The 114,049-nt window shown below is 72.2% G+C and carries 104 protein-coding genes, 3 tRNA genes and 1 pseudogene (2 of these 108 cut by a window edge); 61 read left to right on the forward strand and 47 right to left on the reverse strand.

What is annotated here, in order from left to right; all coding sequences use genetic code 11:
- Positions 1–181, forward strand: the final stretch of a protein-coding gene (locus tag BM242_RS19645; protein ID WP_093840183.1) for a YibE/F family protein. 1,154 nt of this gene lie to the left of the window's left edge; only the last 181 of its 1,335 coding nucleotides appear in the window; its start codon lies off the left edge, out of view; its stop codon occupies positions 179–181.
- A gap of 22 nt (positions 182–203) precedes the next feature.
- On the opposite strand, the gene BM242_RS19650 is transcribed toward BM242_RS19645, so the two are convergent.
- The 3 genes from BM242_RS19650 to BM242_RS19660 form a co-directional block, all read right to left on the reverse strand.
- The gene (locus BM242_RS19650; RefSeq protein ID WP_093840184.1) at positions 204–677 is read right to left on the reverse strand and encodes an SsgA family sporulation/cell division regulator; all 474 of its coding nucleotides are present in this window, start codon (positions 675–677) and stop codon (positions 204–206) included.
- An 842-nt stretch (positions 678–1,519) separates the two neighbouring features.
- Entirely contained in the window at positions 1,520–1,738 is a 219-nt protein-coding gene (locus BM242_RS19655; RefSeq protein ID WP_093840185.1) for a DUF5326 family protein, read from the reverse strand.
- 158 nt (positions 1,739–1,896) lie between these two features.
- Positions 1,897–2,214, reverse strand: a complete 318-nt coding sequence (locus BM242_RS19660; RefSeq protein ID WP_093840186.1) for a cupin domain-containing protein — start codon at positions 2,212–2,214, stop codon at positions 1,897–1,899.
- Positions 2,215–2,265: 51 nt separating this feature from the next.
- Between BM242_RS19660 and BM242_RS19665 the strand changes: the two genes are divergently transcribed.
- From BM242_RS19665 to BM242_RS19685, 5 genes are all read left to right on the forward strand, one after another.
- On the forward strand, positions 2,266–2,634 hold the full coding sequence (locus tag BM242_RS19665) for a phage holin family protein (RefSeq protein WP_093840187.1): 369 nt from the start codon (positions 2,266–2,268) through the stop codon (positions 2,632–2,634).
- 103 nt (positions 2,635–2,737) lie between these two features.
- Complete coding sequence (locus BM242_RS19670; protein ID WP_093840188.1) at positions 2,738–3,274, forward strand: low molecular weight protein-tyrosine-phosphatase; 537 nt, start codon at positions 2,738–2,740, stop codon at positions 3,272–3,274.
- On the forward strand, positions 3,274–4,359 hold the full coding sequence (locus BM242_RS19675; protein ID WP_245834289.1) for a fructosamine kinase family protein: 1,086 nt from the start codon (positions 3,274–3,276) through the stop codon (positions 4,357–4,359). Before BM242_RS19670 ends, BM242_RS19675 begins: the two co-directional genes overlap by 1 nt.
- Before the next feature lie 126 nt (positions 4,360–4,485).
- The gene (locus tag BM242_RS19680) at positions 4,486–5,706 is read left to right on the forward strand and encodes a cystathionine gamma-lyase (protein ID WP_093840283.1); all 1,221 of its coding nucleotides are present in this window, start codon (positions 4,486–4,488) and stop codon (positions 5,704–5,706) included.
- Between the two features lie 277 nt (positions 5,707–5,983).
- Complete coding sequence (locus BM242_RS19685) at positions 5,984–6,553, forward strand: NUDIX domain-containing protein (RefSeq protein WP_093840285.1); 570 nt, start codon at positions 5,984–5,986, stop codon at positions 6,551–6,553.
- 35 nt (positions 6,554–6,588) lie between these two features.
- On the opposite strand, the gene BM242_RS19690 is transcribed toward BM242_RS19685, so the two are convergent.
- A complete protein-coding gene (locus tag BM242_RS19690; protein ID WP_093840286.1) occupies positions 6,589–7,635 on the reverse strand; it encodes a pyridoxamine 5'-phosphate oxidase family protein in 1,047 nt (348 codons plus the stop codon).
- A gap of 308 nt (positions 7,636–7,943) precedes the next feature.
- Positions 7,944–9,410, reverse strand: a complete 1,467-nt coding sequence (gene dnaB / locus BM242_RS19700) for a replicative DNA helicase (protein ID WP_093840287.1) — start codon at positions 9,408–9,410, stop codon at positions 7,944–7,946.
- 436 nt (positions 9,411–9,846) lie between these two features.
- On the opposite strand from dnaB, the gene BM242_RS19705 reads away from it, so the two are divergent.
- Positions 9,847–11,214, forward strand: a complete 1,368-nt coding sequence (locus tag BM242_RS19705) for an MATE family efflux transporter (RefSeq protein ID WP_093840190.1) — start codon at positions 9,847–9,849, stop codon at positions 11,212–11,214.
- A 98-nt stretch (positions 11,215–11,312) separates the two neighbouring features.
- Here BM242_RS19705 and rplI read toward each other — a convergent pair whose 3' ends face one another.
- The 4 genes from rplI to rpsF all read right to left on the reverse strand — a co-directional run bounded on the left by rplI (position 11,313) and on the right by rpsF (position 13,035).
- A complete protein-coding gene (gene rplI, locus BM242_RS19710) occupies positions 11,313–11,762 on the reverse strand; it encodes a 50S ribosomal protein L9 (RefSeq protein ID WP_093840191.1) in 450 nt (149 codons plus the stop codon).
- Positions 11,763–11,779: 17 nt separating this feature from the next.
- On the reverse strand, positions 11,780–12,016 hold the full coding sequence (gene rpsR / locus BM242_RS19715; RefSeq protein ID WP_003978893.1) for a 30S ribosomal protein S18: 237 nt from the start codon (positions 12,014–12,016) through the stop codon (positions 11,780–11,782).
- 64 nt (positions 12,017–12,080) lie between these two features.
- Positions 12,081–12,662 carry a single-stranded DNA-binding protein gene (locus BM242_RS19720; protein ID WP_093840192.1) on the reverse strand — a complete coding sequence of 194 codons (582 nt, stop codon included), beginning with the start codon at positions 12,660–12,662 and terminating at the stop codon, positions 12,081–12,083.
- A gap of 82 nt (positions 12,663–12,744) precedes the next feature.
- Complete coding sequence (gene rpsF, locus BM242_RS19725; RefSeq protein ID WP_093840193.1) at positions 12,745–13,035, reverse strand: 30S ribosomal protein S6; 291 nt, start codon at positions 13,033–13,035, stop codon at positions 12,745–12,747.
- A gap of 247 nt (positions 13,036–13,282) precedes the next feature.
- Between rpsF and BM242_RS19730 the strand changes: the two genes are divergently transcribed.
- The 3 genes from BM242_RS19730 (at position 13,283) to BM242_RS19740 (ending at position 15,938) form a co-directional block, all read left to right on the forward strand.
- The gene (locus BM242_RS19730; RefSeq protein ID WP_093840194.1) at positions 13,283–13,579 is read left to right on the forward strand and encodes a hypothetical protein; all 297 of its coding nucleotides are present in this window, start codon (positions 13,283–13,285) and stop codon (positions 13,577–13,579) included.
- A 108-nt stretch (positions 13,580–13,687) separates the two neighbouring features.
- Entirely contained in the window at positions 13,688–14,821 is a 1,134-nt protein-coding gene (locus BM242_RS19735) for a lipid II:glycine glycyltransferase FemX (RefSeq protein ID WP_093840195.1), read from the forward strand.
- Between the two features lie 85 nt (positions 14,822–14,906).
- Positions 14,907–15,938, forward strand: coding sequence for an alanine racemase (locus BM242_RS19740; protein ID WP_093840196.1), 1,032 nt, complete (start codon positions 14,907–14,909; stop codon positions 15,936–15,938).
- A gap of 122 nt (positions 15,939–16,060) precedes the next feature.
- On the opposite strand, the gene BM242_RS19745 is transcribed toward BM242_RS19740, so the two are convergent.
- Positions 16,061–17,143 carry an inositol-3-phosphate synthase gene (locus BM242_RS19745; RefSeq protein WP_093840197.1) on the reverse strand — a complete coding sequence of 361 codons (1,083 nt, stop codon included), beginning with the start codon at positions 17,141–17,143 and terminating at the stop codon, positions 16,061–16,063.
- 65 nt (positions 17,144–17,208) lie between these two features.
- The gene (locus BM242_RS19750) at positions 17,209–17,904 is read right to left on the reverse strand and encodes a PadR family transcriptional regulator (RefSeq protein WP_093840198.1); all 696 of its coding nucleotides are present in this window, start codon (positions 17,902–17,904) and stop codon (positions 17,209–17,211) included.
- 408 nt (positions 17,905–18,312) lie between these two features.
- On the opposite strand from BM242_RS19750, the gene BM242_RS19755 reads away from it, so the two are divergent.
- From BM242_RS19755 to BM242_RS19770, 4 genes are all read left to right on the forward strand, one after another.
- Entirely contained in the window at positions 18,313–21,087 is a 2,775-nt protein-coding gene (locus tag BM242_RS19755) for a transglycosylase domain-containing protein (RefSeq protein WP_093840199.1), read from the forward strand.
- 78 nt (positions 21,088–21,165) lie between these two features.
- Positions 21,166–22,656, forward strand: a complete 1,491-nt coding sequence (locus tag BM242_RS19760) for a glycosyltransferase family 87 protein (protein WP_093840200.1) — start codon at positions 21,166–21,168, stop codon at positions 22,654–22,656.
- 6 nt (positions 22,657–22,662) lie between these two features.
- Complete coding sequence (locus tag BM242_RS19765; protein WP_093840201.1) at positions 22,663–23,955, forward strand: MFS transporter; 1,293 nt, start codon at positions 22,663–22,665, stop codon at positions 23,953–23,955.
- 155 nt (positions 23,956–24,110) lie between these two features.
- Entirely contained in the window at positions 24,111–24,410 is a 300-nt protein-coding gene (locus tag BM242_RS19770; RefSeq protein ID WP_139238378.1) for an LppU/SCO3897 family protein, read from the forward strand.
- A gap of 55 nt (positions 24,411–24,465) precedes the next feature.
- Here BM242_RS19770 and BM242_RS19775 read toward each other — a convergent pair whose 3' ends face one another.
- Complete coding sequence (locus BM242_RS19775; RefSeq protein WP_093840288.1) at positions 24,466–25,923, reverse strand: CCA tRNA nucleotidyltransferase; 1,458 nt, start codon at positions 25,921–25,923, stop codon at positions 24,466–24,468.
- A gap of 231 nt (positions 25,924–26,154) precedes the next feature.
- On the opposite strand from BM242_RS19775, the gene BM242_RS29560 reads away from it, so the two are divergent.
- The 7 genes and pseudogenes from BM242_RS29560 to trxA form a co-directional block, all read left to right on the forward strand.
- Positions 26,155–28,635: a DUF6049 family protein gene (locus BM242_RS29560; RefSeq protein WP_093840203.1), complete on the forward strand. Its 2,481-nt coding sequence runs from the start codon at positions 26,155–26,157 to the stop codon at positions 28,633–28,635.
- A gap of 52 nt (positions 28,636–28,687) precedes the next feature.
- On the forward strand, positions 28,688–30,997 hold the full coding sequence (gene murJ / locus BM242_RS19785; RefSeq protein ID WP_093840204.1) for a murein biosynthesis integral membrane protein MurJ: 2,310 nt from the start codon (positions 28,688–28,690) through the stop codon (positions 30,995–30,997).
- A 122-nt stretch (positions 30,998–31,119) separates the two neighbouring features.
- The gene (locus tag BM242_RS19790; protein ID WP_425443885.1) at positions 31,120–32,844 is read left to right on the forward strand and encodes a protein kinase family protein; all 1,725 of its coding nucleotides are present in this window, start codon (positions 31,120–31,122) and stop codon (positions 32,842–32,844) included.
- A gap of 14 nt (positions 32,845–32,858) precedes the next feature.
- Complete coding sequence (sigM, locus tag BM242_RS19795) at positions 32,859–33,557, forward strand: RNA polymerase sigma factor SigM (RefSeq protein ID WP_093840206.1); 699 nt, start codon at positions 32,859–32,861, stop codon at positions 33,555–33,557.
- Positions 33,554–34,435 (forward strand): anti-sigma factor family protein, encoded by an 882-nt coding sequence (locus BM242_RS19800; RefSeq protein WP_093840207.1) that lies wholly within the window; start codon positions 33,554–33,556, stop codon positions 34,433–34,435. Before sigM ends, BM242_RS19800 begins: the two co-directional genes overlap by 4 nt.
- A gap of 154 nt (positions 34,436–34,589) precedes the next feature.
- Positions 34,590–35,570 carry a thioredoxin-disulfide reductase gene (gene trxB, locus BM242_RS19805; RefSeq protein WP_093840208.1) on the forward strand — a complete coding sequence of 327 codons (981 nt, stop codon included), beginning with the start codon at positions 34,590–34,592 and terminating at the stop codon, positions 35,568–35,570.
- Positions 35,571–35,600: 30 nt separating this feature from the next.
- Positions 35,601–35,960: pseudogene (gene trxA, locus BM242_RS19810) on the forward strand (thioredoxin); the annotation flags it as partial.
- Positions 35,961–36,021: 61 nt separating this feature from the next.
- On the opposite strand, the gene BM242_RS19815 reads toward trxA, so the two are convergent.
- The 9 genes from BM242_RS19815 to rpmH form a co-directional block, all read right to left on the reverse strand.
- Positions 36,022–36,639, reverse strand: a complete 618-nt coding sequence (locus BM242_RS19815; RefSeq protein ID WP_093840210.1) for a GNAT family N-acetyltransferase — start codon at positions 36,637–36,639, stop codon at positions 36,022–36,024.
- A gap of 62 nt (positions 36,640–36,701) precedes the next feature.
- On the reverse strand, positions 36,702–37,829 hold the full coding sequence (locus tag BM242_RS19820; protein WP_093840211.1) for a ParB/RepB/Spo0J family partition protein: 1,128 nt from the start codon (positions 37,827–37,829) through the stop codon (positions 36,702–36,704).
- Positions 37,826–38,887: a ParA family protein gene (locus BM242_RS19825; RefSeq protein WP_093840212.1), complete on the reverse strand. Its 1,062-nt coding sequence runs from the start codon at positions 38,885–38,887 to the stop codon at positions 37,826–37,828. The genes BM242_RS19820 and BM242_RS19825 overlap by 4 nt, the downstream gene beginning before the upstream one ends.
- Positions 38,888–39,132: 245 nt before the next feature.
- Complete coding sequence (gene rsmG / locus BM242_RS19830) at positions 39,133–39,879, reverse strand: 16S rRNA (guanine(527)-N(7))-methyltransferase RsmG (RefSeq protein WP_093840213.1); 747 nt, start codon at positions 39,877–39,879, stop codon at positions 39,133–39,135.
- Positions 39,876–40,379, reverse strand: a complete 504-nt coding sequence (locus BM242_RS19835; RefSeq protein WP_093840214.1) for a Jag family protein — start codon at positions 40,377–40,379, stop codon at positions 39,876–39,878. The genes rsmG and BM242_RS19835 overlap by 4 nt, the downstream gene beginning before the upstream one ends.
- A 14-nt stretch (positions 40,380–40,393) precedes the next feature.
- Entirely contained in the window at positions 40,394–41,545 is a 1,152-nt protein-coding gene (yidC, locus tag BM242_RS19840) for a membrane protein insertase YidC (RefSeq protein ID WP_093840289.1), read from the reverse strand.
- A 12-nt stretch (positions 41,546–41,557) separates the two neighbouring features.
- On the reverse strand, positions 41,558–41,875 hold the full coding sequence (yidD, locus tag BM242_RS19845) for a membrane protein insertion efficiency factor YidD (protein ID WP_093840215.1): 318 nt from the start codon (positions 41,873–41,875) through the stop codon (positions 41,558–41,560).
- Positions 41,872–42,240 (reverse strand): ribonuclease P protein component, encoded by a 369-nt coding sequence (rnpA, locus tag BM242_RS19850; RefSeq protein WP_093840216.1) that lies wholly within the window; start codon positions 42,238–42,240, stop codon positions 41,872–41,874. The genes yidD and rnpA overlap by 4 nt, the downstream gene beginning before the upstream one ends.
- A 24-nt stretch (positions 42,241–42,264) precedes the next feature.
- Entirely contained in the window at positions 42,265–42,402 is a 138-nt protein-coding gene (rpmH, locus tag BM242_RS19855; RefSeq protein WP_093840217.1) for a 50S ribosomal protein L34, read from the reverse strand.
- 435 nt (positions 42,403–42,837) lie between these two features.
- Here rpmH and dnaA point away from each other — a divergent pair, with 435 nt between their 5' ends.
- The 11 genes from dnaA to BM242_RS19910 all read left to right on the forward strand — a co-directional run bounded on the left by dnaA (position 42,838) and on the right by BM242_RS19910 (position 57,614).
- Entirely contained in the window at positions 42,838–44,391 is a 1,554-nt protein-coding gene (gene dnaA, locus BM242_RS19860) for a chromosomal replication initiator protein DnaA (RefSeq protein WP_425443889.1), read from the forward strand.
- Between the two features lie 888 nt (positions 44,392–45,279).
- Positions 45,280–46,410, forward strand: a complete 1,131-nt coding sequence (dnaN, locus tag BM242_RS19865) for a DNA polymerase III subunit beta (protein WP_093840219.1) — start codon at positions 45,280–45,282, stop codon at positions 46,408–46,410.
- Between the two features lie 74 nt (positions 46,411–46,484).
- On the forward strand, positions 46,485–47,492 hold the full coding sequence (gene gnd, locus BM242_RS19870; RefSeq protein ID WP_093840220.1) for a phosphogluconate dehydrogenase (NAD(+)-dependent, decarboxylating): 1,008 nt from the start codon (positions 46,485–46,487) through the stop codon (positions 47,490–47,492).
- Between the two features lie 49 nt (positions 47,493–47,541).
- A complete protein-coding gene (recF, locus tag BM242_RS19875; protein WP_093840221.1) occupies positions 47,542–48,714 on the forward strand; it encodes a DNA replication/repair protein RecF in 1,173 nt (390 codons plus the stop codon).
- Positions 48,707–49,432, forward strand: coding sequence for a DciA family protein (locus tag BM242_RS19880; RefSeq protein ID WP_093840222.1), 726 nt, complete (start codon positions 48,707–48,709; stop codon positions 49,430–49,432). Before recF ends, BM242_RS19880 begins: the two co-directional genes overlap by 8 nt.
- Positions 49,433–49,776: 344 nt before the next feature.
- Complete coding sequence (gene gyrB, locus BM242_RS19885) at positions 49,777–51,990, forward strand: DNA topoisomerase (ATP-hydrolyzing) subunit B (protein WP_093840223.1); 2,214 nt, start codon at positions 49,777–49,779, stop codon at positions 51,988–51,990.
- Positions 51,991–52,204: 214 nt separating this feature from the next.
- Complete coding sequence (gyrA, locus tag BM242_RS19890; protein WP_093840224.1) at positions 52,205–54,847, forward strand: DNA gyrase subunit A; 2,643 nt, start codon at positions 52,205–52,207, stop codon at positions 54,845–54,847.
- A 98-nt stretch (positions 54,848–54,945) separates the two neighbouring features.
- Complete coding sequence (locus tag BM242_RS19895) at positions 54,946–55,725, forward strand: DUF3566 domain-containing protein (RefSeq protein ID WP_425443886.1); 780 nt, start codon at positions 54,946–54,948, stop codon at positions 55,723–55,725.
- Between the two features lie 59 nt (positions 55,726–55,784).
- A tRNA-Ile gene (locus BM242_RS19900) sits at positions 55,785–55,858 on the forward strand.
- 193 nt (positions 55,859–56,051) lie between these two features.
- The gene (locus tag BM242_RS19905; protein ID WP_217652542.1) at positions 56,052–56,189 is read left to right on the forward strand and encodes a DLW-39 family protein; all 138 of its coding nucleotides are present in this window, start codon (positions 56,052–56,054) and stop codon (positions 56,187–56,189) included.
- A 108-nt stretch (positions 56,190–56,297) separates the two neighbouring features.
- Positions 56,298–57,614 (forward strand): hypothetical protein, encoded by a 1,317-nt coding sequence (locus BM242_RS19910; RefSeq protein ID WP_139238380.1) that lies wholly within the window; start codon positions 56,298–56,300, stop codon positions 57,612–57,614.
- Here BM242_RS19910 and BM242_RS19915 read toward each other — a convergent pair.
- Both BM242_RS19915 and BM242_RS19920 read right to left on the reverse strand, forming a co-directional pair.
- Positions 57,604–58,797, reverse strand: a complete 1,194-nt coding sequence (locus tag BM242_RS19915) for a serine/threonine-protein kinase (protein WP_093840227.1) — start codon at positions 58,795–58,797, stop codon at positions 57,604–57,606. The genes BM242_RS19910 and BM242_RS19915 overlap by 11 nt on opposite strands.
- Before the next feature lie 8 nt (positions 58,798–58,805).
- On the reverse strand, positions 58,806–59,369 hold the full coding sequence (locus tag BM242_RS19920) for a helix-turn-helix domain-containing protein (RefSeq protein WP_093840228.1): 564 nt from the start codon (positions 59,367–59,369) through the stop codon (positions 58,806–58,808).
- 138 nt (positions 59,370–59,507) lie between these two features.
- Between BM242_RS19920 and BM242_RS19925 the strand changes: the two genes are divergently transcribed.
- Positions 59,508–59,580: transfer RNA gene (locus tag BM242_RS19925), tRNA-Ala, on the forward strand.
- A 67-nt stretch (positions 59,581–59,647) separates the two neighbouring features.
- Here the strand turns inward: BM242_RS19925 and BM242_RS19930 are convergent.
- From BM242_RS19930 to BM242_RS19950, 5 genes are all read right to left on the reverse strand, one after another.
- Positions 59,648–60,466 (reverse strand): class E sortase, encoded by an 819-nt coding sequence (locus BM242_RS19930; RefSeq protein ID WP_093840229.1) that lies wholly within the window; start codon positions 60,464–60,466, stop codon positions 59,648–59,650.
- Positions 60,450–61,604 (reverse strand): class E sortase, encoded by a 1,155-nt coding sequence (locus BM242_RS19935; protein ID WP_245834292.1) that lies wholly within the window; start codon positions 61,602–61,604, stop codon positions 60,450–60,452. The genes BM242_RS19930 and BM242_RS19935 overlap by 17 nt, the downstream gene beginning before the upstream one ends.
- Entirely contained in the window at positions 61,601–62,263 is a 663-nt protein-coding gene (locus BM242_RS19940; protein WP_093840230.1) for an aminodeoxychorismate/anthranilate synthase component II, read from the reverse strand. Before BM242_RS19940 ends, BM242_RS19935 begins: the two co-directional genes overlap by 4 nt.
- On the reverse strand, positions 62,263–62,463 hold the full coding sequence (locus BM242_RS19945) for a hypothetical protein (protein WP_093840231.1): 201 nt from the start codon (positions 62,461–62,463) through the stop codon (positions 62,263–62,265). Before BM242_RS19945 ends, BM242_RS19940 begins: the two co-directional genes overlap by 1 nt.
- 120 nt (positions 62,464–62,583) lie before the next feature.
- The gene (locus BM242_RS19950) at positions 62,584–63,348 is read right to left on the reverse strand and encodes a DUF881 domain-containing protein (protein WP_093840232.1); all 765 of its coding nucleotides are present in this window, start codon (positions 63,346–63,348) and stop codon (positions 62,584–62,586) included.
- A gap of 106 nt (positions 63,349–63,454) precedes the next feature.
- Between BM242_RS19950 and crgA the strand changes: the two genes are divergently transcribed.
- A complete protein-coding gene (gene crgA / locus BM242_RS19955) occupies positions 63,455–63,736 on the forward strand; it encodes a cell division protein CrgA (RefSeq protein WP_093840233.1) in 282 nt (93 codons plus the stop codon).
- A 211-nt stretch (positions 63,737–63,947) separates the two neighbouring features.
- On the opposite strand, the gene BM242_RS19960 is transcribed toward crgA, so the two are convergent.
- Positions 63,948–64,817, reverse strand: coding sequence for a rhomboid family intramembrane serine protease (locus BM242_RS19960; RefSeq protein WP_093840234.1), 870 nt, complete (start codon positions 64,815–64,817; stop codon positions 63,948–63,950).
- 167 nt (positions 64,818–64,984) lie between these two features.
- Positions 64,985–65,524 carry a peptidylprolyl isomerase gene (locus BM242_RS19965; RefSeq protein ID WP_093840235.1) on the reverse strand — a complete coding sequence of 180 codons (540 nt, stop codon included), beginning with the start codon at positions 65,522–65,524 and terminating at the stop codon, positions 64,985–64,987.
- A gap of 210 nt (positions 65,525–65,734) precedes the next feature.
- On the opposite strand from BM242_RS19965, the gene BM242_RS19970 reads away from it, so the two are divergent.
- Positions 65,735–66,415: a DUF5324 family protein gene (locus BM242_RS19970; protein WP_093840236.1), complete on the forward strand. Its 681-nt coding sequence runs from the start codon at positions 65,735–65,737 to the stop codon at positions 66,413–66,415.
- A 129-nt stretch (positions 66,416–66,544) separates the two neighbouring features.
- Here the strand turns inward: BM242_RS19970 and pknB are convergent, their stop codons facing one another.
- From pknB to BM242_RS20000, 6 genes are all read right to left on the reverse strand, one after another.
- On the reverse strand, positions 66,545–68,677 hold the full coding sequence (gene pknB, locus BM242_RS19975) for a Stk1 family PASTA domain-containing Ser/Thr kinase (RefSeq protein WP_093840237.1): 2,133 nt from the start codon (positions 68,675–68,677) through the stop codon (positions 66,545–66,547).
- Positions 68,678–68,963: 286 nt separating this feature from the next.
- Complete coding sequence (locus BM242_RS19980) at positions 68,964–70,433, reverse strand: peptidoglycan D,D-transpeptidase FtsI family protein (RefSeq protein WP_093840238.1); 1,470 nt, start codon at positions 70,431–70,433, stop codon at positions 68,964–68,966.
- Positions 70,430–71,836, reverse strand: a complete 1,407-nt coding sequence (locus BM242_RS19985) for an FtsW/RodA/SpoVE family cell cycle protein (RefSeq protein ID WP_093840291.1) — start codon at positions 71,834–71,836, stop codon at positions 70,430–70,432. The genes BM242_RS19980 and BM242_RS19985 overlap by 4 nt, the downstream gene beginning before the upstream one ends.
- A 35-nt stretch (positions 71,837–71,871) precedes the next feature.
- Positions 71,872–73,434 carry a PP2C family protein-serine/threonine phosphatase gene (locus BM242_RS19990; RefSeq protein ID WP_093840292.1) on the reverse strand — a complete coding sequence of 521 codons (1,563 nt, stop codon included), beginning with the start codon at positions 73,432–73,434 and terminating at the stop codon, positions 71,872–71,874.
- Positions 73,435–73,514: 80 nt separating this feature from the next.
- On the reverse strand, positions 73,515–74,027 hold the full coding sequence (locus BM242_RS19995) for an FHA domain-containing protein FhaB/FipA (RefSeq protein ID WP_093840239.1): 513 nt from the start codon (positions 74,025–74,027) through the stop codon (positions 73,515–73,517).
- A 10-nt stretch (positions 74,028–74,037) separates the two neighbouring features.
- Positions 74,038–74,904 (reverse strand): FHA domain-containing protein, encoded by an 867-nt coding sequence (locus tag BM242_RS20000; protein ID WP_093840240.1) that lies wholly within the window; start codon positions 74,902–74,904, stop codon positions 74,038–74,040.
- A gap of 534 nt (positions 74,905–75,438) precedes the next feature.
- On the opposite strand from BM242_RS20000, the gene BM242_RS20005 reads away from it, so the two are divergent.
- Positions 75,439–75,522 (forward strand) — tRNA-Leu (locus BM242_RS20005).
- A 590-nt stretch (positions 75,523–76,112) separates the two neighbouring features.
- Here the strand turns inward: BM242_RS20005 and BM242_RS20010 are convergent.
- Positions 76,113–76,385 carry a DUF7848 domain-containing protein gene (locus BM242_RS20010; RefSeq protein ID WP_093840241.1) on the reverse strand — a complete coding sequence of 91 codons (273 nt, stop codon included), beginning with the start codon at positions 76,383–76,385 and terminating at the stop codon, positions 76,113–76,115.
- A 423-nt stretch (positions 76,386–76,808) separates the two neighbouring features.
- Here BM242_RS20010 and BM242_RS20015 point away from each other — a divergent pair, with 423 nt between their 5' ends.
- The 10 genes from BM242_RS20015 to BM242_RS20060 all read left to right on the forward strand — a co-directional run bounded on the left by BM242_RS20015 (position 76,809) and on the right by BM242_RS20060 (position 89,474).
- Complete coding sequence (locus BM242_RS20015; protein WP_093840242.1) at positions 76,809–77,930, forward strand: helix-turn-helix domain-containing protein; 1,122 nt, start codon at positions 76,809–76,811, stop codon at positions 77,928–77,930.
- Between the two features lie 207 nt (positions 77,931–78,137).
- Positions 78,138–78,434, forward strand: coding sequence for a cupin domain-containing protein (locus BM242_RS20020; RefSeq protein ID WP_245834293.1), 297 nt, complete (start codon positions 78,138–78,140; stop codon positions 78,432–78,434).
- A 182-nt stretch (positions 78,435–78,616) separates the two neighbouring features.
- A complete protein-coding gene (locus BM242_RS20025; protein ID WP_139238381.1) occupies positions 78,617–79,747 on the forward strand; it encodes a DUF3344 domain-containing protein in 1,131 nt (376 codons plus the stop codon).
- A gap of 23 nt (positions 79,748–79,770) precedes the next feature.
- Positions 79,771–81,192 carry a glycosyltransferase family 4 protein gene (locus BM242_RS20030; RefSeq protein ID WP_217652544.1) on the forward strand — a complete coding sequence of 474 codons (1,422 nt, stop codon included), beginning with the start codon at positions 79,771–79,773 and terminating at the stop codon, positions 81,190–81,192.
- Between the two features lie 230 nt (positions 81,193–81,422).
- Positions 81,423–83,018 carry an exopolysaccharide biosynthesis polyprenyl glycosylphosphotransferase gene (locus BM242_RS20035; RefSeq protein WP_093840244.1) on the forward strand — a complete coding sequence of 532 codons (1,596 nt, stop codon included), beginning with the start codon at positions 81,423–81,425 and terminating at the stop codon, positions 83,016–83,018.
- Position 83,019: 1 nt separating this feature from the next.
- Positions 83,020–84,762, forward strand: coding sequence for an O-antigen ligase family protein (locus BM242_RS20040; RefSeq protein WP_245834294.1), 1,743 nt, complete (start codon positions 83,020–83,022; stop codon positions 84,760–84,762).
- A complete protein-coding gene (gene murJ, locus BM242_RS20045; RefSeq protein ID WP_425443888.1) occupies positions 84,759–86,606 on the forward strand; it encodes a murein biosynthesis integral membrane protein MurJ in 1,848 nt (615 codons plus the stop codon). The genes BM242_RS20040 and murJ (BM242_RS20045) overlap by 4 nt, the downstream gene beginning before the upstream one ends.
- A gap of 248 nt (positions 86,607–86,854) precedes the next feature.
- Positions 86,855–87,586 carry a polysaccharide deacetylase family protein gene (locus BM242_RS20050; protein ID WP_093840296.1) on the forward strand — a complete coding sequence of 244 codons (732 nt, stop codon included), beginning with the start codon at positions 86,855–86,857 and terminating at the stop codon, positions 87,584–87,586.
- The gene (locus tag BM242_RS20055) at positions 87,583–88,803 is read left to right on the forward strand and encodes a glycosyltransferase (protein ID WP_093840245.1); all 1,221 of its coding nucleotides are present in this window, start codon (positions 87,583–87,585) and stop codon (positions 88,801–88,803) included. The genes BM242_RS20050 and BM242_RS20055 overlap by 4 nt, the downstream gene beginning before the upstream one ends.
- Positions 88,800–89,474 (forward strand): YveK family protein, encoded by a 675-nt coding sequence (locus BM242_RS20060; protein ID WP_093840246.1) that lies wholly within the window; start codon positions 88,800–88,802, stop codon positions 89,472–89,474. Before BM242_RS20055 ends, BM242_RS20060 begins: the two co-directional genes overlap by 4 nt.
- 27 nt (positions 89,475–89,501) lie before the next feature.
- On the opposite strand, the gene BM242_RS20065 is transcribed toward BM242_RS20060, so the two are convergent.
- Positions 89,502–90,578, reverse strand: a complete 1,077-nt coding sequence (locus BM242_RS20065; protein ID WP_107365152.1) for a glycoside hydrolase family 26 protein — start codon at positions 90,576–90,578, stop codon at positions 89,502–89,504.
- A gap of 146 nt (positions 90,579–90,724) precedes the next feature.
- On the opposite strand from BM242_RS20065, the gene BM242_RS20070 reads away from it, so the two are divergent.
- Together BM242_RS20070 and BM242_RS20075 are read left to right on the forward strand one after the other, a co-directional pair.
- Complete coding sequence (locus BM242_RS20070) at positions 90,725–92,017, forward strand: ATP-grasp domain-containing protein (RefSeq protein ID WP_245834295.1); 1,293 nt, start codon at positions 90,725–90,727, stop codon at positions 92,015–92,017.
- Between the two features lie 134 nt (positions 92,018–92,151).
- Entirely contained in the window at positions 92,152–93,489 is a 1,338-nt protein-coding gene (locus BM242_RS20075) for an NAD(P)-binding domain-containing protein (protein WP_093840247.1), read from the forward strand.
- Positions 93,490–93,571: 82 nt separating this feature from the next.
- Here the strand turns inward: BM242_RS20075 and BM242_RS20080 are convergent, their stop codons facing one another.
- On the reverse strand, positions 93,572–94,228 hold the full coding sequence (locus BM242_RS20080; protein WP_093840248.1) for an FMN-dependent NADH-azoreductase: 657 nt from the start codon (positions 94,226–94,228) through the stop codon (positions 93,572–93,574).
- A 240-nt stretch (positions 94,229–94,468) separates the two neighbouring features.
- Between BM242_RS20080 and BM242_RS20085 the strand changes: the two genes are divergently transcribed.
- From BM242_RS20085 to BM242_RS20110, 6 genes are all read left to right on the forward strand, one after another.
- Positions 94,469–94,822, forward strand: coding sequence for a winged helix-turn-helix transcriptional regulator (locus BM242_RS20085; RefSeq protein ID WP_093840249.1), 354 nt, complete (start codon positions 94,469–94,471; stop codon positions 94,820–94,822).
- A gap of 16 nt (positions 94,823–94,838) precedes the next feature.
- A complete protein-coding gene (locus BM242_RS20090; RefSeq protein ID WP_175541498.1) occupies positions 94,839–95,738 on the forward strand; it encodes a J domain-containing protein in 900 nt (299 codons plus the stop codon).
- 52 nt (positions 95,739–95,790) lie between these two features.
- The gene (locus tag BM242_RS20095) at positions 95,791–96,132 is read left to right on the forward strand and encodes a rhodanese-like domain-containing protein (RefSeq protein ID WP_093840250.1); all 342 of its coding nucleotides are present in this window, start codon (positions 95,791–95,793) and stop codon (positions 96,130–96,132) included.
- Positions 96,133–96,478: 346 nt separating this feature from the next.
- Entirely contained in the window at positions 96,479–97,633 is a 1,155-nt protein-coding gene (locus tag BM242_RS20100; RefSeq protein ID WP_245834309.1) for a cytochrome P450, read from the forward strand.
- 42 nt (positions 97,634–97,675) lie between these two features.
- On the forward strand, positions 97,676–98,860 hold the full coding sequence (locus BM242_RS20105; RefSeq protein WP_093840252.1) for a type III polyketide synthase: 1,185 nt from the start codon (positions 97,676–97,678) through the stop codon (positions 98,858–98,860).
- Positions 98,861–99,151: 291 nt separating this feature from the next.
- Positions 99,152–100,036: an RNA polymerase sigma-70 factor gene (locus tag BM242_RS20110; RefSeq protein WP_093840299.1), complete on the forward strand. Its 885-nt coding sequence runs from the start codon at positions 99,152–99,154 to the stop codon at positions 100,034–100,036.
- A 66-nt stretch (positions 100,037–100,102) separates the two neighbouring features.
- Here BM242_RS20110 and BM242_RS20115 read toward each other — a convergent pair whose 3' ends face one another.
- The 6 genes from BM242_RS20115 to paaA all read right to left on the reverse strand — a co-directional run bounded on the left by BM242_RS20115 (position 100,103) and on the right by paaA (position 104,983).
- Positions 100,103–101,212 carry an aminotransferase class I/II-fold pyridoxal phosphate-dependent enzyme gene (locus tag BM242_RS20115; RefSeq protein WP_093840253.1) on the reverse strand — a complete coding sequence of 370 codons (1,110 nt, stop codon included), beginning with the start codon at positions 101,210–101,212 and terminating at the stop codon, positions 100,103–100,105.
- A gap of 86 nt (positions 101,213–101,298) precedes the next feature.
- A complete protein-coding gene (locus BM242_RS20120) occupies positions 101,299–102,393 on the reverse strand; it encodes a 2Fe-2S iron-sulfur cluster-binding protein (protein WP_093840254.1) in 1,095 nt (364 codons plus the stop codon).
- 3 nt (positions 102,394–102,396) lie between these two features.
- The gene (paaD, locus tag BM242_RS20125; protein ID WP_245834311.1) at positions 102,397–102,873 is read right to left on the reverse strand and encodes a 1,2-phenylacetyl-CoA epoxidase subunit PaaD; all 477 of its coding nucleotides are present in this window, start codon (positions 102,871–102,873) and stop codon (positions 102,397–102,399) included.
- 80 nt (positions 102,874–102,953) lie between these two features.
- The gene (gene paaC, locus BM242_RS20130) at positions 102,954–103,661 is read right to left on the reverse strand and encodes a 1,2-phenylacetyl-CoA epoxidase subunit PaaC (protein WP_093840256.1); all 708 of its coding nucleotides are present in this window, start codon (positions 103,659–103,661) and stop codon (positions 102,954–102,956) included.
- A complete protein-coding gene (paaB, locus tag BM242_RS20135) occupies positions 103,658–103,957 on the reverse strand; it encodes a 1,2-phenylacetyl-CoA epoxidase subunit PaaB (RefSeq protein WP_093840257.1) in 300 nt (99 codons plus the stop codon). Before paaB ends, paaC begins: the two co-directional genes overlap by 4 nt.
- Before the next feature lie 6 nt (positions 103,958–103,963).
- Positions 103,964–104,983 carry a 1,2-phenylacetyl-CoA epoxidase subunit PaaA gene (gene paaA, locus BM242_RS20140; RefSeq protein ID WP_093840258.1) on the reverse strand — a complete coding sequence of 340 codons (1,020 nt, stop codon included), beginning with the start codon at positions 104,981–104,983 and terminating at the stop codon, positions 103,964–103,966.
- Positions 104,984–105,156: 173 nt separating this feature from the next.
- Between paaA and BM242_RS20145 the strand changes: the two genes are divergently transcribed.
- The 3 genes from BM242_RS20145 to BM242_RS20155 are packed head-to-tail and all read left to right on the forward strand — an operon-like array spanning position 105,157 to position 108,169.
- On the forward strand, positions 105,157–105,921 hold the full coding sequence (locus BM242_RS20145; RefSeq protein WP_093840259.1) for a DUF5819 family protein: 765 nt from the start codon (positions 105,157–105,159) through the stop codon (positions 105,919–105,921).
- Positions 105,918–107,414 (forward strand): HTTM domain-containing protein, encoded by a 1,497-nt coding sequence (locus BM242_RS20150; RefSeq protein WP_217652546.1) that lies wholly within the window; start codon positions 105,918–105,920, stop codon positions 107,412–107,414. Before BM242_RS20145 ends, BM242_RS20150 begins: the two co-directional genes overlap by 4 nt.
- Positions 107,411–108,169, forward strand: a complete 759-nt coding sequence (locus BM242_RS20155) for a TrmH family RNA methyltransferase (protein ID WP_093840260.1) — start codon at positions 107,411–107,413, stop codon at positions 108,167–108,169. The genes BM242_RS20150 and BM242_RS20155 overlap by 4 nt, the downstream gene beginning before the upstream one ends.
- Before the next feature lie 3 nt (positions 108,170–108,172).
- On the opposite strand, the gene paaN is transcribed toward BM242_RS20155, so the two are convergent.
- Complete coding sequence (paaN, locus tag BM242_RS20160; RefSeq protein WP_093840261.1) at positions 108,173–109,945, reverse strand: phenylacetic acid degradation protein PaaN; 1,773 nt, start codon at positions 109,943–109,945, stop codon at positions 108,173–108,175.
- Positions 109,946–110,118: 173 nt separating this feature from the next.
- Here paaN and BM242_RS20165 point away from each other — a divergent pair, with 173 nt between their 5' ends.
- A complete protein-coding gene (locus BM242_RS20165; protein WP_245834296.1) occupies positions 110,119–110,751 on the forward strand; it encodes a TetR/AcrR family transcriptional regulator in 633 nt (210 codons plus the stop codon).
- On the opposite strand, the gene BM242_RS20170 is transcribed toward BM242_RS20165, so the two are convergent.
- On the reverse strand, positions 110,734–111,222 hold the full coding sequence (locus BM242_RS20170) for an Lrp/AsnC family transcriptional regulator (RefSeq protein WP_093840262.1): 489 nt from the start codon (positions 111,220–111,222) through the stop codon (positions 110,734–110,736). The two genes, BM242_RS20165 and BM242_RS20170, sit on opposite strands and share 18 nt — an antisense overlap.
- Before the next feature lie 176 nt (positions 111,223–111,398).
- On the opposite strand from BM242_RS20170, the gene pdhA reads away from it, so the two are divergent.
- The 3 genes in view from pdhA to BM242_RS20185 are tightly spaced (each overlapping or abutting the next) and all read left to right on the forward strand, a layout consistent with a single transcriptional unit that may run on beyond the window.
- Entirely contained in the window at positions 111,399–112,565 is a 1,167-nt protein-coding gene (gene pdhA / locus BM242_RS20175; protein WP_093840263.1) for a pyruvate dehydrogenase (acetyl-transferring) E1 component subunit alpha, read from the forward strand.
- Positions 112,562–113,638 (forward strand): alpha-ketoacid dehydrogenase subunit beta, encoded by a 1,077-nt coding sequence (locus BM242_RS20180; protein WP_093840264.1) that lies wholly within the window; start codon positions 112,562–112,564, stop codon positions 113,636–113,638. The genes pdhA and BM242_RS20180 overlap by 4 nt, the downstream gene beginning before the upstream one ends.
- Positions 113,631–114,049, forward strand: the 5' portion of a protein-coding gene (locus tag BM242_RS20185) for a dihydrolipoamide acetyltransferase family protein (protein ID WP_093840265.1). 859 nt of this gene lie beyond the right edge of the window; only the first 419 of its 1,278 coding nucleotides appear in the window; it begins with the start codon at positions 113,631–113,633; its stop codon lies off the right edge, out of view. The genes BM242_RS20180 and BM242_RS20185 overlap by 8 nt, the downstream gene beginning before the upstream one ends.

The raw sequence follows: 114,049 nt of genomic DNA on the forward strand, positions 1-114,049 counted from the left end.
CGAGGAGATCGTACGGACGCTGGTGGGGTCCATCGGGCTGGTGGCCTCGGTGCCGATGACCACCCTGCTTGCGGCGCTGGTGGTGAGCGCCGACCGGCCGCCGGGCACGGCCGGGGGCCGGGAGCCCGGGGGGCGGCCCGCTGCGCCGCGCCGCGGCCACCGCCGGCGCGCCGCCCGTTAGCCGGGCGACGCGGCCGGGGTGGTCATCCGGGGGACTCGCAGGACAGAATCCGCTCCAGCGCGGCGTTGATGTCCTGGTAGCTCGTCTCCCGGCCGAGCGGCACCAGCCGCGAGGACCGGTCGAGGAAGGCCAGCAGCGGCCAGGTCCCCATGGACATCACCGCCTGCTCCGCGCCGACCCGCAGTTCGATCCGGACCCGGTCCGGAGGACAGGCGCCGTCGGGAGCCGGCTGAGGGCCGGGCGCGGCGCCGATGCCGGGCTCGGCCCGGCAGGGACTGACCCGGACATCGCCGTCGCCCGTGGGCATGCTGACCCCGTCGACCAGCAGCTCCCGGGCGAAGACCCAGCTCACCGGCGGATCGCCGGCCAGCGTGAAGGTGAGCCGCACCGCGTACGGATCGGCGCTGGTGTAGTGCAGCTCCACCGGAGTCCGGAACGCGAGCTCCTCCGAGATCTCCAGATCCATCGTGACGTGTGCCGTGACGGATGTGCTCATGGTGCTGACCCCCGTTCCCGACTGTTGTGAGGGATTGGCTGTTTCGTCGCCTTTGTCATTATTACGACCGTATAACGGTTATATGAAGCAGACAAGGCGGTGTTTTTCAGACGCTCTTGAAGCTGTCGGTGCCACACATGGTGGCCGGTGCGGAGTCCGATGCGGTTCCCCGCGCATGTTCGGCTGTCTCGTTGACCGGTGTGCGGCGCCACAACCACCCCGGGCGACGCGGAAGTTCACTCCCTTCCCGCATCGGGCGCAGGGCCGGCCGGCGCACCGGGTGACGGAAGCATGCCGACGCCTGCGCATATCCGCTCACCCGGGGCTCCGCCCGCTCGACGGCCGGCGGACAGCGATGGCCGGCCAGGGTGAGCGGAACCTGGGCTTCGCCTTCCCGGAAGCAACGGGGATAAACGACGGCGTCCAACGGACGGGAGAGCCACGGCAGTCGCGGCGGTCGCGAGGGCCGCTCCCCGGCGGACCGCCGGGCGGTGGCCGCGGCACCGGATGCGGCACCGGATGCGGCACCGGATGCGGAGCTGCCGTCCGTACGCCACATGGCGCGCTGGTGGACCGGCGTGCACCGCTCGGGGCGGGAGCGAGCGAGGCGAAGGCCGCGCTGAGAGCCGCGGTGAAGGGGGAGGTGAAGTGGGAAGTGAAGGGGGAGGGGGAGCGGGCGCCCCGTCCCGCGGGCCCGCCGCCCGGCGGTCGCGCCGCGGTCCTGCCGCTGAGTCACGTGGCCAGGCTAACGGGAACCCACTCGTCCCCTCCCGGCTCCGGGGGCAACACGCCCCCTCGAACAGGTTTCCGCGGCGGGGCCGTCGCGCCCGCCGCGGTATGCGTCACCAGTCTCCGCGCGACTTCCCCGAGGAGGACGAGGAGAACTTCCGCACCAGGAAGATCAGCACCGCCACCAGCGCGGTGAACACCAGGATCTTGAACGCCAGCCACACCAGGAACGACAGCAGGTTCAGCAGCAGGCCGCCGAAGACGACCACCGCGATCACCGGTATCGCCACCCAGCGCACCCACCACGGCAGCGTCATGAACAGTTCCTTCATGCCCCGCTCCTGTCCGTCCCGGCGCCCGCCGCCGGGCGGCCGGAGTCGTCTGCAAGCCTTCTTCTGGCTTCGATGCTAGGCGCGGGCCGCGCCCACCGGGAGGGCCGACGGCCCCGGTCCCTCCCTGAACCTCCCCCTACGGGACACCGGGGACCGGCTCAGCTCTCCGGAGGAGAGAACACCACCAGCACCCGGAGATCCTCGCTGATGTGGTGGAACTTGTGCGGCACCCCGGCCGGCACATAGGCCACGCTGCCGCGGGCCACGGTGGCGGTCTCGTCCCCGACGGTCAGCAGTGCCCGGCCGCTCATCACCACATAGACCTCGTCCTGGCGGTGCGGCTGCTGCGAGTCGGTCTCCCCGGCGCCCAGCGCGTAGAGGCCGACCGACATGTTCCGCTCGCGCAGAAACTGGAGATACGCGCCCTCGTTGGCGCGCCGTTCGGCCTCCAACTCGTCCAGCCGGAACGCCTTCATGCCTGCCTGCCCCTTGCCCGAGGTCCGGTGTCGTCTGGAACGATCACGTACATGAGCCTACTCATCAAGTTCCTGGCCAATGCGCTGGCGCTGGCCGCCGCATGGGCGCTGGTGCCCGATATCACCCTGGGTGACGAGGACTCCACCACGGCTTCCAAGGTCCTCACGCTCGCGATCGTCGCGCTGATCTTCGGCCTGGTGAACCTGGTCGTCAAGCCGATCGTGAAGTTCCTGGCCTTCCCCCTGCTGCTGCTCACGCTCGGGCTGTTCACCCTGGTGATCAACGCGCTGATGCTGTGGCTGACGGGCTGGCTGGCCGGGGACGCCTTCCAGGTGGACGGCTTCTGGGCCGCCTTCCTGGGCGCGCTGATCGTCTCCATCGTCTCCTGGGCGGTCAATGCGGTGCTGGACAAGGACTGACCGCGGCGGGCGGCGGCTCCCCCGGCGGGGTGATCCGGCATGCGGCTGTTGACTGGCCGCCGGCCAGGCCACGGCCGGGCCACGGAGCCGTAAGCTGACGCACATGTCCGTGTCCCGGTACCGCGTCTGCTTCGTCTGCACCGGCAATATCTGCCGCTCCCCCATGGCGGAGTCGGTCTTCCGGCGTGCCCTGGCGGACCGCGGCCTGGACGGCCGGGTGGTGGTGGCCAGCGCGGGCACCGGCGGCTGGCACACCGGCGAACCGGCGGATCCGCGGGCCACCGCGGCGCTGCTCGCCGCCGGATACGACGCCGGGCACACCGCCCGCCAGTTCCGGGTGGACTGGTTCGGCCGCTACGACCTGGTCGTCGCGCTGGACCGCGGCCACCAGCGGCAGTTGCTGCGGATGGCGCCCACCGACCAGGACATCCTCAAGATCCGGCTGCTGCGCTCCTTCGACCCGGCGGCCGGCCCGGACGGGCCCGACGGGCCCGACGTCGATGTCCCGGATCCGTACTACGGCCCGGACAGCGGCTTCGAGGAATGCCTGGAGCTGATCGAGGCCGCCATGCCCGGCCTGCTGGAAGCGGTCGCCGAGCAGCTCGGCGAACCGCTCGCCGAGAAGGACCCCACCCCCTGATGGCGGGGATGCCGGGGGAGCGCCCGCTCAGCGCCGAGGCGGCCGACCCCAGCGGCCCGCCGGTGCCAGGCACCGGCCGGTCCGGGCCCGCCGAGCAGGTCGCCGCGGCCACCGGCTCCGCGGTGCGGGCGGTCCGGCCGCTCTCCGGCGGCGACATCTGCGATGCGTACCGCATGGAACTGGCCGACGGCCGGACGGTGTTCGCCAAGACCCTGGCCGGAGCGCCCGCGGACTTCTTCCGTGCCGAGGCCGCCGGGCTGCGCGCCCTGGCCGCCACCGGGGCGGTCGCGGTCCCCCGGGTGCTGGCGGTACGGGCCGGGGTGCTGGTGCTGGAGTTCGTACGGGCCGGCGCGCCGGACGCCGCCCAGGCCGAGCGGCTGGGCCGGGAGCTGGCCGCGCTGCACTGCTCGGCGGCACCGCAGTGGGGCAATCTGCCCGGCCCGTGCTGGCCGGGCCAAGCCGCCGCCGCCGGAGCCGGGGCGGGAGCGGCCAGGGCGGCGCGGACGGCCGCAGCCGCGGCCGCCCCGGCAGCGCCGGAGACCCCGGGCACGCCGGGGGCGCCGGGCCCCGCCGGTCCCTGCTACCTGGGGCCGCTGCCGCTGAGCGCTCCCTATCCGCCGGATGCCGATCCGGCCGGCTGGCCGGTCTTCCACGCCGAGCACCGGCTGCTGCCCGCCCTCCGCCTGGCGGTGGACCGGGGGGCGATGGCCCGCGGCGACGCCCGTGTGGTGGAGGAGCTGTGCGCGCGGATCGAGGAGGTGGCGGGCCCGCCGCAGCCGCCCGCGCTGATCCACGGCGATCTGTGGCACGGCAATGTGATGTGGTCCGCGGACGGCCGGGGACGGCTGATCGACCCGGCCGCGCAGGGCGGGCACCCGGAGACGGATCTGGCGCTGCTGGAGCTGTTCGGCTGCCCGTATCTGGAGCGCATCCTGGCCGCCTATGCCGAGATCCGTCCGCTGCCGGGGCGGGAACGGCGCCGTCCGCTGCACCAGTTGCACCATCTGCTGGTGCATGCCGCCCTCTTCGGCGCCGGCTACGGGGCCCAGTGCGGCGCCGCGGCGCGCGCCGCGCTCACCGGCTGAGCGGCTCCCGCGGGGCCGGCCGGCCGCGGGTGTGATTCGCTGTCCGACGCCGTGCGTCCGGCCGCCCCGGCCGCTCCCGGGGCCGACGGCGCCCGGCCCCGCGACCCCGGCGAGAAAGGCGGCCCCATGACCAGCGACCCCATCGGCGCCCCGCAGGACGGCGTCGGCGACGACAGCGGCGGCGACAGCGGCAACCGCAGCGGCAGCGGCAGCGGCAGCGGCGTCGGGGACGGAACGCGGGCGGTGCGGGCGGGGGTCCCGGAGGCCCGGCTCCATGCGGCACCGCTGCCCGGCCCGGTCTTCGCCTCCCACTTCCATCTGCCCGGCGATCCGGCGGGTGCCGAGTACAGCTACGGCCGGGACGCCAACCCCACCTGGCGGGCCCTGGAGCAGGCCATCGCCGAGCTGGAGTCACCGGACGTCCCCGCCTCCGCCCTGGTCTTCGCCTCCGGCATGGGCGCCATCGCGGCCGTGCTGACCGGCCTGCTGCGGCCGGGCGACACCGCGGTGCTGCCGGGTGACGGCTACTACCTGCTGGGCAGCGTGCGGGAACACCTGGAGACCGCCGGGATCACCGTCCGCACCGCGCCCACCGGCACCGACGAGGTGTACGGCCTGCTGCCCGGCGCCCGGCTGCTGTGGCTGGAGACCCCCTCCAACCCGGGGCTGGAGGTGTGCGACATCCGCGCCCTGGCCGAGGCCGCCCACCGGCACGGCGCCCTGGTGGCCGTGGACAACACCCTGGCCACCCCGCTCGGGCAGCGCCCGCTGGAGCTGGGCGCCGACCTCTCCGTGGCCAGCGCCACCAAGGCCCTCAACGGCCATGCCGATCTGCTGCTGGGCTATGCCGCGGCGCGCGATCCGCGGCTGCTGGAACCGGTGGCGAAATGGCGCAAAACGTTCGGCGCCATCGCCGGGCCGATGGAGGCGTGGCTGGCCCACCGCGGACTGGCCACCCTTCATCTGCGGCTCGCCCGGCAGCAGCGGAACGCGCTGGCCGTGGCGCATGCGCTGCGGGAGCGGCCCGAGGTGAGCGGGGTGCGCTACCCGGGGCTGCCGGACGACCCGGCGCATCCGGTGGCCGCCCGTCAGATGCGCTTCTACGGCTGCGTGCTGGGCTTCACGCTGCCGGCCGGGCGGCCGGCCGCCGAGCGCTTCCTGGGGGCGCTGCGCCTGGTCGACGAGGCAACGAGCTTTGGCGGGGTGCGCTCCACCGCCGAGCGGCGCGCCCGCTGGGGCGGGGACGACGTCCCGGAGGGCTACATCCGCATGTCGGTGGGGGTGGAGGACACCGATGACCTGGTCGGTGATGTGCGGCGGGCGCTGGACGAGGCGGCCGGGGCCTGAGGCACCCGGTTCCGGGCCGGTCCTGGGACGGGTCGCTCAAGCCTCCCCCTCTCGGCTTGAGCGACCCGGGACCGAGCAGCTTAGATGACCGGCGGTCAGCGCACCATCACTATTCGCGCCGTTGATGGCAGGTTTGTGCACGCTCCGCCAGGATCCGGACACACCATCGCCGCCCCGCCCATACCTCGCGCGGCCGACGCCGAGGAGCTGTGCGGAAAACGCGGAGGACGGGTCACGGAAAGGTTTCGGCGGCCGGTCCGCGGGCCAGATGGTTCACATGACTGACGCGGAACCTGTGGTGGCGGGGGCAGGGCGGGCCGGGGACGCGGCAGGCACCTCGGCCCCGGCCGATGTGGTCAAGCGCACCGCCCGCGCCATCCTGCTCGACGGCATCGGACCGCCCGGCGCGACGCCGGAGCTGGTGGTGATCAAACGCACCAAGCCCGGCATGGCGCCGTACTGGATCACCCCCGGCGGGGGCGTGGAGCCGACGGACACCTCGGTGCTCTCCGCTCTGCACCGGGAGGTGCACGAGGAGCTGGGTGCCAAGATCGACGACGCCGTGCCGGCCTTTGTGGACACCGTCCGCCATGCGCCCGAGCCGGGCGAGAACACCCCGCCCGGTCTGAAGGTGCAGCACTTCTTCGTCTGCCGGCTGGCCTCCATGGACCCGGCCCTGCGGCACGGACCGGAGGTGGAGGAGCCGCGCGGCAGCTATGAGATCGTGCGGCTGCCCTTCACGCCCGAGGGGCTCACCTCGGTGAACCTGGTGCCCGGCACGCTGCGCGACTATCTGGCGCGCAACGTTCCCGGCGTCGTCGGTCTGCTCGCCCCTGATCTGCGCTGACCGCGGCGGTCCCGCGGCGGTCCATCGGCAGCGGGTCAGGCCGGGGCGGCCTCGCCCGGGTCGGCGGCGCCCCCGGCGGCCGGCCGCCGGGAGTCGCCCGAGCCGCCGAACCAGCCGGAGGGCGGCGCCCCGCTGCCCCGGCGCTCGGCCTCGGCGAGCAGCCGCATGGCCTCCTGCCGCCAGGCCTCGGCGCTGGGCCCGGGCACCGCGGGCAGCGCGGCCGGCACGGGCTGCGGTTGCGGTTGCGGTTGCGGTTGCGGTTGCTGATGCTGCGGGGCCCGGCGGGTCTCTTTCGGCGCGCCCCCGTGGGCGTGCTGGAGATGCGGCGGACGACGCGCCGGCGGTGGCGCCGGCATCGGGGTCTCCGGGGCCCCGGCCGGCGTCCCCTCGCCGCCGGACCGGCGGGCGGCGGCCTGCCGCGCCGCGCCGAAGAAATCGCCGCCCTTGCGCTTGTAGTCGTCCGTCCCCCAGTCGCGCGGGGTACGGCGGGGCGACTTCGCCAGATGCGGGATGTGCTTGGCGCAGTGGATGTACGCCTCCTCCACCTCGATCCGCACCCAGACCCGGGCCTGCCGGCCGGGCACCGGGTCGTCGGGGAGATCGGTGTAGCGGGAGCGCGCCTCGGCCTCGGTCATCAGATAGGCGCGGCCGTTGACATGCAGGCCGATCCGGGCCTGCTCGAAATCGATCAGCAGCACCCCGGCGTGCGGATTCTCGGAGATGTTCCCCAGACTGGCGTGCACCCCGTTGCCCCGGTACTCCGGGTAGATCAGCGTGTGCTCGTCCAGCACCCGCAGAAAGCCGGGCGGCCCGGCCCGGAAGCTGCTGTCGCACTCGCCGAACCGGTCGGCGGTGGCCAGGAAGAACATCTCCTGGCGGCCGACGAACTCACGCATGCGTTCATTGAGATGGTCGAGCATCTGCTCGTCGTAGAAGCGGTCCGCGTCCTCCACCGTGCCCAGCCGCTCCTGGAGCAGATGCTCGCCGTCGCTGCCGGGCAGCCGGTCCTCCGAGCCCCGCTCCCGCCGCTCGGGCGGGGCCGGGAACGCGGGCTGCCGGCCCACCTGATCGATCTCCGCCATACCGTCCCCCCGGACGCCGCCGGATGCGGTGCCGTTCGTGCTCATCCTGGTGCTGCCGTTCTCGCTGCCGTGTCCGCCGCGGCGCGGCCCGAAGCCGCCGTCGCCGTACTCGCTGCCGTACCCGCTGTGCCGCGCCGCACACCGGCCGCGGCGCCCGCCGGCTCACCCGGCACGTACCCCGGAGTGCGCCGCGGACGGGCACGCTCCGGAACCCGGCAACTGACCCTACTCATCGACCGCCGCCGCACAAGACCCCCTCCATCGCGCCGGCCGCTCCGGCCGCGGCCGGGACACGGGGAGCAGCGGGGCTAGAAGCCGCCCTCCATGTTGACGAAGCGGGAGTAATGGCCCTGGAAGGCGACGGTGATGGTCGCCGTGGGGCCGTTGCGGTGCTTGGCGACGATCAGATCCGCCTCCCCCGCGCGCGGCGACTCCTTCTCATAGGCGTCCTCCCGGTGCAGCAGAATGACCATGTCGGCGTCCTGCTCGATCGAGCCGGACTCCCTCAGGTCGGAGACCATCGGCTTCTTGTCCGTGCGCTGCTCGGGGCCCCGGTTGAGCTGGGAGAGGGCGATCACCGGGACCTCCAGCTCCTTGGCCAGCAGCTTGAGATTCCGGGACATCTCGGAGACCTCCTGCTGACGGGACTCCGGCCGCCGGGAGCCGCCGGTGGACATGAGCTGGAGATAGTCCACCACCACCAGCTTGAGGTGGTGGCGCTGGGCCAGCCGCCGGCACTTGGCCCGGATCTCCATCATGGACAGATTGGGCGAGTCGTCGATGAACAGCGGGGCCTCGTTGATCTCCGCCATCTGACGGGCCACCCGGTTCCAGTCCTCGTCCGTCATGGAGCCCGAGCGCATGTGGTGCAGGGCGACCCGGGCCTCGGCGGACAGCAGCCGCATGGCGATCTCGTTCCGCCCCATCTCCAGGGAGAAGATCACACTGGGCAGCCCGTACTTGATCGAGGCGGCCCGCACGAAGTCCAGTGCCAGCGTGCTCTTGCCCATGGCGGGCCGGGCGGCGATGACCACCATCTGGCCGGGATGCAGGCCGTTGGTGAGGGCGTCGAGATCGGTGAAGCCCGTCGGAACGCCCGTCATCTCGCCGCTGCGGGTGGAGATGGCCTCGATCTCGTCGAGCGCGCCCTCCATGATCTCGCTCAGCGCCAGGTAGTCCTCGGCGGTGCGCTGCTCGGTGACCTGGAACAGTTCGGCCTGGGCGGCGTTGACAATGTCGTCCACGTCCCCGTCGGCGGCGTATCCCATCTGGGTGATGCGGGTGCCGGCCTGGACCAGACGGCGCAGCACGGCCCGGTCATGGACGATCTCGGCGTAGTACTCGGCATTGGCGGCGGTGGGCACGGTCTGCACCAGGGTGTGCAGATAACCGGGGCCGCCCGCCCTGGCGAGCTGGCCGCGCTTGGTCAGCTCGGCGGCCACGGTGATCGGGTCGGCCGGCTCGCCCTTGGCGTAGAGATCGAGCACCGCGGAGTAGATCAGCTCATGCGCCGGCCGGTAGAAGTCCTGCGGTTTGAGCACCTCGACGACATCCGCGATGGCGTCCTTGGAGAGCAGCATGCCGCCGAGCACGGACTGCTCGGCCACCGGGTCCTGCGGGGGAAGCCGTTCGAAGGTGCGGTCCAGGGGCGCGCCCTCGCCTTCGTCCCCCGGGGGGAGGGCGCCATTGCCGGAAGGCTGCTGCTCGGGGCTGCGGCGGGGCCGGGACACACCGCCGTCGCCCCATGGCTGCCCGCCGTGCTCAAGCTCGGCCACCGGCCCGGCCTCCTCCCCGCCGCTCGTCGCGCGCCGCTCGCCGCGCACTGAAGACCTTTGTAGGTCATGGGTCTGACAGTCCGGGACGGGACCCGGGCGAGGACTCACGGTATGGCCTGCGGCCGGGGCCGCCAACCCGGTTATCCACAGGCCGCACCCCACCCCTGTGGACAACGCTCCCCCGCCTGTGGATGACGGCCGGATATCTGTGGACGCAGCGGGGGACAGCGCTGTGGATTTCTCCGCAGCACCCCAGAGAAACCCTCACTGACCTGCGATTTTCTTATCCACTGGCTGTGGGCGGAAAAAACTTCGGCACTCCCGTCGGGGGCACGTCAATGACCGCAGACGATCACACCGTCACCCTCCGCGACTCCCCAGAAGTAAGGGTCTTGGGACTATTGCATCTATTACCTGTGGATGTTTGGATCACAGCATGACCAGACCTGTCGCCGGCCCCTCCCCGGCCAGGGTCCGTCCCGCCGCGGCCGGCCACCGACGCCATGACCGCGAGATCCTCGCCCTGGCGCTGCCGGCCTTCGGGGCCCTGGTCGCCGAGCCGCTGTTCGTCATGGCGGACAGCGCCATGGTCGGTCATCTGGGCACACCCCAGCTGGCCGGCCTCGGGGTGGCCGCCGCCCTGCTCACCGCCGGCGTCAACATCTTCGTCTTTCTCGCCTACGCCACCACCGCCGCCGTGGCCCGGCGGGTCGGCGCGGGCGATCTGCCCGCCGCCATCCGGCAGGGCATGGACGGCATCTGGCTCGCCCTGCTGATCGGCCTGGCCGTCACCGCCGCGGTCATCCCCGCCGCGCCGGCGCTGGTCGAGGCGTTCGGTGCCTCCCCCACCGCCGCCCCGCACGGCGTGACCTATCTGCGCATCAGCGCCCTGGGCATTCCGCCCATGCTGATCGTGCTGGCCGCCACCGGGGTGCTGCGCGGCCTGCAGAACACCCGGGTCACGCTGTATGTCTCGATCGCCGGCTTCACCGCCAACGCCGCGCTCAACGCGCTTTTCATCCATGGGCTGGGCTGGGGCATCGCCGGCTCGGCATGGGGCACGGTGGCGGCGCAGTGCGGCATGGCCGCCGGCTATCTGCTGCTGGTGGTGCGCGGGGCGCGCCGCCACGGCACCTCGCTGCGGCCGGACCCCGCCGGCATCCGGGCCTGCGCCCGGGCCGGTACCCCGCTGCTGATCCGTACCCTGTCGCTGCGCGCCGTGCTGCTGGTGGCCACCGCCGTGGCCGCCCGGCTGGGCGACGGCGCCATGGCCGCGCACCAGGTCGCCCTCACCGTGTGGATGCTGCTGGTCTTCGCGCTGGACGCCCTCGCCATCGCCGGCCAGGCCATCATCGGCCGCCATCTGGGCGCCGGGGACGCCGCGGGCGCCCGTGCGGCCTGCCGCCGGATGGTGCGCTGGGGCATGATCGCGGGGGCGGTGCTGGGCGCGCTGGTGGCACTGGCAAGCCCACTGCTCCCGCTCGTCTTCACCGACGACCCCCGGGTGCGGGCGGAGCTGCTGCCGGTGCTGCTGATCGTGGCGGTCACCCAGCCGGTCAGCGGCGTGGTCTTCGTCCTGGACGGGGTGCTGATGGGCGCCGGGGACGGGCCCTATCTGGCCCTGGCCATGCTGCTCACGCTGGCCGTCTTCGCCCCGGTCGCGCTGCTGGTGCCCGCGCTGGGCGGCGGCCTGGCCGCGCTGTGGTGGACCTTCGCCGGGCTGATGATGTCCGTGCGCTGGCTCACCCTCTGGCCGCGGGCCCGCACCGGACGCTGGATCGTCACCGGTGCCGTCCGCGCCTGACCGCGAGCACCCCGGACACGGGGCCGGCCCGCCGCCCCTCGCGGGACGGCGGGCCGGGCCGGGCACCGTGCGGGCCGCCCCACGGGCGGCCGGCGGGTTCACTTGGCCGGGCTGACCTCGATGCTGACCTTGGCCAGCACCTCGGGGTGCAGCCGCACCGACACCTGGTGGGCACCCAGGCTCTTGATCGGCCGGCCCAGCTCGATCCGGCGCTTGTCGATGTCCGGACCGCCCGCGCTCTTGACCGCGTCCGCGATCTCCGCGGGGGTGACCGAACCGAACAGCCGGCCGCCGGTGCCGGCCCGCACCTTCAGGCGCACCTGGACGCCTTCGAGCTGCGCCTTGACGTCATTGGCCTGCTCGATGGAGGCGATCTCGCGGATCTTGCGACCGCGCCGGATCTGCTCGACGTCCTTCTCGCCGCCCCGGGTCCAGCGGATGGCCACCCGCCGCGGCAGCAGGTAGTTGCGCGCGTAGCCGTCCTTGACCTCGACGACATCGCCGGGAGCGCCGAGACCGGAGACCTCACTGGTCAGGATGATCTTCATGCTGATGTCACCCTTCCTCAGCGAGCGGTGGAGGTGTAGGGCAGCAGCGCCATCTCACGGCTGTTCTTCACGGCCGTGGCGACGTCGCGCTGGTGCTGGGTGCAGTTGCCGGTGACCCGGCGGGCACGGATCTTGCCGCGGTCGGAGATGAACTTCCGCAGCAGGTTGGTGTCCTTGTAGTCGACGTAGCTGATCTTCTCTTTGCAGAAGACGCAAACCTTCTTCTTCGGCTTGCGCGCAGGCGGCTTCGCCATGGTGCTTCTCCGTTGAGTTCACAAGAGGGTGGGTGGGATGAGCCCGTGCGCCCCGTCCCGCGGATCAGAACGGGGGCTCGTCCGAGTAGCCGCCGCCCGAGCCACCGCCCCAGCCGCCGCCCTGGCCGCCCTGGCCGCCGTCCGCCGGAGCGGAGGTGGCCCACGGGTCCCCGGCGGGCCCGCCGCCCTGGCCGCCCTGACCGCCGCCGGGGCCACCGCCCCAGCCGCCGCCCTGACCGCCCTGGCCGCCGCCGAAACCGCCGCCGCCCTGGCCGCCGCGTCCACTGGACTTGCTGACCTTGGTGGTGGCGTAGCGCAGGCTGGGGCCGACCTCGTCGACCTCCAGCTCGAAGACCGTCCGCTTGACACCCTCCCGGTCCTCGTACGAGCGCTGCCGCAGACGGCCCTGGACGATGACGCGGGTGCCCTTGGTCAGGGACTCGGCGACGTTCTCCGCCGCCTGCCGCCAGACCGAGCACGTGAGGAACAGCGGCTCGCCGTCCCGCCACTCACTGGTCTGCCGGTCGAACGTACGAGGTGTGGACGCCACGCGGAACTTCGCGACGGCCGCACCGGAGGGGGTGAAGCGCAGCTCGGGGTCGTCGACCAGGTTGCCGACGACCGTGATGACGGTCTCGCCTGCCATGGGGAACCTCTCGGCGGGAATTAACTGCTGGTGCTGCGATGATGACGCGTGGCTCTGACACAGCTCCCGGACATGCCGGGACTCAGTGCGTGGCGGGGCGGATGACCTTCGTCCGCATGACCGACTCGTTCAGGTTCATCTGACGGTCGAGCTCCTTCACAACGGCGGGCTCGGCCTGGAGATCGATCACGCTGTAGATGCCCTCGGGCTTCTTGTTGATCTCGTAGGAGAGACGACGACGGCCCCAGGTGTCGACCTTCTCCACCTTGCCGTTGGCCTCACGGACCACCGACAGGAAGGACTCGATCAGCGGGGAGACAGCACGCTCCTCCAGATCGGGGTCGAGGATGACCATCACCTCGTAGTGACGCATGTGGAACCCACCTCCTTCGGACTCAGGCGGCCACGGACTGTCCGTGGCAGGAGGTTCGATGCGTTGTCCGCCGGGGAGGCCCGGCCCGCGGGGCGGGCCGGGGTGCGATGCGCGGGGCGCGAGCGCCCGGGCACCCGCATCGGGTCTCCGGCGGACGGTCCACCCTACCGGTTGATGCCCGCCCGGTTGAAATCCGGCCAGATGCGGCCACACTCGGTAGAAGAAGGTTCACGCCCGGAGGTGCCGCATGGCCCAGGCAGTCCACGGACCCCTGTCGTTCCTCAACACCGACGGCCGCCCGCATCCCCGCGAGAACGCCCTGGCCGTCGTGACCCTGGTGCTGGGCGCCGTCGCCCTCGCCTTCGGCTTTGTCCCCGCCCTGAACATGGTGGCCTCCTGGGTGGGGCTGGCCGGCATCGTGACCGGCGGCTGGGGCCAGATGGTCTCCGCCACCACCGCCGAACGGTTCGTGGTGGTGATCGGCCTGGGCGGGGCCGGACTCGGCTTCTATCTGGGCATGGCGAACGGCGGCCTGTTCGGCTGAGGGCCCCTCCCGCCGACCGGCCCCGGGTACCGTTCGGCCGCCGGACCGGGCGCCGCTCCGCAGTAGGCTTCCGGCAGACCGCGAGTGCACGCCGGAGGAGCGCCCCGAATGAGTCTGAGCCTGAGCACCATCAGCCGCGAGCAGCATCTGGAGTACATCCGCTCGCTGCCGTCGGCCAGTCACATGCAGGTGCCCGCCTGGGGTGACGTCAAGGCGGAATGGCGGTCGGAGTCGCTGGGCTGGCACGACCCCTCGGGCCGGCTGGTCGGCGCCGGTCTGGTGCTGTACCGGCAGTTGCCGCGGGTCAAGCGCTATCTCGCCTATCTGCCCGAGGGCCCGGTGATCGACTGGTACGCGACCGACCTGGAGTCCTGGCTGCGGCCGATGCTCGACCATCTCAAGAAGCAGGGCGCGTTCTCGGTGAAGATGGGCCCGCCGGTGGTGATCCGCCGCTGGGACGCCAGGGCGATCAAGGCCGGCATCCAGGACCCGGGGGTGCGGCGGCTGCGGGACATCGAGGCCACCGCGCTGGAGCCGCGCGCCTTCGAGGTGGCCGACCGGCTGCGCCGGATGGGCTGGCAGCAGGGCGAGGACGGCGGCGCGGGCTTCGGGGACGTGCAGCCGCGTTATGTCTTCCAGATCCCGCTCAAGGGGCGCTCCCTGGAGGAGATCCAGAAGGACTTCAACCAGCTCTGGCGGCGCAACATCAAGAAGGCCGAGAAGTCGGGCGTCGAGGTGGTGCGGGGCGGCTACGACGATCTGCCGGTGTGGCAGCAGCTCTACGAGGTGACCGCGGAGCGCGACCGGTTCCGGCCCCGCCCGCTGATGTACTTCCAGCGGATGTGGAAGACGCTCAACGCCGAGACCGCCGCCGTGGGGGAGCCGGACCGGATGCGGCTGTACCTGGCCCGGCACGAGGGCGAGATCATCGCCGCCACCACCATGCTCATCGTCGGCGGTCATGTGTGGTACTCCTACGGTGCGTCCGCCAACCACAAGCGCGAGGTGCGTCCGTCGAACGCCGTCCAGTGGCAGATGATCAAGGACGCCCATGCCATGGGTGCCCATGTCTATGATCTGCGCGGCATCGGTGACGCCCTGGTGGAGACCGATCACCTGTTCGGCCTCATCCAGTTCAAGGTGGGCACCGGCGGGGAGGCTGCCGAGTATCTCGGTGAATGGGACTTCCCGCTGAATAAGCTGTTGCACAAGGCGCTGGACATCTACATGTCCCGCCGCTGACCCGCACCACACCCCCACACCGCTCCGACCGTCCCGCCCCACCCCCCGTGAGGCACAGCAAGAACAGAAGAGGTGTTCTGCGGCCATGGCGCTGAGTCTCTATGTCAACACCGAGCGCTGGCGTGCCCACCAGCGCGCGATGTGCGCGAACTTCCCCGACCTGGTGCCGGTCTGCAAAGGCAACGGCTATGGCTACGGCCACGAGCGGCTGGCCGAGGAGGTGTCGCTGCTGGGGTGCGATCTGCTCGCCGTGGGGACCACCTACGAGGCGATGCGGATGAAGGACATGTTCAGCGGCGATCTGCTGGTGCTCACCCCCTACCGGCGGGACGAGGAGCCGGTGCCGCTGCCCAGCCGGGTGGTGCGCTCCGCCTCCACCGTGGACGGGGTGTACGGCCTGCCGGGCTCCCGGGTGGTGGTGGAGGTGATGTCCACCATGAAGCGGCACGGGGTGCGCCCGGGCGAGCTGGGCAAGCTGCGCGCCGCCCTGGAGGACGTACGGCTGGAGGGCTTCGCCATCCATCTGCCGCTGGACCGCACCGACGGCACCGACTCGGTGGAGGAGGTGATCGGCTGGATGGACCGGCTCCGCGCCGCCCGGCTGCCGCTGGACACCATGTTCGTCTCCCACCTCACCGCCAATGAGCTGGCCCGGCTGCGGCAGCAGTTCCCGCAGACCCGGTTCCGGGCCCGGATCGGCACCCGGCTGTGGCTGGGCGACCACGAGGCCATGGAGTACCGCGGCTCGGTGCTGGATGTGAACGAGGTGGTCAAGGGGGAGCGGTTCGGCTACCGGCAGACCAAGGCGCCGGGCGACGGCTGGCTGGCGGTGGTCTCCGGCGGCACCTCGCACGGGGTGGGGCTGGAGGCTCCCAAGGCGCTGCACGGGCTGACGCCCCGGGCCAAGGGCGTGGCCCGGGCCGGGCTGGCCACGGTCAACCGCAATCTCTCGCCGTTCGTCTGGGACGGCAAGCAGCGCTGGTTCGCCGAGCCGCCGCACATGCAGGTGTCCATCGTCTTCGTCCCGGCCGATGCCCGGGCCCCCGAGCCGGGCGACGAGATGAAGGCGATCCTGCGCCACACCACCACCCAGTTCGACCGCCTGGTGGACCGCTGACCGCGGTGTGACGGGGCGGAACGGGGCGGAACGGAACGGGGCGGCTCCGCCGGAACCATCCGGCGGAGCCGCCCCGTTACTGTCCTTACCGTCCCGGCGTTACCGGCCCGGCGCGGCGCCGCTCAGCGCTCGACCTCGCCGCGGATGAACTTCTCCACCTGCTCGCGGGCCTCGTCGTCGAAGTACTGCACCGGCGGGGACTTCATGAAGTAGGAGGAGGCGGAGAGGATCGGGCCGCCGATCCCCCGGTCCTTGGCGATCTTCGCCGCACGCAGCGCATCGATGATCACACCGGCGGAGTTGGGGGAGTCCCAGACCTCCAGCTTGTACTCCAGGTTCAGCGGCACGTCGCCGAAGGCCCGGCCCTCCAGCCGCACATAGGCCCACTTGCGGTCGTCCAGCCAGGCCACGTAGTCGGACGGGCCGATGTGGACGTTCTTCTCGCCCAGCTCCCGGTCGGGGATCTGGGAGGTGACGGCCTGGGTCTTGGAGATCTTCTTGGACTCCAGCCGGTCCCGCTCCAGCATGTTCTTGAAGTCCATGTTGCCGCCCACATTGAGCTGCATGGTGCGGTCCAGGATGACGCCCCGGTCCTCGAACAGCTTGGCCATCACCCGGTGTGTGATGGTGGCGCCGACCTGCGACTTGATGTCGTCGCCGACGATCGGCACACCCGCCGCCTCGAACTTGTCGGCCCACTCCTTGGTGCCGGCGATGAAGACCGGGAGGGCGTTGACAAAGGCCACCCCGGCGTCCAGGGCGCACTGGGCGTAGTACTTGGCAGCGCTCTCGGAGCCCACCGGCATGTAGCAGACCAGCACATCGGCGCGGGTGTCACGGAGCACCTGGGTGACGTCCACCGGCCGCTCGTCGGATTCCGTGATGGTCTCGCGGTAGTACTTGCCCAGACCGTCGTGGGTCTCGCCGCGCTGGACGGTGATCCCGGTCGGCGGCACGTCGCAGATCTTGATCGTGTTGTTCTCGCTGGCCCCGATGGCGTCGGTCAGGTCGGTACCGACCTTCTTGGCGTCCACGTCGAAGGCGGCGACGAATTCGATGTCGGAGACGTGGTAGTCCCCGAACTGGACGTGCATCAGACCCGGGACCCTGCTGTCCGGGGCGGCGTCCTTGTAGTACTCGACGCCCTGTACCAGCGAGGCGGCACAGTTGCCGACCCCGGCGATGGCTACGCGAACCGAACCCATTCCGGCTGCTCCCTAGGTGTTCTCAGTGATTTCGGCGAGACCCGGCCGCGGTGTGCGGCGGGCTCTCACGTCGTGGTGTCTTCGGACGGATCCGGCGGGACGTTCCCCCGGTCCTTCGGCGGTCCGCCCGTGTCGGCGACCGGGCCGCCCCCGCCCGGCGCGGCTGCGCCGCCGCCCGGCGCCGCGGCCCGGGGCTCCCCTGGGCGCTCACGCCCCTCCCGCTCGCTCTCGATCAGCTCGTTGAGCCAGCGGACTTCGCGCTCCACGGACTCCATGCCGTGGCGCTGCAGCTCAAGGGTGTACGCGTCCAGCTTCTCCCGGGTACGGGACAGGGAGGCGCGCATCTTGGCCAGCCGCTCCTCCAGCCGGCTGCGGCGGCCCTCCAGCACCCGCATCCGCACATCGCGGGAGGTCTGGCCGAAGAAGGCGAACCGCACGCCGAAGTGCTCGTCCTCCCAGCTGTCGGGGCCGGTCTGGGCGAGGAGCTCCTCGAAGCGCTCCTTGCCCTCGGCGGTGAGGCGGTAGACGATCCTGGCCCGGCGCGAGACCGCGCGGGAGTCCTCGGGGCCGGTCCCGGACTCCTCGGCCAGCCATCCCCGCTGCACCAGCGTCTTCAGGCACGGGTAGAGGGAGCCGTAGGAGAAGGCCCGGAACACCCCGAGTGATACGTTGAGGCGTTTGCGCAGCTCATAGCCGTGCATCGGGGCTTCCCGGAGGAGTCCCAGAATGGCGAACTCCAGCACTCCGGAGCGTTTGCTCATCTCTGCGGCCACCTCCGTCTCTGCTGCGTCCGTCTCCGCTGGCTGCTCGGTGACTACCGGTGCGATGTATCGATTCGATACATCCACACGATAGAGCGGTGCGGTGATCCCGGCAAGGCCGCACCCGGTGAAGGCGCAGTGAAGGGGGTCACATCTTCACTTCACGTGCAGCAAAATGTCGGCCTTGCCCGGACTGGCCGGAAACCAGGCTTGCGCCGCTGCGTACGCTGGCCCCGTGCAGTCGGCCGCCGGGAACCCAGGGCGCTTCAGGGGCGTCTTCGTCTCGGGTGACGTGCGTCCGTCTTTCCGGGGAGACCCCGGAGCGGGCCGCATACCGGGGGAGCGAAGACTGCCAGGAAGAGCCTGCTGGCTACAGGCGTCTACCTCTGTCATAGGAGTAGCTGTCCCATGAGCGAGCACCGTCGCAAGCCCCCGCAACGCGGACGGCGTGCCGCGTCCGGCCGCCGGGCGGCCCCGCCGCCGCCGCGCGAGCCGGCCGGAGGCTCGTACGGCACGCCCCCCGAGCCACGTGCCTACGGCTCGCGGGCCGAAGCCCGGCGTGCGGTCCAGGAGCGCGGCGGAGGACGGCGACGGGCGGCCAGCGCCACCGAGCCGCTTCCCATGCGGGGCGGAGGCGGCCGGCGGGCGGCGCGGCGGGGAATGCCGGAGCCGCCGCCGAAGAAGCGGATCATCGACTATCCACGGTGGGGCAAGCGCGGCATCCGCCGCTGGGTGCCGTCCTGGAAGCAGTGGCTCGGCATGGCGTTCCTCTTCCTGGGCACGCTCATCGGGCTGGTCGGCATCGCCTACGCCATGGTGGAGGTGCCCAACCAGAACATCTGGGCGAAGTCGCAGAAGAACGTCTACCACTGGGCCGACGGCACCGAGATGGTGGTGGCCGGCGGCGGTGAGTACAACCGGCAGAACATCCCGCTGGACCAGATGCCGGAGCATCTGACGGACGCCGCCATCGCCGCCGAGAACCACACCTTCTGGACGGACAGCGGCGTCAACCCGGTCGGCATCGCCCGCGCCGTGGTCAACATGGCACGCGGCGCCGAGACCCAGTCCGGCTCCACCATCACCCAGCAGTACGTCAAGAACAACTTCCTGGTCCAGGACCAGACCCTCACCCGCAAGGCCAAGGAGCTGTTGATCTCCATCAAGGTGGGTGCGCAGGAGCCCAAGGAGACGATCCTTGAGGGCTACATGAACACCTCCTACTTCGGGCGCGGCGCCTACGGTGTGCAGGCGGCTGCCCAGGCGTACTACAACAAGGACGCCGAGGAGCTCAACGCCAGCGAGTCGGCCTTTCTGATCTCCCTGCTCAAGGGGCCGGACTACTACGACCCGCACGGCGGCACCCGGGGCGCCGAGGCCGCGGAGGGCAATCTGCGGCGCGCCGAGGAGCGGTGGTCATGGATCCTGGACCGCCGGGTGGAAGTGGGCACCCTGGACGCCGCCGAGCGCGGCCAGTACACCGAGTTCCCGATGCCGGTCGAGCCCAAGCCCGCCACCAACAAGGCCGGCCAGATCGGCTACCTCACCGGCCTGGTCGACCAGTACCTGGTCAACAACGACATCCTCACCTCGCAGCAGCTGGAGGACGGCGGCTACCGCATCTACACGACCTTCGACAAGGTGAAGGTCAACCAGATGGAGGCGGCCGTCACGCAGGTGATGGAGAAGATCAACGCCGAGGAGGCGCCGGAGAACGAGTTCGTCCAGTTCGGCGGCGCCTCGGTGGTGCCGGGCGACGGCGCCATCGTCGCCATCTACGGCGGCACCTCCTTCACCGAGCACTTCGTCAACAACGCCAACCGCGAGGACATCCAGGTCGGCTCCACCTTCAAGCCCTATGTGCTGGCCGCCGCGATGCGGGACGGCGTCCGGGACCCGGAGAAGGGCCCGGAACAGGGCCCCGAGGACAGGACCCGGCTCTCCCCGGAGGCGATCTACAACAGTGAGAACGAGCTGTTGATCCGGCACTACGACGGAGAGGTCTGGAAGGGCGAGGACGCGGAGGGCAACGAGACCGAACTGCGGCAGGTGAACTACGAGGGCGGCGAGGAGGGCCCGATCACCCTCCGCCGGGCCATGGAGGTCTCCGCCAACTCCCCGTTCGTCCAGCTCGGCATGGACATCGGCATCGAAACCGTCGCCCAGGCGGCGATCGACGCCGGTCTGCACAAGAGCAGCCTGGAGCCGTTCAACGACACGGTTCCCTCCTTCTCGCTGGGTGTCGGCACCCCCAGCGCCATCCGGATGGCCACCGGCTACGCCACCTTCGCGGCCAGCGGCGAGCAGGCCGAACCGTATTCGGTGACCGAGGTGAAGAACGCCGAAGGCACCCTGTGGAAGCATGAGCTCTCGCTGAAGCGGGCGTTCTCCTCCGATGTCGCCGACAACGTCACCGACGTGCTGGCCTCCGTGGTCGAGAACGGCTCCGGCCGCAAGGCCCAGGACCTGGGCAAGCCGGCTGCCGCAAAGACCGGAACCACCGACGACAACAAGAGCGCCTGGTTCTCCGGCTACACCCCGCACCTGTCCACCGCGATCGGCATGTTCCGGCAGGACGACAACAACGCCAGCGACGGCTTCCTGGAGATGTACGGCGTCGGCGGCATGGAGAAGGTCACCGGCGGCAGCTTCCCCGCGGACGTCTGGGTGAGCTACATGAAGGAAGCCACCAAGGACCACCCGGCGGACAAGTTCCCCAAGGCTCCGAAGATCGGCGAGATCGTCTACGGCGGTGGGGCGGAGAGCCCCGAGCCGACTCCGACCGAGACCGAGGAGCCCGAGCAGACCGAGGAGCCCGAGGAAGAGGAGACCGAGGAGCCGGACCGTCCGGGCAAGCCCAGCTCCGAGCCGGACCCGACCTTCCCCACCTTCTCCTGCGACCCGGTCAACGACCCGTTCTGCGGTGGCGGTGAGACCGGCGGCGGCGATGCCGGCGGCACCACCGGCGAGACCGACACCGGCGGCGAGAGCGGCGGCGTGACCGACGGCAGTACCGGCGAGACCGACACCGGCGGCGAGACCGACGGCAGTACCGGCGAGACCGACACCGGCGGCGACAGCGGCGGGGACACCGGCTGGATCGTGGGCAACGGCAACGGCAACGGAGGCGGCGGCAATGGCGGAGGCGGCGGCGATACCAGCGGTGACACCACCGAGCCATAGCGCGGCGTAGCCCTCCGCACCCGCGATCGCCCCGGCAGCCTGACTGCCGGGGCGATCGCCGTACGGCAGGATGTCACCATGCCGCACCCGCCGCGTACCACGTCAGCAGCCCCCGTACGGCCCGCCGCGCCCCGCGACGAGGTGGCCGTCCACGGCAGCGAGCGGTTCGGCGGCCCGGCCGGCCGCCGGGCGGCCCCGGCCACCGGCTGGTGGCATCCGGTGCGGGTGGTCGCCCTGGTCATGATCAGCACCTTCGCCCTCGGGATGGTGCAGAAGCTGCCCTGCTACAACCGGGGCTGGTTCGAAGGCGCCTCGACCCAGTACACCCACGCCTGCTACTCCGACATCCCGCATCTGTACCGTGCCCGCGGCTTCGCCGACGGGCTCATCCCCTACTTCGACCGGATCCCGGACGAGCTTGCCCGGGGCATGGAGTACCTCGAATACCCTGTGCTCACCGGTCTCTTCATGGAGACCGCCGCCTGGCTCACCCCGGGGGGCGACGGCGGACGGGCGGCCCAGCAGATCTACTGGCTGGTCAACGCCGGGATGCTGATGGCCTGCGCGGTGATCATCGCGGTCTGTGTGGCCCGGATCCAGCGGAGCAGGCCCTGGGACGGGCTGATGGTGGCGCTCGCCCCGGCATTCGTGCTCACCTCGACCATCAACTGGGATCTGCTGGCCGGAGCGCTGTGCCTGGCCGGGCTGCTGATGTGGGCACGCTCCCGCCCGGCCGCGGCCGGGCTGCTCATCGGCCTGGCCACCGCGGCCAAGCTCTATCCGGTGCTGCTGCTGGGACCGCTGTTCCTGCTCTGCCTGCGCGCCTCCCGCTGGCGCGCCTTCTTCACCGCCCTCACCGCCGCGGTCCTCTCCTGGCTGGTGGTGAATCTGCCGATCATGCTGCTGGCCACCGAGGGCTGGGCCCGCTTCTATGTCTTCAGCCAGGAGCGCTCGGTGGACTTCGGCTCCTTCTGGCTGCTGCTGGTCCAGCGCACCGACATCACGCTCGAACCGCCCGTCGTCAACCGGCTGGCCACCGTCCTCACGCTGCTCGGCTTTGCCGTGATCGCGCTGCTCGCCCTGCTCGCCCCGGTGCGTCCCCGCCTTGCCCAGCTTGCCTTCCTCACCGTCGCCGTCTTCATCCTCACCAACAAGGTCTACTCCCCCCAGTACGTGCTCTGGCTGGTGCCGCTGGCCGCACTGGCCCGCCCGCGCTGGCGGGACATTCTGATCTGGCAGGCATGCGAGGTTCTCTACTTCCTGGGCATCTGGATGTATCTGGCGCATACCAGCGGCGCCCATGGCCTGACGCCCAACGGCTACCACGGCGCCATCGCCCTGCATCTGCTCGGCACCCTGTACCTCTGCCTGGTCGTGGTCCGCGACATGCTGCGCCCGCGTCACGACCCGGTCCGCTGGGACGGCTCCGACGATCCCGGGGGCGGCGTACTGGACCACGCCCCCGACCGCTTCACCTTCCTCCCACGCCGCGCCCACCACCCGTCCACGTTTCACGTGAAACCGCACCCCGAACCGACCTCGGCGCCGCCCGTCGGGCGGGGGGCCTAGCCGGCCATGTCCGTCGTCGCCGACTTCCGGATGCTGTGGCGCTTCCCCGGCTTCCGGAAGCTGCTGACCGTCCGCCTGCTCTCGCAGTTCACCGACGGCGTCTTCCAGGTGGGGCTGGCCGCCTATGTGGTCTTCTCCCCGGAGCAGCAGACCTCCCCCGAAGAGATCGCCGCAGCCATGGCGGTGCTTCTGCTGCCGTACTCCCTGCTGGGCCCGTTCGCCGGTGCCCTGCTGGACCGCTGGCGGCGGCGCCAGGTGCTGCTCTACGGCAATCTGCTCCGCGCCGGTCTTGCCTCGGCCACCTGTCTGCTGGTGCTGGCCTCGGCATCACGCTGGCAGTTCTACCTCTCCGCGCTCTCAGTCACCGCCATCAACCGCTTCATCCTGGCCGGGCTCTCCGCCGCACTGCCCCGGGTGGTGGACCGCGAGCGGCTGGTGATCGCCAACTCCCTCTCACCGACCGCCGGCACCGTCGCCGCCACGGTCGGGGGAGCGGCGGCCTTCGGACTGAGCTATCTCACCCGAAGCGAGGCGTCCGGCGATGCCACGGCCCTGATGACCGCCGCCGTGCTGTATCTGCTGGCCGGGCTGGCCGCCCTGCGCATGGGCCGGGACCTGCTCGGACCCGACCCCTCCGACATCTCCCGGGAGACCCTGAACGCGCTTGCCGCCACGGCCCGGGGTCTGCTGGCCGGACTCCGCCATCTCCACGGCCACCGGACGGCCGCCCGCGTTCTGCTGGCCGTGGCCACCATGCGGTTCTGCTATGGCGCGCTGCTGGTCACCGTGCTGATGCTGGCCCGCTACGCCTGGGGCGCGGACACCCTGGACGGCGACGGCATGGCCCTGCTGGGCATCGCCGTGGGCCTGTCCGGCGCCGGATTCTTCACCGCCGCGGTGGTCACCCCATGGGCCGTGGCCCGCCTGGGCCGCCTGGGCTGGTTCGCCTGGTGTGCCGCCTCCGCCGCCGTCCTCGTCCCGGCCCTGGGCCTGTCCTTCCGGCCGCTTCCGGTGCTGATCGCCGCTTTCGTCCTCGGTCTGGTCACCCAGGGAAGCAAGATCGTCACCGACACCGTGGTGCAGTCCGCCATCGACGACGCCTACCGCGGCCGGGTCTTCTCGATCTACGACATGCTCTTCAATGTGGCCTTTGTGGGCGCCGCCGGACTGGCCGCCCTGATGCTCCCCCCGGACGGCCGCTCGGCCACGCTGGTGCTCACAACCTCGGTGATTTACACGGCGACAGCCCTGGCCATGGTCCGTTTCCACCGGATTTCACCCGATGTCAGTGTCACATAACAGCCACAGAACCCCGTCATCCCGGTACGACGCCCCAGGTCAACCGCCCCCCACACTAGTGTTGCCCTCCGTTACCGTGCGGCGGCTACTGCCTGACCGAGAGCTACCCATCGGCACCGCCCGCACAGCAAGACATGCACATCAGAGGGGACACCATGACCAAGAAGCTGCTGTCCGTCGCAGTGGCCACCATAGCCGCTGCCGCGGTCCTGACCGGCTGCAGCTCTGAGGCCGAACGCTCCGAGGTCGGCGACTGCCTGCGCAACGAGGGCTCCATGGCCTCGCCCGACCTGAAGCAGACGGACTGCACCGCCGCCGACGCCGAGTACAAGGTGGTCGAGAAGATCGAGGGCGACATCTCCGACGGGGCCTGCGAGAACGTGGAGGGCGCCCACACCCAGTACTACGAGGAGTACGGGGGCAAGAAGTTCTCCCTCTGCCTCGGCGACGTCTGAGCCTTCGCCGTCCGGCACGGGCCGCGGCTCCCTGCGGAGCCGCGGCCCGTGCCGTTCACTGCCGCTGCCACCACTCGCGCAGGGCCGCCTCGGCGGCCTCCCGGCCCAGCGGGCCGTGTTCCAGGCGGAGCTCCAGCAGATGCTGGTAGGCCCGGCCGACCTGCGGGCCGGGCGGGATGGCCAGGATGTCCATGATCTCGTTGCCATTGAGATCCGGCCGGATGGCGTCCAGTTCCTCCTGCTCCTTCAGCCGCTCGATCCGGGCCTCCAGATCGTCATAGGCCCGGGAGAGCGCCTGCGCCTTGCGCTTGTTGCGGGTGGTGCAGTCCGAGCGGGTCAGCTTGTGCAGCCGGTCCAGCAGCGGCCCGGCGTCCCGTACATAGCGGCGCACCGCCGAATCGGTCCACTCCCCGGTGCCGTAACCGTGGAACCGCAGATGCAGCTCCACCAGCCGGGAGACGTCCCGGATCACGTCATTGGGGTACTTGAGCCTGCTCAGCCGGGCCTTGGTCAGCTTCGCCCCCACCACCTCATGGTGGTGGAAGGAGACCCGGCCGTCCTTCTCGAAGCGCCGGGTCTTCGGCTTCCCGATGTCGTGCAGCAGCGCCGCCAGCCGCAGCACCAGATCCGGCTTCCCCGGCTCCTCCAGGCCGATCGCCTGCTCCAGCACGGTCAGGCTGTGCTCGTAGACGTCCTTGTGCCGGTGGTGCTCGTCCAGCTCCAGCCGCAGCGCCGGCAGCTCCGGCAGCACCTGCCCGGCCAGTCCGGTGTCCACCAGCAGCGCCAGGCCACGCCGCGGCCGGCCGCCCAGCACCAGCTTGTTCAGCTCCTCCCGGACCCGTTCCGCGGAGACGATGGAGATCCGGCCGGCCATCTCGGTCATCGCCGCCACCACCTCGCCGGCCACCGTGAAACCGAGCTGGGAGGCGAACCGCGCCGCACGCATCATGCGCAGCGGATCGTCGGAGAAAGAGGCCTGCGGAGTGCCCGGGGTGCGCAGTTCCCGCCGGGCCAGATCGTCCAGACCGTTGTGCGGATCGATGAACACCTTCTGCGGCAGCGCCACCGCCATGGCGTTCACCGTGAAGTCCCGCCGGACCAGGTCCTCCTCGATGGAGTCGCCATAGACCACCTCGGGCTTGCGCGAGGTCCGGTCGTAGGACTCCGAGCGGTAGGTGGTGATCTCGATCTGGAAGTCCTGCTTGTGGCAGCCGACGGTGCCGAAGGCGATGCCCACCTCCCAGACCGCGTCGGCCCAGGGGCGCACGATCCGCAGCACCTCCTCGGGCCGGGCATCGGTGGTGAAGTCGAGATCGTTGCCGAGCCGCCCCAGCAGCGCGTCCCGTACCGACCCGCCGACCAGGGCCAGCGCATGGCCTGCGGCGGCGAACCGCCGGGCCAGGTCGTCGGCCACCGGGGAGACGCGCAGCAGCTCGCTCACTGCCTGGCGCTGCGCGTCGCCGAGCGCCGCGGCGGTGGCCGGCGGGACGCCCTCCAGCGGAGCAGCGGTCATGGGCGCGGCGGTGGCGTCGATGGCATTGCTGTCGTTCGGCACAACAGAACAGAGTACGTGTCCCCTCCCGCCGGCCGCTCCCGGACCGGCCCGGGAGCGGCCCCGGACGGGCACCGGCGCCGCTTTCGGCTCGTTACCATATCTGCTGGCATCCACCTGGACCGGCACATCGGACACGACGAGAGAACGAGGGCCCGCGTGGTTCATGCGGCGGAGCACCCCCGACGGGCTGTGACGGCGGCAGCGCAGAGCGCGCGGAACGCGCGGAAAGCAGGGCCGACGGGGCGCGCCGGAACACCGCACCGCGCCCGGCCACGCCGCCGGTCGCCACGCACCGTCCTCATCCCGCTGCTCACCGCCATCCTGGCACTGGGCTGGCTGCTGCCGGTGCCCGCCTCCGGCGCCGAGGCGGCCCGGCCGGAGGCACGGCATCCCGCGGCCGACAACGACACTCCGGCGGTGCTCACCGTCACCGGGATCGAGCCCGCCGACCCGGACGAGGGCGACACCCTCACCGTGCAGGGCACGGTCACCAACGAGGGGGACCACCCGATCCTGGACGCGGCCGTGGACCCCCGCTTCGCGGTCCCGCTGTCCAGCCGCTCCGCTCTTGACGAGGCGCTGGGCCGCGAAGACTTCGCGCTGGAGCGGGACGGCGGCTTCGTCCAGGGCCATCCGGCGGAGCTGGAGACCATCCCCCCCGGGCTGTCCCGTTCCTTCACCCTCCAGGTACCTGTCTCGGCGCTGCAGTTCGGCGAGCCGGGTGTCTACCAGCTCGCGTTCACGGTCACCGGGCAGACCGAGGACCAGCGCTGGGGCGACCGCATCCTCGGCGTGGGCCGCACGGTGATCCCCTGGCAGCCGGGCGGCCGGGACGGCGAACCGGGGCTGCATCTGACCGCGCTGTGGCCGCTGGTCTCCACCTCGCATCTGACCGGCCAGACCCAGACCGACGAAACCCAGACCCCGCTGTTCCAGGACGATGCCCTGCTGGCCGAGATCTCCCCGGGCGGCCGGCTGTACGAGCTGGTGACGCTCGGCGCCGAGCTGCCCGTCACCTGGGTCGTCGATCCCGATCTGCTGGCCTCGGTCTCCGCCATGGCCGAGGAGTACTGGGTCGCCGGACCGGATGCCGATCCGCAGGAGCAGGTGGCCGGCCGCGGCCAGGACGTGGCCCGCGCCTGGCTGCTCCGGCTCAAGGAGGCGGTGCGGGACGCGGAGGTCGTCGCGCTGCCGTTCGCCGATCCCGACCTGGCCTCGCTGGCCCACCAGGGCAAGGAAGTGCCCGGGGTGCTCTCCCATCTGAAGTCCGCCACCGACCTGGCCGCCTCCACCGTGGAGACAGTGCTCAACGTGGAACCGGTCACCGACTACGCCTGGCCGGTGGAGGGCGCCGTGGACCCGGACATCGTCTCGGTGGCCACCGCGGCCGGCGCGGACACGGTCATCGCCCGCAGCGACTCGCTGAACAGCTACCGGGGACTCAACTACACCCCCGGTGCGGCCGGCCCGATCGGCGGCGGTACCACCGCCGTGGTGGCCGATGCCCGGCTGTCCCGGCTGTTCGAGGCGGACATGAGCCGGGCCGGCAATATCTCCCTGGCACACCAGCGGCTGCTGGCCGAGACGCTGATGATCGCCGACGAGGCCCCGGCCATGGACCGCTCCCTGGTCCTCGCCCCGCAGCGGATGCCCAGCGCCGCGCAGGCCCAGGCCATGGCGGACGCGCTGGCCGCGCTGGCCGAGCAGGGCTCCTGGGTGGACTTCGCGCCCCTTGAGGAGACCGCCTCGGCCGCACCCGACGCGGACGCCTCGTTCACCGTGCCGAAGGCGGCGCAGTACCCGGAGCGGCTGCGGGAGCAGGAACTGCCCGCCGAGGCGTTCCACGACATGCGCGACACCCAGCAGACCCTGGACCGCTTCACGGTCATCCTCACCCGGCCGGACCGGGTGGTGGTGCCGTTCGGCAACGCCATCCGCCGCGAGATGTCGGTCTCCTGGCGCGGACGTACCACCGAGGCGGCCCGGTTCCGGGCCGGGGTGGAGAACCAGCTCCAGGAGCTGACCGAGCAGGTTTTCCTGATCGAGAAGTCCCCGGTCACGCTCTCCGGCCGCAGCGCCGTCATTCCGGTGACCGTGCAGAACAACCTGGTGCAGGACGTGCAGAACCTGCGGCTGGAGCTCACTTCCAGCCGGCGCATCGGCCTGGAGGTCGTCGGCCGGCAGGAGGTCACGGTCGGGGCCGGGCTCAACCAGGTGGTGAAGTTCGAGGCCAACGCCCGGGCCAATGGCAAGGCATATCTGGAGGCCCAGCTCTACACCGCGGACGGCACCCCGTACGGCCAGGCCATCCGTTTCCAGGCGGACGTCACCTCCATCACCTCCACGGTGCTGCTGGTCATCTCGGGCGGCCTGCTGCTCGTGGTGCTGGCCGGCATCCGGATGTACACCCAGCGCAAGCGCGCCCAGGCCACCGCCCCCGAGGACGACGGCAGCAGCGGCGACGGCGCCGATGAGGCCGACAACCCCGACGACCCCGACGACCCCGACGACGCGTCCGCCGCCGGGCCCCCGCCGGGCACCGCGGCCGACGAGCGGAGCACCGCGCGAGGCGAACAGCGGCGTACTCCGCCGAGCGGTCACCTGACCGACACCGACGGCGACAGCGACCTCACCCCGGCCAGGGGTGAGAAGGTGGAGCGCAGCGAGTGAAGTGCGCGGCTGGGCCGGCCGGGCAGCCGGTGACACATGAGGTGGGGTAACGATGCGAGCGCCGTACGACCGTGAACAGGGGCCGGGAGCCGGAGGCGGGGAGCCCGCCGGGCCGCCGGGTCCCGACGGGCGCATGCCCGGCCCGCCCCCCTTCCAGGGCCAGGACGGCCCGCCCGCCGCCGACCCCTATCTGGCGCAGAGCTATACCCACGACCCCTACGCCGGGCGCGACCCGCTGGCCCAGGATCCACTCCAGGACGCCCCCTATGACCGCGCCTCGCATCCCCCGCCGCCGCCCGGCAGCCTGCCCGACCCCGGGGCCCTGTACCAGCAGCCGCACCCTCCGCACCACGGAGCGGACCCGCAGCGCTGGGATCCCGCCCCGGCACCGGAACCCGACCGTCCCGCCCGGCTGATGCCGCACGGCGATCACCCGGGAACCACCGAATTCACCGGCGTCGACGATCTGGTCGGCCGGGCCGCCGAGCGGAACACCCCCGGCCGGCCCCCCGCCGCCCCGGACCGCGATGTCTTCGCCCACCTCTACCGCGACCAGCAGGTCACCCCCCCGCCCGGGCGCCCGCCGCACCCCGGTGCGCACCCGGCGCACCCGGTGCCTCCTCCGGCGCAGCCGCCCACGGGGGCCGATGCCGCGCCGGCGCCCCCGGCCGCTCCGCCCACGGCCCCTCCCAGCGCTCCACCGCCCACGGCCCCGGCCCGGTCCCGCCGCGGCCCCAGCCTGCTGAAGTCCAGCGCCATAATGGCCGCCGGCACCCTGGTGTCCCGGGTCACCGGTTTTGTCCGCCAGTTGGTCATCGTGGCCGCGCTCGGCGCCGCCGTCCTGGGCGACACCTATGCCATCGCCTGGGCACTGCCCTCCATGATCTACATCCTCACCATCGGCGGCGGCCTCAACTCCGTCTTCGTCCCGCAGCTTGTGCGCGCGATGAAGAACGACAAGGACGGCGGCGAGGCGTACGCCAACCGGCTGCTCACCCTGATCACGGTCATCCTCACCGGGCTGGTGGTGGTGTCCGTGCTGATTGCCCCCCTGCTGATCAGGATGATGTCGGCGAAGATCGCCGACGAGCCGGCCGCCAACGAGGTCGCGGTCGCCTTCGCCCGCTACTGCCTGCCCACCATCCTCTTCATGGGCATCCATGTGGTGCTCGGCCAGATCCTCAACGCCCGCGACCGCTTCGGCCCCATGATGTGGACCCCGGTCCTCAACAACCTGGTGGTCATCTTCACCTTCGGGGCCTTCATCTGGGTCTATGGCACCCAGGAATCCTCCGCCCTCGGTGTGGACACCATCCCCGCCGAGGGAGTCCGGCTGCTGGGCGTCGGCACCCTGCTGGGCCTGACCGTCCAGGCGCTGGCCATGCTGCCCTATCTGCGCGCCGACGGCTTCCGGCTCCGCCCCCGTTTCGACTGGGCGGGCACCGGCATGGGCAAGGCCATGAAGCTGGCCAAGTGGACCGTGCTCTTCGTCTTCGCCAACCAGATCGGCCTGGTGGTGGTCTCGCAGTTCGCCACCTGGGCGGGCGAGAACGCCGAGGCGGCCGGCTACCCCGGAACCGGCTTCATCGCCTACAGCAGCGCCCTGCTGATCTGGCAGATGCCGCAGGCCATCATCACCGTCTCGGTGATGGCGGCGCTGCTCCCCCGGATCTCCCGCTCGGCCGCCGACGGCGACACGGCCGCCGTCCGGGACGACCTCTCGCACGGAATGCGGACCTCGGCCGTGGCCATCGTCCCGATGGCCTTCGCCTTCGTCGCCCTCGGCGTGCCGATGTGCACGCTGCTGTTCGGCTCGGCGGGGGAGAGCGGCGCCCGGTCCTTCGGCTACATCCTGATGGCCTTCGGCCTGGGCCTGATCCCCTTCTCCGCACAGTACGTGGTGCTGCGGGCCTTCCACGCCTACGAGGACACCCGGACGCCCTTCTACAACACGGTCATCGTCTCGGCGATCTGGATCGTGCTCTCCGCCCTGTCCTTCGTGATCCTGCCCGACCGCTGGGTGGTGGCCGGCATCGCCTTCGGCTATGGCATCGCCTATGCGCTGGGCGTGCTGGTCGCCTGGCGGCGGCTGCGCCGCAGGCTCGGCACCGATCTGGACGGCCACCGCATCATCCGCACCTACATCCGGCTCAGCGGCGCCAGCCTTCCGGCCGCCGTGCTCGGCGGCGCTGCGGGCTACGGGATCACTCAGGCACTCGGCAGCGGATTCACCGGCTCCCTGCTGGCCCTGATCGGCGGCGGACTGGTCCTGGCGGCGGTCTTCTATCTGGCGGCCCGCCGGATGAGGATCACCGAACTCACCACGCTCGTGGGCATGGTGCGGGCCCGTCTGGGACGCTGACCGGGCCCGCATCACAGCACACCCGCGTCCTGTACAACTCCTGTACAACCTACGGCAGCTCTCAGATGTCGTGCGGGGTACGGAAGTCGCGGCACAATTGACGTCAGGCAAGGGCATGGACCATGGCCGGCATCAGGGCCATTGACGGGGAGGCGGAGAAAACGGTGGCGGATCGCTCAACAGCGACAAGTCCCTCTCAGCCTCCCGCCGGAGACGGCGGGAACGGCAAGGCCGCCTCCCCGAAGAGTGAGGAGCCCGCACCGAAGACCCCGCAGGACCCCGGGGACGGGCCGCCGCCCGAACTGCACAGCGGACACCGCCTCTCCCGCCGCTACCGGCTGGAGGAGTGCATCACCCGGGTGGACGGCTTCAGCAGTTGGCGCGCGGTGGACGAGAAGCTTCGCCGGGCTGTCGGGGTCCATGTGCTGCCGGCCGACCACCGACGTGCCGACGAGGTCATCAACGCGGCCCGCGCCGCGGCCCTGATGAGCGACGCACGCTTTGTGCAGGTGCTGGACGCCGCCGACGACGGGGAACTGGTCTATGTCATCCACGAGTGGCTTTCGGACGCCACTCCGCTGGGCACCGTGCTGGCCTCCGGCCCGCTGGAGGCGCACGAGGCCTACACCTTGGTCTCCCAGCTCGCCGAGGGAATGACCGAGGCACACCGCAAGAACCTCGCTCATCTGCGGCTGAATCCCAACAGCGTGCTGCGCACCAGCGCCGGCCAGTTCCGCATCCGGGGCCTGGCCGTGGATGCCGCGCTGCGCGGCATCACCAGCGACTGCGCCCCGCGTGCCGACACCGAGGCCATCGGAGCCCTGCTCTACGCCTCGCTCACCCAGCGCTGGCCCTATCCGGAGGGCGGCTACGGGCTCGCCGGTGTCGCGGGACTGAGCCGGAACTCCCGGGATTCCCTCGCCAGTCCGGAACTGGTCCGGGCCGGTGTCCACCGGGGTCTGTCCGATCTGGCCATGCGAGCGGTGGCCAACGACGGCGCCACCGCGGCCAGCCAGAAGCCCGCGTGCACCACCCCGGAGGAACTGGTGCGGGCCATCGGTGAGATGCCCCGGATCCGTCCGCCGGAGCCGGACCCGGGCCTGCTGGCGGCCGGCTACCACCGCCCCGGGTTTCCGAACGGCGCCGTCCTTCCGCCCGGCCCGGCCACCCAGCCGGGCGCCACGCCCGCGCCACCGGCCCTTCCCGGCAAGACCGGGAAGGTTCTCAAGTGGGGCGTCTCCGCACTGTTGATCGCCGCGCTGGGGCTGAGCAGCTGGCAGATCGCCGATGCGCTGATGAAGGGGGACCCGCCGGCCAACGAGCCGCCCGTCTCCCAGGAGACCACCGAGCCGGACGACAACGCCCCGCAGCCCTCCCCCACCCCGGACCCGGTCGAGATCGCCGCCGTCCACGACTTCGACCCCTGGGGCGACGGCCAGGACCCGGACGCAGTCGGCAACGTCCTGGACGGCGATCCGGAGACCTACTGGCAGACCAAGAACTACTTCGGCCCGGGCTTCGGCAACCTCAAGGAGGGGGTGGGCCTGCTGCTGGATCTCGGGGAAAGCCGCTCGGTGAGCGCCGTAGAGGTGTCAGCAGTCGGCGGCGCTCATGATGTCCAGTTGATGGTTCCCGCGGCCAGTGCGGGCCAGGCCGGCGGAAACAGTACTCTTCCCTCCTCGCTCGACCAGTTCGCCCCGATCGCCGAGGGCTCGGGCAGCTCGCTCAGCCTCACGACGGACCAGCCAGTAGAGACTCGTTATCTTCTGGTCTGGCTCACGGATCTCCCTCAGGGGGCGGACGGGAACTACCGTGGGCGCATCACCGACATCGCGGTTACCGGCTGAGGGAGAGGCATCAGGTGGAGGGGGAGCAGACAGAGCCGGACGAGGATCTCCTCGCCCGGCATGTCGCCGGAGACCCTGACGCCTTCGGCCTCTTGGTCCGCAGACACCGCGACCGGCTGTGGGCGGTGGCACTGAAGACGCTGGGAGACCGGGAGGATGCCGCGGACGCGGTACAGGAAGCACTTCTCTCCGCCTACCGCTCCGCGCACACCTTCCGGGGCCAGGCAGCGGTCACCACCTGGCTGCACCGGATCACCGTCAACGCCTGCCTGGACCGGGTACGTCAGCGCAAGAGCCGCCGCACCTCGCCGATGCCGGAGCCCGAACGCCTGGAGGCACTGCTGGAGCCGCAGGAGTCGGCCGAGCTCCCGGTGGAGCGCCAAGACCTCCGCCGGGAGCTGCGCAAGGCGCTGGACGGGCTGCCGGCCGACCAACGGGCGGCCCTGGTGCTGGTGGACATGCAGGGCTATCCGGTGACCGAAGCCGCCCGCATCCTCGATGTGCCCGTGGGCACGGTGAAGAGCCGCTGTGCCCGGGGCCGGGCCCGGCTGCTGCCCCTGCTCCGCCATCTGCGTTCCGCGGAGCACGAAACCGCGGCCGAGCCGGCACGGAACCGGACAAGCCGCTCGTCCGTCCCATCGTCGAGACCCCCGGAAACGCCGGGCGGATCGGAGAGCGCCGGAGCCATCAAGGGCGGAGGTGAGCACGCGTGAGGGAGATCCATCCGGACCCCGCGGAGCTCTCCGCCCTCGGCGAGGATCTGCTCTCCGAGAGTGAGTCCTCGGCACTCCGCCGCCATCTCGCGGAGTGCGAGGAGTGTTCCGCCATTGCGGCCGATCTGGAGGCCCTCCGTCGGGAACTGGCCGGGCTGGAAGATCCGGGCCCGATGCCGGAGGACATCGCCGCACGCATCGATGCAGCCCTTGCCGCGGAGGCGGTTTCACGTGAAACCGACGGTCCCGCTGTTTCACGTGAAACCGAATGGGTGCAGCCGCGTACCTGGCCCTGGATGGCACTGGCCGCCGTCACCGTCCTTGCCGTACTCGGACTGGGTGGTGTGCTCCTCCAGTCCTTCTCTCTGCCTGGTTCCGGGGCGGCGGACGCAGAGGCCGGCGCCCAGATGATGGACGACGCGGACCCCGCATACGAGGAGGACAGCGCGGCCGAGGCGGGCACAGGCGACGATGTGGCATTCCGTGTCCAATCCCTCCTCTCTAGCCTCTCTCGCCGCGACACCACACCGTCGGAGGCCTCTTCCAGCGATGGTGAAGAGCAGGCCGAGGGCACCGACGGGGGCGGCGGCATCCAGGAGACCCGGCCGATGGAGGAGGAAGAGGGGGAGGCTGGAGCAGAGGAGCCCTTGCACACGGCTCCTCGCTGCGTGCTCTCCGCCACCGGACGCTCCTCCGAGACGCCACTCGCCGTGGACCCGTACTTCTCCTTCGAGGGGATGCGGGCCTATCTCGTGGTGCTTGGGCATTCGGGCGACCAGGACCTGGTAGACGCCTATGTGGTCACCGCCGAGTGCAGCTCGGGTTCCTCCCCGCAGACGGGTGAACTCCTGCATCAGCAGACCGTGGCACGGCCCTGAGAAGGGCAAGATTTCACCCGCTCCTGGCTTCAACCACCCGCCCCGGGAATGCCCGGGGCCTTAGTATCCGTTACTGGACTGAGGATCCCGCCCGGGGTCCCGGCAGGCCCTCAGAGCCCCTCCGAGACACGTCCCGAGACAAGGAAGACATGCCGTGAGCGACGTCCGCAACGTGATCATCATTGGCTCCGGGCCCGCCGGATACACCGCCGCTCTCTATACCGCACGGGCTTCGCTGAAGCCTCTGGTCTTCGAAGGCGCGGTCACCGCGGGCGGCGCCCTGATGAACACCACCGAGGTCGAGAACTTCCCTGGCTTTCGTGAGGGCATCATGGGGCCGGACCTGATGGACAACATGCGCGCACAGGCGGAGCGCTTCGGCGCCGAGCTGGTCGCCGACGATGTCACCGCCGTGGACCTCACCGGCGACGTCAAGACGGTCACCGACTCGGCCGGCACCGTCCACCGCGCCAAGGCGGTCATCGTGGCCACCGGCTCCCAGCACCGCAAGCTGGGCCTGCCGGGGGAGGACGAGCTTTCCGGCCGGGGCGTCTCCTACTGCGCCACCTGTGACGGATTCTTCTTCCGCGAGCACGACATCGTGGTCGTGGGTGGAGGTGACACCGCGATGGAGGAGGCCACCTTCCTCTCCCGGTTCGCCCGCACGGTGACGGTGGTGCACCGCCGCGATGCGCTGCGCGCCTCCAAGGCGATGCAGGAGCGTGCCTTCGCCGACCCCAAGATCTCGTTCCGCTGGAACAGCGAGGTGGCGGCGATCCACGAGGCGGAGGGGAAGCTGTCGGGTCTGACCCTGCGCGACACCGTGACCGGTGAGACCTCCAGCATTGCCGCCACCGGCCTGTTCGTCGCCATCGGGCACGACCCGCGGGTCGAGCTGGTCAAGGACCAGCTCGATCTCGACCAGGAGGGCTACCTCCAGGTCGACGCCCCCTCCACCCGCACCAACCTTCCCGGCGTCTTCGCAGCCGGGGACGTGGTGGACCACACCTACCGCCAGGCGATCACGGCTGCCGGTACCGGCTGCGCTGCCGCACTCGACGCCGAGCGCTATCTGGCGGCGCTGGCCGACCAGGCGCCCCTGGTGGAAGCGGCCGTGGTCCAGCAGACCGCCTGATTACCCGGTACAACCGTTGAGCAAAGGAGAACTGCCATGGCCGGTGCCACAATCAAGGTCACCGACGCGGACTTCGAGGAGAAGGTACTCAAGAGCGACAAGCCCGTGCTGGTCGACTTCTGGGCCGAGTGGTGCGGTCCCTGCCGCATGATCGCCCCGTCGCTTGAGGCCATCGCAGCCGAGCACGATGAGATCGTGATCGCCAAGCTCAACATCGACCAGAACCCGACGGTCACCGCCAAGTACGGCGTCATGTCGATTCCGACCATGAACGTCTACCAGGGCGGTCAGGTGGTGAAGACCATCGTCGGCGCCAAGCCCAAGGCGGCGCTGGAGCGCGACCTCGCCGACTTTCTGAGCGCCGGGGGAACCGTCGCCAAGGAGTCCTGAACGGGCCCGGCAAGCGGAAGGGCCGCGTGTTTCACGTGAAACACGCGGCCCTTCCGCTTGCTCAGGAAGGCCGCAGTACGGTGATCGGCTGGGTCGCGCCCAGCAGCCGGTCCAGCGCCAGCTCCACATCCGCCCGCCAGGAGAGCGCGCTCTTGAGGGACAGCCGCATCCGCGGATAGGTGGGGTGGGGCCGCACCACCACAAAGCCGGCCGCCTCAAGATATTCCGCTGGAAGCAGGCAGGCGGGCTCCTTCCAGCGGGCATCGCCGAATGCCTCGATGGCCCGGAATCCCCGGCTCAGCAGATCCTTGGCGACCCCCTGCACCAGCGCCCGTCCGATCCCCTGATTCTGGTGAGCCGGGACGATCCAGGCGGTCATGAGCTGCACGGCGTCGGCCGACACCGGGCTGGTGGGAAAGGTGGACGAGCGGGGAACATAGGCGGGCGGCGCATAGAGCACATAGCCCACCGGTGCCCGGTCCACATAGACGACCCGGCCACAGCTTCCCCACTCCAACAGCACGGCCGAGATCCACGCTTCCTTCTCCAGCGCGGTATGACCGGCCCGCTCGGCCGAGGCCGCACTCACCGGATCAAGTTCCCAGAACACGCAGGCGCGGCAGCGGTCGGGCAAGTCGGCAAGGTTGTCCAGCGTGAGCGGCACAAGCTGACGCCCCATGGCTCCATCGTATCCATGGGGCGAACTTCCGATGCTTGCGCTGTCCCGGTGTCGTCGACGCCTCAGGCGTCGGCCTCGTCCGCTTCATCGGCCTGGTCCAGTACCCGCCCCTCGTCCGGAGCAAGCTGGCCCAGGATGCGCTGGAGATCTTCAATGGAGGCGAACTCCACGACGATCTTCCCCTTCTTCTGCCCCAGATCGACCTTCACCCGGGTCTCGAAGCGGTCGGAGAGCCGATCGGCCAGCCGGTCCAGCGCGGGCGACACCCGCTTGCCGGCCCGCGGCGCCCGACGGCGGGAGGCCGGCGCCGAGCCCTTGGTCTGCAGCGTGACGATCTCCTCCACCGCACGCACGGACAGGCCCTCGGCCACGATCCGCTGGGCAAGCCGATCCTGTTCCTCCGCGTTGTCCAGCGCCAGCAGTGCCCTGGCATGCCCGGCCGACAGCACCCCGGCGGCCACCCTGCGCTGAACCTCCGGAGAGAGCCGCAGCAGCCGGATGGTGTTGGTCACCTGCGGCCGGGAACGGCCAATACGGTCGGCGAGCTCGTCATGGGTGCAGTTGAAGTCCCGCAGAAGCTGGTCGTAGGCAGCGGCCTCCTCCAGCGGATTGAGCTGTGCCCGGTGCAGGTTCTCCAGCAGGGCATCCAGCAGCAGTCGCTCGTCCTCGGTCTGGCGGACGATTGCGGGGATGACCTCAAGGCCGGCCTCCCGGCAAGCCCGCCAGCGACGCTCGCCCATGATCAGCTCATAGCCGGGGCCGGCTCCGTCACCATCTGCCGGGCGCTCCGTCGGACGTACCACCACGGGCTGCAGCAGGCCGACCTCCTTGATGGAGGCGACCAGCTCTGCCATGGCGTCCTCATCGAAGTTGTCCCGCGGCTGCCGGGGATTCGGGGTGATGGAGTCCACGTCCAGCTCGGCGAAACGGGCACCCGCAACCCCATTCACCGGCTCCATGTCCTGCACCGCCGCCGCAGGGGTCTGGCCATCCGCAGCCACCGGCCCCGTGCCACCGCCGGTCACTGCGGAAGAGACACCACGGCCCATGGCCATCCCGGTCAGTGCCCCGGGCATCGCTCCGGACGACGGTGCGGCGCCCTCGTCCGTCGCCTCACCGTCACCGGCCGATGGTGCCTGCGGGATCAGTGCTCCCAGCCCGCGGCCGAGCCCTCTGCGTCGTTCACTCACTGCGGCCCCTCCACCGTGCCGTGCTGGATGGACTGCTGCGCGCTCTGTCCGCGCAGCGCGATCTCCCGGGCCGCCTCCAGATAGGAGAGGGCACCGCTGGAGTTCGGGTCGTAGGTCAGGACCGTCTGCCCATAGCTGGGGGCCTCGGAGATCCGGACCGAACGGGGAATGTTGGTGCGCAGTACCTCCTGCCCGAAGTGGGTCCGCACCTCCTCGGCCACCTGGGAGGCCAGCCGGGTACGGCCGTCGTACATGGTGAGCAGAATCGTCGAGACATGCAGCCTGGGATTGAGATGGCCACGCACCAGATCGACGTTGCGCAACAACTGGCCCAGGCCCTCCAGCGCGTAGTACTCGCACTGGATCGGGATGACCACCTCGGCACCGGCCACCATCGCATTCACGGTCAGCAGGCCGAGCGAGGGCGGGCAGTCGATCAGGATGTAGTCCAGGGGCTGCTCATAGGCTTCGATGGCGCGATGCAGCCGGCTTTCCCGGGCCACCATGGGCACCAGCTCGATCTCCGCACCCGCCAGGTCGATGGTGGCCGGGGCACAGAACAGCCCTTCCACATCCACCACCGGCTGGACCACCTCGGAGAGCTGCTTGCTCTCCAGCAGCACGTCGTAGATCGAGGGAACATCGGCATGGTGGTCAATGCCCAGTGCGGTCGACGCATTGCCCTGCGGGTCCAGGTCGATGACCAGCACCCGGTTGCCGTGCAGGGCGAGTGATGCCGCGAGATTGACAGTGGTGGTGGTCTTGCCGACGCCGCCCTTCTGGTTGGCGACGATCATGATCCGGGTCTGCTCGGGCCGCGGCAGGGCGCCCTGGGTGCGATGCATCATCTCCACTGTCTGCTGCGCTGCGCGCCCACCACCCACACCGGTGGGAGGAGGCGCACTCTGCGCGATATCGACCGCGCCGCCGGGGGCATCCGCTGACTCTGCCCGGGGAGCGGGGACCGGCTCGGCCGTCGGCCCCGCGGTATTGGCGTCAGACCGCAATGGTTCACTCTCCTCGACATGCACGGCCTTCGTAGGTTCAAAGCCTGCCATGCGGAAGGGCCGCTGAACCAGCGAAGCCGACTGCCCTGTGGACAAAGCGGCGGATGGATCCGTGGTTTTGCGCCGTTCCCGGGTGGATGCCGCCCGGCCACGGCCGATAATGCCCCGGAGATGGCCCCGCGTGATCGGAAGTTTCACGTGAAACACGATGCGGGCCGGTCCCCGCAGGGCCCGGCCCGACACACCGCCACCGCCGAAGCGGACGCCGGTATGGACTAGCGATATCCCAGTGACATCTAGGGACGACGGCGCCGCTGACGGCCTGCGCGCGCCGCCTTGGCCCGCTTGGCGGCGAAGCGCACACCGCCGGGGCTCTCACCCACCTCCACACGCACCACGGTGGAGGGTGGATCCACCACGCCCGTGCCGACATGGATCACCGAGGCGGACACCACTCCGAGCTTGCCCAGCGCAGCCCGGCATGACTTCAGCTCCTCCGCGGCGGTGTCACCCTTGAGCGCCAGCATTTCACCGAAGGGCCGCAGCAGCGGAACACCCCAGCCGGCCAGCCGGTCCAGCGGGGCCACGGCCCGCGCCGTCACCACATGAACAGGCTTGAAGGTGCCGAGCACCTCCTCCGCCCGCCCCCGGACGACCCGGACGTGGTCCAGCCCCAGCAGCTCGACCACCTGCTCCAGAAACATGGTGCGGCGCAGCAGCGGCTCCAGCAAGGCGATCTCCAGGTCCGGCCGGACAAGCGCCAGCGGAATGCCGGGGAGGCCGGCCCCCGAGCCGACATCGCATACCGAGACACCCTCCGGAACCGCCTCGGCAAGCACCGCGCAGTTCAGCAGATGCCGCTCCCAGAGCCGGCCGACCTCCCGAGGGCCGATCAGACCGCGGGTCACCCCGACATCGGCAAGCAGCTCGGCATAGCGCACCGCATCCGCGAGCCGGTCGCCGAAGACCCGCTCGGCCGCCTCGGGCGGAGGGGGCAGCTCGGTGGAGCCGTGTGCCGACGGCCCCGGTCCGGCTCCGGTCACGGCAGAACGACCACGCGCCGCTGCGGCTCCTCACCCTCGGACTCGCTGCGGAGCCCGGCGACCTTCACCGCGTCGTGGATGACCTTGCGTTCGAACGGGGACATCGGCTGAAGCTTGACCGGCTCCCCGGACTCCTTCACCTGCTCCACGGTCTCCCGGGCCAGCGTGGTCAGCTTCTCCCGCTTCTTGGCACGGTGCCCCGCGATGTCGAGCATCAGCCGGCTGCGCTCCCCGGTCTCCCGCAGCACGGCCAGCCGGGTGAGCTCCTGCAGCGCCTCCAGTACCTCGCCGTCCCGCCCCACCAGGCGCTGAAGGTCCCGGGCCGGCCCCTCGGTGATCACGGACACCGATGCCCGGTCGCCTTCGACATCCATGTCGATGTCGCCGTCCAGATCGGCGATATCGAGCAGCCCCTCAAGGTAGTCGGCCGCGATCTCCCCCTCCTGCTCCAGGCGGGACAGGGCGTCGGTACTCCCGGCGGTCGAGGTGGTGTCCGCCACGTCGAGGCTCCTTCTCACTTCTTGGTCTTGGCTGACGACGGCTTGCGCTTGCCGGGCTGCGAGCGCTTGGCCGCGCCGTTCCGGCTCTGTCCGGTACCACGGCCGCCACCGGAGCCGCCGCCCGCGGACCGCGGCGCCTGCTCCTTGGCCGCCGGGTCCGGCGTCTTCTCCTGCTGCGGCGCGCCCGGCCGGTCGGGCCCCGCCTTGGCGGCCTGGGGCCGCTGCTGCGCCCCGCCCGACTGACGCTTGGCCTTGGTCTGCCGCTTGGGCTGCTGCCGGGTCACCCGCGCCCGCTCGGTGGCCTCCCGCGCCTGGGCCTCGGCCGGGTCCTCCTTCAGCTTGCCCTTGCGCCGCAGGCGCTCCTGCCGCTGCTGGTAGGCGATGCTGCCCGGGGTGGGGTTGCGGACGATCACGTACATCTGCTGGCCCAGGGTCCACACGTTGGTGGTCAGCCAGTAGATCAGCACGCCGACCGGGAAGTTGATACCGAAGACGGCGAACATGATCGGGAAGATGTACATCAGCATCTTCTGCTGGTTCATGAACGGCGTCTTGACCGTGAGGTCCACGTTCTTCGTCATGAGCTGGCGCTGCGTGAAGAACTGGGACAGCGACATCAGCACGATCATGATGACCGTGACGACGCGCACATCGACCAGCGAGGCCCCCAGCTCGCCCAGCTTGTCCGCCGAGTCCATGAACTTGGCGGCGATCGGGGCACCGAAGACGGTGGCCTCCCGGGCCTGCTCCACCTGCTCGGCGTCGGTGAGCACGCCCACCGTCTTGTTCTGGGCGATGTGGTTGAGCACCTGGAACAGCGCGATGAAGAACGGCGACTGGGCCAGAATCGGCAGACAGCTCGAGAAGGGGCTCGTACCGGCTTCCCGGTAGAGCTTCATCATCTCCTCGGACTGCCGCTGCCGGTCGTTCTTGTACCGCTCCTGGATCTTCTTGAGCTGCGGCTGCAGCGCCTGCATGGCGCGGGTCGCCTTGATCTGCTTGAAGAAGAGCGGGATCAGCAGGATCCGGACCACGATCACCAGCGAGACGATCGACAGGCCCCATGCCCATCCGCTGTCCTCGGGGAAGACCAGACTGTAGAGGCTGTGGAACTGGACGATGATCCACGAGACAGCGATATAGAGGGGACTCAGGATCGTATTGATCGTGTCCACGGGTCAGGCTCCTTGGGCAGTTGTATGAGTCCGGGTGGCCCCGCCCGCGGACTCGGTTCGGGGGGACCCCAGGCGGGCACGGATGCGCTGATGCCAGACCGGATGCTTCCGGGCCGGCACATGATCGACACCGCCCCGCGACCAGGGATTGCAGCGCAGGATCCGCCAGGCGGTCAGCGCCGTCCCCTTGATCGCGCCATGCCGGTGGATCGCCGTGTACCCGTAGTGGGAGCATGACGGGTAGTAACGACACACCGGCCCGAGCAGCGGACTGATGGTCCACTGGTACAGCTTGATCAGCAGCAGCAGTGGGTACTTCATGTCCGTACCCCTCCCAGCAGCCGCTCCAGCGCGGCGTCGAGGTCCCGGCCCAGGTGCGCATAGTCGGCGGTGCCGGACCCGGGCAGCGCCCGGACTACGACCAGGCTACCTGCGGGCAGCCGGTGCAGACGGTCCCGTATCAGATGACGCAGCCGCCGTTGCACACGATGACGGACCACCGCGTTGCCCACGGCCTTGCTCACGACGAAACCCGCACGCGGTGGAGGAGTGGTCTCCTCCCCGGCGTGCGGGTCCGTACCTCTGATCAGATGGACGACGAGATTCCGCCGCCCTGCCCGGCGCCCCCTGCGTACCGTGGCCGCGAAGTCCTCGCGCCGCCTCAGTCGGTTCTCGGGGGGCAGCACCGCATGGACCGGGGATCAGGCAGCTCAGGCCGACAGTCGGGCGCGGCCCTTGCCACGGCGGTTGGCGATGATCGCGCGGCCGGCACGGGTCCGCATGCGCAGGCGGAAGCCGTGGGTCTTCGCGCGACGCCGGTTGTTCGGCTGGAAGGTGCGCTTGCTCACTGCGGGCTCCAGATTGGTCGTCGTGGGTGATGCGGGTGGTTCGGAAATGATGCGGAAGGGTGTCGTGATCCCTGCCGACCGGCCGGCACCGTGCGCCCACGAGGAGCCCGCCACACCGCGGAGGGGTGTCCCGCTCCGGGGGTCTGCCCATCGAAGGCAGGCGGCATCAGCCGTCGGCATCTCGACCGTGCAACGGTACGCGCGCCGGGTCCTTTCGGTCAAACCGCCGCCGGTCCCTGAGCCGTCTTTCGGGTTTGTACACAGGCTGTGGACAATGACTTGATGTGCCTGCGCCGGGCTGACTACCGTTGCTGAACTCGCGGCCGAGTCACCGCCCGGCGCCCGTCCCCCGAGTTCCCGCGGAAATGAGAGAGCGTGCCCGTGGCTGACCTACCTGCCGATCTTGCCGCAGTGTGGCCCCGCGCGCTCACCTGGATGCTGGCCGAGGGCAAGGGGCTGGAGCGCAAGGATCACCGCTGGCTGGAAGACTGCCAGCCGCTCGCCCTGGTCTCCGGCACCGCCCTGCTCGGGGTGTCCAACGAGTACGCCAAGAGCGTGCTGGAGGGGCGGCTGGCCCCGCTGCTGGGCGAGGCGCTCAGCCGGGAGTGCGGCCAGCCGGTGCGGCTGGCCATCACCGTCACCGCCCCGCCCCCGCCGCCCCCGCCCGCGGAGACCCCGGCGGGGTACGACACCGCCCCCGCGCCGCCCGTGGAGAGCGAGCGCCGGCCGCTGCCCGCCCCGCGCGAGCCGCAGCCTCCCCCCCGGCCCGCCTGGCGGGAGGGCTACGACCCCTACCAGTCCTATGAACGGCACGGCTACGAGCAGCAGCAGTTCGAGCAGCCCCAGCCCTTCGACCAGTACGAACAGCGGCCGGCGGCCGGCGGCCCGCCCGACCGGCGGTCCGAGCGCCAGACGCCCGCGGCGGCGCCGGGCGAGCCGCGGCTCAATCCCAAGTACCTCTTCGACACCTTTGTCATCGGCGCCTCCAACCGCTTTGCGCACGCCGCCGCGGTGGCGGTGGCCGAGGCCCCGGCCAAGGCGTACAACCCGCTGTTCATCTACGGCGAGTCCGGCCTGGGCAAGACGCATCTGCTGCATGCCATTGGGCACTACGCCCGCAGCCTCTATCCCGGCACCCGGGTGCGCTATGTGAGCTCGGAGGAGTTCACCAACGAGTTCATCAACTCCATCCGGGACGGCAAGGCGGACGCCTTCCGCAAGCGCTACCGGGACATGGACATCCTGCTGGTGGACGACGTCCAGTTCCTGGCCAGCAAGGAGTCCACCCAGGAGGAGTTCTTTCACACCTTCAACACCCTGCACAACGCCAACAAGCAGATCGTGCTCTCCTCGGACCGGCCGCCCAAGCAGCTGATCACCCTGGAGGACCGGCTGCGCAACCGCTTCGAGTGGGGTCTGATCACCGATGTCCAGCCGCCGGAGCTGGAGACCCGGATCGCGATTCTGCGCAAGAAGGCGGTGCAGGAGCAGCTCAACGCGCCGCCCGAGGTGCTGGAGTTCATCGCCTCCCGGATCTCCCGCAACATCCGTGAGCTGGAGGGGGCGCTGATCCGGGTGACCGCCTTCGCCAGCCTCAACCGACAGCCGGTCGACCTGGCGCTGACCGAGATCGTCCTCAAGGACCTGATCCCGGGCGGCGAGCACGCCACCCCGGAGATCACCGCGGAGGACATCACCGCGGCCGTGGCCGACTACTTCGGGCTCTCCGTGGAGGATCTGGAGGGCTCCTCGCGCAGCCGCATCCTGGTCACCGCCCGGCAGATCGCCATGTATCTGTGCCGTGAGCTGACCGACCTGTCGCTGCCCAAGATCGGCCAGGCGTTCGGCGGCCGGGACCACACCACGGTGATGCACGCCGACCGCAAGATCCGGGCCCTGATGGCCGAGCGGCGCTCCATCTACAACCAGGTCACCGAGCTCACCAACCGGATCAAGAACGGCGTCGAGTCCGACCCGCGGGGCCGCTGAACCGTTCTGGGCTCTCGTGAGCCCTTCTGAGCCCTTCTGGGTCCTCCTGGGTCCTCCTGAGCACCCCTCGCCACCCCCGGCCGCCGCCCGACGGGCCGTGCGGGCGCTCCGTGGCCGCTTCCCGCGAATCGAAAAGCCCCTGAGACAGCTCAGGGGCTTTGTTCGATTACTGGGCCGGGCAGGGGAGTTGTCCACAGAATCGGCGGATTTCCGGTGTCCACACCCTGTGCACGGCCGGAGTTGTCCAGAATCCTGTCCACAGGCCATCGGCTTCATGGGAATCTGCGCAGGTCACCACCCTGTGGATTTGTGGAGGACGGAGATCCACAGGCTGTGGACAGTGTGGATGCACGACCGGTCGTGCGCAATGGTTGTCCACTGCCCACGGGAGGTTGCCCACAGGGGAAGCCCAGTTGTACACAGCCGGTCCACAGCTTCATCCACTGTTCGGCAACGCGAAGGGGTCTCTCACCGGCAGGAGTGAAACAGCTCACACGAATCTGACGGGACCCCTGTGGGCAACTCCCCGTTTTCTGGGGACAAAGCTGTGGGCAACCTGGGGAAGCCTGGGGACAGGGTGTGGACAGCCGCTCGTCATCCACAGCACCCCCCGGGTCATCCACTGCTCCACCCACAGGCCATGTGGACAAAAAACCGGGTCTGACCTGCGGATACGGAGTTATCCACGGTTTCCACAGGCCCTACTACTACCACTACAGATATAGACCGGCGCGATCGATTCGAAGTGGGGGCTGTGCACAACCCGGCCCGGGCACGGCATACCCGGCCCGACGCGACTTGACTCCTGCGGGCCTCTTCTGTCAGCGGTGTGCGTCAGACTGGTGCCTGCCAGTCGAGAGCAGCCAGCTACAGCAGGAGGCGGCCGAAGTGAAGATCCGGGTGGAACGCGATGTGCTCGCGGAGGCGGTGGCATGGGCGGCACGCAGCCTGCCGGCACGCCCGCCGGTTCCGGTTCTCGCGGGCCTGCTGCTGAAGGCGGAGGACGGCACCCTCAGCCTCTCCGGCTTCGACTACGAGGTCTCGGCACGGGTGTCCGTCGAGGCCGAGGTCGAGGAGGAGGGCACGGTCCTGGTCTCCGGCCGGCTGCTGGCCGACATCTCCCGGGCGCTGCCGAACCGCCCGGTGGAGCTCTCCAGCGACGGAGTGCGGGCCCAGCTGGTCTGCGGTTCCTCCCGGTTCACCCTGCACACCCTGCCGGTGGAGGAGTACCCGGCGCTGCCGGAGATGCCGGCCACCACCGGCACCGTCCCCGGCGAGGTCTTCGCCGCGGCCGTCGCCCAGGTGGCCATCGCGGCCGGCCGGGACGACACCCTGCCGGTGCTCACCGGTGTGCGGATCGAGATCGAGGGGGACACCGTCACCCTGGCCTCCACCGACCGCTACCGGTTCGCGGTCCGGGAGTTCCTGTGGAAGCCGGAGAGCCCCGACACCTCCGCGGTGGCCCTGGTGCCCGCCAAGACGCTGCTGGAGACGGCCAAGTCGCTCAGCGCGGGCGAGTCGGTCAGCCTGGCCCTCTCCGGCGCCGGAAAGGGCGAGGGGCTGATCGGCTTCGAGGGCGCCGGCCGGCGCACCACCACCCGGTTGCTGGAGGGCGATCTGCCCAAGTACCGCACCCTCTTCCCCACCGAATTCAACTCGGTGGCGGTGCTGGAGACGGCGCCGTTCGTGGAGGCGGTCAAGCGGGTGGCGCTGGTCGCGGAGCGCAACACCCCGGTCCGGCTCAGCTTCGAGCAGGGCGTGCTCACCCTGGAGGCCGGCTCCAGTGACGATGCACAGGCTGTGGAAAGGCTCGACGCACAGCTCGAGGGCGAGGACATCTCCATCGCCTTCAACCCCGGCTTCCTGCTGGAAGGGCTGAGCGCCATCGATTCCCCGGCCGCCCAGCTCTCCTTCACCACCTCCACCAAGCCGGCGCTGCTCAGTGGCCGTCCGGCGGTGGATGCCGAGGCGGACGAGGCGTACAAGTACCTGATCATGCCGGTCCGGCTCAGCGGCTGACGGCCGCCAGTCGCCCCGGTGCGACTGAGCGGCGGAACCCCACAGGTGAGCACCGGTGCCCGGGCGTAGGCTCGATGGCCGGGCTGCCCGGAGCCGGCCAGGGCCGGAGCCCGCGGGCGGCGCGGCGCAAGGGAGCGCTCACCTCAAGGAACCACCAGAAAGGCCCGTATCCCATGGAGCTCGGTCTCATCGGCCTCGGCAGGATGGGCGGCAACATGCGCGAGCGCATCCGCCGCGCCGGCCACACCGTCCTCGGCTATGACCGCAACGCCGGCCTCGCCGATGTCCACAGCCTGAAGGATCTTGTGGACGCGCTGGCGGCCCCGCGGGTGGTGTGGCTGATGGTCCCGGCCGGGGAGGCGACCCGCTCCACCATCGCCGAGCTGGCCGGTCTGCTCTCCCCCGGCGATGTGGTGGTGGACGGCGGCAACTCCCGCTGGACGGACGACGAGACCCATGCCGCGATGCTGGCCGAGCGCGGCATCGGCTTTGTGGACTGCGGCGTCTCCGGCGGTGTGTGGGGCCTGGAGAACGGCTACGCGCTGATGTACGGCGGTGAGGCCGCGCATGTGGCCCGGGTGCAGCCGGTCTTCGACGCGCTCAAGCCGCCGGGCGAGTTCGGGGCGGTGCACGCCGGCCGGGTCGGCGCCGGGCACTTCGCCAAGATGGTGCACAACGGCATCGAGTACGCCATGATGCAGGCCTTCGCCGAGGGCTGGGAGCTGCTGGAGGCGGCCGGCCCGGTGACGGACGTCCGGGAGGTCTTCCGCTCCTGGCAGCAGGGCACGGTGATCCGCTCCTGGCTGCTGGACCTGGCGGTGCGCGCCCTGGAGGAGGACGAGCATCTGACCGCGCTGCGCGGTTACGCCCAGGACTCCGGTGAGGGACGCTGGACGGTGGAGGCGGCGATCGAGCACGCGGTGCCGCTGCCGGCCATCACGGCCTCGCTGTTCGCGCGGTTCTCCTCGCGGCAGGACGATTCGCCGCAGATGAAGATGATCGCCGCGCTGCGCAATCAGTTCGGCGGCCACGCGGTCACCTCGGCCGCCCCGGAGAGCGGCGGCGCCGGCAGCGGGAGCTGACGGGCCGGCCGGCGGCGGGAACGGACGTGAAGGAGGCGGAAGGGGCACCGTGCATGTGACGCATCTGTCGCTCGCCGACTTCCGCTCCTATGCCGGGGCGGAGGTCGCGCTCGGCCCCGGGGTGTCCGCCTTCATCGGCCCCAACGGCCAGGGCAAGACCAACCTGGTGGAGGCGGTCGGCTATCTGGCCACCCTGGGCAGCCACCGGGTGGCCTCCGACGCCCCGCTGGTCCGGGCGGGAGCCGAGCGCGCGGTGATCCGGGCCGCCGTGGTGGAGGGGGACCGCCGCCAGACGGTGGAGCTGGAGCTGCTGCCGGGCCGGGCGAACCGCGCCCGGATCAACCGCTCCGCCCCGGTCCGGCCGCGCGAGGTGCTGGGCATCGTGCGCACGGTGCTGTTCGCCCCCGAGGACCTGAATCTGGTCAAGGGCGATCCGGACGGCCGCCGCCGGTTCCTGGACGAGCTGGTGATGGCCCGCGCGCCCCGGATGTCGGGGGTGCGCGCGGACTACGACCGGGTGCTGCGCCAGCGCAACACCCTGCTGAAGACGGCCGCCATGGCCCGGCGGCACGGCGGCCGGTCCATGGATCTGTCCACCCTGGACGTCTGGGACCAGCATCTGGCCCGGGCCGGGGCCGAGCTGCTGGCCCGGCGGCTGGCGCTGGTGGAGGCGCTGGAGCCGCTGACCGGCAAGGCGTACGAGCAGGTGGCGCCGGGCGAGGGCCCGGTGGGCATGGAGTACCGGGTCTCCCCGCCCCCCGGCGCCGGCCAGGACGTTCTGGGCACGGCGGCCGGCCGGGCGCCGCACGGCGAGTCCCCGGCCGCCCTGTGCGAGCGGCTGCTGGCCGCGCTGCGCGAGGCCCGCCCCCGGGAGCTCGAGCGCGGGGTGACGCTGGCCGGTCCGCACCGGGACGATCTGGTGCTGCGGCTGGGGCAGCTTCCGGCCAAGGGCTATGCCAGCCATGGCGAGTCCTGGTCGCTGGCGCTGGCGCTGCGGCTGGCCAGCTATGCGCTGCTGCGCGACGAGGGCCCGGAGCCGGTGCTGGTGCTGGACGACGTGTTCGCCGAGCTGGACGCGCGGCGGCGGGAGCGGCTGGCCGAACTGGTGGCTCCGGGGGAGCAGGTGCTGGTGACGGCGGCGGTCGCCGAGGACGTGCCGGCGGTCCTCGCCGGCACCCGGTTCACCGTCTCCGGCGGCCGGGTGGAGCGTGCCGATGCCTGAGCTGCCCGGCCTGCGGCAGCCGCCCGCCGTACACCCTGCGGACCAGCCGGGTCCGGCCGGGCCCACCGGGCCCACCGGGCCCACCGGGCCCACCGGACCGGCGGCCTCCGCGGCCGGCCGCCCGGGGGAGTCCGCTCCCGGTGCTGCGGAGGAGGCAGCCGCGGCCGGTGGGCCCGCACCGCCGGAGCTGACCGGGGTGGATCTGGCCCGGGTGGCGCTGCGGGCCGCAAAGGAGCGGGCCCGGGAGCGCGGCGCCGGCGCCCGGCAGGCCGGGGTGGTGCGCCGGGGCGGGCGCCGCCCGGTGGTCGGCGGCGACGGCCGGGACCCGCTGCCGCTGGGCGCCGCGCTGGAGAGGCTGACCGCGGAGCGCGGCTGGGAGCTGCCGCTGGCGGTGGGCGGGGTGATGGGCCGCTGGCCGGAGATCGTGGGCGCCACCAACGCCGAGCACTGGCGGCCCCGGCATTTCGACGAGGAGTCCCGCACGCTGACCGTGCTCTGCGACTCCACGGCCTGGGCCACCCAGCTCCGGCTGCTCGCCCCGCAGGTACTGGCCCGGCTGAACCAGGATCTGGGCCGGGACAGCGTGCGCCTGATCCGGGTGACCGGTCCCGGGAGTCCCGGGGGCAGCGGTGGTCACGGAGGCAACGGAAGAGCGGGCGGCGGGGCCGGCCGCTGGCGGGCGCCCGGCAGCCGCGGCCCCGGCGACACCTACGGCTGACACTCTTCCGGGCGGGCCCCGCCGCGGTGGCCGGTCCCTGTCGGGTGATCCGTGGACCCGCCGTGGCGAAATGTGACAGAGGTCACCCCGAGTGGGCTTGTCGGAGGGCTTCCGGGGGCTTTCGGCCCGGAGCGCTGTGCGCCCCGCTGAGCGATTCCGGAGCCCCTCCCGCATATAGGGATTCGGTCCATGCCGGTTCAGGGCAGCACATCGGCCGCCAGGCCCCGGCAAACCGCCGTTGTGTCATCGGGTACCGGTAGACTGGACCGGACCGCCTCACTGCGGACCATGTCGAGCGACACGGCTGTTCGGAGCTGCCCCATCGGTGGCCGTCCGGGCAGCGCGTGCTGTGCCAGAAAGGGCGCTTCGTGGCCGATTCCGGCAATATCCATGAGACCAATCCCGCCGTTCCCGCCGGCTCCCCGGAGCCGTCCCGGGCGGCGGAAGCGGCAGCCGACTCCGCAGCGACCGCAGGGACCACAGAAACCACAGGGGCCGCAGGGACCGCAGCCACCTCGGCTGCCTCGGCCTCTGAGGCCACCGCGGAACCGGCGGCGGGCGCGGAGCAGGCCGGCCCCGGCGGCCCGGGCGCCTATGACGCCAGCGCCATCACCGTGCTGGAGGGTCTGGACGCGGTCCGCAAGCGTCCCGGCATGTACATCGGCTCCACCGGCGAGCGCGGTCTGCACCACCTGGTCCAGGAGGTGGTGGACAACTCCGTGGACGAGGCGCTGGCCGGCTATGCCGACTCCATCGCCGTGACCCTGCTGGCCGACGGCGGCGTGCGGGTGGTGGACAACGGCCGCGGCATTCCGGTCGGCATCGTCCCCTCCGAGGGCAAGCCCGCCGTCGAGGTGGTGCTCACCGTGCTGCACGCGGGCGGCAAGTTCGGCGGCGGCGGCTACGCCGTCTCCGGCGGTCTGCACGGGGTGGGCGTCTCCGTGGTCAACGCGCTCTCCACCAAGGTCGCGGTCGAGGTCAAGACGGACGGCTACCGCTGGACCCAGGAATACAAGATGGGCGTGCCCACCGCGCCCCTCGCCCGGCACGAGGCCACCGAGGAGACCGGCACCACCGTCACCTTCTGGGCGGACGGCGACATCTTCGAGACCACCGACTATGTCTTCGAGACCCTGGCCCGCCGCTTCCAGGAGATGGCCTTCCTCAACGCCGGGCTGACCATCTCCCTCACCGACGAGCGGGAGGCCGCCAAGCAGACGGCGGGCGCGGACACCACCGCCGCCGAGGACGACAACCAGCCCCGCTCGGTCACCTTCCACTACGAGGGCGGCATCTCCGACTTCGTCCGTCACCTCAACTCCCGCAAGGGCGAGCCGGTGCACCCCTCGGTGATCGACTTCGCCGCCGAGGACAGCCAGCGGATGCTGGCGGTGGAGGTGGCGATGCAGTGGAACACCCAGTACAGCGAGGGCGTCTACAGCTTCGCCAACAACATCCACACCCATGAGGGCGGCACCCACGAGGAGGGCTTCCGCGCCGCGCTGACCGCCCTGGTCAACCGCTACGCGCGGGAGCGGAAACTGCTCCGGGAGAAGGACGACAACCTCACCGGCGAGGATGTCCGCGAGGGCCTGACCGCCATCATCTCGATCAAGCTGGGCGAGCCGCAGTTCGAGGGCCAGACCAAGACCAAGCTGGGCAACACCGAGGCCAAGACCTTTGTCCACAAGATCGTCAACGACCGGCTCTCGGACTGGTTCGACCGCAACCCCACCGAGGCCGCGGACATCGTCCGCAAGTCCATCCAGGCCGCCACGGCCCGGGTGGCCGCCCGCAAGGCCCGCGATCTCACCCGCCGCAAGGGTCTGCTGGAAACGGCCTCCCTGCCCGGCAAGCTCAGCGACTGCCAGTCGAACGATCCCGCCAAGTGCGAGATCTTCATCGTCGAGGGCGACTCCGCGGGCGGCTCGGCCAAGTCCGGCCGCGATCCGCAGTACCAGGCGATCCTGCCCATCCGCGGCAAGATCCTGAACGTCGAGAAGGCCCGGATCGACAAGGTCCTCCAGAACACCGAGGTCCAGGCGCTGATCTCCGCCTTCGGCACCGGCATCCACGAGGACTTCGACATCACCCGGCTGCGCTATCAGAAGATCATCTTGATGGCGGACGCGGATGTGGACGGCCAGCACATCAACACGCTGCTGCTCACCCTGCTCTTCCGCTTCATGCGCCCGCTGGTCGAGGCCGGTCACGTCTACCTCTCCCAGCCGCCGCTCTACAAGATCAAATGGAGCCGGGACGAGCACGAGTACGCCTACTCCGACCGGGAGCGTGACAGCCTGATCGAGCTCGGCCGGCAGCAGGGCAAGCGGATCCGGGAGGACTCCATCCAGCGGTTCAAGGGTCTGGGCGAGATGAACGCCGAGGAGCTGCGGGTCACCACCATGGACCCGGCCCACCGGGTGCTGCGCCAGGTCACCCTGGACGACGCCGCCGCCGCGGACGACCTGTTCTCCATCCTGATGGGCGAGGACGTCGAGGCCCGGCGCTCCTTCATCCAGCGCAACGCCAAGGACGTCCGCTTCCTCGACATCTAGCGGACAACCGGCACGGGGCCGGCGTCCGGGAGACCGGGCGCCGACGGACGCCCGGTCCCGGCGCCCGTCCCGCACCGTCCCCTCAGTCACAGTCAGTCACAGTCAGTCCCCCGCAGCCCCCCGCAGCCCCCCTCAGTCCCCTCCCGCCCGCCCACCGCCCGGCGGCGGCGCCCCCGCCTCGCCCGCAAGCCCCGAAAGGAACCGGACGCACACCATGGCCGAGGACAACACTCCCGCCACCCCGCCGGAGGAGCCCGCTCCCGTCGGGGACGCCGCGGAGCTGGCCCCCACCGCGGTCGCCGAAGAGCTGGTGCACCGCATCGAGCCGGTCACCCTTGAGACGGAGATGCAGCGCTCCTATCTCGACTACGCGATGAGCGTGATCGTCTCGCGTGCGCTGCCGGACGTCCGGGACGGCCTCAAGCCCGTGCACCGCCGCGTGCTGTACGCCATGTACGACGGCGGCTACCGGCCGGAGAAGGGCTTCTACAAGTGCGCCCGCGTGGTCGGCGACGTCATGGGGTCCTACCACCCGCACGGCGACTCCTCCATCTACGACGCCCTGGTGCGGCTGGCCCAGCCCTGGGCCATGCGCATGCCGCTGGTGGACTCCAACGGCAACTTCGGCTCCCCGGGCAACGACCCGGCCGCCGCCATGCGGTACACCGAGTGCAAGATGGCCCCGCTGGCCATGGAGATGCTCCGGGACATCGACGAGGAGACCGTCGACTTCCAGGACAACTACGACGGCCGCAACCAGGAGCCGACGGTCCTGCCGTCCCGCATCCCCAACCTGCTGATCAACGGCTCCTCCGGGATTGCGGTCGGCATGGCCACCAATATCCCGCCGCACAATCTGCGCGAGGTGGCGGCCGGCGTCCAGTGGTATCTGGAGCACCCCGAGGCCACGCCCGAGGAACTGCTGGAAGCGCTGATCGAGCGGATCAAGGGCCCGGACTTCCCCACCGGCGCACTGATCGTCGGCCGCAAGGGCATCGAGGAGGCGTACCGCACCGGCCGTGGCTCGATCACCATGCGCGCGGTGGTCGAGGTGGAGGAGATCCAGGGCCGTCAGTGCCTGGTGGTCACCGAGCTGCCCTACCAGGTCAACCCGGACAACCTCGCCCTGAAGATCGCCGACCTGGTCAAGGACGGCCGGGTGGCGGGCATCGCCGACGTCCGGGACGAGACCTCCTCGCGCACCGGCCAGCGCCTGGTCATCGTCCTCAAGCGGGACGCGGTCGCCAAGGTGGTGCTGAACAACCTCTACAAGCACACCGACCTCCAGACCAACTTCGGTGCCAACATGCTGGCCCTGGTGGACGGCGTGCCGCGCACCCTGGCGCTGGACGCCTTCATCCGCAACTGGGTGGCGCACCAGATCGACGTCATCGTGCGCCGCACCCGCTTCCGGCTGCGCAAGGCGGAGGAGCGGGCACACATCCTGCGCGGCCTGCTCGCCGCCCTGGACGCCATCGACGAGGTCATCGCGCTGATCCGGCGCAGCGACACGGTGGACACCGCGCGCACCGGCCTGATGGGGCTGCTGTCCATCGACGAGATCCAGGCCAACGCCATCCTGGAGATGCAGCTGCGCCGGCTGGCCGCCCTGGAGCGGCAGAAGATCACCGCCGAGCACGACGACCTTCAGGCCAGGATCGCCGAGTACACCGCCATCCTGGCCTCCCCGGAGCGGCAGCGCGGCATCATCAGCGAGGAGCTGGCCGCGATCGTGGACAAGTTCGGTGACGACCGGCGCACCGAGCTGATCCCCTTCGAGGGCGACATGTCCATCGAGGACCTGATCGCCGAACGGGACATCGTGGTCACCGTCACCCGTGGCGGCTACATCAAGCGCACCAAGACCGACGACTACCGGGCGCAGAAGCGCGGCGGCAAGGGGGTGCGCGGCGCCAAGCTGCGCGAGGCCGACATCGTCGACCACTTCTTCATCTCCACCACCCACCACTGGCTGCTGTTCTTCACCGACAAGGGCCGGGTCTACCGGGCCAAGGCGTATGAACTGCCCGAGGGCAGCCGGGACGCCCAGGGGCAGCATGTGGCCAATCTGCTGGCGTTCCAGCCGGACGAGCGGATCGCCGAGATCCTGGCCATCCGGGACTACGAGGCCGCCCCGTACCTGGTCCTGGCCACCAAGTCCGGCCTGGTCAAGAAGACCCCGCTGAAGGACTACGACTCCCCCCGCTCCGGCGGTGTCATCGCCATCAACCTGCGGCAGACGGACGACGGGCGGGACGATGAGCTGATCGGCGCCGAGCTGGTCGGCCCCGCGGACGATCTGCTGCTGATCAGCCGCAAGGCGCAGTCCATCCGCTTCACCGCCTCGGACGAGACGCTGCGGCCGATGGGGCGTGCGACCAGCGGGGTCAAGGGCATGTCCTTCCGCGAGGGGGACGAACTGCTCTCCATGAACGTCGTCCGGCCCGGGACATTTGTGTTCACCGCGACCGATGGTGGGTATGCGAAGCGGACAAAGGTGGACGAATACCGAGTGCAGGGCCGGGGTGGTCTGGGCATCAAGGCGGCCCGGATCGTGGAGGACCGCGGTTCGCTGGTGGGCGCGCTGGTGGTCGAGGAGACTGACGAAATCCTCGCCATCACACTCAGCGGCGGGGTGATCCGTACGCGGGTCAACGAGATCCGGGAGACGGGTCGTGACACCATGGGCGTCCAGCTCATCAATCTGGGCAAGCGGGATGCCGTGGTCGGGGTCGCCCGCAACGCCGAGGCGGGCCGCGAGGCCGAGGAGGTCGAGGCCGAACCCGACGCCGAGCCGGACGCCGGGGCCGACGGCGGTCCCGGCGAGGCAACCGGGGCGCCCGCCGGGGAATCCTGACCGGCGGCCCCCGCGGGGGTTACGCTCACCCTCACCACCACCACATCACCACCTGCACCAGCACAGCACAGCGCAGCGACAGCATTGAGGAGCATGCCGTGAGTGGAGCCGCGGGCGTCCCCGGGGGCGGCACCGGACACGACGGTCGGGCGGCCGATGCGTCGGCCGCCGCCGCGGGCGGCGGCGCAGCCACCGGCTCGGAAGACCGGCGATCCCATGACACGACCCGTGGGGGGTCAACCATGACCAGTGCCAGGCCGGTCGATCCGTACGCCCAGGGCGGCGGCTATCCCGAGCAGCAGCAGGACCAGCGCTACCACCCGCCCCAGGCGTACCCGGCGCCGCCGGGCTCGCCGCCGGTCACCCCGCCGCCCCGCGCCGACGAGACCACCCGGCTGCGGCCCACCGCCTCCGGTGAGTCGTCCGGCGGCTCCGGCGGCTACTCCCCCAGCGAGACCCTGGGCCAGGGCGTGCGCCGCCCCCGGACCGGGGCGCGCACGGTGCCGCGGGTGCGCAAGGCCCGGCTGCGGGTGGCCAAGGCCGACCCGTGGTCGGTGATGAAGGTCAGCTTCCTGCTCTCCATCGCGCTGGGCATCTGCACCGTGGTGGCGGTGGCGGTGCTGTGGATGGTGATGGACTCCATGGGCGTCTTCTCGGCCGTGGGCGGCACCATCAGCGAGGCCACCGGCACCGAGAACTCGGCCGGCTTCGACCTGGAGGCGTTCCTCTCCCTGTCCCGGGTGCTGATGTTCACCGGCCTGATCGCCGCCATCGATGTCGTCCTGGCCACCGCGCTGGCCACCCTGGGCGCCTTCATGTACAACATCTCGGCGGGCTTCGTGGGAGGCATCGAGGTCACCCTCGCCGAGGACGAGTAACCCGGCCGGCACGGATTTGGGCGCCGCCCCGGGCATGCGCTAACCTTTGTGAGCAGCGCGGGGCTATAGCTCAGATGGTTAGAGCGCATCCCTGATAAGGATGAGGCCACAGGTTCAAGTCCTGTTAGCCCCACATGCAAAAGAGCCCCCGGCCGGTACCGGCCGGGGGCTTCTTGGTGTTGGGGAGGGCCGGGGGCATCGGGCCGGGGAGGGTGACGTGGCGGGGGTGCGGAGCGGGGGCGGGGTTGCGGGAGGCGGGTATCATCGGCCGCCAAGAGGTCCCGACAAGTGGTCCGATACGTCGAGGAAAAGAACGAGGTAGCGCGGTGAAGAAGCTCCTCCTGGTCGCGCTGGTGGCAGCGGGCGGCCTTCTGGTGTACCGGCAGATCCAGCAGGGCAAGGCCGAGCAGGATCTGTGGATGGACGCCACCGACCCCGTCCCGAGTGGCGCCGACGGCGAGTGACGTCGACGAAACAGTCTTCAGTGTTCTCTGTGTCTCCGGGCCCCTGACCTGGCTTGTGGTCGGGGGCCCGAGGCAGTGCGGGCGGACGGGGAAAGGGGAGTGCGCGGCATGGTCGGGGCGCGGATCGGGGTGGCGGCCGGGGTGTGTGCGCTGGTGCTGGCGGCACCGTCGGCCCGGGCCGCGGAAGATGCGGGGACGGAGGGCTACCGGCCGGCCGAGCGGGCGGAGGCGGTGCGCGGAACCGCGAGTACCGCGGACGCTCCGGCGATCGAGGCGGGCGGCATCTACACCGATGAGATCGGGCCCGGCGAGGAGCTGTACTACAGCCTGGTGATGGACGACATCGCCGGGTACGCCGTCTCGGCGGTGGCCGCCCCCCGGCCCGGTTCCGAGGTGGCGTACGGCGACGGGATCGCGGTGCAGTTGCAGAGCACCGGAGGCGAGGACTGCGCCCTGGAGGAGCGGGCGGCCTTCGGCTCGGATCTGTCCGCCCGCCCGGTCAGCGCCTGGACCTCCCGGCTGATCGCCGAGGACGGCCGTTGCCAGACGGCCGGCACCTATCTGCTGCGGGTGACCCGGGAGAGCGCGGAGGAGTCCGACCAGGCGGTCTGGCCCACCGAGATCCGGGTGATGCGGGAACCGGCGATCAGCGGCGGGCCCCTCGCGGCGCCGCCGGAGAGCGGCTGGCTCACCGAGGTCCCCACGCCGCCCGCCGGGCAGGCCCGGGTGGTCACCGGCGGCACCGGTTTCAACGACGCCCAGCCGGTCGGCGACGGCGTCTGGCGGGACGACATCGCGCCCGGGCAGACGCTGTTCTACCGGGTGCCGGTGGACTGGCACCAGCAGCTCGCGGTCACCGTGGAGCTGGCCAACGCGCCGCTCGGCGACCAGGGCTATGCGTTTGTCGGAGACGGTCTGCTGGTGGAGGCGTACAACCCGGCGCGGGGCGAGGTGGCCGAGCTGTCCGGCACCTATACCGGCGATCCGCTCCAGGTGCAGGGCGTGCTGCCGCCGGCCGCGTACGCCAACCGGACCGACGCGGCCGGCACGGCGGCCGGCGCCATGATCTTCTCCGGCTGGCACTATCTGGCGGTGCATCTCAAGGACGAGGTCGGCGAGATCACCGACGCCGGGAGCATCGGTCTGCATCTGCGGGTGTCGGTGGAGGGCGAGCCGGCGGCCGGCCCGGAATACGCGGAGGACGCCGCGGAGGCGGGCTTCGGGATCACCGAGGCGGACCGGCTCCAGGCGGAGGAGGGCAAGACGGACGAGGCCGTGGCGGCCGAGCGGCGCGACGGCCGGGTGGCCCTGGGCCTGGGTTCGCTCGGCGCGGGGGTGGCGCTGCTGGCCGTGCTCGGGCTGTGGACGCTGCTGGCCCGCCGCCGGGCCGCCGCCACCGCCACCGCCGCCGCCGTCAGGCGGTGACCAGGGTCCAGACGCCGAAGGCGATCAGGGCCAGCGAGAGCAGCAGCATCGGCACGGCGGCGGCGGTCGGCGGACCGGCGGCCCGCCGGACGGGCGCGGGAGCCGCCCGCACGGCCGGGGCGGCGGGCGGCGCGGCGGCCGGCGCGGCGGTGACCGTCGGGGGGTGTGCGGGCGTGGCGGCGCGCAGGGGAGCGGCCGTCGGTGTGGCGGGGAAGGAGGCCGGGGGCCGGGGCGGGGCCAGATGGAAGCTGCCGGTCTCGGACTCGTTGCCCGGCCCGGCCACGGCGGCGTTCACCGGGCCGTCCGGCCCGAAGCCCGCGGGCAGCGGTCCGAGCCGGTCCGGGACGCAGACGGCCGGGACGGCGTCCGGCGGCGGCGCGGACGGCAGCAGCTCGGCGGCCTGGGCGAGCGCCTTGCGGGCCCCGGTGGCCGTCGTGAATCTGGCCGCCGGATCCGGCTGCAGCAGGGCGCCCAGCACCTGCCACAGGACCTCGGGGACGCCCTTCGGGGCGGGCGGCACGGCGGGCGCGCTGTCCGCGTACCGGGCGAACAGGGCCTGGGCGTCGGGCTGCCGGCCGGTCAGCAGATACAGGCCGACCAGACCGGTGGCGTACAGATCGGCCGGGAAGTCCGGCTCGGCGCCCAGCATCTGCTCGGGGGCCGCGTAACCCGGTGTTCCCACGACGAAGTTGACCTCGGTCAGCCGGGGCTCGCCCTTGCGCATGGAGATGCCGAAGTCGGACAGTCTCAGATGCGGGCGGCCCTCGCCGGTCGCCTCCAGCAGGATGTTGGCGGGCTTGATGTCCCGGTGCACGATGTTCTCGTCGTGCACCGCCTGGAGCCCGGACAGCAACTGGTCCAGCAGGCCGCAGACGTAGCGGGGCGGCAGCGCGCCGAAGTCGCCGACCAGATGGTTCAGTGCGCCGCCGCGCACCAGATCCATGGTGAACAGGACCTTGTCGTCGTCGGCGGCCCAGCTGCTGGGGGCGAGGACATGCGGATGGTCGATCCGGACCGCCTGCTCGCGCACGAAGCGGAGCAGCGAGTGCGCGTCCGACTGCTGGAGCACCTTGGCCGCCGCATAGCGCGCCCGGCGGTGGTCCCAGGCGCGCCACACCGCCCCGACGCCGCCCCGGCCGATCGGGTCGACCAGCTCGTACCGTCCTGCGAAGATCTCACCCATCGAGCCGCTCAGTTCTGGTGCTGTTCGTAGTGGGCCACGGCGTCACGGGTACGGGCCACGCCATAGACCCGGAGGAATTCGGCCAGTTCGGGGTAGCTGTCGGCGAGCATTTTGGCCGCGCTCTGGATCTCGCCGGCGTCGGCGACCGCGCGCAGCAGCGCCTGGATCTCGCGCACCACCCGCTTGGTGGGATTGGCCGGCACGCCGGCCGGTCCGCCGGTGCGTATCGGCGCCGGGTGGTGGCCGAGCACGCTGCCCCCCGCCGAGCGGCGGATGTCCTCCATGGCCGCGGTGGCCTCGGCCGCGCTGATCCGGCCGTCGCGCACCTCCTGCGCAAGCTCCTGGAGCGCGCGGACCCGCTGCACCACGGCCGGGTTGCCGATCTTGGCGCGCTGGCCGCTCATCAACTGGGAGAGCATCGGGGCGGACAGGCCGAGCACTCCGGCCAGCCGTGCCTGATTGAGGCCCAGATCAGCGATGAGCCGCCGGAACAGCGTGCCCAGCGGCTCTCCGTACCATGTGGTCTGCTGCTGTCTGGCCTTCTCCGCCGCCTCCTGCTGGGCTGCGTCCATGATTCCTCCCCGGCTCTCCCCTTGACTTCACGTGCTTCACGTGCGCGAAGTTGCGCGCCATCCTACGGAAACCGGTGTCCCCGCGGCGATACCCGGTCGGAAGACGGGCCGGGGATTGGGTACCCTGGGGCACTGCGCGGGGCGTTAGCTCAGTTGGTAGAGCGCCGTCTTTGCATGGCGGATGTCAGGAGTTCGACTCTCCTACGCTCCACCGCCCTCAGGGGCCGTCTTCCCAGCCGGGGAGGCGGCCCCTGTCGCCCCCCCCGGGGGGCGGGGCCTCAGGAGAGCTCGGGGGGCGGGGTGCGGTTCTCGTCGACGGGGACGGTGCGGTCGAGTTCGCCCCAGACGATGTAGCGGTACCGCGAGGTGCGGATCGGGGTGCAGGTGGTCAGCGTGATGTAGCGGCCGGCCTCGGTGGCACCGGACTCCTCCGGGATCGGGTCCAGCACCTCGGTGTTGTACCGGGAGGTCTCCGGCAGGATCGCGTAGACCTTGTAGATGTACCAGGTGTCCTTGGTCTCGAAGACGATCGCGTCGCCTTCCTCGATCCGGTGGATGTTGTGGAAGCGGGCGCCGTGGCCGTCCCGGTGCGCGGCCAGGGAGAAGTTGCCCTCCTCGTCCCACGGCATGGCGGACTCCACCGGCTCGCCGGCGTAGTAACCGGCCACGCCGCCGTTGAGGACGTCGTCCCCGGTGCCCTCCTTGACCAGGATGTCGGTGCCGGTCATGGCCGGGATGTGCAGAAAGCCCAGGCCGTCGGCGGGGTCGAAGACCGGCGGCGGCTCGTCGGCCGGGGTGCCGCCCGGGTCGCCCTCCTGCTGCTCCTGCTCCTCCCACAGGTCGCGGACGGCATCGCTGTCCCGCGCGGCCTCCCGGTCGGCGAGCACATTGGTCCACCACAGCGAGTAGACGACGAACAGGCCCAGCACCACCCCGGCGGTGATCAGCAGCTCGCCGACGACGCTCACCGCCCCGGCGACGATCCGCACGGTGCGGGAGGGGCGGCGGGGAGCGGCGGCGTCGGACCGTTTCTGCGCCTCCGGTTCCTGGTCCTGCCCCGCGGGTGCCTCGTGGGCGGACTCAGTTGACGAGGGCATCCGGCTCCCCTTCGCTGCGCGGGTGTTCCTCCACCAGCTCTCCCCAGACGATCAGCCGGTAGGTGGAGGTGAACTCCGGCGTGCAGGTGGTCAGGGTGACGTACCGGCCGGGCCCGGTGAATCCGCCCTGGGTGGGAATGGGGTCGAGCACCTGGATATTACGTGGTGAGGTCTGGTCCAGCCGGCTGCGCATCTCGTAGATGTAGTAGGTGTCCTCGGTCTCGATGACGATCGGGTCCCCGGGCTGCATCTTGTTGATGTAGCGGAACGGCTCGCCCTTGGTGTTGCGGTGGCCGGCCAGGCCGACATTGCCCTCCTCCTCCCACGGCATGGCGGTGGGCAGGCCGTCCTCCTCGCCGTAGTGGCCGACCATGCCGCGGTCCAGCACGCCGCCCGGATCGACGCCCTCGGCGATCGGCACCCGGACGTCCAGGGTGGGCAGATGGAGCAGGGCGAAGCCCTCGCCCGGGGAGAAGACGGCCGGCTGCTCGTCCTCGCCGGAGCCGTCCCGGCCGTCGCCGCCGTTGTCCGCGGCCTGGTCCCACTGCTCGGTGAGGCTGTCCGCCTCCTTGTTCGCAAAGGCCCGGGCCTGCACATTCGTCCACCAGAGCTGGTAGGCGACGAACAGCATGAGGATCACGCCGAAGGTCATCATCAGCTCGCCCACCACATTGGCGATCTTGTTCATCCGGGTGGACTTGCGGGCCTTCTCGGCCTGGCGGCGGGCCACCCGGCCGCCCGGCGCCGGCTCGGACGGAGCGGCGGCCGGAGCGGCGGCCGGAGCGGCGGCCGGATGTCCGGTCAGATCGGCGGGGCGGCGCAGGCCGATGGTCTCCGGGTCGTACTCGTCCTCGAAGTCGGTGTAGGGCGTGAGCAGGGAGGTGGCCGCGGCATCGTCCGGGGCGGGAGCGGGAGCGGCGGCGGTCTCGTAGGGATACTCCCGGTAGGCGGCGCCCTCGGCTATCGGGGGCGGGTCGTACGGCTGCGGCTCCCGCCCGCCGGGGCGCTGCTCGGGCAGCGGGTCGTTGAGCGGATCGTCCATGGACCGGATCGCCGCCTCGAACGCGCCCGGAGCGGCGTAGGGATCCCCGTCGGATTCCCAGGCCGCCCCCGTGTCCTCCGGGCGCCGCGTGGTCACGCCGCCGGCTCCAGGGGGCCCGGCCGGCCGGAGTGCCCCACCACCGGGGCCAGGCCGCGGGAGCGTTCCACGGCCTGCGGATCGCCGCACACGGCCAGCCAGTTGGCCAGCATCCGGTGGCCGCCCTCAGTGAGCACCGACTCGGGATGGAACTGCACGCCCTCCACCGGCAGGGTGCGGTGCCGCAGGCCCATCACCACCTGGCCGGTGCGGGCGGTGATCTCGATCTCGGCGGGCAGCGTGGGCTCCACCGCGGCCAGCGAGTGGTAGCGGGTGACGGTCAGCGGGCTGGGCAGCCCGGCGAAGACCCCCTGCCCGCCGTGGTCCACCGGCGATGTCTTGCCGTGCAGCAGCTCGGGGGCGCGGCCCACCACGCCGCCGTGGGCCACCGCCATCGCCTGCATGCCCAGGCAGACGCCGAACACCGGGGTGCGGGCCGCGGCGCAGTGCCGCACCATCTCGATGCAGACTCCGGCGTCCTCCGGGGTGCCGGGGCCGGGCGAGAGCAGTACGCCGTCGAAGCCGCCGGCCGCCACATGGCCGGTGGTGACCGCGTCGTTGCGCAGCACCTGGCAGTCGGCGCCGAGCTGGTAGAGGTACTGGACGAGGTTGTAGACAAAGCTGTCGTAGTTGTCCACGACCAGAATCCGCGCGCCCATCAGCCTGCCGCTCCCCGCTGCTCACCGCCGCCGCCCCCGGCCTCGCCGTCGACGGTCACGTCACCGAACGGCAGCAGCGGTTCGGCCCAGGGAAAGACCCAGGTGAACAGGGTGTACACCGCTCCCAGGACCAGTGCGAGGGAGATCAGCGCGCGCACCGGCGTATTGCCCGGCAGATGCCGCCAGATCCAGCCGTACATGCCGACGCTTCCTTCTCTCGTCTCCCGACTGCCGCGTACCGCCCCAGGGTACGATGCGCGGCCCGCCGCCCGGGGTGCGGTGCGCATGATTGCCCGGCCTTCGTGCGCCGGTGCGCCCGGTCAGCCGCCGTCGTCTCCGTCGTCGTCCGGCCCGGCGGGGACGGCGTACTGGAGCTCCACGCTGCCGGTGTAGCCGGGCAGGGTGATTCCGGAGTGCTCCGTGACCTCCCAGCCCAGCCCGTAGGCCTCCACATAGCGCTGGTAGATGCGGATCGCCTCGGAGTCCTCCATGGCCTGCCTGAGCGCCTCCGGGTCGCCGACCGCGGTGATCACATAGGGCGGGGAGTAGAGCTGGCCCTGGAGGATCAGGGTGTTGCCCACGCAGCGCACCGCGCTGGTGGATATCAGCCGCTGGTCCATGATCTGGATGCCCTCGGCGCCGCCCGCCCACAGCGCGTTGACCACCGACTGGAGGTCCTGCTGGTGGATCACCAGGTCGTCGGGGCTGGGCTCGGGCGCCCAGGAGACCAGGGGCACGGCGTCCGGCGGGGCGTCGTCCAGGGTGACGGTCAGGCCCTCGCCGCTGAGCTCGTGCAGCCCGGCGACGCGTTCCACCTCGGCGAGCCGCCGCCGCTCGGCCGGGTCGAGGGAGTGGTCCTGCTCGCGCAGCTCCTGCACCTCGGCCCGCAGCCGGGCGGTGGACGCCTCCTGGCGGGCGTTCTCCCGGCCGCGCTCCCGGATCAGGTCCGACAACCGCAGCAGCGGATCGTCCTTGCGGATGTCGTTACCCTGGGAGACGCTGCAACTCGTCCAGAAAATCAGCCCGGCCAGCGCAAACACGCCCGCGGTGCCGAGCTGCGCGGGGCGGAGGCGGAAGCCGGTCACCGCACCCTGCTCCCTTCATCGACCATGGAAGCACTACGCTAACGGACGATCCCCGCACCTTGTCCCGCTGCGCCCGGTGCGCAGCACCTCACCAGGAGAACCCGTCGTGCCGATTTCCCGGATCCGAAAGAAGAAGGACGGTACGCCGGCCAACCGGCCGGCCGCGCAGAAGCAGGGCGAGCAGCGGCAGCCGACCAAGCTCGTCATGGGCGGCCGGCGCTGGGTGGCCCCGCTGATGCTCGCGCTTTTCGTCCTGGGCCTGTGCTGGATCGTGGTGTTCTACATCACGCAGGGCGACCTGCCGGTGAAGTCGCTGGGCAACTGGAACATCGTGGTGGGCTTCGGCTTCATCGCGGGCGGGTTCGTGGTCTCCACGCAGTGGAAGTAGGTCTCCGCGAAGTTATCCACAGCTCGCCGGAACATCACAAGATCTGTGGATAACTCGTGGCGGTCCCAGTGCTCGCCGCAACCGGCCGCACCCCTGTTCGCCTGGGGAAACGCGGTCCGAACGAGGGCGCCACGACCATCGTGGACCTTGTGCACAAGATCCGCCACCGGCTGTGGAAAACTCCGCCCCTGACCTGCGCCGGGGACCCGGCTCAGCCGGTGAGCTGCGCGGTCCGGACCAGGCAGGCGACCACGATCGCGGCCAGCACCAGCGCGCAGACCGCGAACTGCACCGCGGCCCGCCCGCGGCGCGGCGCGTGCACCATTCCGGCGGTGATCGCCGCCCCGGCCACCAGACCGCCCAGATGCGCCTGCCAGGCGATGTTCAGTCCGGGCAGGAAGGTGATCACCAGGTTGACGGCGAGCAGGGCCAGAATCGGCCGCATGTCCGCGCGCAGCCGCCGCACCAGCACCGCGATCCCGCCGAACAGGCCGTAGACGCCGCCGGAGGCCCCCAGCGAGTAGATGTTCGGCTCCGCCAGCAGGTACTGCAGGGTGCTGCCGGCCAGGGCGGAGATCAGGAACAGCGCGGCGAACCGGACGCGCCCCAGCACCGCCTCCAGGCTGGAGCCGATCACCCACAGCGCCAGCATGTTGAAGCCGATGTGCCAGAACTGCTCGTGCAGGAAGGCCGCGGTGATCAGCCGGTACCACTCGCCGTCGGCCACCCCGACCCACTCGGTCTCGGTCACCGCCCAGCCGATCATGGCCAGCTCGGTGAGCAGATCGTCGCCCACGGCCAGCACGGCCAGGAACATGGCGAGATTGAGGCCGATCAGGATCTTGGTGATCAGGACCGGGTCGGCATGCACCCGGCCGCCCGCCAGGGTGCGCGGCCGGGGCGCGCGGTTCGCGCCGCGCACACAGGACGGGCACTGGTAGCCCACCGCCGCGTCGATCATGCAGTCGGGGCAGATCGGGCGCTCGCAGCGGGTGCAGCGGATGCCCGTCTCCCGGCCCGGATGCCGGTAACAGACGGCCGGACCCGCGGGCTGGGGTCCCTGCTGGTCCTGCTGCGCCATGGGTTCCTCGTTCCGGTCGCCGACGGGGTCCCGACACGGTTCCGGCGAAGACCCGGCGGCACCCGAAGATATGAAGTCCCCCCGATCCTACGGATCGGAGGGACCGGGAGTTCCCCCGCCCCGGACGGCCGGCGGTGTCCGGGCCCCTGGGCGGCGCGCGGCCGGGTTCAGCCGGCGGTGCGTTCCACGGTGACCGACTCGATCACCACGTCCTGCACCGGACGGTCGGTGCGCGGGTTGGTGGAGACGCCGGCGATGGCGTCCACGACCTTCTGGCCGGCCTCGTCCGCCACCTCGCCGAAGATGGTGTGCTTGCCGTTCAGCCAGGTGGTCGGGGAGACCGTGATGAAGAACTGGGAGCCGTTGGTGTGGGTGCCGGGACCGGCGTTGGCCATCGCCAGCAGATACGGCCGGTTGAAGACGAGGTCGGGGTGGATCTCGTCCTTGAAGGTGTAGCCCGGGCCACCCATGCCGGTGCCCAGCGGATCGCCGCCCTGGATCATGAAACCGCTGATCACCCGGTGGAACGCGGTGCCGTCGTAGAGCTTGGCGGTGGTCTTCTGGCCGGTCTCGGGGTTGGTCCACTCCCGGGTGCCCTCGGCCAGTTCGGTGAAGTTCCGCACCGTGGCGGGGGCGTGGTCCGGGAAGAGCCGGAGCCGGATGGCGCCGTGATTGGTGTTGAGGGTGGCGTAGAGCTGCTCGGCCACGTCGTCCCTTCCGTTGTGAGCGTGGAGCGAGCCTTGGTGTCGACTCGTTCGTTTCCGTGACGATCACCGATCCTGCCATGCCGCCACGACACGCCGCGCCCCGGATGCCCGGATTCGCGTGCCCGACGGCCCACCACGCGGCATGATTTGCGTACGAGTGGATAAAAGCAGACAGAGTATGGCAGACCGCCACCAACGGAAGGATCGATCGTGACCCGCAACGGACGTGTCCGCGCGGCGACCGGCAGTGCCAGAGAGAACATGTGGCGCGCGGCGCAGGTGGTGGGGCCCTACGCCGTGACCGCCAGGGACTCCGCTACGCACTACGCGCACCAGGCCGGCGCCTATCTCAAGCCGCGCGCCCAGCGGATGGCGCTCCAGGCCCGGATGAACTACGACACTCATCTCGCGCCCCGCATGGGCCAGATGCGCCAGTCCCTGCCCGAGGGCATGGACCGGGCCGCCACCCGGGCGGCGGAGCGCGCACGGATCGCCGCCCGCCGGGCGCGCGAGACGACCGGTCCCCGGATCGAGTACGCCCGCGCCACCGTGGGCCCGGCCAGGGAGGAGGCGGCGGCCCGCTCGGCTGCGGCCATGGCGGCCTTCCGCGGCGGCGTGACGGCCCGGGAGATCACCAGGCTGGCCCGGCGCAAGCAGCGCCGGGCGCGGGCCGGCCGGATGGTGAAGTGGCTGGGCCTGGGCACCCTGGTCTCGGGCGGCGCGCTGGCCGCCTGGCGGTGGTGGGAGCGGCAGACCAACCCCGACTGGCTGGTGGAGCCGGCGCCGCCCACCGAGGTCGCCGAGACCTCCGGCACCGCCGAGGAGAGCGAGGCGGTGGACGGCGTCCCGATGGAGGGCCGCGCCGCCGCCGAGGACAAGCCCCAGAGCTGAACCGGCGCCGCGGCCCCCGGCCGTGGCGCCCCGGCTGTGGGCCCCCGGCTGTGGCCCCTTCCCCGGACGGCCACATGGTGAGGGCCGGGAACCCGATGGGTTCCCGGCCCTCATGGTGCTGCGGAGGGGCTAGTCGCCGATGCCGCCGGTGATGAAGCCGTTCCCGCCGCCGCCGTCACCGCCGCCGTCGCCGCCGCCGTCACCGCCGCCGTCGCCGCCGCCGTCGCCGCCTCCGTCACCCCCGCCGTCGCCGCCGCCGTCGCCGCCGCCGTCACCCCCGCCGTTGTTGTTGCCGCCCGGATTACCGCCGGTGTCGCGGAGCTGGGTGAAGATGATGATCTGGTCGCCGGGCTTGACCGTCGAGCCGGCCGACGGATTGGTGCCGATCACCACGGCATCGTCCCCGGCCGGGCCCTGGATGGTCACCGTCAGCCCCTTCGCCTGAAGCTCCTCCTGGGCCTGCGAGGGCAGGAACTGGCTGTAGTCCTGGAGCTGGAACTCCTGCGACTGGGGCGAGGGCTTGGCGATCTTCAGATGCACCGCGCTGCCCGGCTTCACATCGCTGCCCGTGGTCGGCTCCTGCGCGATGACCTGGCCCGGTTCCCGGGAGTCGTCGACGACTTCCTCGGTGGTCACCGTGAAGTTGTACGGATCGGCCTCCAGCTCGGCCCTGGCCTGGTCGACGTGCTTGTTGACCACATCGGGCATGGAGACGGTGGCCTCGGCGATGGCCACGGTCAGGGTGATGGTCTGACCGGAGTCGGCCTCCAGCTCGGTACCGGCCGCCGGGTCCATGGACAGAACCGTGCCCGGGTCCTGCGCGTCGGTCTCCTCTTCCTTCTTCTCGACCTCGAAGCCCAGCTCCCGCAGCTCGGTGGAGGCCTCGTCGAAGGTCCTGCCGACCATGTCGGGCAGCGCCACCGGCCCCTCGCCCTCGGACATGATGAGGTCGACGACGGTGCCCTCCTCCACCCGCTGGCCGGACTCCGGCTCGCTGCGGCAGACCGTGCCCTCCGGCTGGTCGCACGTCTCGCTGCCGGCCTCCCGCACCGAGAGCTGGACGGACTCGGCGCTCCGCTCCGCCTCCTCAAGCGTCTCCCCGGCGAAGTTCGGCACCGTGCGCAGGGTGTCCGCCTCGTTCGCGAACAGCGCCCGGCCGATGAAGATCGCGCCGACCAGCACCAGGATCCCGGCCAGCACCAGCAGCACCGTCGAGGTGTGGTTCCGCCTCGGCTGCCGGCGGTCGGCGCGGCCCCCGTAGCCGTCGTCGTAGTCGTCCTCGTAGCGGTCGCCGCCGTAGCCGCCGTTGGCGGGCGGCATCATCGCGGTGGCCGGGCCGCCGGCCTGCTGACGCAGCGCCTGGGTCGGGGCGTCGTAGCCGCCGTAGCCCACCGAGCCCATGGCCGCGGTGGCCGCCACCGGCCGGCCCTCCAGAAACGCCTCGATGTCCGCGCGCATCTCGTCGGCCGACTGATAGCGGTAGTCCGGCTCCTTGACCAGCGCCTTCATCACGATGGCGTCGATCTGCGGCGGAACCTCCGGGTCGAAGACGCTGGGCGGCTGCGGCTCCTCCCGGACATGCTGATAGGCCACCGCCACCGGGGAGTCCCCGACGAACGGCGGTCGCAGCGCCAGCAGCTCGTAGAGCAGGCAGCCGGTGGAGTACAGATCCGAGCGCTGGTCCACGGTCTCGCCCTTGGCCTGCTCCGGGGAGAGGTACTGGGCGGTGCCGATCACCGCGGCGGTCTGGGTCATGGTCATGCCGGAGTCGCCCATGGCCCGGGCGATGCCGAAGTCCATCACCTTGACCTGGCCGTTCCGGGTGAGCATCACATTGGCCGGCTTGATGTCCCGGTGCACGATGCCGTTGCGGTGCGAATATTCCAGCGCCTGGAGGATGCCGATGCACATCTCCACGGCCCGCTCGGGCAGCAGCTTGCGCCCGGTGTGCAGCAGCTCGCGCAGGGTGGAGCCGTCCACATACTCCATCACGATGTACGGGACCGACACCCCGTCGATGTAGTCCTCGCCGGTGTCGTAGACGGCGACGATGGCGGGGTGGTTCAGGGACGCCGCGGACTGCGCCTCCCGGCGGAACCGGGCCTGGAACGTGGGGTCACGGGCGAGATCGGCACGCAGCGTCTTCACCGCCACCGTGCGGCCCAGACGCGTGTCATGGGCGATATAGACCTCGGCCATGCCGCCGCGGCCGAGCACCTGGCCCAGCTCGTACCGCCCGCCAAGGCGACGCGGCTCATCCATGATTTCCAGCCCTCTCCCTATGTCCCGCTGGTCCCGGTCTCCTCGGCCGGACGGGCGGTCTGCGCGGGCCAGGGTGGCCCGGGCCTACGGTACCCGGCCCGGTCAGGACCACCGGGCCCCGGTGCCCCCGCCGATACCCAACCGGTATCCCCGGCCGGGGCGGCGGCGGGCCGCGGCCTGCCCTGCGGCGGCGTCTGCCCGGTGCGCACCGGGCGGCCACCGGTTAGACGTGTGAGACATCTCTCCGGTTGCCCCGGCGATGCGCAGGGTCTGTGAACGTCGCCGCTCAGTTCTCGCTCTGCAGCACTGCCTCCATCACGGCCTTGGCGATCGGGGCGGCCAGGCCGCCGCCGGAGATCTGGTCGCGCTCATTGCTGCCGTCCTCCACCACGACCGCCACCGCGACCGGCGACTCGTCGTCCGTGATGGCGTACGAGATGAACCAGGCGTAGGGCAGTCCCGAGTTGTCCTCGCCGTGCTGGGCGGTGCCGGTCTTGCCGCCGACCCGCACCCCGTCGATCCGGGCGTTGCCGCCGGTGCCGTCCTCGACCACGCTCTCCATGGCGCTCTGCAGGGCCTGCGCGGTCTCCGGCGACATCGCCTGGCTGAACTCGCTCTCCTTGTGCTGCTCCACCACGTTCAGATTCGGCGCGACGAGCTGGTCCACCATGTACGGCTCCATCAGGGTGCCGTTGTTGGCGACCGCCGCCGCCACCATGGCCATCTGCAGCGGGGTGGCCTGCACCGACGCCTGCCCGATGCCGGCCATGGCGTTCTGCGGCCGGTCCGCCTCCGGATAGGCGCTGGCCAGCGCCCGGACCGGGACGAACAGCTCCTCGTTGAAGCCGAACTTCTCCGCGGCCTCGATCATCTTCTCGTTGCGCAGATCGTCGCTGAGCCCGGCGAAGACGGTGTTGCAGGACCACATCAGGGCCTCGCGGATGCTGGCTTCCTCGCACTTGCCCTTGATCTGGTTGTCCAGCTCCTGGCCGTCGGTCTGCGGCAGCAGATAGGGCTCGGGGTAGTCGGTCTCCTCGTCGACATCGTCCACGATGGAGCCGTCCTCCAGGGCCGCGGCGGCGGTGACCACCTTGAAGGTGGAGCCGGGCGGGTAGGTCTCGCGCAGCGCCCGGTTGAGCATCGGCTCGTCCGGGTCGTTCTCCTTCTGCAGCGCGTTCCACGCCTCGCCGTCCTCATTGGACAGGCCGGCGAAGCTGGACGGGTCGTAGGACGGCTTGGAGACCAGGGCCAGGATCGCGCCGGTGCGCGGATCGATCGCGGCCACCGCGCCGGTCTTGTCGCCCATCGCCTCCCAGGCGGCGCGCTGCGCGTCCGCGTTCAGGGTGGTGACCACACTGCCGCCGGTGCGGTCCTTGCCGGTGAGCATGTCGATGGTGCGGCTGAAGAACAGCCGGTCGTCGTCGCCGGTCAGGATGGAGTCGTAGACGCCCTCCAGCAGGCTGGTGCCGAACGCCTGGGAGGCGAAGCCGGTGACCGGGGCCCACATCGGGCCGTCGGTGTAGGTGCGGCGGTACTTGAACAGCGCGCCGTCGGTCTCCTCGGAGCCGGTGATCGGCTCGTCCTCGACGATGATGTCGCCGCGCGGATTGGCGTACCGGGCGATGTCCACCCGCTTGTTGTTGGGGTCGGTCTGCAGTTCCTCGGCCTGCACGAACTGCACCCAGTTGACGCGCAGCAGCAGGGCCAGTATCAGCAGGCCGCAGAAGACGGCCACCCGTCGCATCGGCTTGTTCACGGTCGGACCACCTGGGTCTGTTCGGCGTCGGTGGGGTTCGATGGGCTCGGCGCGGGCCGTCGTGCAGTGTCGCTGATGCGCAGTAGGAGTGCGATAAGGGCCCAGTTGGCGATCACCGAGGAACCGCCCTGGGCCAGGAACGGCATGGTCATGCCGGTGAGCGGGATCAGGCCGGTGACGCCGCCCGCCACCACGAAGACCTGGAGGGCGAAGGTGCCGGTCAGCCCGATGGCGAGCAGCTTGCCGAACGGGTCACGGGCGGCCAGCGCGGTGCGCAGCCCGCGCTCGATCAGCAGCCCGTAGAGCATCAGCACGGCCATCATCCCGACCAGGCCCAGCTCCTCGCCCACGGTGGCCAGGATGTAGTCGCTCTTGGTGGCGATGCCGCCGATCAGCCAGGAGTAGCCCTGGCCCAGGCCGGTGCCGAGCATGCCGCCGGAGCCGAAGGAGTACATCACCTGGGCGGATTCCTTCACCCCGCCGTTGGGGGCCAGGGCCAGCGGGTCCAGCCAGTTGTCCACCCGCTCGCCGACATGGGCGTTGATGCCGGCCACCGCGATGGCGCCGGTGGCGGACAGCAGCAGCCCGAAGACGATCCAGCTCGTGCGTTCGGTGGCGACGTAGAGCATCACCACGAAGACGCCGAAGAAGAGCAGGGACATGCCCAGGTCGGTCTCGAAGACCAGGATCATCAGGGAGACCGCCCAGACCATCAGGATCGGCCCCAGGTCCCGGCCGCGCGGCCAGTGCAGCCCCAGGAAGCGGCGGCTGGCCAGGGCCAGCGCGTCCCGCTTGACCATCAGATAGCCGGCGAAGAAGACCGCGATGACGATCTTGGCGAACTCGCCGGGCTGCAGGGTGCCCACCCCGGGGATGCGGACCCAGATCCGGGCGCCGTTGACCTCGCCGAAGAACAGCGGGGAGACCAGCAGCACCATCGCCACCAGCATGGAGATATAGGTGTAGCGCTGGAGGATGCGGTGGTCCTTGAGGAAGATCAGCACGCCCAGGAACAGCACCACGCCCAGGCCGGACCACATGAGCTGGCCGGGCGCCAGCGCCCCGCCGAGGGAGTCGGTGGTGACCGAGGGCTCCTGGTCCAGCCGCCAGATCAGCACCAGGCCCAGACCGTTGAGCAGGGTGGCCAGCGGCAGCATCAGCGGGTCGGCGTACGGCGCCCAGCGCCGCACCACCAGGTGGGCGACGCCGGCGATGGCGGCCAGGCCGAGGCCGTAGCCGGCCATGCCGGCCGGCAGCTCGTCGTGCTTGGCCAGGCCGGCATTGGCGTAGGCGAGCACGGGCACGAGCACGGCGAAGACCAGCATGGCGAGCTCGGTGTTCCGCCTGCTGGGCGGGGCGAAGGTGCCCACTGTGGTGTTGCCGGTGGTACTGATACCGCTCATGGCCGCCTCCGGCCGCCCGTCCCGGACCGCGCCGCTCATTCGGCTGCGGTCGGGCACTCGGCCGCCAGCTCCTCCTGCTCCTTGGTCAGGGCCGGCAGATCGCGGGCGGCGGGCTCCTCGGAGCCGGTGCCGTTTCCGTCGTCCTGCGCCGGCTGTCCGGTCTCTTCGGTCTCTTCGGTCTGGTCGGTGCCGGGCTGCTGCTCGTTCTGCGGCGGGCTCTCCTGCTGGAGGTCCCCGGCCGGGGCCTCCTCGCCCTGCTCGGCCTCCTGCCGCTCCTGGAGCCGGGCGGCCAGCACGCAGGCCACCTCCTCGCGAAGCTCGGCGACCTTCTGCTCGGCCTGCCGCAGGCTGTCCACCGAGATGGTCTTCTTGAGGTCGTTCTGCTTGAAGGGCGCCAGCAGGCCCAGCTCGATCTCGTCGTGGCTGGTGTGCACCTCGCGCAGCGAGAGCGGGCCCAGATCCTGGCTCAGTCCCCGGTAGATGGCGACATGGTCGCCCTCCACACCGATGTAGTACTGGTTCTGCGTCCAGCGGTAGCCCGCGTAGCCGCCGGCCCCCAGCAGGGCCAGGGCCAGCAGGATCAGCAGCGAACGGCCCAGCCAGCGGCGCCGCCGCCGCTGCGGGTAGGGCTGGTCGTGGTAGGCGCCGAAGTTGCCCAGCACGCCCTCGTCCGCACCGTCGCCGTCGTTCCCGGGGGCGGGCGCGGGCGGGGGAGCCGGCGGCTGCTGGGCGCGCAGCTCGGCGGCCCGGGCGGCCGGGGTCAGCGGGTGCTGGCCGGTGACCTGCGGCCCCTGCACCTCGGCGACCGCGCCGACGATCTGCGGGTTGTCGTGCAGCCGGGTGGCCAGGGTGTCGCCCTCGCCGTACTCGCCGTAGCCGGTGTCCACCACATCGGCCACGATGCAGGTGATGTTGTCCGGCCCGCCGCCGCGCAGCGCCAGCTCGATCAGCTCCCGGATGGTGTCCTGCGGGGGCTGGAAGCCGCCCAGGGTGTGTTCCAGGGTCTCGTGGCTGACCACCCCGGACAGGCCGTCGGAGCAGATCAGATAGCGGTCCCCGGCGCGCACCTCGCGGATGGACAGATCGGCCTCGACATGGTCGGCGCTGCCCAGGGCCCGCATCAGCAGCGAGCGCTGCGGATGGGTGGTGGCCTCCTCCTCGGTGATCCGGCCCTCGTCCACCAGGCGCTGCACCCAGGTGTGGTCCTGGGTGATCTGGGTGAGCATGCCGTCGCGCAGCAGATACGCGCGGGAGTCGCCGATGTGCACCAGGCCCAGCCGCTGGCCGGTCCACAGCAGGGCGGTCAGGGTGGTGCCCATGCCGTCGAGCTGGGGGTCCTCCTCGACCATGGCGCGCAGCCGGGCGTTGGCGTGCTGGGCCGAGGCGCCCAGGGAGGTGAGCACGTCGGAGCCGGGGATGTCGTCGTCGAGCTGGACCAGAGTGGAGATGACCTCGGAGCTGGCCACTTCGCCCGCCGCCTGGCCGCCCATGCCGTCGGCGACGGCCAGCAGACGCGGTCCGGCGTAGCCGGAGTCCTCGTTGTGGTCGCGGATCAGACCCGTGTGGGATCCGGCGGCGAATCGCAGTGCCAGGGTCATGCTCGCCTCGCCCATGGGTTCAGGGGAACTCCGGGAATTCCGCACGGTGCCCGCCCTCCGGTCGTCATGTCGGTCCGACCCTACTTCCGCAGCTCGATGACCGTCTTGCCGATCCGGACAGCCGAGCCCGGCGGAATCGGGGCCGGAGCGGTCAGCCGGGCGCGGTCCAGGTAGGTGCCGTTGGTGGAGCCCAGGTCCTCGATGATCCACTGGCCGTCGCGGTCCGGGTAGATGCGTGCATGCCGTCCGGAGGCGTAGTCGTCGTCGAGCACGATGGTGGAGTCGTGGGCCCGGCCGAGGGTGATGGTCTGGCCCTGGAGGGCGACCGTGGTGCCGGTGAGCGAGCCCTCGGTGATGACCAGTTTGGTGGGTGCGCCGCGGCGCTGGCGGCCCGGGCGGGCCGGGGCCTGCGGCCGGCCGCGCTGCGGCTGCTGCTGCCGGTCGCGGGCGTCCGCGGCCCGGCGGGCGGTGGCGCGCTGGGTGACCCGGGTGCCGAACAGGTCGCTGCGGATGACCTGGACGGCGACGATCACGAACAGCCAGAGCACGGCGAGAAAGCCGAGCCGCATGACGGTCAGGGTCAGCTCTGACATTGCCCCCGATTCACCCCTCGGCTTGCCGGTAGATAACGGTGGTGGAGCCCACGATGATGCGCGAGCCGTCGCGGAGCGTAGCGCGTTTGGTGGGGAGCCCGTCCACCACGATGCCGTTCGTCGATCCCAGGTCCCGGATCGTTACCGGCTCGGTGATCTGGATCTCGCAGTGCCGGCGGGACACCCCGGGGTCGTCGATGCGCACATCCGCCTCGGTGGAGCGCCCCAGCACCAGGCTGGGGCGGGAGATCTGGTGACGGCTGCCGTTGATCTCCACCCAGCGGCGGATCCGGCCGGGCGCGCCGTACCGGGGGGCGCCCGGGGCCGCCGGGGCGGCGGCGGACGGCTGCGGATAGCCGTAGCTCCCGGCGGGCGCCGCTCCGGGCGGTGCGGGCGGTGCGGGCGGGGGCACCGGCGCGGGCCCGCCGGCCCAGCCGGCCGGCTGGGCCGGGGCCTGCGGCGGCCGGCCGGGCGCAGGGGCAGGGGCCTGGCCGGCGGCGGAACTGGCGGCGACGGTGCGGCTGCGCACCCGGTACAGGCCGGTGTCCAGTCCGGGCGACTTCTCCAGCCGCACCGTGATCTGGCCCATGAAGGTGTACCGCTGCTGCTTGGCGTAGTCGCGGACCATGCCGGCCAGCTCGTCCCCGAGCTGCTGGGCGTAGGGCGCCAGGCGGTCGTAGTCGCCGGCGGAGAGCTCGACGATGAAGTCGTTGGGGACGACCGTGCGCTCGCGGTTCCAGATGGTGGCGTTGTTGTCGCACTCGCGCTGCAGCGCGCCGGCGATCTCCACGGGCTGGACCTCGGACTTGAACACCTTGGCGAAGGTGCCGTTGACCAGCCCTTCGAGACGCTGCTCAAAGCGCTTCAGTACTCCCATGGTGCACCTCCTCTTCCCAGCGTTCCCGGTGTCCGCCCGTTGTGATGCGCGGTTTTCCGCGCGCTCCTCCCCTCGGCGCCCCCTGGGGCCGGCCGCCTCGGTCGTGCTTGCGGTAGTGCTTACTGATCGTATCCACGCGCGGGTATCCCAGGTGGTTCCCCGGGAGGGTCCGGGGCCGTTCTGTGCATGTCTTGTGACCGAACGCCGGGGTCCCCCGGGGCCCCGGACGGGACCGGCGGGGGCCGGTGTGCCGGGGCCGGTGGATGCCGCTGGCTGCCGCCCCTCCCGGTGGCCCTCCGGTGAGGGCTCCACAGCCAGTGTCCCGCATGCCGGAGGTGTCCCGTCCCGCCCGGTCCGGGAACCGCCCGGCGGCGTCCCGGCCGGCGCGGTGTCCGGGGCGGTGAGCGGTCCGGAACGAGGATGAACCCACCACTGTGGTCGTGTTAGTCTTCTGGTCGTCGGGAGGTTCTCCCGCACCACGACGGAGCCGGACAGCGGCACCGCCGAGGGTGTGAGAGAATCACCACACACCTTGCGCGGGTGGCGGAATAGGCAGACGCGCTGGATTCAGGTTCCAGTGCCCGCAAGGGCGTGGGGGTTCAACTCCCCCCTCGCGCACTCATAAAAACCCCTGTCAACCAGGGGTTTTTCTGTTTTCCGGGCTCCGGCGTGCCCGGTTTGTTGCTTGGGCATCCGTGAGTGACCCGCCCCTTGCCGGGCTGCAGCCGTGGGGGAACGGTCCGGTTTCTCTCCGGAAGGGGCGGGGGTCTGGCAGGCCGGGGCGTATCGCGGCTTCACTGATCTCCGGTCGGTCAGGAAGCCGGGCGTGATCGGGCGGCACGACAGGGAGTAGTGGACATCCGCGTCCCACCGGTCGCACACCGGGTCCGGACCACCGGCGGTGACGCTGATGTGCCGACCAGCCACCAACGCCGCCAACTGCTGCTCCTGGGAGCGGAGGTCGTCCATCCAGACCCGGAAGGTCCGGCCCGGATTCGGTGCGTGCGGATCGACGCCGTACAGCACGCTGTCCGGGAACGGACCGCCGGGCATCGGATCCAGGGCATCGGACAGCCGCCGTGCCTGCCCCCGCAGCCACCGCAGCGCCAGACGCGGTGAACCGGCCCGGTCTCCGCCCAGCACCCATTCCCGGCCCATCTCCGGCCAGCGTGCGACGACCTCGCACCAGTACCCGTCATGGGCCACGGTCATCGCCAGTCCCCGGGCACCAGCCGGTACGGCGAGGTCTCCACCAGCCGGTACGTGAAGTGCTCCCGGTTACGGTCCCGGTGCCGCTTCACCCATAGCGCCGCCCGCCTGCGGGCTGCCTCCCGCTCCACGTCCGAGGCACCAGAGGCCAGCTCAACCGGCCTTCCCGACTGCCCGCAGACCACGCATTGCATGGCGAAGGTCACCGGCTCCGCGTCCGGCTCGGTATCCAGCGCGACCGTGAAGCGGCGTACCCCGTGAACCTCACGCATCCCCGCTCCTCAGAGCCCTCAGGTGTTCCGCGATCCGGGCACGCAGCGCTTCGCGTCGCTCGTTCAGTTCCTCCAGCGTCGGCAACGCTCCGGGGCGCTCGTCCTCCCTGCTTGCCATATCTGCGCCGGCCGGCTCGGCAACCGACCGCCGCGCCGTTTCGCTCACCGCCCGGCTTCCCTGTCCGGTACGGGATGCGCAGCCAACGGCCCGTGCAGTAAGGCGTTGTTGCCCTGGCCAGTCGAAGCGCGCTGTGTGGAATCAGGTGGGGGCGCCATGCGCGAAGCCTCCGTGCTCGATGGGTGACACGAATCACTCTGGTCGGCTGCCCATTGGTGAGGTAGGGGCATTGATAGGGGCAACCCAAGGTGTATGGCCTGCGCGAACGTGGCCGGTGGGGTCAGCTGTGGGGGCACTATGGGCTCATGGCCATTGGGCGCTTGATCAGAGACCTCCGGGAAGCCCGAGGATGGAGCCAGGGACGGCTTGCGTCCGAACTCAATGAGGCGTTCGCAACGAATCTCACCCGGGAGTACGTGAGCCGCTGGGAACGCGGGAGGGTGGAACCGGGACCGTTCTACCTCCGGTGCCTCTCGGCTGTGCTCGACGTGCCGTTGGCGGTCTTGGAAGGCGAAGTGAAGCGACGGACATTCCTCAGCGATGTTGCGGCTACGGCCATAGCCCCGGTGGTTGCCTCCGACCTGCTGGCCACCGGCTTTGCCGCACGGCTCAAGGGCGGCCCCTCCTGTGACGCCTGGGAGGCGAAGCTTGCGGCTTACGGCAGTGAGTACATGAGCCTGGGGGCAGCCGATATTCAGCGCCGTGTCTCGGGCGAACTGATCGTGGTGCAGCAGCAGCTCGACACCCCACGCCTGTGGTCGGTGGCCGCCCGTTTGATGACGCTCTATGCGAAGACGTTTCCCGGCTCGGACGGGTCCAAGGCGGTCACCTGGTACCGGATGGCCGCCGAGGCCGCCGACCAGTCCGGCGACGTCGAGGCAAGGGTGTGGGTCCGCGGACGGGCGGCCATCGCCCTGGGCTACGAGGGCGCTTCCCTCGGCGTTGCGGACCTGCTGGCGGATCAGGCGCTCGCGATCAGCGACAGACCGTCACTCGGCCTGCTGAACGCCGTCATGGGCAAAGCCCACGCCGCCGCGATCCGGGGCGACCATGGCACGGCGTTCCGTCTGCTGGAGCAGGGGCGGCGCATCTTCGACGCCGCAGGGTCTTACCAGCAAACCAGCGACTACGCGGTGCCCTGGTGGCGCATGAATGTCTTTACTTCGCTGCTGCTGGCCCGGCTGGGGGAAGAGAAGCGCGCCATCGAGGCACAGGAAGCCGCCCGGCGGGAGTTGCCCGAGAGTCTGCCGAGGTTCGCCACACATCTGGAGATGCATCGCGGGCTGATGCTCGCCAGGGCCGGGGACCAGGCGCGCGGAGCCGCGTATGCTCGGGCCGCTCTGGACCGGTTGCCCCTGGAGAAGCACTCACTGACGCTCCGGATGCTGATGGACGAGATCACCTCGGGCAACAGCCGGGATACATGAACTCAGGTGGCGGCAGGGGCGGTGGCCGGTCACGTGACCAACGCATGACCAACAGCGGTCGGGACTACCCGGGAGAGCCCAGGTAGCGGGCGGGAAGCCGGTACCGCGCTCGGTGAGCTCGGCCTCCAGGGTGTGCAGGATCTCGCCGGCCACCCGCAGGCGGGCGGGAGGCCCTGCCGGTCAGCACCACGAGCCTGCGCCGGCCGGGTGGGCGCGGCGCTCGACATGGCCGCGGCGCTCCAGATCCACGCCGGGGCCTCGACGCCGGTGCATCTCATCGACCGGGAGCAGGTGTGGATGCCGCTGTCCGGCGAGTTCGAGGTGGTCATGGCGGACCGGACCGAGCGGGTCATGGCCGGGCAGGCGGTGATTCTTCCGGCGAACGCGGTGCGCCGGGTGGCCGCGGTCGGCGGTCCGGCGCAGGCGCTGGTCGCCATGGCGGCGGGCGGCCGGGCCCGGATTCCCGGTGGCGAGGAGTCGGTGCCGCTGCCCTGGGCGGAGTAGAGCAATCCGATAAACGTTTATCGGATCATTGGAGTATTTTGATGGGGCCCGGTCGGGCTGATTCGTTCTGCGCATCTGTGCATCCTTTTGATCGTTCAAGATCAGCGCGTTACGCGTGATTTCTCATTTGCGTTCTGTCACAGTTTTTCCCGCCCCGCTGGAAAAGGGTTGGAGTGGGAGAGATGCGTCAAACGCCAGGCCGTATCGGCCGTATCGTGGTCTGTCTGGTCGCCGCCGTACTGATCGGCCAGGTGCCGGCCGCGGCGCTGGGGGCGGCTCCGTCCGCAGAAGTGGAGACCGCGCCGCTCGCCCAGCGGTGGCGGGCCGTGCAGCACGGCGGGATCGCCCACACCGCCAACTCCGTGATCACCTGTAGGGAGCCGGCCGCCGCCGGCCCCTTCCCCCTGGCCTTCCCCGCCCTCTCCCCCGTCCCGGACTGCGCCGACGCACAGGCCGGGGCACCGGCGCGCAACGGCCAGTACGAGATGGCCTACATCGACACCGACAGCGATCCCCACACATACAACTCCAGCACCGCGGAACTCGCCCTGCCGCCCGGCGCCACGGTCACCCTGGCCCGGCTCTACTGGGGCGGGAATCTGCGCGCCGGAGAACAGAAGCCCGCCGGGGACAACGGCCGTGTGCTGTTCGCCGAACCCGGCGGCCAGTACAAAGAGGTCCTCGCCGACACGGTGATCGGCCACCGCGACAGCGAGCAGGACGATGCCTTCGCCGCCTCAGCCGATGTCACCGACATCGTCCGCCACGCCAGGCCCGGCTCCTACACGGTCGGACAGATCAATGTCGCCATGGGCCACTCACCGGCCGGGACCTGGGGCGGCTGGACCCTGCTCGTTGCCTACGAGCACCCCGACGAGCCGCTGCGCGACCTCTCCCTCTGGGACGGCTTCGAGCATCCGGGTGGCGCCGCGTCCGCCTCGCTGACCCTCGACGACATGGAACTGCCCGCCGACGCGGCCGGCCGGATCGGCTTTGTCGCCTACGACGGCGACCGCGGCGTCACCGGGGACTCGCTCACCGCCCGGGCCGACCGGCATCCGGCCGTCCGCCTGGCCGGCGACGCCCGGCCCGCCGACGACGTCATGAACTCCACCGTCGACGCCCTGGACGCGCCGCCGGGCGGCAGCGGACGGAACCCGGCGCACCGCAACACCCTCGGATACGACTCCGGAGCCCTCGATCTCGGCCCCGCGCTCACGCGGGGCGCCCACCGCCTCACTTTCGGCTTCAGCGGCGGTGGCGACGACTACCACCTGGGCGCCGTCTTCGTCCAGGCCGACGTGACCGCCTGAAACCCGTCACCGGAGCGCGTGCCATGACGCAACCCAGCAACCTTCCCCTCACTCCCGCGGCCCCGCCCGCGCCCGAGCCGGTCACCGCGGTGCCCGCGATCCCCGGGCCCGCCGGCACGGATGCCGGGCCGGTCCGCGCCGACCCGGCCATTCCCCGGCCCGCCGCCCCGGCCGCCCCCGGCCCCCGGCCGCTCCAGGTGGTGCCCACCCTCAGTCTGCGCGTTCCCGCGGTGTGGGAGGGCGAGATCGAACGGCCGCCCCGGCTGCGCCTGACCTCCCCCGGCGAGGCGCTGACCGTGCTGCACGTGGCCCAGCCCACCGACGGCGGCGTGGCCCGGGCGGTCACCGATCTGATCCGCGTCCAGGCCGCCGAAGGTCTGCGGCCGGTGCTGCTCTGCCCGCCCGACGGGCCGCTGTCCGGCTGGGCCGAGCAGGCCGGCGCCGAGGTGCATCCCTGGCCGGCCGGCCGCACCCCAGGCCCCGGCCTGTTCCCGGAGACCGCCCGGGTGGCCCGGGCGGTCCGCGAACTGCGGCCCGACGTGGTCCATCTGCACAGCTCCAAGGCAGGGCTGGCCGGGCGGCTGGCGGTGCGCGGCCGGGTGCCGACCGTCTTCCAGCCGCACGCCTGGTCCTTCGAGGCCGGCCGGGGCCGGGCCGCGGCGCGGGCGCTGCGCTGGGAACGCCGGGCCGCGGCCCACTGGACCGACCGGGTGCTGTGCGTCAGCGAGGCCGAGCGGCGGCGCGGCGAGGAAGCCGGCATCGAGGCCGACTGGGCGGTGGTGCCCAACGGCGTCGACCTGGCCCGGCACCGCTCCGCCGACGCGATCGAACGCAACCGGCTGCGCGCCTCGCTCCGCACCGCGCACCCGTTCCCCGAGGGGCGGCTCTCGGCGCGCAGCAGGCTGGTGGTGTGCGTGGCGCGGCTGTGCCGCCAGAAGGGGCAGGACGTGCTGCTGGACGCCTGGCCGGAGGTGGCCGCGCGGGTGCCGGGGGCCTGTCTGGCGCTGGTGGGGGACGGGCCGGACCGGGAGCGGCTGCAGGACCGGGCACCGGAGGAGGTGGTCTTCGCCGGGGAGGCCGACGACCCGTGGCCCTGGTACGCGGCGGCCGATCTGGTGGTGCTGCCCTCCCGCTGGGAGGGCATGGCGCTGGCGCCGCTGGAGGCCATGGCCTGCGGACGGGCGGTGGTGCTCAGCGATGTGGACGGCGCCCGCGAGTCGCTGCCCCCCGGCCTGGCCGGGCCCTGCCTGGTGGCGCCCGAGGACCCGGCGGCACTGGCCGGGGCCATCACCGGGCTGCTGGGGGACAGTGCGCGGCGCCGCGCGGTGGGCGCGCGGGCCCGCGGCCATGTGCGCGAGGCCCATGACGTCCGCCGTACCGCGGCGGAGGTCACCGCGCTCTACCACCGGATCGCCCACCCGGCCGCACCGGCCCGTACCGGCTGAACCGTCCGGCCGGCCGCCGGAACCCGTGGCGGTGCGCAGGCGGGCGTGGCCGGTGCGCCGTTCCGCGGGCCGGCCGGGACGCCGCCTGCCGCCGGGCAGGCGGGCACAGCCGCTCGGCGCTCGGCGCTCGGCGCTCGGCGGGCGGCGGACGGCGGGCGGCGGACGGCGGAGAGGAGTGGCGCGGCGTGGTGGAAGGCGCGCCGCGCCGGGGCTGACACGAGGAGTAGCTGATGACGACGGACAGCGCGGGCGTGTCCGGCCGGAGCCGGTTCGCCCTGCCGATCGGCCGGGCCGCCCGGACCCCGGTTCCCGCTCCCGCTGCCGAATCCGCCGCTCCCGCCGCTCCCGCCACGCAAGCCGCGACCGTCGTCCCGCCGCGCGGCCGGTCCCCGCGCCCCGCGCCGGCCGGCCGGCGGCCCGGTGCCCCGCGCCCCCGTACGGTGGCCGCGCTGCTGTTCACCGCCGACGCCTGCGCCGCCGCCCTGACCGTCGTGCTGGCCGTCGGCGGCCGGCGCGGCGCCGTGCTGCTGCTTCCCGCCCTGGCCGTGTCCTGTTCGCTCAATGCCGCGGGCCGCCTCTACCGCCCGGCGCCCGCCGCCGCCGCACTCGACGAACTCCCCCGGCTGCTCGGCGGCAGCGCCGTCGCCTGGTGTGTGGCGGGCGCCGCGCTGGCCGCCGTCCGGCCGTCCTCCGCGGTGGGCTGGTCCACCCTGCTCACCCTGATCTCCGGCCAGGCCCTGGCCGCCTGCGCCGCCCGTGCCCTGGTGCACGCCGGGCGCCGGCGACTGGCCCGCCGCCGTCCCGGCTCGGTGCTGGTGGTCGGCTCCGGCCCGGCCGGGCGGCGGATCGCGGCGGCACTGCACCGGCACACCGAGTACGGGCTGCGGCCCGTCGCCCTGGTCGCCCCCGGCCCCGCTTCCGGCCCCGCTTCCGGCCCCGGTTCCGGTTCCGGCCCGGCGCCCGGTGCCGCGGACGTGCCGCCGCTGCCGCTGCTCACCACCCCCCGCCAGGTGGCTCGCGCGCTCACCCAGGAGGCCGTGCGGGACGCCTTCTTCACCCGGGCCCCGCAACGCCCCCGGGACGCCGCCCTGGTCAAGCTGTTCTGGGAGCGGGGCTGCACCGTCTGGCTGGTCGATCCCGGACCGGCCGGCACGCCGGGACCGGCCGCCTCCTGGCAGGGCGCCCGGCCCCGCGACCATCTCTGGGGCTTCGCCTGCCGCCGCCTGGAACCGCCGCCCCGCCGCCGCGTGGCCCGGGTGGCCAAGCGGGCCCTGGACATCGCGCTGGCCGCGCTCGCCCTGCTGCTGGCCGCGCCGCTGCTGGCCGCCTGCGCGGCTGCCGTCCGGCTGGCCGACGGCCCCGGGGTGATCTTCCGCCAGGAACGGCTGGGCCAGGACGGCCGGCCGTTCGTCATCCTGAAGTTCCGCACCCTGCGCCCGGCCGACGAGACCGAGTCGGCGACCCGCTGGAGCGTCACCGGCGACGGCCGGATGAGCACCGTCGGCCGTCTGCTGCGCCGCACCTCGCTGGACGAACTGCCGCAGCTGTGGAACGTGCTGCGCGGCGACATGAGCCTGGTCGGACCGCGCCCGGAGCGGCCGTACTTCGCCGCCCGGTTCGGCGAGACCTGCCCCGGCTACGCCCAGCGGCTTCGCATGCCGGCCGGGCTCACCGGGCTCGCCCAGATCAGCGGCCTGCGCGGGGACACCTCCATCGACGACCGGGCGCGCTTCGACAACCACTACATCGACACCTGGTCGCTCTGGCAGGACGTGCGGATCATGCTGCGCACCACCGCCGCCTGCTTCCGGCTCGGGGGGAGCTGAGATGCGGACGCGCACGGCGTGCCGGGCGGCCCTGCGGGCGGCCGGGCACCGGGCCCTGGACCGGCTGCCGGTGCCGGGCCTGATGCTGCTGCTGGCGGTGTGGTGGTGGGCGCCCAGGGCGGGGACGGCCGTCGCCCGGTGGTGGCCGGTGACGCCGGCCGTCGCCACGGTGCTGCTGCTGGCGCTGCCGGACGGCGGCGCCCTGCCCCGGGCCGGCGGTGGCGGCGAGGGGATCGGGGGCGAGGCGCCGCGGGTGGTGGCCGCCGACGTGGCCTCGCTGCTGCTGGTCGCGGTGTGCGCGGGCGCGCTGCTGATCGGGGGCGCGCGAGGGGCGCGGGCGTCGTCGGAAGGCCACCGCCCCGGGCCCGGCCGGTGGCGGCCGGGGCTGCCGCTCGCCGCCGTGGCGGTGTTCGCGGCGCCGCTGCCGGGCCTGACGGTGGCGACCATGGCGTCCGCCGATCCGGCCGCCGGACTCACCGGCTGCATCCGTTTCCTCCAGGTCTTCGTGCTGGTGCCGCTGGCGCTGACGCTGCTGCTGCGCGGCCGGCGGGAGGCGCGGGCGGTGGCGCTGGCCCTGGTGGCGCTGGCCGCGGCCCAGGGCGCGGTGGGCGCCGTGCAGTACCTCACCGGCACCGGGGCCTCGTACAGCGGGGAGAACATCCGGGCGGTCGGCACCTTCGGCCCGCTGCATGTGATGGGCATGTCCACGGTGGTCGCCGCCGGCCTGCTGGCCGCGCTCTGCCTGGGGCTGGCGGCCGGGGGCCGGGCTGCCAGGTGGCGGCGGCCGGTGTGGCTGGGCTGTGCGGCGGCGCTAGCCGTGCCGCTGGCGATGTCGTTCAGCCGCGGGGCGTGGATCGCCACCGCGCTGGCGGCGGTGACGGTGACCGCGCTGGCCGGGCTCCGGCCGCGGCGCCGGACCGTGGTGGCCCTGGTGTGCGGCGGGGTGCTGCTGGCCAGCGGCGTCGGCGCGGTGGCCGGGGACCGGCTGGCGGACCGGCTGACCAGCATCGGCCAGGTCACGGGCGGCACTCCGGACCAGTCGGTGACCGATCGCTACGCCATGTGGTCGGCGGCGCTGTCGATGTGGCGGGCCGAGCCGTGGACGGGCGTCGGGCCCCGGCAGTACCCGGCGTTCCGGGACACGCACGCCTCGGTGGCGCTCTCCTCCGGCAGCGACACGGCGGGTGCGGGCCGGGAGTTCCGGCGCGAACCGCTGCTCTCCCCGCACAACATGTATCTGCTGGTGCTCAGCGAGCAGGGACTGGCCGGGGCGGCCGGACTGCTGGGCGGCTGGGCGGTGCTGCTGGCCGGGTGCCTGGCCCGGCTGCGGGCGGCCCGGCGGGCGGAGGGCGGCCGGGCGCCGGCGGCCGGGCTGATCGCCACCGGACTGCTCATCTGGCAGCTCGTCGGCTTCTGCTACGGCGACATCGGCGGTCCCACCACGGTGCTGACCGCGGTGTGCTTCGGGCTGGCCGCCTGGTGGGCCTTCTCCCCGGCGGCGCTGCCGGGCGGCCGGGCGCGGGCCGTGCCCGCGCCCGCTGCCGGGACCGAGGGCGCGGCCGGGCGTGCGGCCGGGAGCGGGAACGGAGCCGGTGCCGGGGAGCGGGTGCCCGGGGGCCGTGGCCGGGCGGGCGCAGGGGCAGGGGCAGGGGCGGAGGACGCTCCGCCGCCCCGCGCGGCCGCACCGGGCGCCCGGCCGGGCACACCCGCCACTTCCCCCGCTTCCACGGGATTCCTCTCGTGACCGCCCCGGCGGCTGCCCCCCTCGCCCCGCCCCGTCCGCTGCCCGGCGGGGGCGGCGAACGGGACGGCGTGGCGCGGGCGGCCACGGTCACCGCCGCGCTGATGGCGGCCGGCGCCCTCTGCGGTCTGCTGCGCGACCAGACGGTGGCGCACCTGTACGGCGCGGGCGGCGACACCGACGCCTTTCTGGTCGCCTGGACCCTCCCCGAAGTGGCCGCCACGCTGCTGATCGAGGACGGCATGGCGCTGCTGCTGGTCCCGGCCTTCAGCGTGGCGCTGGCCCGCCGGGCGGCCGGTGCCGCCCAGGCGGCCGGCCGGGCCCCGGCCGATCCGGTGCGGGCGCTGCTGGCCGCCACCCTGCCCGGGCTGCTGCTGGTACTGACCGCCCTGGCCGGGCTGCTGGCCCTGGGCGCACCGCTGGTGGTGCGGCTGCTGGCGCCGGGCATCGCCGATCCCGGGCTGGCCGCGGACTGCACCCGGCTGACCGCGCTGACCGCTTTCACCTTCGGCATCTCCGGCTACCTGAGCGCCGTGCTGCGCGCGCACCGGTGCTTCGCCCCGCCCGCCGCGATCTACGTGGTCTACAACGCGGGCATCGTCGGCACCGCACTGGCCCTGCACGCCGCGTGGGGGGTGCGCGGGGCGGCGGCCGGTGTGGCCGTGGGCAGTGCGCTGATGGTGCTGCTGCAACTTCCCTTCTTCCTCCGGCGTCTTCCGGTGCTCGTGCGGCCCGCGGCGAGGGCGGGGGAACCGGCGGCCGACATCGCGCTCCGGTCGGCCGCGAGGACGCGGGCGGCGGGCGCTTCGCCCCCGGTACGCGCCGCGGACCTGGGCAGGACCGCGGGGAGGGCCGGGATGACGGGCGGGGTGACGGCCGGAGTCGCCGCCGGTCCGCCGCTCCCCGCCGCGCCGGACGGCTGCGCCACCCCGGCCGTGCGGTCCGCGGCCGGATCGCGGCTGGTGCTGGGTGCCGGGCTGGTGGCGCCGGTGGCGCTGTTCGCGCTCAGCCGTCAGGCGCAGGTGCTGGTGGAACGATTCCTCGCCTCCGCCCTCCCGCCCGGCGCCATCTCGCACCTCAATTACGCGCAGAAGGTCGCGCAGCTCCCCATGACGCTGTCCCTGATGATCTGCACGGTCACCCTCCCCCTGGTGGCCCGGGCGATCGCCGAGGGCGACACTCGCGCCGCCGCCCGCCGCGTGGAGCGGGATCTGACCCTCGCCGCCGCCCTGGTCCTGGCCGGAGCCGCCTATGTCGCCGCGTTCGCCCCGCAGATCGTCGAACTCCTCTTCCAGCGCGGCGCCTTCGACGCCCACGCCACCGCCGCCACCGCCGCGGTGATGCGGGTCTATGCGCTCGGCCTGCTCGGCCACACCCTGGTCGGCACGCTGGTGCGCCCGTTCTTCGCCGCCGCCCGCCCCACCTGGTACCCGCTCGCCGCCATGTCCGCGGGGCTGCTGATCACCGTGGCGGCCGGCGTGCCCGCGGTGCCCGCCTGGGGCGCCCCCGGCATGGCCGCCGCCAACGCCGTCGGCATCACCGTCACCGCCGGACTGCTGCTGCACGGGCTGCGGCGCCGCATGCTCCCGCTGCGGCCGGCCCGGGTGCTGGGCACGCTCGGCAGGCTGCTGCCGGCCACCGCCGCGGCCGGCGTGGCGGGCTGGGGCGTCGCGGGGGCGGTGGCGGCCCCGGCCCTCGCGGCCGGGCTGGGGGCGGTGCTGGTACCCGCCGTCTTCGTCGCCGCGGCGCGGGCCGCGCGGGTGCCGGAGACGGATGTCCTGTTGACCGCCGCGCGCCGGGCAGTGCGTCGCGGCACCCGGAACCGGAAACGAAAGCAGGGCCGATGACTCCCGACCCCCCGCAGCCCTTCCCCCTCCGCCCCCTCCGCCCCGTCCGCCCCGTCCGCCCCGTCTCCCCCGCTCTGCGGGCGCCGACCACCCCGGCCGTCCCCGGTGCCTCCGCGGCCAGCGTGCTGCCGGCCGTGCCGGCCGTGCCGGCCGATCCCGCGGATCCGGCCGTCGCCGCCGGCCCGGGTCATCTGCCCGGGCCGCGCCGGCAGGCCGGGCACGGCGACCGCTCCCCGTTGTGGGTGTGGATGTACCACTCGGTGGCCGACCCGTCCCGCGACCCCTACCGCATCACCGTCTCGCCGCGCCGGCTGGACCGCCAGCTCGCCTGGCTGCGCGCCCGCGGCCTGCGCGGCGTATGCGTGGCCGAACTGCTGCGCGCCCGCGCCGCCGGCCGGGCGGCCGGGCTGGTCGGGCTCACCTTCGACGACGGCTACACCGACTTCCTGGACACCGCGGTCCCGCTGCTGCACCGGCACGGCTGCACCGCCACCGTCTTCGTACTCCCCGGACTGCTCGGCGGGGACAACGCCTGGGACCCGGAGGGCCCGCGCAGACGGCTGCTCACCGCCGACGGCATCCGGGCCGCCGCCGAGGCCGGGATGGAGATCGGCTCGCACGGCATGCGTCATATCGACCTCACCCGGGCCGGCCCGGACGATCTGCACTACGAGACCGCCCGCAGCCGGGACATGCTGCACCGGCTCACCGGCCGGGCGCCCGACGGATTCTGCTACCCGTACGGCGCGGTCAGCCCGGCCGTGCTGACGGCCGTGCAGCAGGCCGGCTACGGCTACGGCTGCGCGATCGACGCCGGGCCGCTCACCGGCCCGCTGGCCCTTCCCCGGGTGCACATCGGGGAATCGGACACCGGGCCCAGGCTGCACGTCAAGCGACTGCTGCACCCGGTACGCCGCCGTCCGGTGCCCTGCGACCCGGCCGCCGCGCCGTCGGCCCCTTCGGAAGGGGGCGGCCGGTGAAGGTGCTGCACATCATCACCGGGCTTGGCGTCGGCGGCGCGGAGCGGCAGTTGCAGACGCTGCTGCGCCGGCTGCCCGCGCGCTGCGAGGTGGTGACCCTGAGCAACCCCGGCCCGGTGGCCGAGGCGCTGCGCGCGGACGGCGTCCCCGTCACCGATCTGGGCATGCGCGGCAACCGGGATCTGCGGGCCCTGCCCCGGCTGGTCCGGACGATCCGGCGCGGGCGCTACGACATCGTGCACACCCACCTGTACCGGGCCTGTGTGTACGGCAGGCCGGCCGCCCGGCTCGCCGGGGTACGGGCCGTGGTGGCCACCGAGCACTCGCTGGGCGAGCACGGCATCGAGGGACGGCCGCTGCGGCGCACCACCCGCGCGCTCTACCGGGCCACCGAGAAGCTGGGCGCGCTGACCGTGGCGGTCTCGCCGACGGTGGCCGGGCGGCTGGACCGCTGGGGCGTCCCGGCGGAGCGGATCGAGGTGATTCCGAACGCCATCGACCCGGCACGCTTCCGGTTCGCCCCGGCGGCCCGCCGGGTGGTGCGGGCCCGCCTCGGGCTGGACCCGGACGCCCTGGTGCTGGCCGGGGTCGGGCGGCTGGTGCCGGGCAAACGGTTCGATCTGCTGGTCCGGGCGGCGGCCCGGGTGCCGCAGGCCCGGGTGGTGCTGGCCGGGGAGGGGCCGGAGGCGGAGCCGCTGCGGCGGCTGGCCGCCGGGCTGGGGGTGGCCGACCGGGTCCGGCTGGTGGGGGAGTGCGACGGGCCGGGTGTCGCCGGGCTGCTGTCCGCGGCGGACGTGTTCGTGTCCTGCTCCCCGGAGGAGACCTTCGGGGTGGCGGTGCTGGAGGCGCTGGCCGCCGGGCTTCCGGCGTACTATGCGGCCTGCCCGGCGGTGCAGGACCTGCCGCCCGGCGAGGCGCCCGGCGCGCGGCGGATCGACCCTGATCCGGAGGCGCTGGCCGCCGCCGTGCGGCGGGAGGCGGCGGCGGGTCCGCGGCGGTACCCGGTGCCGGCGGCGGTGCACCGCTACGGCGTGGCCGCCGCCGCCGACCGGCTGATGGCGCTCTACGGCCGTCTGCACACCGCCGTCGCCGCGCCCCGGCCGCCGTCCATGCTGCTGGCCTCGGCTTTCCCGCCCCCTTTCGTGTTCCCCTCGCCGGGCCCCGAGCCACCCCGGACTCCGGAACCGGCGCAGCGGGCGGGAGGCGGGCCACGATGACCGCGCCGTCCGCGCCGTCCGCGCCGTCCGCCGAACTTGTCCCGGTCACCGGAGCGGACGCTGCCCCCGCATCCGGCGCCGCCCGGCCGTCCGGCCGTCCGTCCGGCCTGCTGCCGCCGCTCCGCCGCTGGGCGGCCGGGCTGCCCGGCTGGTGGCCGGTGGCGGCCGGGGCGCTGCTCGGCCTGCTGCTCGGCGGCGCCTGGGCCGTGCTGACCCCGCCCCGCTACGCGGCCACCAGCCAGGTCGTCGTCGAGCCGGTCCGGTCGGCCGAGGGCGGCGATCCGGCGGTGATGGCCGCGGTGGGCTGGGCCCAGCTCTACGGCAGGCTGGCCACCGATCCGGCGGTGCTGGCCGACGCCGGCGCCCCCGTCCGGGACGCCGAGCTGCGCGCCGCCACCTCCCCGGACGCGCCGGTGGTGGAGATCACCGCCACCGCCGGCCGCCCGGCCCTCGCCGTCACCGCCGCCGACGCCCTGGCCGGCGCCCTGATCCGGCACGGCGAACAGGCCGCCGACGCCACCGGCGCCCGTCTGTCGCTGCTGCTGCCCGCCGCCGCTCCGGCCGCTCCGGTCACGCCCGCTCCCCTGGTGTGCGTCGCCACCGCGCTCACCGCCGGAACCCTGCTCGGCACCTTCCCGCTGCTGCTCGGCCGGCGCCGGCGGACACCGTGACCGTCGCCGTCACCGTCACCGTCGCCGTCACCGGTCCACCCGGGGGCCGCGCGGGGGCTGGGCCGACGGGGACGGCGGTGCCGGGGGCCGGGCCGGCGAGACGAGCCGGCGGAACACCTCGGCGGATTCCGGATTCCCGCCGCACCACCACACGCCGTGCGGGCAGTAGTCGCTGATGGTGTGGTACAGCGGCTCGTGTACGGCGATCCACTCCAGCATGCGGCTGATGTATTCCGGATTGTCGCCCCGGTGGAAGAGTCCCCATTCGGGAAAGGACATCGGTTTTCCGTGCCGCCGGGCAAAATTCGCATGGTCCTGGAGCCCGTACGGCTGGCTGACATGGTCGTCGAAGGTGTCGCCGGGCGGCTGGTCGTACGAATCCATGCCGATGATGTCCACCACGTCGTCGCCCGGATAGCACCTGGTCCACGGGATGGCGTCCCGGCCGCGGCTCGGGGTGAAATCGAAGCGGAACCGCTGGCCCGGCACCGCGCGCATCACGGCCACGATCCGCCGCCAGTACGCCCGCCACGCCGCGGGATCGGGGGCGCAGCGGTGGGTGTAGGTGGTGCCGTTCATCTCCCAGCCCAGCACGATGACCGTGTCCGGCAGCCCGAGGGCCACCAGCCGTTCCGCCAGCACCCGGAAGTGCCGGTCGAAGCGCCCGGCGGCGCCCTGCCGCAGCAGGCGCCGCACCTGGCCGTCGGGCAGTCCCGCCTCGCTGCGCTCCAGCATCGGCACATTGAGCACGAACAGCCGCTCCGGCCGGGCCCGGCGCCACTCGGCCCACGGGGCGAGGAACTCCGGACGCCCCTGGATGTTGATCCACAGATCGCCGGGGAGATAGGTGTGGCCGACGTTCAGCTCCATGCCGTCCAGCCAGCGGGAGAAGGCGGCCATGCGCCGGATGCCCTCCGGCCCGGAACCGAGGAACGCGCCGAAGGCCTCCGGGGCGAGCGCGAGGGGGGCGGCCGGGGACGCGGTTTCCTGGCCGGTGGAGGGCTGCGGCACGGGCGGGGCGGACGGTTGCGGAGCCGGGGACCCGGCGGCCAGAACGAGCCCGGCTGATGCCGCGGCGAGTGCGGCACCGACTCCGAGCGGCATGGCAATCCCCTTTCGGCGGTTTCGGAAACCGCCTCGGTAACCATTAAGCAGCAGATCCGACGACTGGTCTTTCCGAAGGGCTTTCCGGTAGCCCGATCGAGGAGTCCATTGCCGCTGCCGCACGGAAGTGTGAAGGATTCCGGAATATGCCGCCGATTGACGCACCCGCCGTATCCGGTCCGGCCCGTCCCTCCGTGCGGCCGGCCGCCGGGCAGTTCGACACCGATGTGCCCGCGCTGCTGCTGCGCCTGGACCGCAACCCCTTCCACCACGGTTCGCTCGGTGCCGTCCGCTCCCTGGGCCGGGCGGGAATCGAGGTGCACGCCTTCACCGAGGGACCGCGCACCCCGCTGGCCCGCTCCCGCCATCTGCACCGGGCGCACCCCATGCCGCCCGCCGCCACCGAGGCGGCGGCCGGGGACGGTGCGGTGGCGGCGGTGGTGGCCCGGGCACTGGAACGGGCCGCGCGGCGGATCGGCCGCCCACCGGTCCTGATCGCCATGGACGACCGGGCGGCGCTCACCGCCGCCCGGCTGGCCGGAGAGCTGCGGGCGCGCTTTCTGCTGCCCGGGCCCGCGCCGGAGACCGTGGCGGCGCTGGCGGACAAGGCGGCGCTCGCCCGGCTGTGCCGGGACGCCGGCATCCCGCATCCGCGCACGGTGGCGCCGGACAGCGTGGCCGGGGCGGTGGCCGCCGTCCGCGACCTGGGCCTGCCGCTGGTCGCCAAGTGGGACCGGCCCTGGCTGCTGCCGCCGGGTGGTGCCCTGCGCAGCACCACGCTCGTCCGTGACATGGCACAGCTCCGCCGCCTGTACGCCGCCACGCCGCGGGCCGGGGGCGCCACGCTGCTGCTCCAGCGGTATCTGCCCGGGCCCGGCGAGGACTGGTTCTTCCACGGCTGCTTCGCGGCGGACGGGCGGCTGCTGCTGGGCGGCACCGGACGCAAGGAACTCTCCTGGCCGCCGTCGGCCGGGCTCACCGCCGTGGGGCGCTGGCACGCCGAGCCGGAGGTGGCCCGGGCGGCGGCCCGGCTCGCCCGCGGGCTGCGCTACCACGGCGTTCTGGACCTGGATTTCCGGCGTGACGCCCGCACCGGCGCGTTCCACCTGCTGGACGCCAATCCGCGTCCGGGCGCGCAGTTCCGGCTGTTCACCGACCGGCAGGGGACCGATGTGGTGCGGGCCCTGCATCTGGATCTCACCGGCCGCGCCGTGCCGGAGCCGCGCCCGGCGCCGGGCCGGGTGTTCGTGGCGGAGAACTACGGGCTGCTCTCCGCCCTGCGCGTGCTGCCCGCCCTGCCCGCCCTGCCCGCCCTGCGCGGCGGCGCGGAACTGGAGACGGCGTGGTTCGCGGCCGACGATCCCCGGCCGCTGCTGGCCATGGCGGGCGGCTGGCTGCGGCGGGCGGCCGGCAAGGCCCTGGACCGGGCCCGCGGCTGAGCCCGGGGCCGTCCCGTCCCTCCGATCCCTGATCCCTGACCCCTGAATCCTGATCCCTGAACCCCCCCCGGACCGTTCCGACTCCTTCCGACCCCTCGACCGACCTGACCGACGAAAGTGAGCGGCTGAACCCGATGCATGATCTTGTAGTGGTAGGCGCCGGCCCCTACGGGCTGTCCATCGCCGCGCACGCCGCGGCTGCCGGGCTGGACCTGCGGGTCTTCGGCAGGCCCATGGCATCCTGGCGGGACCACATGCCCGAGGGGATGTTCCTCAAGTCCGAGCCCTGGGCCTCGGATCTCTCCGATCCCTCGGGCGGCCGTACCCTCTCCGACTTCTGCGCTCCCCGCGGGCTGCGCGCCGAGCACGGCCACCCGCTGCCCCTGGACACCTTCACCGACTACGGCCTGTGGTTCGCCAAGGAGATCGGGCCGCGGGTGGAGGAGTGTTCCGTCTCGGCGGTCACCCCGCTGCCCGGCGGCGCCTTCCGCGTGACCACCGGCACCGGCGAGGTGCTCTACACCCGCACGGTGGCCATGGCGGTCGGCGTGATGCCGTTCATCCGGATCCCGGAGCCGCTGCGCGACCTGCCCGAGGATCTGGTCACCCACAGCAGCCGGCACCGCGATCTGAGCCGCTTCCGGGGGCGGGAGGTCACGGTCCTCGGGGCCGGCCAGGCGGCCCTGGAGACGGCCGTGCTGCTGGCCGAGAACGGCGCCCGGGCCCGGCTGGTGGCCCGCGCTCCGGCGCTGCGCTGGAACACACCGCCGCAGCCGCTGGTCCGCTCCCGCGCCGCCGCCCTGCGCGCGCCGCACAGCGGCCTGGGCACCGGCTGGAGCACCTGGCTGTATGCGGAGGCTCCCTGGGCGGTGCGCCGGCTCCCCGGCCGCCGCCGGGCCCGGATCTTCGAGTCGGCGCTCGGTCCGGCCGGCGCCTGGTGGCTGCGGGAGCGGTTCGAGGAGACCATCCCGGTCAGTCTGGACCGCCGGGTGGTCCGGGCGGTGCTGGAGGGCCGGCGGCTGCGTCTGGAGCTCACGGACGCCCGCGGGAAGGCCCGGCAGACCGTGCGCACCGGGCAGGTGATCGCCGCCACCGGCTTTCTGCCCGACCTGCGGCGCCTGGAGATTCTTGATCCGGCGGTGCGGGACCGGCTGCGCACCGTGCCGGGCACCCGGGCGCCGGAGCTGGACGGCGGGATGGAGTCCTCACATCCCGGGCTGTTCTTCGCCGGTCTGCTGGCCGCCCCGGCGTACGGGCCGGCCATGCGGTTCGTCCACGGGGCCGGTTTCAGCGCCGGGAGGCTGGTCCGGGGGGTCCGGCGGCGGCTCACCGCGGTGGGCCGCCGCGCCGTGCCGGTGCCGGGCCAGGCCGCGGCCGTCGGCGGGACGGCGGGCGGCGCCGCCGGGCCGGCGCTGCCCGCGCCGCACGAGGAGCCGGACCGCGGCAGCCGGGTGGCCGGACCCACCGAGTGACCGGCCGCACGCACCAGCGGGCGGGGTGCCGTACCGGGCCGCGGTACGGCACCCCGCCTTCTCCTCCGCCCCCGGGTACCGGTCAGGCCACGGATGTCAGCAGACCGGCCAGGTCCTTGGCGCGCGCCTCGGCCCGCCGGTGCGCTTCCGCCCGGGAGGTCTCGGCCTTGTCGATCAGTCCGGCCATGGCCGGCACGCTGTGCGCCAGGGTCAGCTCCGGGACGATGAACTCCGGCCGCATGCCCATCGCGGTGCCGAGCACCATCGTCAGATAGGGCACGGCGAAGTCCTTGCCCTCCTGCGGGGTGCCGGGCCCGTAGGCCCCGCCCCGGCTGGTGACCACGGTCACCGGCTTGCCCGCGACGGTGGTGGGCTCGGCGCTGGCCGTGCGGCCCATCACGATCACATGGTCCAGCCATGCCTTGAGGGCCGAGGGCAGTGAGTAGTTGTACAGCGGGGCACCGACCAGCACGGCGTCGGCCGATTCCAGCTCGCTGATCAGCTTCTCGCGCAGGGCCAGGATCCGGCGCTGCTCCTCGTCGCGCTCCTCGGGCGGGGTGAACGCCGTGTAGTAGGCGGCGCCGTCCAGGTGGGGGATGGGCTCGGCGGAGAGATCGCGGTAGATCACCGAGCCCTCCGGGTGCTGCTCCTCCCAGGCGCGGCGGAAGCTGGCGGCGACCTCGCGGGAGACGGAGTTGTCGCCGTTCAGGGAGGTGTCCAGATGCAGCAGGGTGGCCATGGGGATACTCCTCCAGGAAAGGTTAGTCCCTGATGGGACGTACGTAGCTAGTAATACCACAGCTACTAACTTTTCTATAGCTCCATCTCTTCCGGGGGGTACCCTTGAGTCATGGGCGAGGCAGCGGCGACAAGGACGGCGACGGGAGCGCGGGCACCGGCACCGCCCCCCCAAGAGGCCGGGAACGAGACCGGGAACCGGACCGGACATCACGCCGGGAAGCGACCCGGTGAGGACCGGGTGTGCTCGGAACCCGAGGGCGGGCTCAGGCAGGTGTTCGGCCTGCTCGGCAAGCGTTGGAACGGCCTGGTCATCGCCGCGCTGATGGGCGGCCCCGGCGGCTTCGCCGAGCTGAAGCGGGCGGTGCCCGGAATCAGCGAGCGCATGCTGTCCGAGCGGCTGACGGAGCTCGCCGAGCTGCATCTGGTGGCGCGCGAGGTGGAGCCCGGACCGCCGCTGCGGGTGACCTACCGGCTGACCGAGTCCGGGCATGGCCTGCGGCCGGCCATGGTGGAGCTGACCCGGTGGGCCGACCGCTTTCTGGCCGGTGGATCCGCCGGCTGCCCGGAGGCGTTCCGCGAGCCGTCGTCCTGACCCTTACGCTGGCCGGGTGACCACCCCGGAGGACCAGAACAGCCCGCGCCCCGCCGACCCCCCGGCCGACGCCGCCGACAGCACCGCAGGCAGCACTGCCGACAGCACCGGTGACGGTGCCGGCGACGCTGCGCACGAGCGGCTGGAGCAGGCCGTGCGCGCCGCCGAGGGCGCCCTGATCGAGTTCGAGATCGCGGTCGAGAGCTTCCGCATCGAGGTGGAGAACTTCGCCCGGCTGCACGAGGAGCGCCTCGGCCCGCTGCATTCCCGGCTGGAGGAACTGGACGCCCGGATCGCCGAGGCGGTCGCCGCCCGCACCGGTGACCCCGAGGACCGGCGCCGGGCCGCCGACGCCCGCGCGCTGCTCGCCCCCATGCCCGGCGTCTCCGCCCTGTTCGGCGACTGGATGGATGGCGACGGCATGCGCCCGGACGCCGTCGACATGCTCACCGAACGGCCGGTGCGCACCCCGCCCCGGGTCCGTCCGGGGGAGGAGGCGCGCAAGCTGTTCCGCGAGCTGATCCGGCGCTGCCACCCGGATCTGGTCACCGACGAGCGGGAACAGCAGCGGCGCGCCGCGTTCGTCACCCGGGTCAATCAGGCCTATGCCCGGGGCGACGCCGAAGAACTGCGCGCACTGACCGAGGAGTGGGCGGCCGGACCGCCGCCGCCGGCCACCCCGCTGGCCCGCGCCGAGGAGCTGCTGGCCCGGCTGGAGTGGCTGGCCGGCCGCAAGGAGATGCTGGCCGGTTTTGTGCGGGAGCTGGAGGCCGGGGCCATCGGCTCGATGCTCCGGCTGGCCCAGGACGATCCGGACGGGCTGCTTGACGAGATCGCCGCCGATCTGCGGCGGAAGATCGCCGAGCGGGAGGAGACGCTGGCCCGCGAGCGCGCCGGCTCCGGCGGCGGCGGATAGCCGCACAGCCGCTCCCGCCGGGTGCCGGCGGCCGGCCGGTAGGGTCGGGAGCATGTTTTTCGCACAACTGCCCACGGTGACCGTGGACGAGATCGCGGACGGCGCCCTGCTGCTGGACGTCCGGGAGGCGGACGAATGGGCCGCCGGGCACGCCCCGGCCGCGGTGCACATCCCGATGAGCGAGCTTCTCGCCCGCATCGAGGAGCTGACCGGGCTGGCGCAGGGCCGCACCGTCCATGTGATCTGCAAGGTGGGCGGACGTTCCGCGCAGGTCACCGGCGCTCTGCTGCAGCGCGGGCTGGACGCGGTCAATGTGGACGGCGGGATGGTGGCCTGGCAGGCCCGCGGGCTGCCGATGACCGCCGAGAGCGCCGATCCGGCGGTGGTGCTCTGAGCCGGTCCGGCCCACTCACGCTGTGCATTTGCTTTCGGGAAGGCTTCTGCGCATCGTGACCTCGCCCTGAGTTGAGGTATTGGCCGCAGGTAAGCCCTGTGTAAAGAAGAATCGTCACTGCTTTGCTCGAAAGGATTAATTCGCATCCGCGCAGACATGTCCGGGTTCCCCGCTGGGGAGTAACGCACCGTCCTATCACCTGACGGTGGTATCGCCCTTCGCGATGCCTCCGACGCCCGGAGGTGCTCCCTTGGAGACATCGGAAACCGTCCCGGATACCGCTGCCGGACGCCCGTCCGGTACCGACACGGAACCCAGGACCTGTTCCTTCGCCCACGTCACCGCCCTGGAATTCGACCCGTCGCTGCGCGAGCTGATGGCCGAGGCGCCGCTTACCCGGATCCGCATGCCGTACGGCACCGGCGAGGCATGGCTGGCCACCCGCTACGAGGACATCAAGGTCATCACCACCGACCGCCGGTTCAGCCGCAAGGCCGTCATCGGCCGCGACTTCCCCCGGATGACCCCGGAGCCGATCGTGCAGGACGAGGCCATCAACCTGATGGACCCGCCCGAGTACAACCGGCTCCGCCGGCTGGTCGCCCAGGGGTTCACCAACCGTCTGGTGGACACCCTGCGCCCGGCCACCCAGCGCACCGTCGACCGCCTGCTGGACGCCATGGAGGAACGCGGCCGGCCCGGCGACCTGGCCGCCGATCTCGGCGCCCATCTGCCCATGACCACCATCTGCGAGCTGCTGGACATCCCGGAGGAGGACCGTCCGGAGCTGCGCGCCAACGCCGTCGCCCTGATGACCCTGGGGCGCGGCGACCGGGACTCCGCGGTCCGCGCCAAGGCCGATCTGCGCGCCTACTTCGCCGATCTCACCAAGAGCCGGCGCCGCGATCCCGGCGAGGATCTGATCAGCCGGCTCTGCGTGGCCCGCATCGGCGAGGAGATGCTGGCGGACGACGAGCTGGCCGTGCTGGCCATGATCCTGCTGATCACCGGCCACGACACGACCACCTACCAGATCAGCAACATGTCCTACACCCTGCTCACCCATCCGGAGCTGATGGCCCGGCTGCGGGCCGAGCCGGACCTCGTGCCCCAGGCCATCGAGGAGCTGCTGCGCTGGATCCCGTTCCGCAAGGGCGTCGGCATTCCGCGCATCGCCACCGAGGACGTGGAACTCGCCGGGGTGACCATCCGCAGCGGTGACACCGTGCACATCTCCTATCTCGCCGCCAACCGCGACGAGCAGGTCTACGAGCGTCCCGACGAACTCGACGTGGACCGCGAGGGCCCCCTGCACATGACCTTCGGCTGGGGCACCCACCACTGCATCGGGTCCCATCTGGCCCTGATGGAGCTCCAGACCGTGGTCTCCACACTGGTCCGGCGCTATCCGGGGCTGACGCTGGCCGTGCCGCCCGGGGAGATCGAGTGGAACACCAGCTCCATCTGGCGTTTCCCGCTGACCCTCCCCGTCACGTGGTAATCGGCAGCCCGGCAATCGGAAGCGGAAGACACCGGAATTGACATGGCAACACTCTGCAGACCGGCCGTGGCCGTGCCGGAACACGTCATCACCCAGGAGGAAACCCTGGAACTGGCGCGCCGCACGCACGCCGAACACCCCCAGCTCCCGCTGGTGCTGCGGCTGATCAGGAACACCGGGGTGCGCACCCGGCACATCGTGCAGCCCATCGACGAGACGCTGCGCCACCCCGGCTTCACCCGCCGCAACGCGGTGTACGAGGCCGAGGCCAAGGCCCGGGTGCCACCCGTCGTCACCCGGGCACTGGCCAACGCCGGAGTCGACCGGCAGGACATCGACCTGATCGTCTATGTGTCCTGCACGGGCTTCATGATGCCCTCCCTCACGGCCTGGCTGATCAACACCATGGGCTTCCGGGACGACACCCGTCAGCTGCCCATCGCCCAGCTGGGCTGCGCGGCCGGCGGTGCCGCCATCAACCGGGCCCATGACTTCTGTCTGGCCTATCCGCACGCCAATGTGCTCATCGTCTCCTGCGAGTTCTGCTCGCTGCTCTACCAGCCGACCGATCTGGGCGTCGGCTCCCTGCTCTCCAACGGGCTGTTCGGTGACGCCGTGTCCTGCGCGGTGGTGCGCGGGCGCGGCGGCACCGGGGTGCGGCTGGAGCGCAACGGCTCACATCTGGTGCCGGACACCGAGGACTGGATCAGCTACGCGGTCCGGGACACCGGCTTCCACTTCCAGTTGGACAAGCGGGTGCCGGCCACCATGGAGATGCTGGCCCCGGCCCTGATCAAGCTGGCCGGACAGCACGAGTGGAGCGCCTCCGGCCTGGACTTCTACATCATCCACGCGGGCGGGCCGCGCATCCTGGACGACCTGTGCCATTTCCTGGAGGTCGAGCCGGAGATGTTCCGCTACAGCCGCACCACGCTGACCGAGCGCGGCAACATCGCCAGCTCGGTGGTCTTCGACGCCCTGGACCGGCTGTTCCGGGACGGCGGGGCCACCGAGTCGGCCCGGGGGGTGATCGCCGGGTTCGGCCCCGGAATCACCGCCGAGATGGTGCTCGGCCGGTGGGCCGTGCAGTCGCCCGCCGAGCCCCTGCTCGACCAGGCCCTGGCGGCGGCGGTCAGCGTAGGCCGGCAGCCGGGCCGGGACGAGCCCGCGGCCACCGCGGGGGCCGCGGCGGCCGGACCGTCCGCGTCCGGGGACCGGCCCGGCTGAGGAGCCGCTCGGCCCGTCGCCCGGGGGCCATGTCACATCCGGGGCCGCCGTTCTGTCCAGGCAGTCGAGGACGCCCATGGACAGGAAGGCAGGCAGTGTCATGGCCCGCATGTCGCTCACCTCGCGGCGCACCCCGCCGGTCCGGCCGGCCGGGCGCTGCTTCCGTCGCCGGTACGGCACGGCCGCGGCCGGCCTGAGCCGCCAGGGGTTCCCGGACTCCGGCGCCGTTCCGCCGGTGTTGCCCGGAACCGGCCCGCAGCGGCCGGTGTGAACCGCCGTACCATCCGGACGATGAGCCGGACGACGAGCGGGGACCAGGGAGACCGCGACCGGACCGCGGTCTTCGAGGAACACCGGGACCGGCTGTTCGGCATCGCCTACCGGATGCTCGGCAGCGTGGCGGATGCCGAGGATTTGGTGCAGGACGCCTGGCTGAAGTGGGCCGGGGTGGACCGTCCGGTGGACCGTCCGGGCGCCTATCTGGCCCGTACGGTCACCAATCTGGCACTCAACCGCCTCGGCTCGGCCGCGGCGCAGCGGGAGCGCTATGTCGGTCCCTGGCTGCCCGAGCCCCTGGTCCGGGCGCCGGATGTGGCGGAGGAGGTGGAGCAGGCCGAATCCGTCTCCCTGGCCATGCTGGTGGTGCTGGAGAGCCTGAGCCCGCTGGAGCGCGCGGTGTTCATCCTGCGGGAGGTGTTCGGCTACCCGCACCGGGAGATCGCCGAGACGGTGGGCCGCAGTGAACAGGCGGTGCGGCAGTTGTCCCGCCGCGCCGCCTCCCATGTGGCGGCGCGGCGCCCCCGCTTCTCCGCCTCGGCGGAGGAGCGGCGCCGGATCACGGCGGAGTTCATGGAGGCCTGTGCGGGCGGCGATCTGCACCGGATGCTGGCCTCGCTCGCCCCCGATGTCGTGCTGTGGTCGGACGGCGGGGGCAAGCGGCAGGCGGCGCTGCGGCCGATCGTGGGCCCGGACAAGGTGGCGCGCTGGATTCTGGGGGTCGGCGCCCGGCTGGGCCCCGCCGAGGTGCGGCCGGTCCTGGTCAACGGCCGGCCCGGCGCGGTGTTCGCGGTGGGCGGGGAGGTGGACAGCGTGGTGGCGGCGGAGGTCTTCGACGGCCGGATCGCCGCCATCCATGTGATCCGCAACCCCGACAAACTCCGCCACGTCCGCCCCTGAGTCCCTGCCGGGTCCCGGCCCGGGCCCGGCCGCATCGAGGGCGGGACCCGGCCGGGTCCCGGCCCTTCACGGGGCGGCGGCGGCCAGCTTGGTGACCGCGCGGCGCAGCTCCTCGGTGCGGCGGCAGAAGGAGAACCGGACCAGCCAGGGCGCCGGGTCGGCGCCCTGGCGGAACGCCGAGGTGGGAATGGCCACCACCCCGGCCAGTCCGGGCAGCTCCCGGCAGAACGTGAAACCGTCGCGATACCCCCAGGGCCGGATGTCGGCCTGCATGAAGTATCCGGACTCGGCCCGGTAGGGACGCAGCCCGGCGGCGGCCAGGCCCTCGCCCAGCAGCGTCCGGTTGCCGCGCAGCAGGCCGCGCAGTTCCCGCGCCCATGGCTCCACCGCGCCCAGCATGTGTGCCAGCGCCCGCTGGTAGGGGGTACCGGAGGCATAGGTGAGGAACTGCTTGACGGAGGTGATCGCGGCAAGGAGCGGCGCGGGGGCGCAGATCCAGCCGACCTTCCAGCCGGTCACATTGAAGGTCTTGCCGGCCGAGGAGATGGTGACCGTCCGGTCCCGCATGCCGGGCAGGGCGGCCAGTGGCAGATGGCTGCCGCCGTCATACACCAGATGCTCGTAGACCTCGTCGGTGACCACGGTCAGGCCGTGATCGCGGCAGAGCGCGGCCACCGCCGCCAGCTCGTCCCGGCGGAGCACCTTGCCGGTGGGATTGTGCGGGCTGTTGAGCACCAGCACGCGGGTGCGGGGGGTGACGGCGGCGCGCAGCGCGTCGGTGTCCAGCGCGAAGCCGTCGCCGTCCGGCACCAGCGGGACGGTGACCAGGGTGGCGCCGCTGAGCCGGGCACCGGCCGGATAGGCGTCATAGGCGGGATCGAGAGTGAGGATCTCGTCGCCGGGGCCGGTGAGCGCCAGCAGTGCGGCGGCCAGCGCCTCGGTGGCGCCGGTGGTGACCAGCACCTCACCGTCCGGGTCGTAGTCCAGGCCGTAGCGGCGCTGCTGGTGGGCGGCGACGGCCTGGCGCAGCTCGGGCAGGCCATGGGCGGGCGGGTACTGGTTGTGCCCGGCCAGCACGGCCTCGGCCACCTCACGCAGCAGGGCGGGCGGGCTGTCCAGGTCGGGCACGCCCTGACCCAGATTGACCGCTCCGGTGCGCCGGGCCAGCTCCGTCATCTCGGTGAAGATGGAGGTGGCGATCCCCGCCCGGCCCGTGCTCCGCCGGCCGCTCTGGTCTTCTGCTGTGCTCTGCTGGCTACCGCTCACGCATCGAAATCTAGCCGCACTTCGGCGGTGAGCGGATGGGACTGGCAGGCCAGCACATAGCCGGCGTCCAGTTCCGCCGGTTCCAGGGCGTAGTTGCGGTCCATATGGACCTCGCCGGAGAGCAGCCTGGCCCGGCAGGTGCCGCACACTCCGCCCTTGCAGGCATAGGGCGCGTCCGGCCGGCCGCGCAGTACGGCGTCCAGCAGGGTTTCGCCGTCCCGGACCGGGAAACTGCCGGAGCGGCCGTCCAGGGTGGCGCTGACCTCGGCATCACGTGCCAACTCCCGGCCGGGCACCGGGGCGGCGGGCGGCAGCGGCGCGTCCTCGGCGTGGAAGAGCTCGGCGTGCACCCGCTCACCCGGAACATCCAGCTTGGCCAGCGCCTGACGGGCGGCGGAGATCAGACCGAGGGGACCGCAGAGATACCAGCCGGTCACCTCGCCCACCGGCAGCAGCCGGGGCAGCAGACCGGCCAGCCGTCCGGCGTCCAGCCGCCCGCCGGCCAGCCCGGCCTGCCGGTCCTCCCGGGTCAGCGCGCTGATCAGCTGGAACCGCCCGGGGTAGCGGTCCTTGAGATCGGCCGTCTCGGTGAGGAACATGGCGGACGCGGCGGTGCGGTCGCTGCGCAGCAGGGTGAACCGGGCGGTGGGCTCGGCGGCCAGCAGGCTGGCGGCCATGGAGAGCACCGGGGTGATGCCGCTGCCGCCGGTGACCGCCGCGAACCTTCCCGGCCGGGGAACCAGGGTGAACCGCCCGGCGGGCGGCATCACCTCCAGGGTGTCGCCCTCGGTGAGCCGGGTGACGGCATAGGAGGAGAAACCGCCCTCGGCGATGCGGCGGATGCCGATGGTCAGTTCCGCCGGGCCGGGCTCCGCCGACCCGGGCGGCGGCGCGGGATTGCAGAGGGAGTAGTTGCGCCGCAGCTCGGTGCCGTCCGGGGTGATATGGCGGATGGTCAGATGCTGGCCGGGGAGAAACCGGAACACCGGCCGCAGTTCCGGCGGGACGGCCAGGGTGAGGGCGACCGTGTCCCCCGCCCCGCCGGGGCCGACGGTCCTCTCGATACGGGCCACGCGCAGCGGATGGAACACCGGCTAGACCTCCTTGACATGGTCGAAGGGCTCCCGGCAGGTGCGGCAGCGGCGCAGCGCCTTGCAGGCGGTGGAGGAGAAGCGGCTGATCAGCTCGGTGTCGGTGGAGCCGCAGCGCGGACAGCGGATGGCCAGGGCCACCGGAACCGGCCCGCGGGCGGGACCGGGCCGCCGGGGCGGTGCGATACCGGCCGCCGCGAGCTTGCGCCGCCCCTCCTCGGTGATGTCGTCGGTGGACCAGGGCGGGCTGAGCACCGTCCGCACCGACACCCGGGCCAGCCGTGGATCGGCGGTGTGCAGGGCCCGGCGGATGTCCTCGGCCATCGCCTCCAGGGCCGGGCAGCCGGTGTAGGTGGGGGTCAGCTCCACCTCGGCGGTCCGGCCGCCGTCCAGCAGCCGCACGTCGCGCAGCACGCCCAGTTCGGCCAGTGAGATCACCGGCAGCTCCGGGTCCGGTACGGCTCCGGCGGCCCGGCGCAGTTCCGCTACGGAGTGTGGTTGCTCCGATGTTTCATGTGAAACATCGCTGCTTGTCCGCGCTGCGGAGCCGGGTGGCCGGTTCACCAGACCGCCCCGGGATGGCTGCGATGGAGATGCTGCATTTCGGCCAGCATCCGTCCGAAGGACTCGGTGTGGACGCCCTGCCGTCCGGCGCCCGCGGACCAGGCGTCGGCGTCCGGCCCCTCCGGCATGGTCAGGGTGGCGCGGGCGAGGATGTCCCCGATGCGTGCCCGCCAGTCCCGGCGCAGCGGCTCCATGGCGATGTCCAGCCCCTCCAGCGGCTGGAACAGTTCCCCGGTGTACCGCCAGAGGGCATCCACGGCCCGCTGCGTCCGGCGGTGGCTCTCCTCGGTGCCGTCACCCAGCCGCAGGGTCCACTGCTCGGCATGGTCCCGGTGGTAGGCGGTCTCCTTGACGGCCTTGGCCGCCACCGCGGCCGGCGGCCCGGTCCCGGTGACGCGGCCGAACAGCAGCTCCTGCCAGACCGAGAAGAACAACTGGCGGGTGATGGTGTGGGCGAAGTCGCCATTGGGCTGCTCCACCAGTTGCAGATTGCGGAACTCCCGCTCCTCGCGCCGGTAGGCAAGCGCGTCCTCGTCGCCCAGCAGTGCGTAGCAGGCCCGGGCCTGACCCAGCAGATCGAGCGAGATATTGGCCAGCGCCAGCTCCTCCTCCAGCTCGGGAGCGTGCCCCAGCCACTCGGCCAGCCGGTGGGAGAGCACCAGGGCATCGTCGGCCAGCGGCAGTGCGGCGGCGACGGCGCTCACAGATGCCTCACCCCTTCCGGGATCTCGTAGAAGGTGGGGTGGCGATAGGGCTTGTCCGCGGCCGGCTCGAAGAACGCGTCCCGCTCATCGGGGGAGGAGGCGGTGATCGCCGCCGCCGGGACCACCCAGACCGAGACGCCCTCGCCGCGCCGGGTGTACAGATCGCGGGCATTGCGCAGCGCCATGACGGCGTCCGGTGCGTGCAGGCTGCCGGCATGGGTGTGGGACAGCCCCCGGCGGCCCCGGACAAAGACCTCCCACAGCGGCCAGTCCCGGCCCGGCTCGGTGTCCGTCATACCGCTCTACCTTCCTTCCGGGCCGGCCGGTGTACCGCCGCCCGCACCGTGCCGGGCGGCATACGCCGCGGCTGCCTCGCGCACCCAGGCGCCTTCCCGGTGTGCCCGGCGGCGCTGCTCCAGCCGCTGGGCGTTGCAGGGACCCTGCCCGCGCAGCACCGCGCGGAACTCCTCCCAGTCGATCGGGCCGTGGTCCCAGTGGCCGCGCTCCTCGTTCCAGCGCAGCTCCGGGTCGGGCAGGGTGAGGCCCAGCGTCTCGGCCTGGGGGACACAGATGTCCACAAACCGCTGGCGCAGCTCGTCATTGGAGTGGCGCTTGATGTTCCAGGCCATGGAGCGGGCGGAGTGCTCGGACTCGGCGTCCGGCGGGCCGAACATCATCAGCGACGGCCACCACCAGCGGTTCACCGCGTCCTGGGCCATGGCGTGCTGCGCCGGGGTGCCGCGGCTGAGGGCGAGCAGCAGTTCATAGCCCTGGCGCTGGTGGAAGGATTCCTCCTTGCAGATCCGCACCATGGCCCGGGCGTACGGCCCGTAGGAGCAGCGGCACAGCGGCACCTGGTTGGTGATCGCCGCACCGTCCACCAGCCAGCCGATGGCACCCACATCGGCCCAGGTGAGGGTGGGGTAGTTGAAGATCGACGAGTATTTCTGCCGTCCGCTGTGCAGCCGGTCGAGCAGTTCCTCGCGGCTCACCCCGAGGGTCTCGGCGGCGCTGTAGAGGTAGAGGCCGTGCCCGGCCTCGTCCTGCACCTTGGCGATCAGGATGGCCTTGCGGCGCAGCGAGGGGGCACGGGTGATCCAGTTGGCCTCCGGCTGCATACCGATGATCTCGGAGTGGGCATGCTGGGCGATCTGCCGGACCAGGGTGGCGCGGTAGGCGTCCGGCATCCAGTCCCGGGGCTCGATCCGCGTCTCGGCGGCCACCGCCCGGTCGAACCGGTCGAGCGCCTGCCGCGCCTCGTCCTGCGGCGGCGCGGCCGGTCCCGGCCCGGCGGGGGCGGTGGCGGGCGGGGTCGGGGCCATCGGCGACCCTCCTCGTGTCTACCGACCGATCGTTCGGTCCAATGGTCAGTGAGTGACGGGGTCGTGTCAAGGCAGGGCCCGGGCGGGTACTGTCGCTGGGCGGCGGGAGGAGGATGCGGAGCGATACCGTGCAGTCGTCACAACCACCAGACGAGTGGGGGAGCCGTCCCAGCATGCAGCCACCCGAAGAACCCCGGGGCCAGGACGACGGGGCCGAGCCTGCCGCCAGCGGCCGGGACGGCGCCGTGTCCCTGGCCGACGAGTCCCCGGAGACGGTGCGGTTCAGCGCCCTGTCCCCGGTTTCCCGGCTGGTCATAGCCGTGGGCGTGGGACTGGCGACCGTCCTGACCAGCTGGCATCTGGCCGCCGCGTTCCTCTTCGTGGCCCCGGAGAACACCGTCACCGGGGAGTACGGCCAGACCATCCGGGACTACATCTATCCGGAGCTGGAACAGAACTGGAAGCTGTTCGCGCCCAACCCGCTGCAGCAGAACGTCGATGTGGAGGTCAGGGCCGAGTACCGGACACCGGACGGCAAGCTGGAGACCACCGAGTGGATCAACCTCTCGGGCATCGACTACGAGCACATCCGGCACAATCTCGCGCCCAGCCACACCGCGCAGAACATGCTCCGCCGCGCCTGGGACTTCTTCGACAACTCCCACACCGACGGCCGGCCCAACGGCATGCGCGGTGAGCTGTCCGGGGCCTATGTCCACCGGATCGCCCTGCTCCGACTGAGCGAGCTGATGGATGTGGACACCGTCGAGCGCCTGCAACTGCGGTCCGCCATCCGCCGCGTCGACGCCCCGCAGTGGAGCGAGGAGAACATCGACACCTCCGCCTCCTACAACGAGCTCGACTGGTGGACGGTCCGGGACAACGACCGGCCCAGCGGCGCCCTGGCCCCCGACAAGCCTGCGGAGGACGAGCAGTGAGCAGCGACAGCGCACGCCACCTTGGTGCGGGCGACCAGGCGGCGGCCGAGGGCGCGGCGCCCGCCGGAAACCGGCAGCCCTCGCCGTTCGCCGGCCTCGGCGAGAAGTTCGACAGTTCCCTGGCCCGCGGCGTCTCCAACATCACCCGCCGCGCCCTCGGGCCGTACCAGACGGCCATCGTGCGCATCGGCTTCGCCTTCGTCTGGCTGGCCTTCATGCTGCGCGAGTTCCCCCACCGGCACGTGCTCTACGGCCCGGACAGCCCCTGGGGGCACGACCTGGCCGTGCGGCTGCTGAACGACAACCATGCCTTCACCGTGCTGTTCTGGTCGGACGACCGGGCCTTCTTCGAGCTGGTCTATCTCCTCGGCATCGCGGTCTGTGTGGCGCTGCTGCTGGGCTGGCGCACCCGCCTGATGACGGTGCTCTTCATGATCACCGTGCTGTCGCTGCAGAACCGCAGCGTCTTCATGGGCGACGGCGGTGACAACGTCGTCCATCTGATGGCCCTCTACCTGGTGCTCAGCCGGTGCAGCCAGGTCTGGTCGCTGGACGCCCGCCGGGCCCGCCGGGCCGCCGAGCGCGGGGTGCCCGCCACCCGCGATCCGGCCGGCGTGCTGCTCTGGGCGCTGTGCGGCCTGGTGCTGGCCCTGGCGCAGCTCACCGGCTTCGCCACCACGCTGGCGCTGTTCGACGAGCACGGCCCCATCCTGTCCTTCTGGGAATTCCCCGGACTGGGCTGGGGCGGCATCTTCTGGGGCCTGTGGCTGATCTACGGCGGATGGTGGGCGGTGCGCCGCTTCGCGCCCGGTGAGCCGCGCCTGGTCGGCGAGATGATCGCCAACATCATCCACAACGCCGGTCTGCTGGTGATCATGGTGCAGGTCTGCATCATCTACTCGGCCGCCGGCTGGTACAAGATCCAGGGCTCGCGCTGGCAGGACGGCACGGCCGTGCACTACCCGCTCAACCTGGACTACTTCACGCCCTGGCCGGACCTCACCGAACAGCTCGGCAACGTCGGCATGCTGGTGATGGTGCTCACCTACGGCACCGTCTTCGTCCAGGTCGCCTTCCCGTTCGCGCTGCTGAACCGCAAGGCCAAGAACATCCTGCTGTTTCTGATGATCGGCGAGCACATCGGCATCGCCCTGCTGCTGGGCCTGCCGTTCTTCTCGCTGGCCATGATCGCCATGGACAGCGTCTTCCTGCCGACCGTCTTCCTGGTGTGGCTGGGCCGGCAGGCCGGCTCCCCGGTGCGGCGCCTGCTCGGCCGCCGGGGCGCCGAACCCGGGACCGCGCCGGCGGCCGGAGCGGCACCGGCCAAGGGCGTCACCGGCGCCGAGGCCCCCGTGCCGCCGCAGGCCGCTCCCGCCGCCGCGCAGCAGGGCGAGCCGCGCATCCCGGCCCAGGCGTCCGCCGAGGACGGCAAGGGCTCCGGCTCCGGCGGTGAGCCCGACGACCGGCGTCCCGCCTGGGCCGACCGCGGATGACCGAGGCACCGCGCCGCTGGCGTGAGCTGGCCGGGCCGGCCGGTGGGGAGCCGGGCGGGAAGACCGTGCTGCTGGACGGCTTCCATGCGCTCAAGCACGCGCTGCGGTTCGGTGCCGACGTACCGCTGGCCCTGGCCGGCGACAAACCGGCCGCCCTCGCACTGGCCCGGGAGCTGGCCCCGGACCTTGCCGGGCGGCTGGAGACCCTGCTCACCCCGGTGGCCCCGGAGGTGCTCGCCACTCTGGTGCCGCGTCCGCATCCCACCGGCGTGGCGGCGCTCGCCGTGCCGGAGCCCCGCCCGGTGCCCGGGCGCCCCCGCCCGGCCCCGCTGGTGGTGCTGGACAACCCCCGCCATCTGGGGAACATCGGCGCGGTGATCCGGCTGGCCGCGGGCTGCGGCGCGGCCGGCGTGCTCACCACCGGCACCGCCGACCCCTGGCATCCGAACGTCATCCGGGCCGCCGCCGGACTGCACTGGGCGATCGCCGTGCACCGGCGCCCGGCGGACCGGCTTCCCGACGGCCCGCTCTACGCCCTGGACCCGGACGGCACCGACCTGCGGGACCTCGCCCTCCCTCCGGACGCCCTGCTGGCCTTCGGCTCCGAACGCCGGGGCCTGTCGGAGGAGCTGCGGGCCCGCGCCGACCGGCTCGTCGCCCTCCCCATGCGGCCCGGCGTCTCCAGCTACAACCTGGCCACCAGCGCCGCCATGACCCTCTACCACTGGCTGGCCGGCCGGCCGCCCGGCCGGTGACGCTCAGGCCGGGCGGCGGATCTCCACAAAGCGGAAGCGGTCCGCCACAAAGGCGGCGTCCGTGTAGGCGGCGTTGGCGGCCGGATTGCCGCCGGAGCCGTGCAGATCGGAGAAGGCCGCGGTCTGGTTGACATACACCCCGCCGGTCAGGTTCAGCGACAGATGGGCGCACTCCGCCAGACACGCCTCCACCAGCTGCCGCTCCACCTCCGGCGAGGTGGTGTACCCGCCGACCGTCATCGCGCCCTGCTCGGCGATGGTGCGCCGCAGCAGCGCGACCGCGTGCTCCGCGGAGTCCACCGCCACCGCGAACGCCACCGGCCCGAAGCACTCCCGGTGATACGCCTCCTCCGCCTCGGGCGCCGCCGCGTCCAGCTTCAGCAGGACCGGGGTGCGCACCGTGGCGCCGGGAAACTCCGGGTGCGCCACCGCCCGTGAGGCCAGCGCCACCTCGCCCAGCGCGGGCGCGCCCGCCACCCGCTCCAGCACCCCGGGACCGACCACCGCCCCCAGCAGGGCGCCGGCCCGGGCGTCGTCCGCCAGCAGCTTCCGCATGGCCGCGGCCAGATCCGCCACCACCTCCTCATAGGACTTGGGGCCCGCGTCGGTGGTGATGCCGCCGCGCGGAATCAGCAGATTCTGTGGCGTGGTGCACATCTGCCCGCTGTAGAGCGAGAGCGAGAACGCCAGATTGGCCAGCATGCCCTGGTAGTCACCGGTGGAGTCGATGACCACCGTGTTGACCCCGGACTTCTCGGTGTACACCCGGGCCTGCACGGCATGCCGCTCCAGCCACTCGCCGAACGCCGAGGAGCCGGTGTAGTCGATGATCCGCACCTCGGGGCGGAGCGCCAGCTCCTTGGCCAGGCCCTCGCCGGGCAGCTCGGCCGCCAGCGCCACCAGATTCGGGTCGAACCCCGCCTCGGCCAGGGTCTCGCGGGCCGCCGCCACGGTCAGCGCCAGCGGCAGCACCGCCCGCGGATGCGGCTTGACCAGCACCGGATTGCCGGTGGCCAGGGAGGCGAAGAGACCCGGATAGCCGTTCCAGGTGGGGAAGGTGTTGCAGCCGATCAGCAGCGCGATGCCGCGCGGCACCGGCACGAACTCCTTGTGCAGCTCCAGCGCGCCGCGCCGGCCCTGCGGCTTGGACCACCCGGCCCGGGCGGGCAGCCTGGTCTGCTCGGCGAAGGCGCAGGCCACCGCCTCCAGCCCGCGGTCCTGGGCATGCGGCCCGCCGGCCTGCACCGCCATGCCGAAAGCCTGACCGGTGGTGTGCATCACGGCATGCGCGATCTCCATCGTCCGCTCGTTCAGCCGGGCCAGGATCTCCAGGCAGACCAGCGCCCGCACGGCCGGGCCGGCCGCCCGCCACCCGGCCGACGCGGCCCGCATGGCGGGCAGCAGCACCTCCGGATCGGGATGCGGATAGCCGATCTCCAGCGCGAAGCCGTACGGCGACTCCTCGCCGCCCGGCCAGCCGTCCGTGCCCGGCTGATCGGCCAGGGCCCGGAACCGCCCGCCGCGCAGCGACTCGAACGCCGCCCGGCCGCGCGCCGCGCCGTCCTCGCCGTACGCCTTGGGGGATTCCGGGTAGGCCGACCAGTAGGCGCGGCTGCGCACCGCCGCCACCGCGTCGTCCAGCGTCTGCCGGTGGCGCTCCGCCAGCGTCTCCGCGGTCAGCCCGGCCCCTGTCCGGGCCTTCCCCGCGGCGCCCGCTGCGCTCTCCTGTGCGGTCTCGTCTGCGGTGTTCACGGCGGTGTTCACGGCGGTGTTCATGGACGGGCGTCTCCTCGTCGGGTCGATGCCTTCTCCGCGGCCGGAGCGGACCGCACCGGACGGACTGGAAAGACCGGGCAACGTGATCGATACTGCTACCGAACGATCGGTCGGGGCAAGAGGGCCTGACGGCCCCTGTGGAAAACTCCACCCGTCCGGAATGATGACGCCCGATGACCATGGCAGCAGACAATCGCCCGGCGAACGCGGTCCCCCGAACGGCGAACCGCGACCCGTACACGCCGCAGACCCTCCTCGAAGTCGCCGTGGAGGTCTTCAACGAGCGCGGCTACGACGGCACCTCCATGGAGCACCTGTCCCGTGCCGCGGGCATCTCCAAGTCGTCGATATACCACCATGTGCGCAGCAAGGAGGAGCTGCTGCGCCGGGCCGTCAGCCATGCCCTGGACGGCCTGTTCGCCGTGCTGGACGAGCCGGCCGCCCGGCACGGCCGGGCCGTCGACCGGCTGGAGCACGTCACCCGCCGCACCACCCTGACGCTGATCGAGCGCCTGCCCTATGTGACTCTGCTGCTGCGGGTGCGCGGCAACACCGGCACCGAGCGCTGGGCCCTGGAACGCCGCCGCGAGTTCGACCACCGCGTCGCCGAGCTGCTCAGACAGGCCGTGTCCGAGGGCGATCTGCGCGCCGATGTGGATGTCCGGCTGGCCACCCGGCTGCTGTTCGGCATGATCAATTCCATTGCGGAGTGGTACCGCCCGGGCCGCGGCGACGCCGCCTCCGCCCAGGAGATCACCGAGGCCGTGGTCACCACCGCGTTCGGCGGGCTACGGCTCCGGCAGTAGATCCGTCTCCTCGAACACCAGCAGGGTGCGGGTGCTGATCACCTCCGGGATCGCCTGGAGCCGGGTCAGCACCAGCTCGCGCAGCGCCCGGTTGTCCGCCGTGTGGACCAGCAGCAGCACATCGAAATCGCCGCTCACCAGGGCGATGTGCGCGGCGCCCGGCAGCTGTTCCAGCTTGGCCCGCACCGTGCGCCAGGAATCCTGGACGATCTTGAGCGTGATGTACGCCGAGGCCCCCTGGCCGGCCTTCTCATGGTTTATCCGCGCGGCGAAGCCGCGTATCACCCCCGTCTCCACCAGCCGGTTGATCCGTGCGTAGGCGTTCGCCCGGGAGATGTGCACCTGCTCGGCTATCGCCCGTACCGACGCCCGGCCGTCCGCCTGGAGCAATCGCACAATCGTTCTGTCAATGGGATCGAGCGGCCTGATCGGCCGATCGGCCCCGTTCGGAGCCATCTGGTCGTCCGGCATGCGCTGCGCCCTCCCCTCCGTGGACATCCTGCCTGCCGGGCAGGCGCTCCGGAACCACCCGTCCACAGGACATCCACAGGCGTAGCCAAAATGCGTCATCAACCGAACAATCGGTAGGGAGCGCCGCACCCACCGGCGCCGCACCCGCACGCAGCCTCGACCAGGAGGTGCCCGCCATGACGGTGCTGGAGCACACCGGCTACCGCCCCGCCCCGCCCCCCGGCTGGCAGCCGCGCACCGACCCCGCGCCGCTGCTGCCCGAGCCCGAGCCCTACCGGCTGCTGGGCACCGGCGCCGAGCCCGCCACCCCCGGCCTGTGGCGTGAGCTCTACCGCCGGCTGGTGCTCGGCCGCCGCTACAACGAGCAGGCCACCGCACTCACCCGGCAGGGGCGGCTGGCCGTCTACCCCTCCTCCGCCGGTCAGGAGGCGTGCCAGACCGCCGCCGCCCTGGCCCTGCGCCCGGACGACTGGCTCTTCCCCAGCTACCGCGACACCCTGGCGGTGGTCGCCCGCGGCGTCGATCCGGTGCAGGCGCTCAGCCTGCTGCGCGGCGACCGGCACAGCGGCTACGACCCGCACCGGCACCGCGTCGCACCCCTGTGCACCCCGCTGGCCACCCAGCTTCCGCACGCCGTCGGCCTGGCCCACGCCGCCCGGCTGTGCGGGGACGAGGTGGCCGCGCTGGCCCTGGTCGGCGACGGCGGCACCTCCGAGGGGGACTTCCACGAGGCGCTCAACTTCGCCGCGGTCTGGCAGGCCCCGGTGGTGTTCCTGGTGCAGAACAACGGCTTCGCCATCTCCGTCCCGCTCGCCAAGCAGACCGCCGCGCCCAGCATCGCCCACAAGGCGGTGGGATACGGCATGCCCGGCCGCCTGGTCGACGGCAACGACGCCCCCGCCGTCCACCAGGTCCTGACCGAGGCCCTGGACCGGGCCCGCTCCGGCGGCGGCCCCGCTCTGATCGAGGCCCTCACCTACCGCCTCGACGCCCATACCAACGCCGACGACGCCTCCCGCTACCGCGACGAGGAGGAGGTCGCCGCCTGGCGCGGCCATGATCCGCTCCGTCTCCTGGAGGAGGAACTCCGCCGGCGCGGCGAACTCACCGACGAACTCGTCGCCGAGGCCCGTACCGCCGCCGAGTCCTTCGCCGCCGGCCTCCGCGAGCGGATGCACGCCGATCCCCGGCCCGACGCGGCATCCCTCTTCGACCATGTCTACGCCGAACCCACCGCGCAGCTCCGCGCCCAGCACAGCCGCCTGCGGGCGGAACTCGCCGCCGAGGCGGAAGCCGCGTCCGCCCCGGGCGGCGGCACCGGCCCGGGGAGGGATGCCGCATGACCGCCGCCCCGGCCTCCCGCACCTCCCCGGACGCGCCCGCCCCGGCCGGCACCCGCCCGGTCACCATGGCCCAGGCCCTCAACCGCGCCCTGCGCGACGCCCTCGCCGCCGACCCCGCCGTGCACATCCTCGGCGAGGACGTCGGCACCCTCGGCGGCGTCTTCCGCATCACCGACGGCCTGGCCGCCGAATTCGGCGACCGGCGCTGCACCGACACCCCGCTCGCCGAGGCAGGCATTCTCGGCACCGCCGTCGGCATGGCCATGTACGGACTCCGCCCGGTGGTCGAGATGCAGTTCGACGCCTTCGCCTACCCCGCCTTCGAGCAGCTCGTCTCGCATGTCTCCCGGATGCGCAACCGCACCTCCGGCGCACTTCCGCTGCCGCTGACCGTGCGCATCCCCTACGGCGGCGGCATCGGCGGAGTGGAACACCACAGCGACTCCTCCGAGGCCTACTACATGGCCACCCCCGGCCTGCACGTGGTCACCCCGGCCACCGTGGCCGACGCCTACGGCCTGCTGCGCCGGGCCATCGCCTCCGACGACCCGGTCGTCTTCCTGGAACCCAAGCGGCTCTACTGGTCCAAGGCCCCGCTCGACCTGGACCAGCCCCCGGCCGCCCTGCCCTTCGGCCGCGCCGCCGTCCCCCGCACCGGCACCAGCGCCACCCTCATCACCTACGGCCCCTCCCTGCCGGTCTGCCTGGAAGCGGCCGAGGCCGCCCGCGCCACCGAGGGCTGGGAGCTGGAGGTCATCGACCTGCGCACCCTCGTCCCGTTCGACGACGACACCGTCTGCGACTCGGTCCGCCGCACCGGCCGGGCCGTCGTGGTCCACGAGGCCACCGGCTTCGCCGGCCCCGGCGCCGAGATCGCCGCCCGGGTCACCGAAGGCTGCTTCCACTATCTGCAAGCCCCGGTGCTGCGCGTCACCGGCTTCGACATCCCCTATCCCCCGCCCATGCTGGAGGGGCACCATCTCCCCGGCGTGGACCGCATCCTGGACGCCGTGGCCCGCCTGCAATGGGAAGCCGACTGGATCCCGGGAACGGAAGGCCGCCCCCATGCCTGAAGTCCGCGAATTCCGCCTCCCCGACCTCGGCGAGGGCCTCACCGAAGCCGAAATCGTCCGCTGGCTGGTCGCCGTCGGTGACATCGTCACGGTCGACCAGCCCGTGCTGGAAGTCGAGACCGCCAAGGCCCAGGTCGAAGTCCCCTGCCCCTACGCGGGCGTGGTCACCTCCCGCCACGGTGAGGAGGGCCAGCAGATCCCCGTCGGCACCCCCCTGATCACCATCGCCTCCGCCCCCGTCCCCGACGGCGCGCCCGGCTCCTCGGGCTCCTCGGGCACCTCGGGCAACGTTCTGGTCGGATACGGCACCGCCGCGACCGCGGCCCCCGCCGTCCGCCGCCGCCGGACCCCGCCCCTGACCGGCACCGTGCCCCTGACCTCCGGCCGGCCCGCCCCCGCCGCCGGCCCGAC

The organism is Streptomyces aidingensis (genome assembly GCF_900112355.1).
Lineage (GTDB): Bacteria > Actinomycetota > Actinomycetes > Streptomycetales > Streptomycetaceae > Streptomyces > Streptomyces aidingensis.

Bases quoted from the DNA above. Each gene is read 5' to 3' on its own strand.
- BM242_RS20145 (WP_093840259.1), top strand. From the start codon at position 105,157: ATGCAGCCACCCGAAGAACCCCGGGGCCAGGACGACGGGGCCGAGCCT.
- BM242_RS20060 (WP_093840246.1), top strand. From the start codon at position 88,800: ATGACCGCGCCGTCCGCGCCGTCCGCGCCGTCCGCCGAACTTGTCCCG.
- BM242_RS19995 (WP_093840239.1), bottom strand. From the start codon at position 74,027: ATGTCAGAGCTGACCCTGACCGTCATGCGGCTCGGCTTTCTCGCCGTG.
- BM242_RS19825 (WP_093840212.1), bottom strand. From the start codon at position 38,887: ATGGCAGGCTTTGAACCTACGAAGGCCGTGCATGTCGAGGAGAGTGAA.
- BM242_RS19915 (WP_093840227.1), bottom strand. From the start codon at position 58,797: ATGGGTGAGATCTTCGCAGGACGGTACGAGCTGGTCGACCCGATCGGC.
- murJ (WP_093840204.1), top strand. From the start codon at position 28,688: ATGCGAGCGCCGTACGACCGTGAACAGGGGCCGGGAGCCGGAGGCGGG.
- BM242_RS19775 (WP_093840288.1), bottom strand. From the start codon at position 25,923: ATGACCGCTGCTCCGCTGGAGGGCGTCCCGCCGGCCACCGCCGCGGCG.
- BM242_RS19730 (WP_093840194.1), top strand. From the start codon at position 13,283: ATGGCCCAGGCAGTCCACGGACCCCTGTCGTTCCTCAACACCGACGGC.
- BM242_RS19945 (WP_093840231.1), bottom strand. From the start codon at position 62,463: ATGTACGGCTGGATCTGGCGGCATCTGCCGGGCAATACGCCGGTGCGC.
- rpsR (WP_003978893.1), bottom strand. From the start codon at position 12,016: ATGGCGAAGCCGCCTGCGCGCAAGCCGAAGAAGAAGGTTTGCGTCTTC.
- paaB (WP_093840257.1), bottom strand. From the start codon at position 103,957: ATGACGGACACCGAGCCGGGCCGGGACTGGCCGCTGTGGGAGGTCTTT.
- BM242_RS19960 (WP_093840234.1), bottom strand. From the start codon at position 64,817: ATGGCGCAGCAGGACCAGCAGGGACCCCAGCCCGCGGGTCCGGCCGTC.
- gnd (WP_093840220.1), top strand. From the start codon at position 46,485: ATGGCCGGGCTGCCCGGAGCCGGCCAGGGCCGGAGCCCGCGGGCGGCG.
- BM242_RS19720 (WP_093840192.1), bottom strand. From the start codon at position 12,662: ATGGCAGGCGAGACCGTCATCACGGTCGTCGGCAACCTGGTCGACGAC.
- yidD (WP_093840215.1), bottom strand. From the start codon at position 41,875: ATGAAGTACCCACTGCTGCTGCTGATCAAGCTGTACCAGTGGACCATC.
- paaN (WP_093840261.1), bottom strand. From the start codon at position 109,945: ATGAACACCGCCGTGAACACCGCCGTGAACACCGCAGACGAGACCGCA.
- BM242_RS19815 (WP_093840210.1), bottom strand. From the start codon at position 36,639: ATGGGGCGTCAGCTTGTGCCGCTCACGCTGGACAACCTTGCCGACTTG.
- BM242_RS20025 (WP_139238381.1), top strand. From the start codon at position 78,617: ATGCGTCAAACGCCAGGCCGTATCGGCCGTATCGTGGTCTGTCTGGTC.
- pknB (WP_093840237.1), bottom strand. From the start codon at position 68,677: ATGGATGAGCCGCGTCGCCTTGGCGGGCGGTACGAGCTGGGCCAGGTG.
- BM242_RS19735 (WP_093840195.1), top strand. From the start codon at position 13,688: ATGAGTCTGAGCCTGAGCACCATCAGCCGCGAGCAGCATCTGGAGTAC.
- BM242_RS20095 (WP_093840250.1), top strand. From the start codon at position 95,791: ATGTTTTTCGCACAACTGCCCACGGTGACCGTGGACGAGATCGCGGAC.
- BM242_RS19655 (WP_093840185.1), bottom strand. From the start codon at position 1,738: ATGAAGGAACTGTTCATGACGCTGCCGTGGTGGGTGCGCTGGGTGGCG.
- BM242_RS19910 (WP_139238380.1), top strand. From the start codon at position 56,298: ATGGTCGGGGCGCGGATCGGGGTGGCGGCCGGGGTGTGTGCGCTGGTG.
- BM242_RS19685 (WP_093840285.1), top strand. From the start codon at position 5,984: ATGACTGACGCGGAACCTGTGGTGGCGGGGGCAGGGCGGGCCGGGGAC.
- BM242_RS20115 (WP_093840253.1), bottom strand. From the start codon at position 101,212: ATGACGGAGCTGGCCCGGCGCACCGGAGCGGTCAATCTGGGTCAGGGC.
- BM242_RS19680 (WP_093840283.1), top strand. From the start codon at position 4,486: ATGACCAGCGACCCCATCGGCGCCCCGCAGGACGGCGTCGGCGACGAC.
- BM242_RS19745 (WP_093840197.1), bottom strand. From the start codon at position 17,143: ATGGGTTCGGTTCGCGTAGCCATCGCCGGGGTCGGCAACTGTGCCGCC.
- BM242_RS19750 (WP_093840198.1), bottom strand. From the start codon at position 17,904: ATGAGCAAACGCTCCGGAGTGCTGGAGTTCGCCATTCTGGGACTCCTC.
- BM242_RS20065 (WP_107365152.1), bottom strand. From the start codon at position 90,578: ATGCCGCTCGGAGTCGGTGCCGCACTCGCCGCGGCATCAGCCGGGCTC.
- BM242_RS19650 (WP_093840184.1), bottom strand. From the start codon at position 677: ATGAGCACATCCGTCACGGCACACGTCACGATGGATCTGGAGATCTCG.
- BM242_RS19985 (WP_093840291.1), bottom strand. From the start codon at position 71,836: ATGAGCGGTATCAGTACCACCGGCAACACCACAGTGGGCACCTTCGCC.
- BM242_RS20070 (WP_245834295.1), top strand. From the start codon at position 90,725: ATGCCGCCGATTGACGCACCCGCCGTATCCGGTCCGGCCCGTCCCTCC.
- pdhA (WP_093840263.1), top strand. From the start codon at position 111,399: ATGACGGTGCTGGAGCACACCGGCTACCGCCCCGCCCCGCCCCCCGGC.
- dnaA (WP_425443889.1), top strand. From the start codon at position 42,838: ATGCTGGCCGAGGGCAAGGGGCTGGAGCGCAAGGATCACCGCTGGCTG.
- BM242_RS19705 (WP_093840190.1), top strand. From the start codon at position 9,847: ATGACCAGACCTGTCGCCGGCCCCTCCCCGGCCAGGGTCCGTCCCGCC.
- BM242_RS19880 (WP_093840222.1), top strand. From the start codon at position 48,707: ATGCCTGAGCTGCCCGGCCTGCGGCAGCCGCCCGCCGTACACCCTGCG.
- BM242_RS20040 (WP_245834294.1), top strand. From the start codon at position 83,020: ATGCGGACGCGCACGGCGTGCCGGGCGGCCCTGCGGGCGGCCGGGCAC.
- BM242_RS19790 (WP_425443885.1), top strand. From the start codon at position 31,120: ATGGCCGGCATCAGGGCCATTGACGGGGAGGCGGAGAAAACGGTGGCG.
- BM242_RS19990 (WP_093840292.1), bottom strand. From the start codon at position 73,434: ATGACCCTGGCACTGCGATTCGCCGCCGGATCCCACACGGGTCTGATC.
- BM242_RS19770 (WP_139238378.1), top strand. From the start codon at position 24,111: ATGACCAAGAAGCTGCTGTCCGTCGCAGTGGCCACCATAGCCGCTGCC.
- BM242_RS20105 (WP_093840252.1), top strand. From the start codon at position 97,676: ATGGCAACACTCTGCAGACCGGCCGTGGCCGTGCCGGAACACGTCATC.
- BM242_RS19760 (WP_093840200.1), top strand. From the start codon at position 21,166: ATGCCGCACCCGCCGCGTACCACGTCAGCAGCCCCCGTACGGCCCGCC.
- BM242_RS20170 (WP_093840262.1), bottom strand. From the start codon at position 111,222: ATGCCGGACGACCAGATGGCTCCGAACGGGGCCGATCGGCCGATCAGG.
- paaA (WP_093840258.1), bottom strand. From the start codon at position 104,983: ATGGCCCCGACCCCGCCCGCCACCGCCCCCGCCGGGCCGGGACCGGCC.
- BM242_RS20015 (WP_093840242.1), top strand. From the start codon at position 76,809: ATGGCCATTGGGCGCTTGATCAGAGACCTCCGGGAAGCCCGAGGATGG.
- BM242_RS19660 (WP_093840186.1), bottom strand. From the start codon at position 2,214: ATGAAGGCGTTCCGGCTGGACGAGTTGGAGGCCGAACGGCGCGCCAAC.
- BM242_RS19740 (WP_093840196.1), top strand. From the start codon at position 14,907: ATGGCGCTGAGTCTCTATGTCAACACCGAGCGCTGGCGTGCCCACCAG.
- BM242_RS20165 (WP_245834296.1), top strand. From the start codon at position 110,119: ATGACCATGGCAGCAGACAATCGCCCGGCGAACGCGGTCCCCCGAACG.
- BM242_RS20180 (WP_093840264.1), top strand. From the start codon at position 112,562: ATGACCGCCGCCCCGGCCTCCCGCACCTCCCCGGACGCGCCCGCCCCG.
- rpsF (WP_093840193.1), bottom strand. From the start codon at position 13,035: ATGCGTCACTACGAGGTGATGGTCATCCTCGACCCCGATCTGGAGGAG.
- BM242_RS20080 (WP_093840248.1), bottom strand. From the start codon at position 94,228: ATGGCCACCCTGCTGCATCTGGACACCTCCCTGAACGGCGACAACTCC.
- BM242_RS19940 (WP_093840230.1), bottom strand. From the start codon at position 62,263: ATGGGCGCGCGGATTCTGGTCGTGGACAACTACGACAGCTTTGTCTAC.
- BM242_RS20050 (WP_093840296.1), top strand. From the start codon at position 86,855: ATGTACCACTCGGTGGCCGACCCGTCCCGCGACCCCTACCGCATCACC.
- BM242_RS20000 (WP_093840240.1), bottom strand. From the start codon at position 74,904: ATGGGAGTACTGAAGCGCTTTGAGCAGCGTCTCGAAGGGCTGGTCAAC.
- rplI (WP_093840191.1), bottom strand. From the start codon at position 11,762: ATGAAGATCATCCTGACCAGTGAGGTCTCCGGTCTCGGCGCTCCCGGC.
- BM242_RS19920 (WP_093840228.1), bottom strand. From the start codon at position 59,369: ATGGACGCAGCCCAGCAGGAGGCGGCGGAGAAGGCCAGACAGCAGCAG.
- BM242_RS19690 (WP_093840286.1), bottom strand. From the start codon at position 7,635: ATGGCGGAGATCGATCAGGTGGGCCGGCAGCCCGCGTTCCCGGCCCCG.
- BM242_RS20075 (WP_093840247.1), top strand. From the start codon at position 92,152: ATGCATGATCTTGTAGTGGTAGGCGCCGGCCCCTACGGGCTGTCCATC.
- gyrA (WP_093840224.1), top strand. From the start codon at position 52,205: ATGGCCGAGGACAACACTCCCGCCACCCCGCCGGAGGAGCCCGCTCCC.
- BM242_RS19755 (WP_093840199.1), top strand. From the start codon at position 18,313: ATGAGCGAGCACCGTCGCAAGCCCCCGCAACGCGGACGGCGTGCCGCG.
- BM242_RS19930 (WP_093840229.1), bottom strand. From the start codon at position 60,466: ATGCCCTCGTCAACTGAGTCCGCCCACGAGGCACCCGCGGGGCAGGAC.
- BM242_RS20030 (WP_217652544.1), top strand. From the start codon at position 79,771: ATGACGCAACCCAGCAACCTTCCCCTCACTCCCGCGGCCCCGCCCGCG.
- BM242_RS20010 (WP_093840241.1), bottom strand. From the start codon at position 76,385: ATGCGTGAGGTTCACGGGGTACGCCGCTTCACGGTCGCGCTGGATACC.
- BM242_RS19675 (WP_245834289.1), top strand. From the start codon at position 3,274: ATGGCGGGGATGCCGGGGGAGCGCCCGCTCAGCGCCGAGGCGGCCGAC.
- BM242_RS20155 (WP_093840260.1), top strand. From the start codon at position 107,411: ATGACCGAGGCACCGCGCCGCTGGCGTGAGCTGGCCGGGCCGGCCGGT.
- BM242_RS19765 (WP_093840201.1), top strand. From the start codon at position 22,663: ATGTCCGTCGTCGCCGACTTCCGGATGCTGTGGCGCTTCCCCGGCTTC.
- BM242_RS20035 (WP_093840244.1), top strand. From the start codon at position 81,423: ATGACGACGGACAGCGCGGGCGTGTCCGGCCGGAGCCGGTTCGCCCTG.
- BM242_RS19665 (WP_093840187.1), top strand. From the start codon at position 2,266: ATGAGCCTACTCATCAAGTTCCTGGCCAATGCGCTGGCGCTGGCCGCC.
- BM242_RS20110 (WP_093840299.1), top strand. From the start codon at position 99,152: ATGAGCCGGACGACGAGCGGGGACCAGGGAGACCGCGACCGGACCGCG.
- BM242_RS19670 (WP_093840188.1), top strand. From the start codon at position 2,738: ATGTCCGTGTCCCGGTACCGCGTCTGCTTCGTCTGCACCGGCAATATC.